This is a genomic window from Rhizobium sp. AN73, from assembly GCF_030757975.1.
In the GTDB taxonomy this organism is placed as follows: domain Bacteria; phylum Pseudomonadota; class Alphaproteobacteria; order Rhizobiales; family Rhizobiaceae; genus Agrobacterium; species Agrobacterium arsenijevicii.
Genome location: NZ_JARWME010000001.1, coordinates 1,977,781 through 2,090,723, shown reverse-complemented (window position 1 = coordinate 2,090,723; position 112,943 = coordinate 1,977,781). Strand labels below are relative to the sequence as shown.

Annotated in this window: 109 protein-coding genes and 4 pseudogenes (2 of these 113 only partly in view); 49 read left to right on the top strand and 64 right to left on the bottom strand. The window is 59.3% G+C overall.

What is annotated here, in order from left to right; translation table 11 throughout:
• Window positions 1-195 carry the start of a hydrolase gene (locus tag RBH10_RS09410; protein WP_045022895.1) on the bottom strand. The gene continues 459 nt to the left of window position 1, outside the view, so only the first 195 of its 654 coding nucleotides appear in the window; the start codon lies at window positions 193-195; the stop codon falls past the left edge of the window.
• A gap of 152 nt (window positions 196-347) precedes the next feature.
• Here RBH10_RS09410 and RBH10_RS09405 point away from each other — a divergent pair.
• Window positions 348-1,240: pseudogene (locus RBH10_RS09405) on the top strand (LysR family transcriptional regulator).
• 48 nt (window positions 1,241-1,288) lie between these two features.
• Here the strand turns inward: RBH10_RS09405 and RBH10_RS09400 are convergent.
• Entirely contained in the window at window positions 1,289-2,431 is a 1,143-nt protein-coding gene (locus RBH10_RS09400) for a serine hydrolase (protein ID WP_281039448.1), read from the bottom strand.
• A gap of 66 nt (window positions 2,432-2,497) precedes the next feature.
• On the opposite strand from RBH10_RS09400, the gene RBH10_RS09395 reads away from it, so the two are divergent.
• The 3 genes from RBH10_RS09395 to RBH10_RS09385 all read left to right on the top strand — a co-directional run bounded on the left by RBH10_RS09395 (window position 2,498) and on the right by RBH10_RS09385 (window position 5,176).
• Complete coding sequence (locus RBH10_RS09395) at window positions 2,498-3,127, top strand: TetR/AcrR family transcriptional regulator (protein WP_281039447.1); 630 nt, start codon at window positions 2,498-2,500, stop codon at window positions 3,125-3,127.
• 129 nt (window positions 3,128-3,256) lie between these two features.
• A complete protein-coding gene (locus RBH10_RS09390) occupies window positions 3,257-4,216 on the top strand; it encodes an MYG1 family protein (protein ID WP_281039446.1) in 960 nt (319 codons plus the stop codon).
• Between the two features lie 117 nt (window positions 4,217-4,333).
• A complete protein-coding gene (locus RBH10_RS09385) occupies window positions 4,334-5,176 on the top strand; it encodes an NADPH-dependent oxidoreductase (protein WP_281039445.1) in 843 nt (280 codons plus the stop codon).
• A 42-nt stretch (window positions 5,177-5,218) separates the two neighbouring features.
• Here the strand turns inward: RBH10_RS09385 and RBH10_RS09380 are convergent, their stop codons facing one another.
• Window positions 5,219-6,733 carry an MFS transporter gene (locus RBH10_RS09380; RefSeq protein ID WP_281039444.1) on the bottom strand — a complete coding sequence of 505 codons (1,515 nt, stop codon included), beginning with the start codon at window positions 6,731-6,733 and terminating at the stop codon, window positions 5,219-5,221.
• 134 nt (window positions 6,734-6,867) lie between these two features.
• Between RBH10_RS09380 and RBH10_RS09375 the strand changes: the two genes are divergently transcribed.
• Window positions 6,868-7,758: a LysR substrate-binding domain-containing protein gene (locus RBH10_RS09375; protein ID WP_281039460.1), complete on the top strand. Its 891-nt coding sequence runs from the start codon at window positions 6,868-6,870 to the stop codon at window positions 7,756-7,758.
• Window positions 7,759-7,839: 81 nt separating this feature from the next.
• Window positions 7,840-8,394 (top strand): GNAT family N-acetyltransferase, encoded by a 555-nt coding sequence (locus RBH10_RS09370; RefSeq protein WP_281039443.1) that lies wholly within the window; start codon window positions 7,840-7,842, stop codon window positions 8,392-8,394.
• A gap of 27 nt (window positions 8,395-8,421) precedes the next feature.
• On the opposite strand, the gene RBH10_RS09365 is transcribed toward RBH10_RS09370, so the two are convergent.
• The gene (locus RBH10_RS09365; RefSeq protein ID WP_281039442.1) at window positions 8,422-9,288 is read right to left on the bottom strand and encodes a LysR family transcriptional regulator; all 867 of its coding nucleotides are present in this window, start codon (window positions 9,286-9,288) and stop codon (window positions 8,422-8,424) included.
• A 99-nt stretch (window positions 9,289-9,387) separates the two neighbouring features.
• Between RBH10_RS09365 and RBH10_RS09360 the strand changes: the two genes are divergently transcribed.
• Window positions 9,388-10,752: an MFS transporter gene (locus RBH10_RS09360; protein WP_281039441.1), complete on the top strand. Its 1,365-nt coding sequence runs from the start codon at window positions 9,388-9,390 to the stop codon at window positions 10,750-10,752.
• Window positions 10,753-11,110: 358 nt separating this feature from the next.
• Window positions 11,111-11,756: pseudogene (locus RBH10_RS09355) on the top strand (VOC family protein).
• A gap of 385 nt (window positions 11,757-12,141) precedes the next feature.
• On the opposite strand, the gene RBH10_RS24870 reads toward RBH10_RS09355, so the two are convergent.
• Window positions 12,142-12,468, bottom strand: coding sequence for a GCG_CRPN prefix-to-repeats domain-containing protein (locus RBH10_RS24870; RefSeq protein WP_052675506.1), 327 nt, complete (start codon window positions 12,466-12,468; stop codon window positions 12,142-12,144).
• Between the two features lie 233 nt (window positions 12,469-12,701).
• Here RBH10_RS24870 and RBH10_RS09350 point away from each other — a divergent pair, with 233 nt between their 5' ends.
• The 3 genes from RBH10_RS09350 (at window position 12,702) to RBH10_RS09340 (ending at window position 13,942) form a co-directional block, all read left to right on the top strand.
• Window positions 12,702-12,920, top strand: a complete 219-nt coding sequence (locus tag RBH10_RS09350) for a hypothetical protein (RefSeq protein WP_281039440.1) — start codon at window positions 12,702-12,704, stop codon at window positions 12,918-12,920.
• 130 nt (window positions 12,921-13,050) lie between these two features.
• The gene (locus tag RBH10_RS09345) at window positions 13,051-13,797 is read left to right on the top strand and encodes a LysR family transcriptional regulator (RefSeq protein ID WP_306180536.1); all 747 of its coding nucleotides are present in this window, start codon (window positions 13,051-13,053) and stop codon (window positions 13,795-13,797) included.
• Entirely contained in the window at window positions 13,694-13,942 is a 249-nt protein-coding gene (locus tag RBH10_RS09340) for a LysR substrate-binding domain-containing protein (protein ID WP_306180578.1), read from the top strand. Before RBH10_RS09345 ends, RBH10_RS09340 begins: the two co-directional genes overlap by 104 nt.
• Before the next feature lie 6 nt (window positions 13,943-13,948).
• Here RBH10_RS09340 and RBH10_RS09335 read toward each other — a convergent pair whose 3' ends face one another.
• Entirely contained in the window at window positions 13,949-14,215 is a 267-nt protein-coding gene (locus RBH10_RS09335) for a cyclic nucleotide-binding protein (RefSeq protein ID WP_281039438.1), read from the bottom strand.
• A gap of 233 nt (window positions 14,216-14,448) precedes the next feature.
• Here RBH10_RS09335 and RBH10_RS09330 point away from each other — a divergent pair, with 233 nt between their 5' ends.
• From RBH10_RS09330 to RBH10_RS09310, 5 genes are all read left to right on the top strand, one after another.
• Complete coding sequence (locus RBH10_RS09330; protein WP_281039437.1) at window positions 14,449-16,011, top strand: ABC transporter substrate-binding protein; 1,563 nt, start codon at window positions 14,449-14,451, stop codon at window positions 16,009-16,011.
• On the top strand, window positions 16,011-16,958 hold the full coding sequence (locus RBH10_RS09325) for an ABC transporter permease (protein WP_281039436.1): 948 nt from the start codon (window positions 16,011-16,013) through the stop codon (window positions 16,956-16,958). Before RBH10_RS09330 ends, RBH10_RS09325 begins: the two co-directional genes overlap by 1 nt.
• Window positions 16,955-17,779: an ABC transporter permease gene (locus tag RBH10_RS09320; RefSeq protein ID WP_281039435.1), complete on the top strand. Its 825-nt coding sequence runs from the start codon at window positions 16,955-16,957 to the stop codon at window positions 17,777-17,779. Before RBH10_RS09325 ends, RBH10_RS09320 begins: the two co-directional genes overlap by 4 nt.
• Window positions 17,776-19,389, top strand: a complete 1,614-nt coding sequence (locus tag RBH10_RS09315) for an ABC transporter ATP-binding protein (protein WP_281039434.1) — start codon at window positions 17,776-17,778, stop codon at window positions 19,387-19,389. The genes RBH10_RS09320 and RBH10_RS09315 overlap by 4 nt, the downstream gene beginning before the upstream one ends.
• Before the next feature lie 106 nt (window positions 19,390-19,495).
• A complete protein-coding gene (locus RBH10_RS09310; protein WP_281039433.1) occupies window positions 19,496-21,499 on the top strand; it encodes a CocE/NonD family hydrolase in 2,004 nt (667 codons plus the stop codon).
• Between the two features lie 76 nt (window positions 21,500-21,575).
• Here the strand turns inward: RBH10_RS09310 and RBH10_RS09305 are convergent, their stop codons facing one another.
• The 6 genes and pseudogenes from RBH10_RS09305 to RBH10_RS09280 all read right to left on the bottom strand — a co-directional run bounded on the left by RBH10_RS09305 (window position 21,576) and on the right by RBH10_RS09280 (window position 26,223).
• Entirely contained in the window at window positions 21,576-21,977 is a 402-nt protein-coding gene (locus RBH10_RS09305; protein WP_281039432.1) for a type II toxin-antitoxin system VapC family toxin, read from the bottom strand.
• A complete protein-coding gene (locus RBH10_RS09300; protein ID WP_281039431.1) occupies window positions 21,974-22,207 on the bottom strand; it encodes an AbrB/MazE/SpoVT family DNA-binding domain-containing protein in 234 nt (77 codons plus the stop codon). The genes RBH10_RS09305 and RBH10_RS09300 overlap by 4 nt, the downstream gene beginning before the upstream one ends.
• Window positions 22,208-22,287: 80 nt before the next feature.
• Window positions 22,288-23,554, bottom strand: a pseudogene (locus tag RBH10_RS09295) (MFS transporter).
• A gap of 38 nt (window positions 23,555-23,592) precedes the next feature.
• Window positions 23,593-24,255 (bottom strand): YbhB/YbcL family Raf kinase inhibitor-like protein, encoded by a 663-nt coding sequence (locus RBH10_RS09290; protein ID WP_281039429.1) that lies wholly within the window; start codon window positions 24,253-24,255, stop codon window positions 23,593-23,595.
• Window positions 24,256-24,372: 117 nt separating this feature from the next.
• Window positions 24,373-25,275 carry an AraC family transcriptional regulator gene (locus RBH10_RS09285; protein WP_281039428.1) on the bottom strand — a complete coding sequence of 301 codons (903 nt, stop codon included), beginning with the start codon at window positions 25,273-25,275 and terminating at the stop codon, window positions 24,373-24,375.
• A 60-nt stretch (window positions 25,276-25,335) separates the two neighbouring features.
• Window positions 25,336-26,223, bottom strand: a complete 888-nt coding sequence (locus tag RBH10_RS09280; RefSeq protein WP_281039427.1) for an AraC family transcriptional regulator — start codon at window positions 26,221-26,223, stop codon at window positions 25,336-25,338.
• A 127-nt stretch (window positions 26,224-26,350) separates the two neighbouring features.
• On the opposite strand from RBH10_RS09280, the gene RBH10_RS09275 reads away from it, so the two are divergent.
• The 4 genes from RBH10_RS09275 to RBH10_RS09260 all read left to right on the top strand — a co-directional run bounded on the left by RBH10_RS09275 (window position 26,351) and on the right by RBH10_RS09260 (window position 29,628).
• Window positions 26,351-27,913, top strand: coding sequence for a GMC oxidoreductase (locus RBH10_RS09275; RefSeq protein ID WP_281039426.1), 1,563 nt, complete (start codon window positions 26,351-26,353; stop codon window positions 27,911-27,913).
• 10 nt (window positions 27,914-27,923) lie between these two features.
• Window positions 27,924-28,772 (top strand): shikimate dehydrogenase, encoded by an 849-nt coding sequence (gene aroE / locus RBH10_RS09270; protein WP_281039425.1) that lies wholly within the window; start codon window positions 27,924-27,926, stop codon window positions 28,770-28,772.
• Between the two features lie 290 nt (window positions 28,773-29,062).
• Window positions 29,063-29,272 carry a cold-shock protein gene (locus tag RBH10_RS09265; RefSeq protein WP_045016315.1) on the top strand — a complete coding sequence of 70 codons (210 nt, stop codon included), beginning with the start codon at window positions 29,063-29,065 and terminating at the stop codon, window positions 29,270-29,272.
• Between the two features lie 131 nt (window positions 29,273-29,403).
• Window positions 29,404-29,628 (top strand): hypothetical protein, encoded by a 225-nt coding sequence (locus RBH10_RS09260; protein WP_045022882.1) that lies wholly within the window; start codon window positions 29,404-29,406, stop codon window positions 29,626-29,628.
• 149 nt (window positions 29,629-29,777) lie between these two features.
• Here the strand turns inward: RBH10_RS09260 and RBH10_RS09255 are convergent, their stop codons facing one another.
• The 10 genes from RBH10_RS09255 to ampC all read right to left on the bottom strand — a co-directional run bounded on the left by RBH10_RS09255 (window position 29,778) and on the right by ampC (window position 42,218).
• Entirely contained in the window at window positions 29,778-30,815 is a 1,038-nt protein-coding gene (locus tag RBH10_RS09255) for a sensor histidine kinase (RefSeq protein WP_045022883.1), read from the bottom strand.
• A gap of 3 nt (window positions 30,816-30,818) precedes the next feature.
• The gene (locus tag RBH10_RS09250) at window positions 30,819-31,256 is read right to left on the bottom strand and encodes a response regulator (protein WP_045022884.1); all 438 of its coding nucleotides are present in this window, start codon (window positions 31,254-31,256) and stop codon (window positions 30,819-30,821) included.
• A complete protein-coding gene (locus RBH10_RS09245) occupies window positions 31,253-32,707 on the bottom strand; it encodes a CHASE3 domain-containing protein (RefSeq protein WP_281039424.1) in 1,455 nt (484 codons plus the stop codon). Before RBH10_RS09245 ends, RBH10_RS09250 begins: the two co-directional genes overlap by 4 nt.
• A 239-nt stretch (window positions 32,708-32,946) precedes the next feature.
• Window positions 32,947-34,758, bottom strand: a complete 1,812-nt coding sequence (locus RBH10_RS09240) for an ABC transporter ATP-binding protein (RefSeq protein WP_281039423.1) — start codon at window positions 34,756-34,758, stop codon at window positions 32,947-32,949.
• Between the two features lie 4 nt (window positions 34,759-34,762).
• Window positions 34,763-36,547: a gamma-glutamyltransferase family protein gene (locus RBH10_RS09235; RefSeq protein ID WP_281039422.1), complete on the bottom strand. Its 1,785-nt coding sequence runs from the start codon at window positions 36,545-36,547 to the stop codon at window positions 34,763-34,765.
• A 22-nt stretch (window positions 36,548-36,569) separates the two neighbouring features.
• Window positions 36,570-37,442, bottom strand: a complete 873-nt coding sequence (locus RBH10_RS09230; protein WP_281039421.1) for an ABC transporter permease — start codon at window positions 37,440-37,442, stop codon at window positions 36,570-36,572.
• 11 nt (window positions 37,443-37,453) lie between these two features.
• Window positions 37,454-38,401, bottom strand: a complete 948-nt coding sequence (locus RBH10_RS09225) for an ABC transporter permease (RefSeq protein ID WP_281039420.1) — start codon at window positions 38,399-38,401, stop codon at window positions 37,454-37,456.
• A gap of 68 nt (window positions 38,402-38,469) precedes the next feature.
• A complete protein-coding gene (locus RBH10_RS09220; protein WP_281039419.1) occupies window positions 38,470-39,978 on the bottom strand; it encodes an ABC transporter substrate-binding protein in 1,509 nt (502 codons plus the stop codon).
• Between the two features lie 79 nt (window positions 39,979-40,057).
• Window positions 40,058-40,855: a FadR/GntR family transcriptional regulator gene (locus RBH10_RS09215; protein ID WP_306180577.1), complete on the bottom strand. Its 798-nt coding sequence runs from the start codon at window positions 40,853-40,855 to the stop codon at window positions 40,058-40,060.
• Between the two features lie 205 nt (window positions 40,856-41,060).
• Entirely contained in the window at window positions 41,061-42,218 is a 1,158-nt protein-coding gene (gene ampC / locus RBH10_RS09210; protein ID WP_281039417.1) for a class C beta-lactamase, read from the bottom strand.
• 133 nt (window positions 42,219-42,351) lie between these two features.
• On the opposite strand from ampC, the gene RBH10_RS09205 reads away from it, so the two are divergent.
• Entirely contained in the window at window positions 42,352-43,242 is an 891-nt protein-coding gene (locus RBH10_RS09205) for a LysR family transcriptional regulator (RefSeq protein WP_281039416.1), read from the top strand.
• Here the strand turns inward: RBH10_RS09205 and chrA are convergent.
• The 11 genes from chrA to RBH10_RS09150 all read right to left on the bottom strand — a co-directional run bounded on the left by chrA (window position 43,237) and on the right by RBH10_RS09150 (window position 54,231).
• A complete protein-coding gene (chrA, locus tag RBH10_RS09200) occupies window positions 43,237-44,466 on the bottom strand; it encodes a chromate efflux transporter (protein WP_281039415.1) in 1,230 nt (409 codons plus the stop codon). The two genes, RBH10_RS09205 and chrA, sit on opposite strands and share 6 nt — an antisense overlap.
• Before the next feature lie 172 nt (window positions 44,467-44,638).
• Complete coding sequence (locus RBH10_RS09195) at window positions 44,639-45,862, bottom strand: DUF1501 domain-containing protein (protein WP_281039414.1); 1,224 nt, start codon at window positions 45,860-45,862, stop codon at window positions 44,639-44,641.
• Between the two features lie 2 nt (window positions 45,863-45,864).
• Window positions 45,865-47,382, bottom strand: a complete 1,518-nt coding sequence (locus RBH10_RS09190) for a DUF1800 family protein (protein ID WP_281039413.1) — start codon at window positions 47,380-47,382, stop codon at window positions 45,865-45,867.
• Window positions 47,383-47,458: 76 nt separating this feature from the next.
• Window positions 47,459-47,908: a periplasmic heavy metal sensor gene (locus RBH10_RS09185; protein WP_045021784.1), complete on the bottom strand. Its 450-nt coding sequence runs from the start codon at window positions 47,906-47,908 to the stop codon at window positions 47,459-47,461.
• On the bottom strand, window positions 47,905-48,318 hold the full coding sequence (locus tag RBH10_RS09180; RefSeq protein WP_281039412.1) for a hypothetical protein: 414 nt from the start codon (window positions 48,316-48,318) through the stop codon (window positions 47,905-47,907). Before RBH10_RS09180 ends, RBH10_RS09185 begins: the two co-directional genes overlap by 4 nt.
• Before the next feature lie 20 nt (window positions 48,319-48,338).
• The gene (locus RBH10_RS09175) at window positions 48,339-48,884 is read right to left on the bottom strand and encodes an RNA polymerase sigma factor (RefSeq protein ID WP_281039411.1); all 546 of its coding nucleotides are present in this window, start codon (window positions 48,882-48,884) and stop codon (window positions 48,339-48,341) included.
• Between the two features lie 199 nt (window positions 48,885-49,083).
• A complete protein-coding gene (locus tag RBH10_RS09170) occupies window positions 49,084-49,842 on the bottom strand; it encodes an aspartate/glutamate racemase family protein (protein ID WP_281039410.1) in 759 nt (252 codons plus the stop codon).
• A gap of 11 nt (window positions 49,843-49,853) precedes the next feature.
• Complete coding sequence (locus RBH10_RS09165) at window positions 49,854-50,672, bottom strand: ABC transporter permease (RefSeq protein ID WP_281039409.1); 819 nt, start codon at window positions 50,670-50,672, stop codon at window positions 49,854-49,856.
• A 3-nt stretch (window positions 50,673-50,675) separates the two neighbouring features.
• Window positions 50,676-51,587: an ABC transporter permease gene (locus RBH10_RS09160; protein ID WP_281039459.1), complete on the bottom strand. Its 912-nt coding sequence runs from the start codon at window positions 51,585-51,587 to the stop codon at window positions 50,676-50,678.
• 238 nt (window positions 51,588-51,825) lie between these two features.
• The gene (locus tag RBH10_RS09155) at window positions 51,826-53,115 is read right to left on the bottom strand and encodes a PotD/PotF family extracellular solute-binding protein (protein WP_281039408.1); all 1,290 of its coding nucleotides are present in this window, start codon (window positions 53,113-53,115) and stop codon (window positions 51,826-51,828) included.
• A gap of 30 nt (window positions 53,116-53,145) precedes the next feature.
• A complete protein-coding gene (locus RBH10_RS09150) occupies window positions 53,146-54,231 on the bottom strand; it encodes an ABC transporter ATP-binding protein (RefSeq protein WP_281039407.1) in 1,086 nt (361 codons plus the stop codon).
• Between the two features lie 235 nt (window positions 54,232-54,466).
• Between RBH10_RS09150 and RBH10_RS09145 the strand changes: the two genes are divergently transcribed.
• On the top strand, window positions 54,467-55,186 hold the full coding sequence (locus RBH10_RS09145) for a GntR family transcriptional regulator (protein ID WP_281039406.1): 720 nt from the start codon (window positions 54,467-54,469) through the stop codon (window positions 55,184-55,186).
• Window positions 55,187-55,250: 64 nt separating this feature from the next.
• Here RBH10_RS09145 and RBH10_RS09140 read toward each other — a convergent pair whose 3' ends face one another.
• From RBH10_RS09140 to RBH10_RS09090, 11 genes and pseudogenes are all read right to left on the bottom strand, one after another.
• On the bottom strand, window positions 55,251-55,976 hold the full coding sequence (locus tag RBH10_RS09140; RefSeq protein ID WP_281039405.1) for an amino acid ABC transporter ATP-binding protein: 726 nt from the start codon (window positions 55,974-55,976) through the stop codon (window positions 55,251-55,253).
• A complete protein-coding gene (locus tag RBH10_RS09135; RefSeq protein WP_281039404.1) occupies window positions 55,954-56,613 on the bottom strand; it encodes an amino acid ABC transporter permease in 660 nt (219 codons plus the stop codon). Before RBH10_RS09135 ends, RBH10_RS09140 begins: the two co-directional genes overlap by 23 nt.
• Window positions 56,610-57,281, bottom strand: coding sequence for an amino acid ABC transporter permease (locus RBH10_RS09130; RefSeq protein WP_281039403.1), 672 nt, complete (start codon window positions 57,279-57,281; stop codon window positions 56,610-56,612). The genes RBH10_RS09135 and RBH10_RS09130 overlap by 4 nt, the downstream gene beginning before the upstream one ends.
• Before the next feature lie 72 nt (window positions 57,282-57,353).
• The gene (locus RBH10_RS09125) at window positions 57,354-58,139 is read right to left on the bottom strand and encodes a transporter substrate-binding domain-containing protein (protein WP_281039402.1); all 786 of its coding nucleotides are present in this window, start codon (window positions 58,137-58,139) and stop codon (window positions 57,354-57,356) included.
• Window positions 58,136-58,887, bottom strand: a pseudogene (locus tag RBH10_RS09120) (GntR family transcriptional regulator). The gene RBH10_RS09125 and the pseudogene RBH10_RS09120 overlap by 4 nt, the downstream one beginning before the upstream one ends.
• Window positions 58,888-59,053: 166 nt before the next feature.
• Window positions 59,054-60,034 carry a 3'-5' exonuclease gene (locus RBH10_RS09115; protein WP_281039400.1) on the bottom strand — a complete coding sequence of 327 codons (981 nt, stop codon included), beginning with the start codon at window positions 60,032-60,034 and terminating at the stop codon, window positions 59,054-59,056.
• Between the two features lie 200 nt (window positions 60,035-60,234).
• Entirely contained in the window at window positions 60,235-62,034 is a 1,800-nt protein-coding gene (locus tag RBH10_RS09110) for an NAD(P)/FAD-dependent oxidoreductase (RefSeq protein WP_281039399.1), read from the bottom strand.
• Window positions 62,035-62,097: 63 nt separating this feature from the next.
• A complete protein-coding gene (locus RBH10_RS09105; protein WP_281039398.1) occupies window positions 62,098-63,171 on the bottom strand; it encodes a 2,3-butanediol dehydrogenase in 1,074 nt (357 codons plus the stop codon).
• Window positions 63,172-63,302: 131 nt separating this feature from the next.
• Complete coding sequence (locus RBH10_RS09100) at window positions 63,303-65,204, bottom strand: sigma-54-dependent Fis family transcriptional regulator (RefSeq protein WP_281039397.1); 1,902 nt, start codon at window positions 65,202-65,204, stop codon at window positions 63,303-63,305.
• 107 nt (window positions 65,205-65,311) lie between these two features.
• Window positions 65,312-65,725 (bottom strand): hypothetical protein, encoded by a 414-nt coding sequence (locus tag RBH10_RS09095; protein WP_281039396.1) that lies wholly within the window; start codon window positions 65,723-65,725, stop codon window positions 65,312-65,314.
• Between the two features lie 148 nt (window positions 65,726-65,873).
• Window positions 65,874-66,767 (bottom strand): lytic transglycosylase domain-containing protein, encoded by an 894-nt coding sequence (locus RBH10_RS09090; RefSeq protein ID WP_281039458.1) that lies wholly within the window; start codon window positions 66,765-66,767, stop codon window positions 65,874-65,876.
• A 380-nt stretch (window positions 66,768-67,147) separates the two neighbouring features.
• Between RBH10_RS09090 and RBH10_RS09085 the strand changes: the two genes are divergently transcribed.
• From RBH10_RS09085 to RBH10_RS09060, 6 genes are all read left to right on the top strand, one after another.
• On the top strand, window positions 67,148-67,738 hold the full coding sequence (locus RBH10_RS09085; protein WP_281039395.1) for an isoprenylcysteine carboxylmethyltransferase family protein: 591 nt from the start codon (window positions 67,148-67,150) through the stop codon (window positions 67,736-67,738).
• Between the two features lie 161 nt (window positions 67,739-67,899).
• Window positions 67,900-68,373 carry a VOC family protein gene (locus tag RBH10_RS09080; RefSeq protein ID WP_281039394.1) on the top strand — a complete coding sequence of 158 codons (474 nt, stop codon included), beginning with the start codon at window positions 67,900-67,902 and terminating at the stop codon, window positions 68,371-68,373.
• Window positions 68,374-68,634: 261 nt separating this feature from the next.
• The gene (locus RBH10_RS09075; protein ID WP_281039393.1) at window positions 68,635-69,978 is read left to right on the top strand and encodes an extracellular solute-binding protein; all 1,344 of its coding nucleotides are present in this window, start codon (window positions 68,635-68,637) and stop codon (window positions 69,976-69,978) included.
• 75 nt (window positions 69,979-70,053) lie between these two features.
• Entirely contained in the window at window positions 70,054-70,944 is an 891-nt protein-coding gene (locus RBH10_RS09070) for a carbohydrate ABC transporter permease (protein WP_281039392.1), read from the top strand.
• A 7-nt stretch (window positions 70,945-70,951) separates the two neighbouring features.
• The gene (locus RBH10_RS09065) at window positions 70,952-71,839 is read left to right on the top strand and encodes an ABC transporter permease subunit (RefSeq protein WP_045021742.1); all 888 of its coding nucleotides are present in this window, start codon (window positions 70,952-70,954) and stop codon (window positions 71,837-71,839) included.
• A 39-nt stretch (window positions 71,840-71,878) separates the two neighbouring features.
• Entirely contained in the window at window positions 71,879-73,000 is a 1,122-nt protein-coding gene (locus RBH10_RS09060; protein ID WP_306180535.1) for a sn-glycerol-3-phosphate import ATP-binding protein UgpC, read from the top strand.
• 116 nt (window positions 73,001-73,116) lie between these two features.
• Here the strand turns inward: RBH10_RS09060 and RBH10_RS09055 are convergent, their stop codons facing one another.
• Genes RBH10_RS09055 through RBH10_RS09015 form a run of 9 tightly spaced genes read right to left on the bottom strand, consistent with a single transcriptional unit; the run spans window position 73,117 to window position 82,610 of the window.
• Window positions 73,117-74,064: a LysR family transcriptional regulator gene (locus RBH10_RS09055; protein WP_045021738.1), complete on the bottom strand. Its 948-nt coding sequence runs from the start codon at window positions 74,062-74,064 to the stop codon at window positions 73,117-73,119.
• A gap of 49 nt (window positions 74,065-74,113) precedes the next feature.
• Entirely contained in the window at window positions 74,114-75,622 is a 1,509-nt protein-coding gene (locus RBH10_RS09050) for a carboxylesterase/lipase family protein (RefSeq protein ID WP_281039390.1), read from the bottom strand.
• Between the two features lies 1 nt (window position 75,623).
• The gene (locus tag RBH10_RS09045; RefSeq protein WP_281039389.1) at window positions 75,624-76,412 is read right to left on the bottom strand and encodes an ABC transporter permease; all 789 of its coding nucleotides are present in this window, start codon (window positions 76,410-76,412) and stop codon (window positions 75,624-75,626) included.
• A gap of 8 nt (window positions 76,413-76,420) precedes the next feature.
• On the bottom strand, window positions 76,421-77,296 hold the full coding sequence (locus RBH10_RS09040; RefSeq protein ID WP_281039388.1) for an ABC transporter permease: 876 nt from the start codon (window positions 77,294-77,296) through the stop codon (window positions 76,421-76,423).
• Window positions 77,296-78,351, bottom strand: coding sequence for an ABC transporter ATP-binding protein (locus tag RBH10_RS09035; protein ID WP_281039387.1), 1,056 nt, complete (start codon window positions 78,349-78,351; stop codon window positions 77,296-77,298). Before RBH10_RS09035 ends, RBH10_RS09040 begins: the two co-directional genes overlap by 1 nt.
• 20 nt (window positions 78,352-78,371) lie before the next feature.
• On the bottom strand, window positions 78,372-79,445 hold the full coding sequence (locus RBH10_RS09030) for an ABC transporter substrate-binding protein (protein ID WP_281039386.1): 1,074 nt from the start codon (window positions 79,443-79,445) through the stop codon (window positions 78,372-78,374).
• 30 nt (window positions 79,446-79,475) lie between these two features.
• The gene (locus RBH10_RS09025) at window positions 79,476-80,477 is read right to left on the bottom strand and encodes a dipeptidase (protein ID WP_281039385.1); all 1,002 of its coding nucleotides are present in this window, start codon (window positions 80,475-80,477) and stop codon (window positions 79,476-79,478) included.
• Window positions 80,474-81,118, bottom strand: a complete 645-nt coding sequence (locus tag RBH10_RS09020) for a 2-hydroxychromene-2-carboxylate isomerase (protein ID WP_281039384.1) — start codon at window positions 81,116-81,118, stop codon at window positions 80,474-80,476. Before RBH10_RS09020 ends, RBH10_RS09025 begins: the two co-directional genes overlap by 4 nt.
• On the bottom strand, window positions 81,111-82,610 hold the full coding sequence (locus RBH10_RS09015; protein ID WP_281039383.1) for an NAD(P)-binding domain-containing protein: 1,500 nt from the start codon (window positions 82,608-82,610) through the stop codon (window positions 81,111-81,113). Before RBH10_RS09015 ends, RBH10_RS09020 begins: the two co-directional genes overlap by 8 nt.
• 385 nt (window positions 82,611-82,995) lie before the next feature.
• Here RBH10_RS09015 and RBH10_RS09010 point away from each other — a divergent pair, with 385 nt between their 5' ends.
• The 4 genes from RBH10_RS09010 to RBH10_RS08995 all read left to right on the top strand — a co-directional run bounded on the left by RBH10_RS09010 (window position 82,996) and on the right by RBH10_RS08995 (window position 87,065).
• Window positions 82,996-84,354: an LLM class flavin-dependent oxidoreductase gene (locus RBH10_RS09010; protein WP_306180534.1), complete on the top strand. Its 1,359-nt coding sequence runs from the start codon at window positions 82,996-82,998 to the stop codon at window positions 84,352-84,354.
• Between the two features lie 118 nt (window positions 84,355-84,472).
• Window positions 84,473-85,468 (top strand): aliphatic sulfonate ABC transporter substrate-binding protein, encoded by a 996-nt coding sequence (locus RBH10_RS09005; RefSeq protein ID WP_281039381.1) that lies wholly within the window; start codon window positions 84,473-84,475, stop codon window positions 85,466-85,468.
• A complete protein-coding gene (locus RBH10_RS09000; protein ID WP_281039380.1) occupies window positions 85,465-86,334 on the top strand; it encodes an ABC transporter permease in 870 nt (289 codons plus the stop codon). Before RBH10_RS09005 ends, RBH10_RS09000 begins: the two co-directional genes overlap by 4 nt.
• The gene (locus RBH10_RS08995; RefSeq protein WP_281039379.1) at window positions 86,331-87,065 is read left to right on the top strand and encodes an ABC transporter ATP-binding protein; all 735 of its coding nucleotides are present in this window, start codon (window positions 86,331-86,333) and stop codon (window positions 87,063-87,065) included. The genes RBH10_RS09000 and RBH10_RS08995 overlap by 4 nt, the downstream gene beginning before the upstream one ends.
• A 25-nt stretch (window positions 87,066-87,090) precedes the next feature.
• On the opposite strand, the gene RBH10_RS08990 is transcribed toward RBH10_RS08995, so the two are convergent.
• The 7 genes from RBH10_RS08990 to RBH10_RS08960 all read right to left on the bottom strand — a co-directional run bounded on the left by RBH10_RS08990 (window position 87,091) and on the right by RBH10_RS08960 (window position 95,328).
• Window positions 87,091-87,918 carry a carbohydrate ABC transporter permease gene (locus tag RBH10_RS08990; RefSeq protein WP_281039378.1) on the bottom strand — a complete coding sequence of 276 codons (828 nt, stop codon included), beginning with the start codon at window positions 87,916-87,918 and terminating at the stop codon, window positions 87,091-87,093.
• Complete coding sequence (locus RBH10_RS08985; protein ID WP_281039377.1) at window positions 87,915-88,799, bottom strand: carbohydrate ABC transporter permease; 885 nt, start codon at window positions 88,797-88,799, stop codon at window positions 87,915-87,917. Before RBH10_RS08985 ends, RBH10_RS08990 begins: the two co-directional genes overlap by 4 nt.
• A 67-nt stretch (window positions 88,800-88,866) precedes the next feature.
• Complete coding sequence (locus RBH10_RS08980) at window positions 88,867-90,141, bottom strand: extracellular solute-binding protein (protein ID WP_306180533.1); 1,275 nt, start codon at window positions 90,139-90,141, stop codon at window positions 88,867-88,869.
• Window positions 90,142-90,217: 76 nt separating this feature from the next.
• Window positions 90,218-91,291 (bottom strand): ABC transporter ATP-binding protein, encoded by a 1,074-nt coding sequence (locus RBH10_RS08975; RefSeq protein ID WP_281039375.1) that lies wholly within the window; start codon window positions 91,289-91,291, stop codon window positions 90,218-90,220.
• 7 nt (window positions 91,292-91,298) lie between these two features.
• Window positions 91,299-92,810 (bottom strand): alpha-N-arabinofuranosidase, encoded by a 1,512-nt coding sequence (locus RBH10_RS08970; protein WP_281039374.1) that lies wholly within the window; start codon window positions 92,808-92,810, stop codon window positions 91,299-91,301.
• A 121-nt stretch (window positions 92,811-92,931) separates the two neighbouring features.
• Complete coding sequence (locus RBH10_RS08965) at window positions 92,932-93,861, bottom strand: transcriptional regulator (RefSeq protein WP_281039373.1); 930 nt, start codon at window positions 93,859-93,861, stop codon at window positions 92,932-92,934.
• Window positions 93,862-94,035: 174 nt separating this feature from the next.
• Window positions 94,036-95,328: an ABC transporter substrate-binding protein gene (locus RBH10_RS08960; RefSeq protein WP_281039372.1), complete on the bottom strand. Its 1,293-nt coding sequence runs from the start codon at window positions 95,326-95,328 to the stop codon at window positions 94,036-94,038.
• A gap of 111 nt (window positions 95,329-95,439) precedes the next feature.
• Between RBH10_RS08960 and RBH10_RS08955 the strand changes: the two genes are divergently transcribed.
• The 6 genes from RBH10_RS08955 (at window position 95,440) to RBH10_RS08930 (ending at window position 100,999) form a co-directional block, all read left to right on the top strand.
• Window positions 95,440-96,504, top strand: coding sequence for a LacI family DNA-binding transcriptional regulator (locus RBH10_RS08955; protein WP_281039371.1), 1,065 nt, complete (start codon window positions 95,440-95,442; stop codon window positions 96,502-96,504).
• Entirely contained in the window at window positions 96,497-98,374 is a 1,878-nt protein-coding gene (locus tag RBH10_RS08950; protein ID WP_281039370.1) for a DUF2264 domain-containing protein, read from the top strand. Before RBH10_RS08955 ends, RBH10_RS08950 begins: the two co-directional genes overlap by 8 nt.
• Window positions 98,371-99,387, top strand: a complete 1,017-nt coding sequence (locus RBH10_RS08945) for a hydroxyacid dehydrogenase (protein WP_281039369.1) — start codon at window positions 98,371-98,373, stop codon at window positions 99,385-99,387. The genes RBH10_RS08950 and RBH10_RS08945 overlap by 4 nt, the downstream gene beginning before the upstream one ends.
• Complete coding sequence (locus tag RBH10_RS08940) at window positions 99,384-100,160, top strand: sugar phosphate isomerase/epimerase (RefSeq protein WP_281039368.1); 777 nt, start codon at window positions 99,384-99,386, stop codon at window positions 100,158-100,160. Before RBH10_RS08945 ends, RBH10_RS08940 begins: the two co-directional genes overlap by 4 nt.
• Before the next feature lie 102 nt (window positions 100,161-100,262).
• Window positions 100,263-100,523 carry a DUF4160 domain-containing protein gene (locus tag RBH10_RS08935; protein ID WP_281039367.1) on the top strand — a complete coding sequence of 87 codons (261 nt, stop codon included), beginning with the start codon at window positions 100,263-100,265 and terminating at the stop codon, window positions 100,521-100,523.
• Window positions 100,520-100,999 carry a hypothetical protein gene (locus RBH10_RS08930; RefSeq protein WP_281039366.1) on the top strand — a complete coding sequence of 160 codons (480 nt, stop codon included), beginning with the start codon at window positions 100,520-100,522 and terminating at the stop codon, window positions 100,997-100,999. The genes RBH10_RS08935 and RBH10_RS08930 overlap by 4 nt, the downstream gene beginning before the upstream one ends.
• Before the next feature lie 42 nt (window positions 101,000-101,041).
• Here RBH10_RS08930 and RBH10_RS08925 read toward each other — a convergent pair whose 3' ends face one another.
• From RBH10_RS08925 to RBH10_RS08910, 4 genes are all read right to left on the bottom strand, one after another.
• Window positions 101,042-102,118, bottom strand: a complete 1,077-nt coding sequence (locus RBH10_RS08925; RefSeq protein WP_281039365.1) for an ABC transporter ATP-binding protein — start codon at window positions 102,116-102,118, stop codon at window positions 101,042-101,044.
• An 88-nt stretch (window positions 102,119-102,206) separates the two neighbouring features.
• Entirely contained in the window at window positions 102,207-103,082 is an 876-nt protein-coding gene (locus tag RBH10_RS08920) for a carbohydrate ABC transporter permease (protein WP_013761392.1), read from the bottom strand.
• Window positions 103,075-104,028, bottom strand: a complete 954-nt coding sequence (locus RBH10_RS08915) for a carbohydrate ABC transporter permease (protein ID WP_045021689.1) — start codon at window positions 104,026-104,028, stop codon at window positions 103,075-103,077. The genes RBH10_RS08920 and RBH10_RS08915 overlap by 8 nt, the downstream gene beginning before the upstream one ends.
• A gap of 6 nt (window positions 104,029-104,034) precedes the next feature.
• Complete coding sequence (locus RBH10_RS08910; protein WP_281039364.1) at window positions 104,035-105,324, bottom strand: ABC transporter substrate-binding protein; 1,290 nt, start codon at window positions 105,322-105,324, stop codon at window positions 104,035-104,037.
• A 119-nt stretch (window positions 105,325-105,443) separates the two neighbouring features.
• Here RBH10_RS08910 and RBH10_RS08905 point away from each other — a divergent pair, with 119 nt between their 5' ends.
• The 11 genes from RBH10_RS08905 to RBH10_RS08855 form a co-directional block, all read left to right on the top strand.
• Window positions 105,444-106,142: a TetR/AcrR family transcriptional regulator gene (locus RBH10_RS08905; protein ID WP_281039363.1), complete on the top strand. Its 699-nt coding sequence runs from the start codon at window positions 105,444-105,446 to the stop codon at window positions 106,140-106,142.
• A 247-nt stretch (window positions 106,143-106,389) separates the two neighbouring features.
• Window positions 106,390-107,532, top strand: coding sequence for a Gfo/Idh/MocA family protein (locus RBH10_RS08900; RefSeq protein ID WP_281039362.1), 1,143 nt, complete (start codon window positions 106,390-106,392; stop codon window positions 107,530-107,532).
• 10 nt (window positions 107,533-107,542) lie between these two features.
• Window positions 107,543-108,706 carry a dihydrodipicolinate synthase family protein gene (locus tag RBH10_RS08895; protein ID WP_281039361.1) on the top strand — a complete coding sequence of 388 codons (1,164 nt, stop codon included), beginning with the start codon at window positions 107,543-107,545 and terminating at the stop codon, window positions 108,704-108,706.
• Window positions 108,707-108,733: 27 nt separating this feature from the next.
• Window positions 108,734-109,555 carry a sugar phosphate isomerase/epimerase gene (locus RBH10_RS08890; RefSeq protein ID WP_281039360.1) on the top strand — a complete coding sequence of 274 codons (822 nt, stop codon included), beginning with the start codon at window positions 108,734-108,736 and terminating at the stop codon, window positions 109,553-109,555.
• A 19-nt stretch (window positions 109,556-109,574) separates the two neighbouring features.
• Window positions 109,575-110,810, top strand: a complete 1,236-nt coding sequence (locus RBH10_RS08885) for a Gfo/Idh/MocA family protein (RefSeq protein WP_306180531.1) — start codon at window positions 109,575-109,577, stop codon at window positions 110,808-110,810.
• 478 nt (window positions 110,811-111,288) lie between these two features.
• The gene (locus RBH10_RS08880; RefSeq protein ID WP_003517872.1) at window positions 111,289-111,498 is read left to right on the top strand and encodes a cold-shock protein; all 210 of its coding nucleotides are present in this window, start codon (window positions 111,289-111,291) and stop codon (window positions 111,496-111,498) included.
• Window positions 111,499-111,607: 109 nt separating this feature from the next.
• The gene (locus RBH10_RS08875; RefSeq protein ID WP_045021676.1) at window positions 111,608-111,898 is read left to right on the top strand and encodes a hypothetical protein; all 291 of its coding nucleotides are present in this window, start codon (window positions 111,608-111,610) and stop codon (window positions 111,896-111,898) included.
• A 27-nt stretch (window positions 111,899-111,925) separates the two neighbouring features.
• A complete protein-coding gene (gene rpsU, locus RBH10_RS08870; RefSeq protein ID WP_003517876.1) occupies window positions 111,926-112,162 on the top strand; it encodes a 30S ribosomal protein S21 in 237 nt (78 codons plus the stop codon).
• A 30-nt stretch (window positions 112,163-112,192) separates the two neighbouring features.
• Window positions 112,193-112,408 carry a hypothetical protein gene (locus RBH10_RS08865; RefSeq protein ID WP_281039358.1) on the top strand — a complete coding sequence of 72 codons (216 nt, stop codon included), beginning with the start codon at window positions 112,193-112,195 and terminating at the stop codon, window positions 112,406-112,408.
• A 147-nt stretch (window positions 112,409-112,555) separates the two neighbouring features.
• Window positions 112,556-112,840 (top strand): hypothetical protein, encoded by a 285-nt coding sequence (locus tag RBH10_RS08860; RefSeq protein ID WP_281039357.1) that lies wholly within the window; start codon window positions 112,556-112,558, stop codon window positions 112,838-112,840.
• Window positions 112,841-112,932: 92 nt separating this feature from the next.
• Window positions 112,933-112,943: the 5' portion of a hypothetical protein gene (locus tag RBH10_RS08855; RefSeq protein WP_003517881.1), read on the top strand. It continues 130 nt past the right edge of the window; only the first 11 of its 141 coding nucleotides appear in the window; the start codon lies at window positions 112,933-112,935; its stop codon lies off the right edge, out of view.

Below are 112,943 nucleotides of genomic sequence, written 5' to 3'. Positions count from 1 at the left end.
CGCCGCAATCACGCTGGTCAGGATGGTGGGAACGCCGAAAGCCTTGGCGGTTTTCGCCAGAGCCGTCGTGTTGTTCACCACGGCCTGCGGGTCATGGCTGTTCAGATTGGCAAGCTGGTAGGGCTGGTGGTCGATAAGAACGAGTACCGAATCTTCGGGACGCAGAAGCGAAGCAAGGCCATTACGAAAGGTCATCATTACATCCTTTGCTGCCGTTGTGATCGGCATTGATTTTGCGAGAGACATGCGCCAGCGGCGACGTTGCCTGGCTCCAGTATTGCCGTTCCCATTCGAGATGCGGTAGCGTCGCTTTCTGGCAAGCTGTGTCGCAAATTGGGGAACGCCAAATGGATATCGAAGAACTGCGGACCTTCGTGGAAGTGGCTGATGCCGGGGGAGTTTCGCCTGCGGCACTCCGGCTCGGCGTCTCCAAGTCAATCGTCAGTCGGCGGCTTTTCCGGCTTGAGGCGGAACTCGGCGTCCAGCTGCTGGCACGAACCACAAGAGGCGCCGCGCTCACGGAAGCAGGGTCCATCTTCCGGGATTATGCGGCCAGGGTCTGCGCCGAAATCGACATGGCCAAGGAAACGATCCTGCCTGCCGGTGAACTTCGCGGCCGCTTGCGTGTTGCCCTGCCGCTTTCTTTCGGCCCCACTCACTTCGCACCCATCCTCGCGGAAATGGCGCGCCGTCACCCAAAGCTCCAGATCCAGACATGTTACAGCGACCGCTTCGTCGACCTCATCACAGAAGGTTATGATTGTGCGATACGGGTTGGCTATCTTCAGGACTCAACCTGATCGCAAGGCGCGTCGGACCGATCCACGGGAAGTTCGTCGCGAGCCCGGACTACATCAAGGCGCACGGGTCGCCCGAGACGCCGGAGGAACTCGTCGCGCACGAGGCTCTCATGCAGGGCACCGAAGCCTGGCAGCTCACGGATGGCGACAAGATCATCACGGTTCGTCCGCAGGGGCGTTTCAAGGCAGACAACGGCACGGCTCTGGTTGCTGCCGCAATTGCAGGACTGGGGATCGCCTATCTCCCTGACGGCCTCACCGATGAACACGTCGCCTCCGGAGCGCTTGTGCCGGTCATGACACGTTACCCTCCACCTCCGGCGGGCGCATATGTCATCCGCCCGCCGGGCCAGCATCCTGCACGGAAGATACGGGTTCTCACCGAATTGCTGATTGAGTATTGCGAGCCGGCACCGCATCTCGCTGGTGCCGACCGCTAGAGCATGGCGCTCTGCAACTTGCTCAGCCGCTAACGCATCAATCGCGCCCTATCCATAGACGGCGTTCCTGACATCCCCCGGGAATGCGCCGGACATGCCTTCAAATGCCGTATTGGTGAGTGCGACCACGGAAAGACCGTTTGCGCGGTCGATGAACCAGTTGTGGCCGTAGGCGCCGCCCCATTGCAGCGTGCCCGGCGCTTGCGGCGTGCCGGTTGGCGCGGGATCAACCAATACCGCCCATCCATAACCGAAGCCCCAGCCCGGCCCTTGCGTTTCAGCTTCGGTGCCAACGTGATCGATGGTCATGGCGTCTACTGTTCTGGCGTCGAGGATCGATGCCCCGCCAGTGCGGATCGCCTCCAGAAAACGCAGAACATCGCCTCCCGTACCAGCCATGCCTGCGCCGCCCGAAGGGTAGGACTTGGGATTGAGGATGCGCGACGGCGCGAAGCGCGCGGTCGTGCCGAAAATTGGCACCCTTATTCCATCACTCATCAGCGTCGGCTCGGGATTGCCGTCCGCATAGGCCGCAGCCAGCCGTGACGTTTCCCGGACGGAAAAACCTGTATCTTCAAGCCCAAGCGGGGCCGTCACCTTGTCACGGACGATCTCGGCCAGGCTGCGGCCCTCCAGCTTCTCCAAGATACCGCCGAGCACATCGAGGCCGAGAGAATAGAGCCAGCCCGTGCCGGGCGCGAAAGCGAGAGGAACCGCTGCAAGACGTGACAGGTTTTCCTGCAATGACAGGCCCGGCTGATCGAGGCCGTCAGAGACATCAAGCGTGTGATATGGCCCATCGGACGGTTCGAGAAAACCATAACCGAGGCCGGACGTATGGGTGAGCAGTTGATGGATGGTGATCTCCGGCCGCGTGCCATCAGGCAGAGCAGGACGGAAATCCGGCAGCCATTGCGTCACCGACGCATGAAGGTCGAGCCGCCCTTCCTCCACGAGCCGCATGGTGGCGGCCGTAACAACAGGCTTGGTGATGGAGGCGAGCCGGAAGATCGAATCTTCACGCATCACTGTCCCGGTTTCGCGATCCGAATAACCGGCGGCGCGGTGATGGATGACCTGTCCGTCACGGGCAACGAGCACGACAGCACCAACGATGCGTTTTTCGGCAAGCGCCCTGTCGATCACAGCGTCGATGCGGGCGGGTGCCTCGGAATAATCAGGGAGACTCATGGGATTTCGTCCTCTATAATCACAATGATCGTTCCTGAATAACAAGCTCGAAAGGATATTTCTAGAGTGATCGATGTGAAAAATAGCAAGGCCGTTTCGCGACCACGCGGCCGCCCCCGCGCCTTCGACCGCGACGAGGTGCTGGCAAAGGCTGCGGAGACCTTCTGGCGACTTGGTTATGAGGGCGCGTCTATTGCCGACCTGACGGCGGCGATGGGCATCACGCCGCAAAGCCTCTATGCGGCCTTTACGTCAAAGGCCGATCTCTATCGGGAGGCTCTGGCGTGGTATCAGGCTCATATCGGGGCCTCCACGGCGCGCGCACTTGAAGAGAGCGACGTGGTGGCGGCGCTGGCGAGCGTGCTTCGTGAATCCGCCCATGAATTCACCCGCCCCGGTCGCCCTCATGGTTGTATGGTTTCGACCGCCGTGCTGACCTGTGCTGTCGAGAACGAGCCTGTCGCGCAGCATGTCTCCAGTCTGCGCAATGAAACGCTTGCTGCAATCGAAGCGCGGATCTCGCGTGGCATTGAGGAAGGGCAAATGAAGCGGGCGACCGATGCGGCGGCTCTTGCGCGTTTCGTCGGCGCAATGATTCAGGGCATGTCCGTGCAGGCGCAGGACGGCGCATCAGATACGGCGCTTTTGCCTATAGCAAACCTCGCGATAGCGGAGATCGAACGTCATCGTGCCTGAGGACGCCTGACGGCATATCATTACTTTTGAACTGCGCAGCGAATGACGGGTTGAGATGGTGTCGGGCAAAGGGTATCAGGTGCCTCAATTCCAGGCGGACCTCCCGCGAACAACAAGGCGTATCCTGACATGATCCCGGATTTTCTCGTCACCCATTCCGGTGGCTTCCATGCCGATGAGCTGCTGTCCAGCGTCATCCTGACGCGGCTTTTTCCGCAGGCCCGCATCATCCGCAGCAGGGCGCCGGAATGGATCACCCCCGGCGTGGATCGCATCATTTACGATGTCGGTGGCGCTTATGACGCGACGAAGGGGATCTTCGATCACCACCAGCGCGGCGCGCCGCTCCGCGAAGACGGCCAGCCATACAGTTCGTTCGGACTGATCTGGAAACATTTCGGCCAGGACTATCTTGCCGCCTTCGGCGTTCCCAGCGAACATGTCGAAGCCGTCCAAGCCTCTTTCGATGCCAGCTTTGTGCTGCCGGTCGATCTCGTCGACAATGGCGCGCTCAGCCCCTCCACCGCCGGGCCGCTCGTTGCGCTGACGCTGCCTGTCCTGCTGGAAACTCTGAAACCTGTTTTTGACGAGACCGACCCCGAAGCGGATGATCGCTGTTTCCACGCGGCGCTGGCCATTGCCCGCAGCTTCGTCGAGGCGAAAATTGCCAAAAGCGCCGCGAAATTGCGGGCCGAAGCGCTTGTTACCCAGGCGATCGTCGATACCGGTGAAGGGCGAGTTCTGGAATTGCCGATGGGAATGCCGTTCCGGCCCGCCATCGTGAAGGCCGGTGCCGACCATCTGCTGTTTGTCGTTCACCCGCGCGACAAGGACTGGTGCTTGACCGGCATCCGCCGCGCAGACGAGGGTTTTGAGCTGCGGGCAGACCTGCCGGCGGCATGGGCCGGCCTGACCAATGGCGATCTGGAAGCGGTTTGTGGCGTTGAAGGCGCGAGCTTCTGCCACAACGGCCGCTTTATCGCAGCCGCCAAGACCCGCGACGCCGCACTCGCCATGGCGGAACTGGCTGTGAAAGAGGCGATCTCCCTTGGCGCCGGAAATGTTGTTTCATCGAGCGATGGCGAATGAGTAGGAGATTGCTCGGCAGACGAGCTGGCAAGGCATATCAAATGATATGCCTTTGACGGCCTCCGGTCCGCGTCATTGGCCCTGCCCTCCACTCCCAACGTTACGGAGTTTCACACGATGACCCGATCCAACCCGATCCCCAGCCCTGAAATTCCGCAACAGCGGGTCGAGGCCCGTTACGGGGTGCAAGCCGCCTTTTCGCCGCCCTTCTGGAACGACACCATCGATACGTTGCTGGATCATCGCACCGCACGCGCCTACCTGCCCAAGGCGCTGCCGGACGGTACTCTGGAACTTCTGGTCGCGGCTGCGCAATCAGCGCCGACATCGTCCAATCTTCAGGCGTGGAGCGTGGTGGCGGTTCGGGACAAGGATCGCAAGGCGCGTCTGGCAGGCTTCACGGGTGGCAACAACCATATAAAAGACGCACCTGTTTTTCTCATATGGCTGATCGACCTGAAGCGCTTGCGAACCGTCGCTTCGAACCATGGCAATCAGGGCGAAGGGCTGGATTATCTGGAAAGCTTCCTGATCGGTGCCATCGATGCGGCGCTGGCCGCGCAGAACGCCGTTGCTGCAATCGATTCACTCGGTCTCGGCTCCTGTTACGTGGGTGGCATTCGCAACAAACCGGAGGAGGTTTCCCGTGAACTGAACCTGCCTGCGGAGACGATTGCGGTGTTTGGCCTTACGGTCGGTTATCCCGACCCGACGGTGAAAACCGACGTCAAACCGCGCCTGCCGCAATCATCCATTCTGTTTCATGAGACTTATTCGGAAACGGCGCGGGATGACCTCGATTCCTATGACGATGTCTTGAAGGCGTTTCAGCAAAAACAGGGCCTGCCGCAAAATGGCTGGACAGCACCCATTGCACAGCGTGTGCAAAATGCCGATGCCCTGAAGGGGCGCGCAGAATTGAGTCAAACATTGCGTCGCCTTGGCTTCGCCATCAAATAAATCCGTCCGGTTGCCGGAGGCGCAGCGTGCGTCTCCGGAAATTTACGGAGCCGCCACCTCATCGGCGACCGCAGCATTAGTCGGCAAGAGGACAAGGACCGCGATCGCGCATAGTGCCGTCACTGCGGCAAGCCACCAGCAAAGTGTCGAAAACGCGGTCTGGTAGGCATCCCGCAACAGGTCGTCGCCGATGTGGGACGACATTGCCGCTGCCCCCGCCAGATCGCCGACCGCCAGACGCTGCCCCGTCTGGTTCAAGAGAGACGTGGACAAGGGTGTCAGGTGACCGAGCGATGCGGAGGTCAATGCCGATAGAGCGGCGCTGACGATTGCAAGCGCGATACCTTCACCGGCAACCCGCACGGTACTGAATATGCCGGTCGCCATTCCTGCGCGCTCCACAGGCACGACACCGACCGACAAGCCGTCCATCAGACCCCAGGGCAGGCCTGCGCCCACGCCGATGACGAACATGGGCAGAACGATCGTGGCGCCATCCTCAGCTGTAAAACCGGCAAGCCAGACGAGGCCGGTGGCGGCGATCAGCAGGCCGATACCGCAGAGTATGCCCGGGGAAACATGGCGCGCCAGCATCGTCGCGACTATGGGCACCACAAGCATCGGAGCAGACAGTCCCAGCATGATGAACCCTGCCCCGAGCGCTCCATGTTGCTCGATGCCGATCAGGCGCAACGGGATTATGACCAGAAGGACAACGAAGCAGGCGCAGGTGGCAATCGGCAGCAGTTGCACACCCACGAAACGAGGATAACGGAACAGCGACAGGTCCAGCATCGGCCGCGCCGCGCGGATTTCGATCACGACGAAGGCCGCCAGCGAAAGCACAAATCCTGCGCTGAAAGCGATGATGCCGACATGCCCCATAACTGGCAGCTCGATCATCGCGACGGTGAACAGGGTGAGCGTCAGGGTAAAGCTCGCCGCACCCAGCCAGTCGAGTTCCGCCGCATCGGGATCCCTCGTTTCGCGCATCCGTGGCGGGCCGAGGATCAGGGCGAGGAGACCGATCAGACCGCCGGCAAGGAATATCGCCCGCCATCCGACTGTTTCGATCATCAATCCTGTCAGCAGCGGGCCGGAAGCAAGACCGACCCCGAAGGTCGTTCCAAGCAGCCCGAAGGCGCGTGTCCTTGCGTGGCCGTCAAATTCCTGCGCAAGTGCGGCCGTTCCGCCAGCCAAGGCGGCAGCGGCGCCCACGCCCTGACCGGCACGCAGCAGGTCGATGATCCAGACCGACGGCGCCAGCCCAAGAGCGAAGGAAAACCCGGTAAACAGCGCAAGGCCAATCAAGAACACCCGTCTTCTGCCATATCGATCGGCTAGCGCTCCGGCTGCCATCAACAGGCTGCCGAATGCCAGCATGAAGGCATTAGTGATCCAGGTGAGAGATTCCGGTGATCCGCCAAGATCCTGCCCAATCGCCGGTGTTGCAACTGCACCGGCGGAAAAGTTCAAGGGAAGCGTCAGGGCGGCAAGACATACCGCCACCAGTACCGAATTTCGGCTGGCGGAGGCTCTGGGAGGGGCGTCGATCATGCGAACTCCAGTGGTGAAAATGGTATCGCGACATCAAGGTCGCGTATCGGGCTGCATTCTCATCAAGTGACATGAATTCGACAATCAGCCTTGCGGGCCTTTCATTACGGATCAAAATTCTCTAATCATTGGTCATGGATAAGCTAAGTGAGATCGATGCCTTCGTCCGCGTTGCCGAAAGGCTGAATTTTGCCAAGGCCGGGCAGAGCCTCGGGCTGTCTCCTTCTGCGGTTGGGAAAAGTGTCGCCCGGCTGGAAGCGTCATTGGGTGTGCGGCTGTTCAACCGCACCACACGGCAGGTCTCCCTGACCAATGAAGGGGCAATGTTGTTTGAGCGATATCGGACGATCCTGACCGACCTGCGCGATGCCCACGAGGCTGTCACGGACAATCTGGCCCTGCCGCGCGGCAGTCTTCGCGTAACACTTCCGACAATCGGATACCGCTTTCTGCTGCCGATCGTGCCTGAATTTCGTCAGCGTTATCCCGACATCGATCTGGAACTCGACTTTAACGACCGGCGCGTCGATCTGATCGAAGGCGGCTTCGACGCAGCTATCCGCAGCGGCGAGCTCGACGATTCCAGCCTGATGGCGCGACGTCTGGGTCCGTTCCGGTTCATTTTATGCGCATCGCCAGACTATTTTCAACGAATGGGCACGCCCCGGCACCCAAACCAATTGTCAGAGCACGAAGCGCTGCGCTTCCGCTTTCCCACCTCGGGAAAGTTTCAGGAATGGCGGCTGGAAAACGGCGATAACCCCTTGTCGAGCATGCGTGTCGCCCTCACCTGCGGCAATATGGAGGCGATACGGGCAGCGGCGATTGACGGGCTGGGCCTCGCCTACATGCCCGAATTCCTGGCCACGGACGCCATCCGGGATGGCTTGCTCAAGACGGTATTGAACGAACATCTCGCCGCACCGGGGCAATTTTCGATAGTCTGGCCGTCAGCGCGTTTCATAACCCCGCGGCTGCGTGTTTTCATCGATTTCGCGATCGAAAAGCTGTTTGCCGAAACCTGATCGAATGGGCTCCTTTGCGGACTTGTTCCTCGTGCCCTTAAATCCCACATTGCCGAAGATATTTTTTGTTAGTGAGTACCCATGAACACGTCGGCTTCTTTGCCCATAAACACCGAACGCCTTATCCTCCGTCAATTCCGTCCTGCAGATTTACCGTCCTATGCCGACTATCACGGGCGGGAAGACGTCTACAGGTTCCTCTACGCCTCGCCACCTGAAAAGGAGGCGCTTGAAGCTCAATTTGCTTCAATGCTGTCGGCACCTTTTGAAAATGATGGAGATACCCTGCGCTTGGCGGTGGTCCGCCGCAACGATCAGGCGGTAGTCGGGGAAGTGCTTCTGAAAATCGCCAGTAAAACTGCGTTGCAGGCGGAAGTCGGTTATATTTTCAACCCTTCCTTTTCGGGACAAGGATATGCGACCGAAGCTGTGCGCGCGATAATCAGCCTTGGCTTCGACCAGCTTGGTTGCCACAGAATTTTTGCGCGGCTGGACACCCTCAATCACGGATCAATTGGTATCGTTGAGCGTCTCAAAATGCGCAGAGAAGCGCATCTGGTTCAAAACGATCGCTTCAATGGAAATTGGGGCGACGAGTTCATCTATGCGGTTCTGAAATCCGAGTGGCATGCATGAGATCGGCTGCAAGGCTGTCGTCATCGGTCAATCTGAAAAACCGCCATGCCGGGCAATAAGCGCAACAACGAAATCCATCACAGCGCGGACGGAAGGCGTCTTGCGCAAATCCCGATGGACCAGAAGCCAGATGTCCCGCGAGAAAGCCGGGATGTCCTTGCCGACCGGCACCAGATTCGGGTCGGCATCTCCGAGAAAACAGGGAAGCCCGGCAACGCCAGCGCCAGCGCGCACTGCAATCAAATGCCCGCTGATGTCGTTCAGTTCGCACGCTATCGGCCTTGTGCCGGCAATGCCCAGCAACCACTTCTGTTGCGGCATGTCGGCGAAGCTCTCGTCGTAAGCGATAAATTGCCATCGATCTGGTGCATCGCGATGCACATAGTCGCTCCGCGCATAGAGACCGAAGGCCATTGTCCCAAGTTTTCGCGTGAAGCTACCGTTTTCCTCGGGCCGCACTAAACGGAGAGCAACATCCGCTTCCCTGCGGCTGAGCGACACCTGCTGCGCCTGCGCCGCGAGGGAAAGCCGGATATCCGGATAGCGCGATCGAAACTGCGCGAGATGCTGCGCTAGCACATGCGCGGCCAGCACCGGCGGAGCGCTGAGCGTTACCTTGCCGACAAGCGGCGTATGCGCAGCCCGCGCAATCCGGGCAATGCCATCCGCCGCATTTTCCATCGCGATGGCCTGATCGAAGACCTGCTGGCCAATTGTCGTCAGGCGAGACGATCGCGGCAGGCGGTCGACCAGCGTCACATCCAGTTCGGCTTCGAGCGCAGCCAGCCGGCGGCTGATGGTGGCGTGGTCAACCTTCAAGGCCCGCGCAGCACCGGACAGGGTGCCGCTGCGTGCCACGGCGAGGAAATGACGAAGATTTTCCCAATCGGTCATCTGTGCGATTCCTCCAGCTTCACTGGCATATATACCGAATTTCCGCACGGAAATCATTGGCGTAATTTCGAGACAAATCATCTTTGCAAGGTTGTCTCGATGTCCTTATTTCACCCTTCAAGCCCACGCATCACGCTCGCGGCCGCTTCCCTTGGCTTCGTGGTCGTCCTTCTCGATGTCAGCGCCGTCAATGTCGCGCTCGATGCCCTGCGCACGAGCTTCTCAACCGACGTCGCCGGCCTCCAATGGGTCGTCAACGCCTATACGCTGGTCTTTGCCGCCCTGCTGCTTATGGCCGGAGCCCTGGGTGACCGCTTTGGCGCAAGGGCCATCTTCACCACCGGCTTCGTTCTCTTCACACTCGCTTCGCTCGCCTGCGGGCTGGCGCCAACGCTGGCGGCACTGATTGCGGCGCGGTTGGCGCAGGGCGTCGGCGCCGCGCTGCTGGTTCCGAACTCGCTGTCGTTGCTTCAACAGGCATTTCCCGACAGGGAGCAGCGTAATCGCGCGGTCGGCTGGTGGGGGGCCGCAGGCGGCATTGCATTGGCGGCGGGGCCCGTGGTCGGCGGCTTTCTGGTGACACATCTGGGCTGGCGCAGCGTTTTTCTGATCAACATTCCGGTCGGGCTTGTCGGCCTTATCCTCATCCTGCACTATTCCGCGCCAAGCCGCAGAAACAAGGGGCGTTCGCTTGATATGCCCGGGCAGGCAGCCGCCATCATTGCGCTCGCATCCCTCGCGATGGCACTGACGGATGCGGCGCATCTTGGCTGGATGCATCCGAAGATTCTCGCGGCGCTTATCGTGGCCGTCCTCGCCGCAATTGGCTTCATCCTGATCGAGGCCAGAAGCCACGCTCCGATGCTGCCGCTGTCATTCTTCTCCAGCCCGGCCTTCTCGATCACCTCGGTCACCGGCGTCATCGTCAACTTCGCTTATTACGGCCTGATCTTCGTTTTCAGCCTGTTCTTTCAGCTGGAGCAACATCTTTCACCGCAGGAAACCGGCATCGCATTCCTGCCGATGACTATTGTTCTGATGGTCATGAACATCCTGGCAGGCCGGTTGATCACACGCCTTGGCGCGCGGCGGCTCATGGTATTCGGCCTGCTGCTGGCGGCAACCGGATATCTTCTGCTCATCCCGGTCAGTCTCAGTGGCTCCTATTGGCAACTGGTCTTGCCAATGCTGATGGCGGCAAGCGGCATCGCGCTGATGGTGCCGACAATGACGAATGTTACTCTTTCCTCGGTCGATCCATCACGGGCCGGTATCGCGTCGGGTGTCCTCAACACGGCGCGGCAGGTGGGCGGCATGCTCGGCGTCGCGACATGCGGTTATTTCGTACGAGACACAGCGCCCGCCGCTTTCATGCACGGCATGCATCTCTCGCTCATCGTCGCGGTAGTGCTGCTGTTACTCGGCGCTGCGCTCTCGTTCATCGGCCTCAGGCGACCGCAATGACGTTTGACCGCAAATGGCCAAAAGGAGACATTCCGGGACCGGGCTCCGGAAGACTGAGATAAGGGTGGACAACGGACGGTCGGCTTACCATTGGGTTCTCGGGAGAGCTAGCTATCCGGCGTCGTGGAGGAAACTCTTCGGAGTTCGATTGAAAGCTTTGTGATAGACGGTGGCAGAGCTCTTTGATGAGGAAAGATTGTTCTAGAATGTGTTGCCGATTGAGTCGCGGAGCGCAACAAGGGTCGTAGGTCTTGACCGTCTCACTGAAATTCCGCATTTTGAAGATAGCGCTACGTAGGGTGCACCGGCCGTTGAGCCGACTGGGCAACGCCCGCCTACAATTTCAAAGGTAGCGCCTATGCCGAATCTCGAAAACCTCAAGAAGCAAGCCAAGCAGTATTTGCGGTGGCATCGCGAGCGGTATTATCCAGTCGCGGCCCATATCCGCGCTGCTTTGCCACGATTTCAACACCTCGACGATAATCAGATATTGGAATCCAGTTTCAAGCTCAATGACGCACAAGAACTTGTCGCGCGTCAATTGGGATCTCGAGGGGTGGCTAGCGCTCAAGTCAGGAACCCTTATGAACAATCAAAGCAAACAGACCGCATCCAACCTTGTTCTCAGTTCTGTCTCCGCGCAACTCTTCGTCTCCGACATCAAAGCGTCGTGTGAATTCTTCGCCGACAAACTCGGCTTCGCGGTCGACTTTGTTTACGGCGACCCTCCATTCTACGGACAGGTTGTTCGTGACAACGCACGCCTTGCTCTGAGGCTAGTTTGCGAGCCAGTGTTTGTCGGCGACATCCGACAACGCGAACATCTGCTCTCCGGCTCGATCACGGTCGACACCGCAAGTGAGATCAAGCGACTCTTTCTGGATTTCCAAGCCGCCGGAGTGGATTTTCACCAAACGCTCAAGAAGGAGCCGTGGGGTGCTCGAAATTTCATTGTTAGGGACCCGGACGAAAACCTCATACTGTTTGCTGGTCCGGCCGACTAAATATAATCTCAAATCTCTGAATTCCGACCTAGATTGTCGCAGAATTCCCGAAATCTGCGACACGCTTTTCCGGTAGATCAACGTCAGGTCTTCGACCGCTCGACTGAGTCGGCAAACGTCCGCACTAAAGGTCGAAAGACGACAATATCAAATTGTACAGTTATGTCTCCTATTGGCCCAATGCGGTCATCGCAGCACTGATCTGGACAGGCCTGAGCCGCCTTTGGCGCAAACCGGCCAAGGCATGTATCCATATAAAAAGGCCCTCCCGGTTTGGGGAGGGCCTGCACTCGAGCACGCCAGTTTAAAAACATACTATATCTGTTTGTTTTTACGTATTTTTCATACGCAAAACCGCTACGTACTTTTACCGGAAATGCTCCGATTACCAGCGATAGTCGCGACGGTCTCGCCATTCGCGCTGTTCGTACCAATCTCTGCGCTCACGCCATTCTCTGCGGGCTTGACGTTCGCGCCACTCCCTGCGGCCTTCCCAGCGATCACGCCTGTCCCAGCCGCGCTCATATCGCGGCGGTCCATTGGGCCGGCAATATCCGCGCGGCGATAGATGAAAGCCGCGGCCGCAGGCATAGTCCACATTTTGAACATTGGCTGCCAGAGGGGCGGACGGTTGACCGAGAGGCATGGCGTTCGCGCCACTGCCGAACAGGGCACTGAGAATTATTCCAGCGCTTAAAATCATCTTACGCATTTCATCTCCCTCCTTCCGGGATGGAGGGATTTAGCGCCCCGGCCGGTGAACTGTGGCTGAATGAATCTTGATGTTTTCGTGGCAAAATTCCGCAATTGTGGCGGATGTCGACGCCGTGCCCCAACCTGAGAAAGGCTGAAGGGAACGTCAAAGTAGCAGGGGCGCAATATATCCCGTCCGGTTGCAGTCCTGTGGTTTTCGGCATAGTCCTCAAGTGAACGAGGAGACGGTGATTGAACCCCAATCTGCACGCAGAACCTGAATCAAAGCCAAAAAGCAGACGTCGCATCTGGCCTTGGGTGCTCCTGGCCATTCTCACGCTTGCAGCCGTTCTGACGCTTGCCGGCATTTATGTGTACAGGGAACTGACATCCGTTGCCGAGGACATGGCCCGAACCTGGCGCGACCTCGTGCAATTGTTCTGGTTGATAATACCGAATCGTCAGTCTTAATATCGAAGAACAGACCGGCCTTGCTGGCCCGGCCTCGCTGGCAAAGCCGAAACGCGACATGGAATCCTAAAAAATTGAAGAGTTTGCGGCGTCGGTGTATCGGATCGCAAATTGTATTTTAGGAACTTGGATGCAACCGTCATTTAGATTGCCGCCGTTGGAGGCGCTTGTTGTTTTCGAGGCTGCATCCCGCCTGGGCAGCTTCTCCCGTGCGGGCAACGAGCTTGGTCTGACACAGAGCGCCGTCAGTCGGCAGATCGGCAAGCTGGAAGCGTTCATTGGCTCCAAGCTTTTCGAGCGCGTGCCGACGGGCGTGCGACTGACAACCATCGGGGAAAATTATTCGATCGATGTATCGCGGCTGATCCTCGATATCGCAAGCGTCACGGACGGTGTCCGCTCATGGACCGGCGCCAGCCAGATCACCATCGCCTGCTCTCGCGGGATTGCGGATCAATGGTTCATGCCCCGCCTGCAGAAGCTGAAACGCGATATTCCCGGCATCGAATTGCGGCTGCGGGTGACTGACGACGTGGCGCATCTGCGGCTGGACGAATTCGATCTCGCCATTTTCTATCGCAAGGAAAGACCGATCGGCGTCTGGCTTTCGGAACTTGGGCAGGAAGAAGTCGTTCCCGTCTCGGCACGCGGCATGGCCAACCTCATGGAGCAGAAAGCCCCGGTTTTGATCTCCATCGAAGATTCTGATGCGGGAATGGCAGGACTGGAGCGACTGGTGGCGCTCATCACACCTGTTGCCGCCTCAGGATGCGATCCAGTGGAAACTCGGGGACTACGGCCTCTGCGTCGCGGCGGCATCACAGGGGCTTGGCGCAACGCTCGGGTGGACCTGGCTCATCCGCGATCAACTGGATAGCGGCGCACTGGTTCCGGTGCATTCCCATGCCATGCGCTCGGAAGGCAAATTTTACCTGATGCGTCCGGCAGATCGCCACCAGCGCAAAATTGTGCGCGAGGTTTCCGATTGGCTGATTGCAGACAACCATAAAACCGCGCGCTGAGGCCCATCAGGCCTGTGCGGGAGGCGTCTTGCGGCGCCGGTCCAGCAGAAAACGCGCGTAACCGATAATGGTGAACAGCAACCAGGCGACCTGCGAAATCAGCGAGCCGAGGTTGAAATTCCATATCAGCGAATAGATCAGAAACACGCCACCCAGAACGTTTAAAAGAGTGTAGCGCCAGTCTTCTATTGTCAGAAGTCGCAGTTGCAACAGTGCATAGGCAAAGAGATAGAAAAAGGCTCCAGCAAGGCCGACAATATCCGCTAGCCCCATTTGTATTCACTCCATAAACGCGCCCACTTGGCGTGGTTTGCTACACCGGATCCGCTCCGGCGCATCCCTTTACTCCGCTTCGCCAATAACCGGATGCGCTCAGATTTCATGACCCCATGCGCAAAAATCATACCCCCCTTCACTGCTCGGTATCTAGTGCCGAACCGTCGAGTACGATACGCCACTGCCAGCCGAGCCACGTCCGGCCCCGATAAAAAACAGGGAACCCAAACATGACATCCTCCCCCTTTTCCTTCTCGCTCGACCGGCGGCATTTCCTTGCCGGCGCGGCCAGCCTCGCGGCGCTTTCTGCCGGTTTCATTACCAACGCCAGTGCGCAAGGCACGGATACGCCAAAAAAGGGTGGCGTTTTAAAATTGGGCATCGGCGGTGGCAGCACCACGGATAATCTCGACCCCCGCATCCTGAAAGACTGGGTGCCCGTCAATCAGGCTTTCATGATCATGAATGGCCTTGTCGAGATCGACGCCAGCAATCACGCTGTGCCTGAATTGTTCGAAAGCTGGGAAGCACAGCCCGGCGCCGTGGAGTGGGTCTTCAAGCTGCGTCAGGGTGTCACGTTCCACAACGGCAAGACACTCACGGTAGAAGACGTCATCTATTCCATCAACCTGCACCGCGGTGAAACCACCTCTGCGGCACGCTCGGTTGCGTCTGCCCTCAAGGCTGTCGATAAGCTTTCCGACACCGAGGTCAAGATCGTCCTCGAAAGCGGTAATGCCGACCTTCCTTACATCCTTTCCGACTACCATTTCCTCGTTGTTCCGGAAGGCTGGACGGATTTCAACAAGCCTGTCGGCACCGGGCCGTTCGTGTTCGAGAGCTACGATCCGGGCGTTCGTTCGCGCTTTACCCGCAATCCGAATTACTGGAAGGCGAATGCCGCTCACGTTGACGCCGTGGAAGTCATCGTCATCAACGATATCGCCGCTCGCACCAATGCCATGATGTCGGGTCAGGTCCATGCGATCAACCAGCTCGACTTCAAGACGGTGGACCTGCTGCGCCGTAACCCCAACCTCAACATCGTGCAATCGGCTGGTGGCCAGCACTTCACATTCCTGATGGATTGCACGCAGGCGCCGTACAAGGACAACAATATCCGCCTCGCCATCAAACACGCCATCGACCGCGAGCAGCTTTTGAAAACCGCTTTGCGCGGCTACGGTCGAATCGGCAACGATCATCCGGTCCCGAGTTCCGATCGCTTCTATGCTGCGGATCTGGCACAGCGCCCATACGATCCCGAAAAGGCGAAGTTCTATCTGAAGCAGGCTGGCCTCGATACGCTGAAGGTCGAGATTTCCGCTTCCGACGCTGCCTTCTCCGGCGCTGTGGATGCTGCGGCGATTTTCCGCACAAGCGCGGCCAATGGTGGCATCGATGTGTCGATCAAGCGCGAACCCGCCGATGGCTATTGGGACAATGTCTGGATGAAGGCTCCGTTCTGCATGTCATACTGGGGCGGACGCCCGACCGCGGACCAGATGCTGACCATCGCTTACCAATCCACGTCGGCGCAAAATGATACGCACTGGAAGAATGAAAACTTCGACAGGAAGCTCATTGAGGCGCGTGCACTCCTCGACGACGCGAAGCGCAAGGAAATCTATGCCGAGCTTCAGGCGCTCATCTCCAACGAGGGCGGCGCCATGATCCCGATGTTCGGCGATTATCTGGACGCGACATCCAAGAAACTCAAAGGCGTAACCACGCATCCAATGTTCAACTTCATGGGTGCCCGCCTTGCTGAAAAGGTCTGGTTGGACGCATAATGACTAAGCTTATCCTGAAGCGCGTTGCTTTGGGTATTTTGACGCTTCTGCTGGTGTCGGCGCTTATTTTCGCCGGCACTCAGCTTCTTCCCGGAGATGTGGCGTCGGCAATACTCGGACAAAATGCGACGCCTGAATCTCTCGCCGTGCTGCGCGCCGATCTCGGTCTGGACCAGCCCATTCTGCAACGTTATCTTTCCTGGCTTGGCGGTTTCGTGACCGGCGACCTTGGAAACTCGCTGGCGAACCACCAGCCCGTCGCAGACCTTCTGTGGCCACGGTTCTGGAACACCATGGCGCTGGCGCTTTATGCCGCAGTCGTGTCCGTTCCGGTTGCCGTGCTTCTGGGTCTGTTCAGCGCCATCTGGCGCGGCAGCCTGTTCGATCGTGCCGTCAATATTGTCGCGCTGGGCTTCGTTTCCCTTCCGGAATATTTCCTGGGTCTTTTGCTGATCCTTTTCGTTTCCGTGCAGTACAATCTGCTGCCGAGCCTTGCCGACACCTATCCAGGTATGGGCTTTGCGGATTGGCTGAAAGCCACCACGCTTCCGGCTCTTACGCTGGTTCTGGTGACAGTGGCGCAGATGCTGCGCATGACCCGTACCGCCGTTCTTGCTGTCATGGATCAGGCATATGTCGAAACGGCCTATCTCAAGGGATTGCGGACCAAACGCGTGGTTCTTCGCCATGCGCTTCCCAATGCCGCAGCGCCAATCGTCAACGTCGTATCGTTCAACATCGCCTATCTCATTACCGGTGTGGTGCTGGTAGAGGCCGTGTTCAACTATAACGGTCTTGGCCGCTTCATGGTCGATGCCGTTTCGAAGCGGGATCTTCCGCTGGTACAGGCTGCCGCCCTCGTTTTCGGTGCAGCCTACGTCATTCTAAACATCATTGCCGATGTTTCGGCAATTGCGCTTAATCCGCGCCTGAGGCATCCCCGATGAAAATGCTCCGCTCCATCACCCCTACCGCATGGGTCGGTCTGTTCATCATCTCGGTCAACATCGTCCTGTTCGCAGCCGGCCCGCACATCGCGCCTTTCGGGCAAGAAGAAATCGTCGGATCGCCTTTCGATCCGCCGTCGGCAATGCATTGGTTCGGCCTTGATCAGAACGGCCGCGACATGCTTTCGCGTCTTTTGGCGGGTGCGCAAATCTCCATCGGCGTTTCGCTGGCGGCGTCGCTGATCTCCTTCACAATCGGGATCACGCTTGGTTTCATCGCCGCCATCTTCGGCGGCTGGATCGATATGGTTCTGTCGCGCATCGTCGACACTGTCATGTGTATTCCGGTGTTGATCTCGGCTCTGGTCGTGCTGCAGGCGCTTGGCTCGTCCATTCCCGTGCTGATCGTGACGATTGCGCTACTGGATTCCACCCGCGTCTTCCGTCTGGCGCGTATTGTGGCCCAGGGCGTCAATGTTCTGGAATATGCCGAAACAGCACGCCTGCGCGGCGAAGGCCTGATCTGGCTGGTGTTCAAGGAGATACTGCCCAATGCCCTGCCGCCGCTCATTGCGGAATTCGGCCTGCGTTTCTGCTTCACCTTCCTGTTCGTGGCGGGCCTGTCCTTTCTGGGTCTGGGTATCCAGCCGCCTTTCGCAGACTGGGGCGGTATGGTGAAGGATAACCAGCAGGCCATTCTTTATGGCCTCTATGCTCCGCTTTACCCGGCCGCTGCCATCGCCATTCTCACAATTGGCGTCAATCTCGTCGTGGACTGGCTGCTGGCTGGCCGCAGCGCAATTCAGGGAGCAGACCGATGAGTGAAAACGAGGTCCTGCAAATTCGCGGCCTGAAAGTGGCCGCGCCGAATGGAGCCATTCTGGTCGATTGCATCGATCTGGACCTGAAGCGCGGCGAGGTCAAAGGGCTGATCGGTGAATCCGGCGCCGGCAAATCCACGATCGGACTTGCAGCCATGGGATACGGCCGCAACGGTTGCCGCATCGTTGGCGGAGAAATCGTCGTGAATGGCGTTTCGCTGATGATGGTCGGTCGCGCCGGTCGTGAGGCCGCGCGTGGTGCACGTATCGCCTATGTGGCGCAAAGTGCCGCTGCGGCGTTCAACCCTGCCATGAAGATCGGCGAACAGATCATGGAAGGGCCGCTCTACCATGGCATAATGAACCGGCAGGAGGCGGAAGCCTGGATGCTGGAACTGCTGCAGGCGCTGCAACTTCCCGATTATCAGAATTTCGGCAACCGTTACCCGCATCAGGTATCCGGCGGGCAGTTACAGCGCGCAATGGTGGCCATGGCGATGTCATGCCGCCCTGACATACTCGTGCTGGACGAGCCTACCACGGCGCTTGATGTCACGACGCAGATCGAGGTTCTGGCCCTGCTCCGCAGTCTCATCCAGCGCTACAACACCGCCGCCCTTTACATCACGCATGACCTTGCCGTCGTCGCGCAGATTGCCGACAGCATCATGGTATTGCGTCACGGCAAAAAGGTGGAAGCCGGCTCTGCCGAGGATGTCCTGGAGCACCCGCAGGAAGACTACACACGCCGTCTGGTTTCCGAACGCGAAGCCAGCATGTCGGGCGAATCCATCAATCACAGGGGTGGAGAAATCCTGCTCGAAGCGCGTGACGTCACTGCCTATTACGGCCGCAAGAAGGTGCTGGACAATATTCACTGCGAAATCCGAAGGGGCGAAACGCTGGCGGTCGTGGGTGAATCCGGTTCCGGCAAATCCACTTTGGCCAGGGTCATCGCCGGGTTGCCGCCGCAGTCTTCCGGCGTCGTTTCGCTTGCCGGGCACCGGCTTGCCGACAAGTATTCCAGACGTTCCCGCGAGGAACTGCGTCGCATTCAGCTTGTCTATCAGCTTCCGGATGTGGCGCTAAATCCTCGTCACACCGTCGGCGAGATCATCGGCCGTCCCATGTCGTTCTATTTCGGAATGAATGAAGATGAGCGCACGGCCGAGGTGAACCGGTTGCTGGACCTGATCGGTCTGCCACGGGAGTTCGCGGAGCGCCTGCCAAAAGCGCTTTCCGGGGGACAAAAGCAGCGTGTGTGTATCGCTCGTGCGCTGGCAGCCCGACCGGACCTCATCATCTGCGACGAGGTGACATCGGCGCTTGACCCTCTCGTAGCAGAAGAGATTCTCAGACTGCTGCGCTCCCTGCAGGATGAGCTGGGCGTCTCCTATCTGTTCATAACCCATGATCTGGGTGTCGTTCGCCGGCTCGCCGACCGGACGATGGTGATGCAGCATGGCCGCATTGTCGAAACCGGCACGACCGCGGAGGTTTTTGCACCGCCTTACCAGCCCTATACCGAACAGCTCATCACCTCGGTCCCCGAACTGCGGCGCGACTGGCTGGATGGTGTGCTGGCAAAACGCGGCCTCCCCACCGCATGATCTGCGGGGCGGCCCACTCTTTGATGTGCGCCGCCTCTCATTCTTTCATTGTTGATCTCCGGCGCAGCGATGCCCGTCCCAAATGACTCGACTGGAATACCCCCAAATGACGATACGTGTTGAAGAACATATCTGGATCCCCATGAGCGATGGCGTGCGCCTCGGCGCGCGCCTGTGGCTGCCGGAGGACGCGGAGCAATCACCGGTTCCCGCCATCCTCGAGTATATTCCCTATCGCAAGCGTGACGGAACCCGCGGACGCGACGAGCCGATGCACGGCTATTTTGCAAGCCAGGGATATGCCGCAATTCGCGTGGACATGCGCGGCACCGGCGAATCCGACGGCCACATGGCCGACGAATATCTGAAGCAGGAACAGGACGATGCACTCGAAGTCATCGACTGGATCTCCCGCCAGCCGTGGTGCAGCGGCAATGTCGGCATGATGGGCAAGAGCTGGGGCGGCTTCAACGGCCTGCAGGTCGCCGCCCGCCGCCCGCCGGCACTGAAAGCCATCATCACCGCCTACTCGACCGACAACCGCTATACCGACGACATCCACTACATGGGCGGTCTGCTGTTGAACGACAATCTGTGGTGGGGCACCATCATGCTTGCCTATCAGAGCCGTCCGCTCGATCCGAAGATCGTCGGCGACGCCTGGCGCGACAGCTGGATCGAGCGTCTGGAGAAGCTCCCCTTCTTTCCGGCACTTTGGCTGGAGCACCAGCGTTACGACGAATACTGGAAACACGGCTCGGTCTGCGAAGACTGGAGCGCCATCCAGTGCCCGGTCCTTGCCATCGGCGCATGGGCGGACAGCTATACCAATGCCGTTCCCCGACTTCTGGAGAACCTTCAGGTCCCGCGTCGCGGCATCATCGGTCCGTGGGGCCATATTTACCCCCAGGATGGTGTTCCCGGTCCGGCGATTGGCTTCCTGCAGGAAGCAACGCGCTGGTGGGACCATTGGCTGAAAGGCAAGGATACCGGCGTCATGGACGAGCCGATGCTGCGCGCCTTCGTCAGCGACACGATCGAACCAACCGGCACGCGCACGACGACGCAGGGACGCTGGGTGGGCGAAGCAACATGGCCTTCGCCTGAAATTTCGACCCGGTCACTGTACCCTAGTGCAGCCAGGGAACTGCGTGACACGGCAAGCGACCCTGCAGTTCTCAGCATCCGCTCGCCGCAAAGCCACGGCAAAGCAGGTGGGGAATGGATGGCGACCGGTTGCCCCGGCGAACATCCGACCGATCAGCGTCTCGACAATGGCGGCGCGCTCGTTTTCGAAACCGCTTTGCTGCAAGAGGATTTCGATGTTCTCGGTGCGCCGGTGGCGCGTCTGCGCATTGCCGCAGATTGCCCCGTTGCGCAGATTTCGCTACGCCTCAACGACGTCCTGCCTGATGGTCGCGTCACACGCGTCAGTTATCAGGTTTTCAACCTGACCCACCGTGACAGCCACGAAAATCCGGAAGCCCTGGAACCCGGCAAATTTTATGACGTCGCGATCAAGCTCAACGATTGCGGATATCGTTTTGCCAAAGGGCACAGGCTGCAACTCGCCGTCGCGACGTCGTACTGGCCGATGGTATGGACTTCACCTTACGATGCGACGATCAGCGTTTCCGTTGCGGAAAGCGCGCTTGACCTGCCGGTGCGCAGCGCAAGCGACGATACGTCCGTGCGTTTCGAGGCCCCTGCTCATGGCCCCTCGACCCCTATTACGCAGGTCGATCCGGGTACGGTCCGCCGCTGGACCGAACAGGATCATGAAACGGGTATCAACACCTATGTCACGGAAGGCGTGGGCGGCCTGTTCGGTGAAGGCGTGTTGCGGTTTGACGAAATCGACACTGAACTCAGCCACAGCCTGCGCCGTGAACTGACCATTCGCGACGGGGACCCCCTCTCCGCGAAATACGTCCTCACCCAGACCTACGAAATTGGCCGGGATGGGTGGCGCATCAAGATCGAGAGCCGTACCGAGATGCGTTCCGACAGGGAGAACTTCTACCTGACCGGAGAACTTTCAGCCCTTGAAAACGGCAGCGTCGTCAAGACGCGACAGTGGGATGAGCGCTACAAACGCGACCTCATCTGACACTCCTTGGCCCCTGTAGCTATTTGCAGGGGCCAATAGCATGCAGTTATTTTGGCGAGGTGGCTCGTCTGCTTTATTATTCGGGAGAGATCAGCGCCACGGTTGGGAAATAGGATCGATATCGACCCACGTCCCGTGTCAAAAGCGGAAGACTTTGAACCGCTGCGTGACTGCCAATAAAAAAGTCTGGCAAAACGCCTGTTCGAGAGCCGCCCGCACGACGATACCGAGTGAAGACCTTCCCCGCTAAGAACAACGCAGAGCGGGGAAAAGGGATCAATTTCAATCCCGCCTCATGAACAAATGCGTCCAACGCTTCTATGCGTTCATACCGAACGGCAAGCTCGGAATAAACAACATCATTGATGAACAATGGACCAGCGACGCTTGCGAGTTCGAGCTGCTCGATTGACCAGTCGGCCCACTTGGGGTCATTCGTTACCAGATCAAGCAAAACATTTGTGTCGACGAGCGTCACTTGTCACCACGCGTAAGCGCCATGATGGCATCGGTATTCAGACCTTCTCCGGCATGACCCCGAAGTTTGGCAAAGCGCGTTGGCGGCTGCTTTTTATCGGCCCTGACGAGAACAATCCGGCCGTCTGGCGCACGAACAAAATCGACGGAACTTCCCGGAGCAATTCCAAGAAGATCCCGCACAGCTTTGGGAATGGTGACTTGCCCTTTGGCGGTTACTGTCGTCGTCATCCGGCACTCCTGTAATACCAACCTTGGAGATGGTATTACTTTCACGAGCCGATTTCAACTCGCACTACGCCACCACATCGTTACGTCGAGTTCGTCTCTGCAACATTTTCGGTTCCATCCAACCAGATGCGCCTTTCGAGGAAGAAATTGGCCGCTGCACCAGCCGCCATCAACACGGCGGTTCCGAGAAAGACGGCCCGCATCCCGATATGCCCTCCGATAAATCCTCCGGCGAGTGGGCCGATGACCTGACCGGCATATTGCGAGGAAACGGAATAACCGAGGACACCTCCCACCATCGCCTCCGGCACATTGTGCCGGATGACGCTCGCGATAGCGGAAATCAATCCGCCGAGAGCCAGTCCCATAAGGAAACGCAGGAAGACGAGTTGCCATTCGCTGGTGACGAAGGCCTGCGGGACCAGCAGCACCGCCGCCGCGGCCAGACACGCCACAACGATCTTCCAGTGGCCTATGCGATCTGCAAGTTTGCCAAGGTGGGACGCAGACAGGATGCTGCCGAAAGCTGCGGCCGACATGACGACGCCGGAGATGAACGTCACCCGTGCCGGGGCCACGAGGCCGCCGACATAGAGGGTGATGATCGGCTCGATCGACATGTTTGCGACCATCAGTAAAAAGCCGGTGAACAGCATGGCGACGACCGGACGCCTGTCCGGGATCAGCGACCACTTCCAGCTTGTCTTTTCAGCGTCCTTCCGGTGCGCGCGTGGTGCCTCCCGGATGAACATGATTGTCGTGATGAAGGTCACGAAAATGACGGCGCCAGCGGAAATGAACGTCATGCGAATGCCGATCATCGCCGGCACGACCCCGCCGACCAGCGGGCCGACCAGGTTTCCCGCCATGATACCGGCCGAGAGAACACCAAGCGCCCAGCCGGTTTTGTCCTTTGGGGTTTGTGATGCGACGAGAACCATGGAGCCGGAGGCATAACCACCGAGCAGACCGGCAAGCAGACGCAACGCGACGAGTGCCCAGACGCTGGTGGCCATGCCGATGAGTGACATGGCGATAGCCATGCCAAGGCTGGCGCGGATCAACATGAGCTTTCGGCCGTATCGATCCGCCAGCCTTCCCCATAAAGGGGGCGGTAAAGCCGGCAGTCAGGAAGGTTGCCCCGTAGGCGATACCAGACCATTGTGCGATGGCGGCATGATCGGTGACGCCAAGCTGTTCGACGTAAAGCGGCAGAAACGGCAGCAGAAGCGTCATAGCCACTATCGTGGTGAATGAACCCAGAAAGCAGACGACAAGGTTGCCTCTCCAGTACACGGAAGGATCAGGCGCGATATTGTTCAATGTCTTGACCATGCGATACGGCATTCCATTATGCGTCCTTCAAGAGGACCGCTTGCGAAAGATCAGGGGTTGAGCGTGTAGGTGGCGACCACTTCGCCCTGCGCGAGAACGTGTCCGCGCATGGCCTTCTCCACCGCTTCACCATCGAAGGCGCCGCTCAATCCAAGCGATGGCACATCCAGAGCAAAGACCCGGAAAACATAGTGATGAACCCGCTCGTCATTGGTGGGAGGGCATGGACCATCGTAGCCGCCATAGGTCCCTGCCATAGTCTCATCCTTGGCAAGAAAGGTGGTGAAGACATTCGCGCCGCGCAGACCATTGGCCGTCGCGCCAATCGGCTTGCCCCGTGCCACCACGCCTTCGCTTTCGGCCCCCGCCGAAAGGGTCGTGATTGTCTTGGGGATATCCGCCAGCACCCAATGGTGGATGCTGATGCGAGACGCATCTGCACTGATCACCGTATTGGGTTTGTTGATCTGGCTGAAATCCTGCGGCACATCCGGGTCAAGCATCAGCAACGCATAGGATCGTGTTCCCTCTGGTCCGGGCGACCACGAAACCTCCGGGCTGATGTTCCTTGCCTTGCTGGAGGCGGGCGGACAGAAGGCCATATGGTCCGCAACGCGGCCGCCCTTATCTAACCCGCCAAGCTGAACCGTCAGAAACCGGTTCTCGGCGCTGGCGACCGAAGTGACCATCATCCCGGCCAGAATGGCCGTCATCGTAAATCTGCTGCTTTTCTTTCTCATCGCTCGTACTCGTTCCTGCATCTGCAAGGACGATAGAGGACGGACGGCGCATTATTGAACCGCTTCCGATCAACAATGAGCCCGATCCGATCAGCCCGTCACGCGCTCCTGTTTTCGCTGACGGACGGCTGCGGGACTGACCCCGAAGCTATCGCGAAAATGGCGGGCAAAATGCGAGCGGGACCGATAGCCGGTTGCGGCAAGCGCATCCGCGACATCGGCATCGCGGTCGTTGAGAACGATGTAGGCCGCGTTCATCCGTTCCGTGCGAAGCAACATCTGCAGCGTCTGCTTCTCCGAACGGAGACGACGGCGGAGTGTGGCCTCCGACATTGCAAGATGCGCTGCGACATTTGCAGCACTCCAGGCGTGGTGGAGACGATGCCGGATGAGCAGACGCACCGCCTCGGATGTCGAGCCGTCCACATATTTTGGCACCAGCGGCAGGACGCCCTGCTCGGCGAGGATCAGGAGTATTTCCAGAATACGGTGCTCGCAAACCCTTCGGGATGCCTTCACTCTTTGAGACAGGGCTTCGGCCGCATGAAAAATGGCGGAGCAGAGATCAGCACTCAGAACCGGTTCGAGGCTGGCTTTCTGCCCGACGAATTGCGGCCATCGCCGCGCTGCTTCTATGACAAGCTCCCGGGGGAAGCGAATAAAGAGCGCCCGGTAAAACCCGGTTTCCGCATCCGGTTCGTTGACGACATCGACATGCGCGTTTGCCGGAAGAACGAAAACTTCGCCTGCCTGATAGATGCGATGTTCGACACCTGCGACGATTTCCTTGCGGCCTTCGATCACCACGACCAGCCCTGCCGATGGCATGACGAGTTGCGTGATGGTTTCGCGTCTTCCGGAGACGAATGCGGAAATGATGGGAGGGCTTCCGCCTTCCAATACGTCTCGCGTGTCGAAGGCTGCCAGCGATTGTAGCGTCCGCGCGATCTCGCGGCGCTGGATGTCGTCCCTTGGCTCGAAGGTTCTTGTCATGGTGTCCAACTCATACGCCTGCCAAACGACAGGCAGCATCACAGTACAGAATCGTACACCTCATGGCGATGCCCGGTAAACGCTCCGACCGTCACCACGAAACTGACGGCGGTAGTCGCCGGGCGTCATGCCTCTGGCCGCACGAAACTGGCGCGAAAAATGCGCGGCATCGGAAAATCCGACCGTCTCGGCGATCTGGGCAAGGGACCGGTCCGTCTGGGCAAGCAGCCGGCATGCGCCGCCAACCCGCAACTGGCCGATATACTGACTGATCGTCATGCGGGTCGAACGCTTGAAGAGACGCTGCAGCTGGCTTTCGCTCAGATGGGCGATTTCGCTTAAGGGTTTGATGCTGACGGCATCCGTATAGTGGGCGTGAATGTAATTGAGCACCCGCTCCATGCGCGCTCGGTCACGCGGGACGGTACTGACGGTTACATCTCCCGTCGAAAGCAGCCTGTGGTCGGAAGACCGTGCCAGATCGACAAGCACGCCGAGCAGCGTCAGAATTTGTTGATCGGGTGCCGTTTCATTTAATGTCGTCAAACGTTCGCGCACCTTCGCCAGCACCCCTCCCGCAAAACTGACGCCATGGCCGCTTTGGTGGAGCAGCGATTTGACGGCCGCAAATTCCGGCGTCAGGGCAATCAGCCCGTCGATCCAGTCGCGGGTGAACCAGCAGACGATGGCGCGATGAACACCCTGCGTGTCTATCAACGCCTGCGATTGCCAGGCATGCGGCAGGTTCGGACCGAGAAGCACGAGATCGCCATCACCGTAACGCTCCACGGAATCGCCGACAAAACGCATGCCGGTGCTGTTGAGCGTGAGCGTCAGCTCAAATTCGGGATGATAGTGCCAGTTGAAGGGAAACTCCGGCAAACGGCGATCGAACAGCAGCCAGGATCGGTCGGCGGGAACGCTAACAGCTTCGAACCACGGCTCCATGACCTGACCTTTCCTGCATATTGCTGCATCGATATGCGGCAATCATACAAAAAGACGCGGCAACCGGGAATGGCCTGTCGGTCGGCGATCGCTATCCTCAGCAAAAAAACAGATACGAGGAGGAGAAATGTTTGCTGGCACACAATGGGACGCTGGTACCAAACCCGATGTCGTCATCATCGGCTCCGGCGTGGGCGGCGGATCGGTCGCACTGAAGCTTGCCGCAACGGGCGCGAAGATATTGATCATCGAACGGGGCGAAAAGCTGCCCAACGAGCCGCAAAACGCGGACGCGGAGGCCGTTTTTATAGAGAACCGCTATCGCACGACTGATCTTTACCGCGACGAAACCGGTCGTACTTACCGGCCCGGACAATATTATTACGTCGGCGGTCATACGAAATTTTACGGAACCGCCATGTTCCGCTTCCGCGAGCGCGATTTCAGCGAGGTTGCCCATGAAGATGGCGTTTCGCCCTCCTGGCCTGTTTTCTACGCGGATCTGGAGCCGTTCTACACCGAGGCCGAGCAACTTTTCGGCGTGCGGGGCAAGGCCGGAGATGATCCCACGGAGCCTTCGCGCTCGGCATCCTACAGGCATGAACCGGTCCCCCACGAACCTGTCATCGGCCGCGTTGCGGCGGGTTTCGCGCGTCTTGGGCTACACCCGTTCCACATGCCCTCGGCCATCGACTATGGCCCTGGCGGCCTCTGTCGACGCTGTGGCACCTGCGACGCTTTCGTCTGCCGTTTCGATGCCAAGGGCGATGCGGAAACGCGGCTGCTGCGCCCTGCCCTGCAACACCCCAACGTCTCCCTTATGACGGGCGCGCGGGTACGCCGGCTGATTGCCGACGAACACGGCAAACAGATCGTGTCGGCGGAAATCGAGCGCGCGGGCGAAATCCTCAGAATCGAGGCGCCGCTTTTCGTTCTCTCGGCAGGGGCGATCAACTCCGCCCTTATCCTGCTTCGCTCGGCAGATGAGCGGAACCCGAATGGTCTCGCCAATTCGTCCGGCGTTGTCGGCCGTTATCTCATGAACCACCATCTCAGCGGGTTGATGGGGCTCATGCCTTTCACCGTCAACGACACCCGTTTCCCGAAAACGATGTCCATCAACGACTTCTATTACGGCACGCCGGGCGATGAAGCTGCACGCGGCAACATCCAGATGCTGGGCAATATCCAAGGTGCGATGATCCGCGCGGCCTACCCCGCAATGCCGCGGTTTCTGGCTAATCTTCTTGCCCGCCACAGCGTCGACTTCCTTGTCATGTCGGAAGACACGCCGAAATATGAGAGCCGGGTGCGACCGCTGAACGAAAATGGGGCAGAAGTGATCTATCGCCCCGGCGACCGCAAAGCCCATGAGCGCTTTGTTGGCCACATGCGTTCGCTGTTGAAGAAAAACGGCTTTCCCGTCGTGCTCGGTCATTCCTTCGGCATCGAGGCTCCATCCCACCAGTGCGGTACGGTCCGCATGGGCGACGACCCGAAACAAGCGGCGCTGGATGCCCTCTGTCGCGCACACGACCATCCGAACCTCTACGTCGTCGATGCTGGCTTCTTTCCGTCATCGGCAGCCCTCAACCCGGCCCTGACAGTCGCGGCGCAGGCGTTACGTGTTGGCGATCATATTCGCGAAAGCTGGTTTGCAAACCGCCGCACCCATGAAATTTCATCCTAGGAGAGCAATCATGCCCCATGACTTCCTCGCGCAGATCACCGGCTCGTTTGCCATGCCAGCCGGTGAAAACCCGACAGTCGCCATGATCGAGGCTGCCTATCGGCATCATGATCTGAACTGGCGTTACATCAATTGCGAGGTCAGCCCCGAGAATCTGAAGGATGCCGTAGCGGGCGCCCGCGCCATGGGCTGGGCGGGTTTCAATTGCTCCATTCCCCATAAGGTTGCCGTGATCCAGCACCTCGACGGACTGGGTGAATCCGCCGAAATCATCGGCGCGGTCAACACGATCGTGCGGCGCGGTGACAGGCTGATCGGCGAAAACACCGACGGCAAGGGTTTCGTCAAGGCGCTTCGCGACATCATCGATCCGAAGAACAGGAAGGTCGTACTTTTTGGCGCGGGCGGCGCGGCGCGCGCGGTAGGCGTAGAGATGGCTCTTGCCGGTGCCGCGCATATCACCATCGTCAACCGGGGACAGGAACGCGGGGAAACCGTGGCGCGCCTGATCGATGAAAAGACGCCCGCCACTTCTGTCTATGCCGCGTGGGAAGGTGCTTTCGCCATTCCTGAGGAGACCGATATCGTCATTCATGCAACATCGATCGGTCTTTATCCTGATGTCGATGGCCTGCCCGATATCGACCTCTCGACGCTCCGTCCCTCCATGGTTGTTGCGGACGGCATCCATAACCCGCCGCGCACACGGCTCATCCGGGCTGCCGAATCCATCGGCTGCAAAACCGCCGACGGGCTTGGAATGCTGGTCAATCAGGGCGTCATCGGCATCAAATACTGGACCGGCATCGACGCCGACGCCGCCGTCATGCGGCAGGCACTGCTCGATCTCGATCTTTGAGCGGCGACAATTCTTAAAAGGAACTCCCCACATCTCCTCGGGATGTGGGGAAGCATCGGTGTCAGCGCCTTGATCGGACACAACTTTTTGTCGATATTTAACAATGGAAAAACTAATAGTTGACGCGATCGAATAAGCGCGCTACAAAGAACCATCGAATTTGCTTGCTTAGCTTTGCTTGTTGCGCGATTAGCACCGCGTTCTGAACGAACCTTTCCTTTCAAAATCGCTATCACCATCCGCAGCGCTTTGAGTGCTGTGGTTTCTCTATCGCTATGAAAGGGTTCATTATGACCACTGGCACAGTTAAATGGTTCAATTCCACAAAAGGCTTCGGCTTCATTCAGCCTGACAATGGCGGCGCTGATGCTTTCGTCCATATCTCCGCTGTTGAGCGTGCAGGTATGCGTGAACTCGTCGAAGGCCAGAAGATCGGCTTCGATCTGGAGCGCGACAACAAGTCTGGCAAAATGTCGGCCTGCAATCTCCAGGCTGCCTGAACGGGTTTGTGCTTTCCTTTGACCACGGATGTACTGGCACTGCCGAAAGCACCCCGACCCAATCAAGGCCAGGCAAATTGCCTGGCCTTTTGTTTTTCGCTCGCCTGTCGAGCCTTACCACCGGAACACCCATGACAGAAAAATACAGTATTTCGCGCCAGAAGGCCGAGGTTGCCTTCAGCAATATCCAGGCGCCTTTCTTCGCAAAAGACAAAGCGATGGACGAACTTGATTCCATCACGCAATCCCGCGAAGCCAAGACCTTGCGGCTTCGTGAAGCACGTCTTGCAAAAGAAGAGTCTGATCGCATTTCAGCGACGTCTGCTCTTATTGCCAAACGCGCCCGTGCGCGATGATCATTTTGACGACATCATAGTCGGAACAAACGCCTGAAGATCATCCGCGACAGCGCCAGTTACACGCTGTCATGCGGGAATACGATGCCTTAGGCATCAATGAAAAATACTAAATTGGAATTTCATTTAAAGCACGAAGGTATCGGCGTTTATTTTTCGCCCCAGGTCATCGTGTAACGCGTTCCCTTACCCTGTTCCGGGTGTGTATGCGTTTGCTCGACGCGCGCACCGATGTTCTGTGCCATCGCCATGATCAGCTTTGTACCCAGGCCGGTACCGCGAGGAGATGCGTCTGGCGTCGAACCGATACCGTCATCTTCGACAACGAGAACAAATTGCCGGTTTTCTTCCGAAAGCCTGACGCGAACCCTGCCGGATTGATCCGGATAGGCATATTTCAGCGCATTGGTCAGCAATTCGGTGATGATGACGCCGAGAGCAACCGCATGGTCTGCCTTGAGACTGACGTCACAAAGGGATGTCTCGACGGTAACGGATGAAGAACCGGGCACCGCCTGAAACAAGCCATCGATGATCGACGTCAGATAGGAATTGAGCGATACCAAACCCACATTGTCGGTATTGTAGAGACTGCGATGGACGCCGGCGATCGCGGAAATCCTGCTCTGAGTTTCCAACAGGGCGACTTCGGCTTCCTGAGACTTGACGGTGTTTATCTGCAGGCGGATCATGGCAGAGACCAGCGAAAGACTGTTGGCAACCCGATGGTTCATCTCCTTCACCATCATTTCCGCATGTTCCTTTGCCTTTACCAGCAACCGGTCGGCCTCTTCCTTGGTCTGGCGCAGACGGTGGTTTTCCAGAGCCTGATTGATGGCGGTTCGCAAAAGCGGAAAAAAGTCGTCGCCAACATTCTTTATGACGTAGTCGGCAGCACCGGCTTTGAGGGCGTCGATCGCGATCTGGGCTTCGTTCGATCCCGTTACGTAAAGGACGGGAATGCGTCCGGGCAACGACTGAATCGCGGCAAGAAATTCCATGCCCGTCGATGTCTGGAAATAATGGTCGAGGACGACGACGTCGAACTGCTCGTCCTGAAACAGCCTGAGCCCCAAGGCAACGGATGCGGCATGCACCACCTCCATTCCATGACGGCCAAGGATACGGCTGGATAGCCGTGCCAGAGCTGGATCATCATCAACATACAAAACGCGCAAGACCATCAACCTTCAAGGTATCTGAATGACGGAGAAAAACAGGCCGAGGTTCTTGATTGCACTCGCAAAGCCTTCGTAGTCGACCGGTTTGGTAATATAGACGTTCGCACCGAGGTCGTAGCATTTCTGGATTTCGGTTTCGTCATCCGTCGTCGTCAACACGACCACCGGCAAACGGCGCGTATATTCGTTGCTCTTGATCTCCTCGAGTATCCGGATACCCGACATATCCGGAAGGTTGAGGTCGAGCAAGACGAGCAGATAGCGATCTTTACTGACAAGACCATCCCGGTTTTCACCGAGAATGTAGTCAAGCGCCTTCGCGCCGAGCGTAAAAGGCATGATGTCGTTATTCACACCCGCCCGACGCACGTTTTTTTCGATCAGGCGAGCATGACCTTCGTCATCCTCGATCATCACGATCGTTACTTCTTGACCGGTTGCCTTCATTTTTCGCCTTCTTTCGTCACTTTTCTGAGGTCGCTCGGCAGCAGCAAGGTAAATGTACTGCCTTTGCCAAGTTCGGACGTCACTCTAACGTCACCTCCTAAACTTCTGATTAGCGATCGAACATGTGCAAGGCCGATCCCTTCCCCTTGCTGGTCCTGATCACCCGCGCGGCGAAAGAGTTCGAACACCCGTTCAAGATCCTGCTCGCCAATGCCGCGCCCGTTATCGCTCACCTCAATGTAGATGGCGCCACGTCCGGCGGGATAGGCGCGGGCAGTCAATCTCAGCGGGCGACCCGGCATCTGGTATTTCACCGCATTGTCGAAAAGATTGCCAAGGATCTGGTCGAGAGAAATGCGGTCCGTCACGACCGTGAGCCTTGACGCCTCGACATTGATCTCGCCGCCATTGACTTTGATCTGGTGGCGCACCGTCTCGGAGAGTGATGACAGCAATGTTTCTATGTCGACCTTTTCCGGCTGCAGCTTGCGTTGACCGTCACGGGATATCTTCAGGATCGCATTGATCAGCTGATCCATTTTACGTGTCGAGGAGCGGATGAAACTGATCGCCTCGGGAAGATCCTCCTCAACTGCCAGCCTGGCCTCCCGCACAACCCCTTCGGCAGGCATTTTGCCATCCGCAAGAACATAGGCGCTGACCGGCTTCAGGGACGTATCGAATTCGGAGAGAAAACCCATGATATTAACGAGCGGCGCACGCAGATCATGAGTGACGATGTAGGCGAAACGCTGAATTTCCTGATTGGCGCGACGAAGATCACGCGTTCTTTCCTCGACGCGCTCCTCCAGATGGCGATTTAGTTCGTCGACATCCTGCCGGGACCGGTTCAATGCACGGATATAGGTAAAGACCAGAAAGATCGAGTCTCCGACAACAAGCAGGATCGCCAGCGCACCGCCGAGCGTAACCCACTGCAATGTATTGGCGGCGCTAAGCTGGTTTCCGACGATGATGCGGAGCCGGTCGTCGGTATCCGACTGCAACTTCGCCAAGATCACTCTGATTTCGTTCATGAAACGCTTGCCGTCATTCTCACGCACGACCTCGACTGCCTCGGTCATGCGTCCGGTTTTTTGCAGGTCGATGGTTTCCTGGGTTTCAGCAAGCTTGTTGGCGATGGCAGTGCCGAGATCCGAAAGATCCTGCTCATATTGATTCCGGTCCTTCAGCACTTCGAGAAGTCTGGACTGCCGTTGCGGCAACAGGCGCAAAGCCTCCTGATAGGGACCCAGATAATCGATGTTGTTGGTCAGCAGGTACCCTCTCTGCCCCGTTTCCAGATCCTGCATGGATGTCAGGATATCTATAATCGCTGCACGCACGCGACGCAGTTCGGCCGTTTCCTGAGAGTAACGGTTGTTCACCTGCACCAGCCACAACGACGTGGCGACCATTCCAGTTAATATTGCAACACCAACAGCGAGCATAAACAGGCTTCGCTGAGCAAAAGGCGAAAAACTAATCACAGTAATAAAATTCCCGGCAGGCAGCTCAATCGTAGAGTAAATTAGAATATGCCGGAGATTGAAGCGAACGTTTTATTTTCCATGCGGCTGGGAACCACTTTCCACGACGTGCGTTCAGCAACGCCGTGAAATAAAATGTTGCCCTGCCCACGGCAGATGTCCGATGCGAAATATCGCGGTTTGTCGATGCTGAAATCGCCTCAAACCACCTGAACCAGGTGGCCTGGAGAAACTGTTTTATAGTTTCGCGTTGGCACCTCATACCCCATCGCCCGTATCGGGCTTTTCAGCTCATCATTGGATATGCCGCATCTTATCCCGCGCCGTGCAGGATCAGGCACTGGCACCGCCGCCATGAGTTTCTTCGTATAGGCATGTTGCGGGTTGTCGAAGACGGCCGCACGCGGACCGATTTCTACGATCTCGCCGAGATACATCACGGCCACCCGGTGGCTGACGCGCTCCACGACAGCCATGTCGTGGGAGATGAACAGGAAGGCCAGATTGAGGCTCTGCTGCAGGTCGAGCAACAGGTTGCAGACCTGCGCCTTGATCGAGACATCAAGCGCCGACACGCTTTCATCGGCAACGATGACCTTTGGATCAAGGGCAAGCGCACGGGCGATTGCGATGCGCTGGCGCTGGCCGCCGGAGAATTCGTGCGGGTAGCGGCTGGCCATATCGGCGGTGAGACCAACTTTCTCCAGCAGGTCGGCCGTCTTTTCCTTTGCCTGTTTCGTGGTGCCCAATTTGTGCTTGATGAAGGGTTCGGAAATCGCGGTCCCCACCGTCATGCGCGGATTGAGCGAAGAGAACGGGTCCTGAAAAATCATCTGCACGGACTTGCGCATGTTGCGCAGGCCGACAGTGTCGAGCCGCATCACGTCATAACCATCGAGCGACACCTCGCCGGCCGTCGGCTCCACAAGGCGCATGATCGAGCGGCCGGTAGTGGATTTTCCGCAACCGGACTCACCGACAAGCGCGAGCGTCTCGCCCTGAAACAGATCGAAGGAGACATTTTCAACGGCATGAACCGCGCCCGTCTGGCGCGCCAGCAGTCCGGAACGGATGGGAAAACGCGTCACGAGGTTCTTGACCGACAGCACCGGCGTCTGTCCGCTCGCCACCGTTTCGGCCACTTCCACCGCTTCTGTCGACAGACCGGTTTTCATGTCGAGGACCGGAAAACGCGTCGGCCATTGCCGGTCGCGCATCGAGCCGAGCTTCGGCACCGCCGAAAGCAGCGCCCGCGTATAGGGATGTTTGCCGCGCTGGAATATATCCCCGGTCGGTCCCGTCTCGACCTCGTCGCCCCGGAACATGACGATGGTGCGGTCGGCGATTTCAGCCACGACGCCCATGTCATGGGTAATGAAGAGAACAGACATGCCCTCCTCTTCCTGAAGCAGCTTGATCAGGTCGAGGATCTGCCCCTGAATGGTGACGTCGAGCGCGGTCGTCGGTTCGTCGGCGATCAGCAGTTTCGGCCGGGAGGCGAGCGCCATGGCGATCATCACGCGCTGGCGCATGCCACCGGAAAACTGATGCGGATATTCGTCGAAGCGGCTGGCCGCGTTGGGAATGCGAACCTTTTCGAGAAGCCGGACCGTCTCCGCCCTCGCTTGCTGCTTTGAAAGGCCCTTGTGCCGGATAAGGACCTCGGAAATCTGGCGACCGATCGTGAAGATCGGATTGAGCGACGTCATCGGCTCCTGAAAGATCATCGAGACGTCGTTGCCACGCACGCCCCGCATTTCCTTTTCGGAAAGCGCCAGAAGATTGCGCCCGTTCAAGAGAACTTCACCCTCAATCCGGCTGGAAGCCGGAGCGAGCAGCCGCATGATTGACAGCGAGGTAACGGACTTTCCCGAACCGGACTCGCCGACAATCGCGACGGTTTCGCCGGGCGCAACATCGAAAGAGACATTGCGCACGACGCTCTTCCACACGTCGTCGACAAGAAAAGAGGTGGTCAGGTTTCTAACGGAAAGGACAGGTGTCGTCTTCATGATCTCATCGCCCCACAGCATAGGCCTGCATCAGTCGCGGCGTTGCGGCGGCCCGCAGCAGGCCATTGGCATCCCGTCGCGCGGCGGTCAGGCGCCCCACCGACCATGCATCGGCAACGGTGACCCTGTGTCCACGGCGGCGAAGCTCCTGCAGCGTGACCTCACCCACCGTGCTTTCCACCATGATTTCGCCGGGCGAGCTGGTGCGCGGATAAAACGAGCCCGGAAAATGCGAGGTGTGGAACAGCGGCATGTCGATGGCCGCCTGCAGGTTCTTGCCGTGATGGGCATATCGAAGGAAGAAAGGCAGCTGCCACTGATCCTGCTGATCGCCGCCCGGCGTGCCGAACACCATCGAAGGGCGTCCTTGATGCAGCGCGAGAGAAGGTGTCAGCGTGGTGCGCGGGCGTTTTCCCGGTGCAAGCGAGGTCGGCAGGCCTTCCTTCAGCCAGAACATCTGGGCGCGGGAATTGAGCGCAAAACCGAGGCCCGGCACGATGGGCGAGGATTGCAGCCAGCCGCCGGACGGCGTGGTGGAGACCATGTTGCCCCAGCGGTCGATGACATCGATATGCACGGTGTCGCCGCGCTTCTCCGTCAGATGCGACATGGTCGGTTCGTAAACCGCACCCTTGCCGCTCATCTCCGCCAGCATGGCCATAGTGGCATCCACCTGCTTTTCGTAACCCGGCACGGTGCCCGGACGCAGCTCGAGCGATGCCTCGCTGCCGATCAGTTTACGACGCCCGGCGTTGTAACCTTCGGAGAGAAGATATTCCGTCGGAATCTGGCCGAAATCAGGATCACCGTAATAGACCTCACGGTCGGCAAAGGCGAGTTTCATGGCCTCTACGATCGTGTGGATGAAATCGGGACCGGAAGGATCCATGGCCGCAAGATCGAAACCTTTCAGCAGGGCGAGCGACTGCAACAGAACCGGTCCCTGCCCCCAGGCGGGCGTCTTTGCAATCGTCCAGTCATGATAATCAACCGTCTGCGGCGCTTCGACGGTCGCATGCCAGTCCGCCATGTCCTGCGCCGTCAGCACGCCTTTGTGTTTGGTGCCGCTTGCATCCATGACTTCGGCGGTCTTTACGTAAGTGTCGATGGCTTCCGCAACGAAACCCCGATAGAAAGCGTCGCGCGCGGCTTCAATCTGGTTTTCACGACCCGAACGTGCCTCGGCTTCGGTGACGATCCGCTTGTAGGTTTCCGCAAGAACCGGGTTCCTGAAAAGGGCGTGCGGCTCGGGTGCGGCACCGCCCGGCAACCAAGTCTCGTAGGAGGTTGGCCACTCCTTCTTGAAGAATTCCGCCAACCCCTTGATGGTGGCGGAAACGCGCGGCAGGGTCGGATGTCCGTGTTCGGCATAATAGATGACCGGTTCCAGCACCTCGCGCACGCTCATCGTGCCGTAGTCGCGCAGCATCAGCATCCAGCCGTCGAAGGCTCCGGGAATGACGGTTGCGAGCAGACCATCGCCGGGGATGAGCTTCAGCCCCTCCGATGTATAATGCTCGATTGTCGCACCGCTCGGAGCAGGCCCCTGCGCGCAGATGACTTCGACCTTGTCCGTCTTCTTCGAATAAAAGACCGCAGGCATGTCGCCGCCCGGACCACAGAGATGCGGTTCGACGATTTGCAGCACGAAACCGGTGGCGACCGCCGCGTCGAAGGCATTGCCTCCCTTTTCGAGGATTGCCATGCCCACGGCCGATGCGATCCAGTGCGTCGAGGTGACGACGCCGAATGTGCCAAGAATCTCGGGGCGTGTGGTGAATTCGGTCATTCAGTCAGTTCCTTATGAGAAATCATGCTTCGCGCGGATCGAGCGCGTCACGCAGGCCGTCGCCCAGAAGATTGAAGCCTATGACGACGAGGAAAATTGCAATGCCGGGCCACATCGTCATCCATGGCGCCTGGCTCAGGAAGTTCTTTGCCGTGTTCAGCATGGAACCCCATGAGGGCGCCGGCGCCTGCTGGCCAAGGCCGAGGAAGGAGAGGCTCGCTTCCGCGATGATGGCGGTCGCGACAGTCAAGGTCGCCTGCACGATGATGGGAGCAAAGACATTCGGCAGGATGTAGCGCGTCATGATGTCGACGTGGTTGAGGCCGATCGACCTTGCTCCCTCGACATAATCTTCCATCTTGACCGCCAGCACCTGACCACGGGTCAGCCGCACGAAAATCGGCATGGCGGAAAGGCCGATGGCGATCATCGCATTGGTAAGGCTCGGGCCGAGGAAGGCCGCGAGAGCAATTGCCATGATGAGGAAGGGCATGGCCAGCAAGGCTTCCGTGACGCGGGATATGACCATATCGACCCAGCCGCCGAAGTAGCCAGCGATCAGCCCGAAAGGCACGCCGATGACCACCGCGATCATGACGGAGACGACGCCCGCCATCAGCGAGGCACGCGCGCCATAGATCATGCGCGAGAGAATATCGCGGCCGAGATCATCGGTGCCGAGCCAATGGGCGGCGGACGGCGCCTTGCGGATCGCCGACCAGCTGGTCGCAATCGGGTCTGCAATCGGCAGGATCGGTGCTGCGACGGCGAGAATTGTGAAGAAAAGCACGATAACCAGACCGGCCAGCGCCGATTTGTTGCGCTTCATTTTCTTCCAGGCGCGGCTTTCTTGCCTCGGCACCGGTACGGACAGGTTTTGATCGAGAGCGGTCATGATATCGGGCCTCAGATCGTCGCCCTGAGGCGAGGGTTAAGCAGGACATAGGCGATGTCCGCCAGCAGGTTCATGAGGATGAAGCCAACAGCGGTGCAGAGCACGATGCCCTGGACGACGGCGTAATCGCGGGTGAAGACCGCATCGACGGTCATCTTGCCGAAGCCGGGAATGGTGAAGATCTGCTCCGTCAGAACCGCACCAGCCAGCAATTCGCCGAAAAGCAGTGCCAACAGCGTGATGATCGGCAGAAGCGCATTGCGAAAACTGTGCGACAGGATGATCTCCCGCGGCGACAAGCCCTTGGCGCGTGCGGTGCGGATATAATCTGAATTCAGCACCGCGATCATCGCCGATCTCGTATGGCGCATCAGTGTTGCCGCAAGCGCATTGCCGAGCACGAAGGCGGGCATGATCATCGTTTCGATGGAGCGAACGGGGTCGACGAAGATCGATTCATAACCGGATGCCGGCAGCCAGCCGAGTTTCACCGAAACCAACAGGATCAGCATGATTCCGAGCCAGAAATTCGGGATCGACAGGCCGGAAAGCGCCACGATATTGGCCGTGTAATCAATCCACGTATTCTTCTTGACGGCGGCCAGAATGCCGATCGGAATGCCAATGACCATCGCGAAGAACATCGCCATCACAGCCAGCTGGATGGTGACCGGCAGCTTCTGTCCGATCAGTTCCAGCACGGGCTGGTTCGTTCGCAGCGAAATACCGAAATCCCCGGTCGCCACGCCGCCCAGCCAGTTGATGTACTGGAGCGGCACCGGGTCGTTCAGGCGATATTTCTCCCGCAGGAATTCGATCGTTGCCGGGTCACGCTCCTCCCCCGCCATGGCGAGAACCGGATCGCCGGGCAGCAGTTTCTGCAGCGAGAAGACGAAGATGGAGATGATCAAAAGCGTCGGGATCGCGACAAGCAGTCGCTTGCCGATATAGACAGGCATGGCATTGCCCCCGTTCGTGCTCATTCTGAAGGGCCGCACGGCAAAGCCGTGCGGCGGATTTGAAGCGCTTAGTCCTTGCTGACGCCGAGAAGGCGGATCATGCCATCAGGCGATGGCTCCCAGCCCTTGACCTTCTTGGAGATGGCATAGGCATAGGGCTGGTGGCCGAGATAGATGATCGGCATGTCATCGTTGAGGATGACGCTTGCCGCATCGTATTTCTCCTTGCGGACCGCATCTTCTGTCGAGGCGCGTGCTTCGTTCAGCAGTTTGTCGACTTCAGGATTGCAATATTTCACATCGTTGATGCCGCCCTTGCAGGTGACGAACTGGTGAAGATTGCCATCGGGATCGATACGACCGGACCAGTCGGAACGGCTGAGCTGATAGTTGCCGGCGGTCTGTTCGGAAAGAAGCGTCGCAAATTCCGTGGCCTTCAGGGTCACATTGAAGCCTGCTTCCGCCACCATCGACTGGATTACCTGCATCATCTGCGTCTGCGTGGTATTGTTGGCGTGCTGAAGTTCGATATCGAGCTTCTCGTAGCCCGCCTCCTTCATCAACTGCTTGGCCTTGTCGATATCACGCGGCGGCACGGCCAAGTTCTGGTTGAACCAGGGGCTTGTCGGCGGGAATGACTGATTGCCAGCCTTGGACGTGCCCTCGAAAACGATCTGGCCGATCGCTTCGCGGTCAATCGCGTAAGAGAATGCCTGACGCAGGCGCTTGTCCTTGCCGAGCGGATTATCCGCGCGCGCACCGTTATTGATGTTCACGTACATGGCCATGTAGCCCGGGCCGATGACGTCAGCATAGGTCAGTTTGGCATCGTTCTTGACGGATTCCGCGTCGGACGCCGAGATGCGTTCGGCAATATCAAGGTCGCCCGAACGCAGGTTTGCCAGCTTCACCGTCGTATCGGGGATTGGCAGGTAGACGATCCTGTCGACGAGGATCTTGTCCTTGTCCCAATAATCCGCAAATTTTTCGAGCACGATACGGTCCTGCTGGATGCGCTCGACAAACTTGAACGGCCCGGCGCAAACCGGCTTCGAGCCGAAGTTCGCGCCCAGTTCCTTGGCTGCCTTCGGTGCGACGATCATGCCGGCGCGGTCGGAAAGCTGCGCGAGCAGTGTGACATCGGGCGTCTTCAGCGTGAATTTGACTTCCAGCGGACCCGTGGCCTCGACCTTCTCGACCGAGGACAGCTCGCTCTTGCGGCGGGATTCCGGCAGGGTCATGTTCCGCTCGATGGTGGCGACGACGGCAGCCGCATCCAAAGTCTCGCCATCGTGGAACTTCACGCCGTCACGAATTTTCATCGTCAACACCTTGCCACCCTCCGACCATGCCCATTCGGTGGCAAGCTGCGGAACGATCTTCATGTCCTGCGAGATGTCCACCAGCTTGTCGCACATGGAGGTGTAGACGATGCGGCCGACGAAGGTGCGCGATTGCGCGGGGTCGAGCACGTCAGCGTCGTCGTTGAGACCGATGCGCAACTCGGACGCCATGGCTGGTGCGGTCAAAAGCGCGCTGGCCAATAGAGCTGCAGTCAATGTGTAGATTTTCTTCATGTTCGATCCTCTGGTCTGGTTTTCTTTGACTTTTTGTCATTGGCCGGCCCCAAAAGGCCGACGGGTTTTGGCCCGCAGCCTATGAGGCCGGGGTAAGCGGATTGTCGGCTTCGTTCATGCCCTTCACCGCACCGTCTTCTGCGGCTTTTTCTTCCTGAAACCCGAGAGAGGTGGCGCGGATCAATCTTTCCTGATGCATGAGAAGGTGCTGGCGCATCGCTTCTCCGGCTCTCGCCGGATCGCGGTCGGCTATGGCGTCAACGATGGCCACATGCTGTTCGAAAGAGGCCTTGCCATTCGTGCCGCTGCGCCGGGCGAGCTCGCGTATCGACTGCCAGGCATCGTCCTGGCGAATACGGTTCACGACATCGAAAATCGACAGGAACAGCTTGTTGCCGGCGCTCTGGGCTATCTGGCGATGGAGCGAACCATCCCACAGCTCCTTGGCATCGGCATCCGTGCTCTCGCCGGTCTTCTTGACGAGGGCACGCATGCGCTCGACCTCGGCGGGCTTGGCTCGCATGGCCGCGAGCTGCGCCAGTTGCGGTTCGATGCGCAGCCGCACTTCCATGATTTCCATGATATCGGTGCTGGCGACCATCTCGGTCACCTGCGTGGACCAATCATCCGGCTTTTCACCGACAAAGGTTCCAGCCCCCTGACGACGCCAGATCAGCCCCTCGGCTTCCAGCACCTCCAGAGCGCGGCGGATTGACCGACGGCCGACATTGAAGGTCTCGGCAAAGGCCCGCTCCGTCGGCAGACGGCCATCTTTCGCCAGATGTTTCGTCCGGATGTACTCGCGCAGCTTCGCCAGAGCGTAGTTGGAATTGTCGTTAGGGTTTGCCGTCACGCCGCACCATTTGTGTGAACCAATCTAACATTGGTTCATTTGGTGAGAAATTTCGGCATACGTCAAGCCCATTTTTGAGCCTTGATTACAAGTGCTCAAAACATAGGCATCCCGCTATTTTCAGTGGAAGGATTGCGTGCGTTCAGTGCAGGAATGACAATGTCGGCGGATAATGAGTTTCGACCGGAATGCCACCCTTGCCCTGCGCAAGTTTACATCAGCACGGGCGTCATTCGGTGCTTTTGAGCGCCGTCAAAATCTCGTAAGCCGCAGCAACGCGATCCTCATTGGGATAGTTTTTATTGGCCAGAATGACGATACCGAGTTTCTGCTCCGGTATGAACGCCACATAAGCGCCGAAACCATTGGTGGAGCCGGTCTTGTTGATGAAGACATCCTGACGCGGTTTCATCGGCGGTGAAATTTCCGATACTGGCACTGTCTTGAGCAATGCGCCGGAGTTCAGATCAACCAGCGTTTTCAGCGTGGCCGGCTGAGCATATTGCTCCCAGATCATATCCTGCGTCATGGCGCCGACGCTGAAATACCCCGTATGGGTATTGGTGATCGCCTGCTGGATTTTTCCGTCCAGCTTTTCCAGACCCATATTCGCATTGACGAAACGGATCATGTCGGTTGCCGTCGACCTGACGCCGTAGGCCTCCGAAGAGAGAATGGCCGGCGTCACGCGGGCCGGTTCACCGGTTCTCTTATAACCCTGCGCATAATCGGCCATGTTTGCCCTGGGCACCGCAACGAATGTGTTCTTCAATCCGAGCGCTGGAAAAAGCGTTTCCTGCATGGCGCTGTCATAACTTTGGCCCAGAGCCTTTGCGGTGATGTAGCCGAGCATTCCGATGCTGGGATTGGCGTAGGTTCTGTGCGTTCCGGCCTTGTATGAGGGCTTCCAGGCCTTGAGATAGGCCAAAAGCTGCTGTTCGGTCTTGATATTGTCCGGCACCTGCAACGGAAAACCGCCGGCGGTGTGGGTGCCGAGATGCATCAGCGTGACATCGCCGAACGGCTTGCCCTTCATGGATGGAAGATAGTCGCCGACCTTGCCTGATAGTGACAGTTTGCCCTGCGTTTCCGCATAGGTGCTGAGCGTGACCGTGAATGTCTTGCTGATGGAGCCCAGCTCGAAAAGCGTCTGCGGGGTGACCGGCTGGCCCGTGCTTTTGGACATGACGCCGTAGGTGAAGACATGGCTTTCGCCACCGACACTGATGCCAACGGCCAGACCCGGAATGCCGTTCTTCTCCATGACCGGCTTGATCGCGGCATCTGTTATCGCTTTCAGCCTGGCATCATCAGCCGCAAATGCCTGAGTGAACAGGCTCGTCGAGAGCAGGGTGGCCAGTGCGATGTGTCTGCGATTAAGTTTCATCTTTCGCGTTCTCCAGAACCTTAAGTGGATTTTCAGCGCGTGCGCCGTCCCCAGCGAAGGAGGTTTAACCGCCCTACTTTGTACGAACAAATCATGATATCTCGGAGGAGGCATAACAAAATCTAGGTCTTGAATGGTTCGGCAATTCCTTCCCCTGAACGGCTTGAGGGCGTTTGAGGCTTCAGCCCGGCACCTCAGTTTCACCCGCGCGGCCATCGAACTCTGCGTGACGCAGGCGGCTGTGAGCCAGCAGGTGAAAGGGCTGGAAAAGCGGCTGGGGGTTTCCCTTTTTCAACGGCTTCCAAGAGGTCTGAAAATCACTGCGGAAGGTGAGGCCCTGCTGCCGACAGTCACCAGCTCCTTCGACCAGATGGCGATCACACTCGACAGGATCGAGGCCGGTCAGGTGCGCGAGCTGCTGTTTCTGGGGGTTGTCGGAACCTTTGCCGTGGGCTGGCTGCTGCCCCGCCTGAAGGAATTTCAAAAACAACATCCGTTCATTGATGTGCGGGTTTCCACCAACAACAACCGGGTGGACATGGCCGCCGAAGGGCTGGATTTCGCCATTCGCTTCGGTCAGGGCTCCTGGCATGGCACGGATGCGTTCCGGCTTTTCGAAGCGCCCCTGTCACCTCTCTGCACGCCGAAACTGGCGGAGACGCTGAAGTCACCCGCTGATCTCACGGAAGCAACGCTGCTGCGCAGCTACAGGTCTGACGAGTGGAGTACGTGGTTTGTAGCGGCTGGCGTGCCCCCGGTGGCACAGGTGAATGCCGGCATCGTTTTCGACACGTCGCTCGGTATGATGGAGGCAGCATTGCAGGGGTTGGGCGTGGCGCTGGCCCCACCATCGATGTTTTCGCGGCATCTAGCATCCGGGGCAATCGTGCAGCCCTTCCCCGTCACCATATCGCTTGGCAGCTACTGGCTGACGCGGCTGCAATCAAAACCGCAGACATCAGCCATGCAGGCCTTTTCCGACTGGATGTTCGCCAATATCGGCTCGGCGCAAGAGGGCCTATGAAAGGGCGAGTAAAACGCCACCGACTGCGGAGATGACCACGACTATCCACGGCGGCGTCTTCCACACCGTCAACAGGATGAAGCCCACAAGCGCGAGCGTGAAATCCTTCTGTGTGAAGACGGCGCTTGTCCACACCGGATCGTAAAGCGCTGCGCCGAGAATGCCGACGACGGCGGCGTTTGCGCCCCGCATGGCGGCCTGCGCCCGAAGGTGCTTGCGAAACCCCTCCCAGAAGGGCAGCGCACCGACGAGCAGCAGCATGCCCGGCAGAAAGATCGCTACGAGTGCGATGGCCGCCCCCGCAATGCCGTTCGGCTGCGGTCCCACCACAGCGCCGAGATAGGCGGCGAAGGTGAAGAGCGGACCGGGGACGGCCTGGGTTGCGCCATAACCGGCGATAAACGCATCTTCCGTCACCCAGCCCGTGGAAACGACTGCCGATTGCAGCAATGGCAGCACCACATGGCCGCCGCCAAAGACAAGCGCGCCGGCGCGATAGAACGCATCGAACAATGAGAGGCCTTGCGACCCGGCCATTGCCGCGACGACCGGCAGGAAAGCCAGCAGGAGCGCGAAAGTGGCAAGCGCAATGTATCCGACACTTTTCGGCACCCGGAATCCGAGATGGGTGGCCTCTCGCACGGCTTCGGTGCGGCAGAAGACTAGCCCCGCAACGGCGCCCACCGCAAGCGCCAGAATCTGGCCAAAAGCCCCCGCGACAAACACGACGCAGATAATGCCGGCAAGAGCGATGCTGACGCGTTGGCGATCCGGGGCGAGGCTTTTTGCCATGCCCCAGACAGCCTGCGCCACCACGGCGACAGCCACGATCTTGAGGCCATGCAACAGGCCGGTGCCAACCGGTCCCTCGATGGAGGCGGCGACCATGGCGAAAAGAAGCAGCAGGATGGCGGATGGCAGGGTGAAGGCCGTCCACGCCGCCAGAGCGCCAAGCGGCCCTGCCCGCAGCAGCCCCAAAGCGAAACCCACCTGGCTGGAGGCCGGGCCGGGCAAGAACTGGCAAAGCGCCACGAGATCGGCATAACCCGCCTCGTCGATCCATTTGCGCCGCACGACCAGCTCATCGCGAAAATAACCGAGATGGGCGATGGGACCGCCAAAGGAGGTAACGCCTAGCTTCAGGAACGCCGCGAAAACTTCTCCGGGTGTGCCGTTTCGAGGGGTGGCGGCTTCGGTGCGAATGGTTTGCGTTGACGACTTCACGAAAATGCTCCCTGAGCGTGCAACGGCTGTTCGTCTACACAATATCCGTATCAAAAAACGATATCGATATCAGACACTATTATGACAGGGATATGAAGAGGCGGGAGCGCGCCCGGAACGACCGAGATCATTGGACGCGCTCCATATATTTGTTTTTACGTATTTTTCGATCTCAGACGATCAGGCCCTTCATGGGCCGGATGGCTTCCGAGCCGGGAAAGACCGCCTTGTCGAGCATGGCAGCGCTTGCGCCGAGATGATCGACCGCCAGCCCCTTGATGATCGCGCGAATATCGGTGGTGGGCGCAAGGTCTCGCCCGTCCCGCAGTTGCGCGAGCTTGAGGCCGGGCCAATCGGCGATGACCCGCCCACCACGGATGCTGCCGCCGGCGAGAAAAGCCGTCGTTGCCGTTCCATGGTCTGTCCCTTCCGTGCCGTTGATGCGGGCAGTGCGGCCAAATTCCGTGGCGACCAAAATGGCCGTGTCCTTCCAGACCGGCCCCAGCTCCTGTTCGAAGGCGGCGAGCGCATTGTCCAGCCCGCTCAATAATTTTGAAAGACGCTCGACCTCATGGGCATGGGTGTCCCAACCCTCGAAAGCCAGCGCCGCAACGCGCGGCCCTTCGGGGTGGGCAATCAGCCGCGCGGCACCCCGCGCCATCTGCTCCATGCCGACGGGATCCCCCGGACCGCCGCGCGCCTTGATATCGACACCCGAGGCGATCTTGCCGGTTTCGATGCCCTCGGCGAGCAGTGCCGCGAGCATCGGGTCCGTCTGGCCGTAGAGGTCGGCAAGGCGGGGAGCCAGGTCGCCATCGGCGGGTTTGAGAACGGATGGCGCCCATCCCAATATCGGTGCCTTGCCGCGAATGACCAGCGGCGCGCTGGCGCCGACGGCAAGGCCACTCACCCGCTGCCCGGCCGCCGGATTGATGGTTTCACCCGCCGGCATCTGCTCCAGCAGGCGGTTCAGCCAACCCGTCTCGACATGGCCGGGGGTCGGGAAACCCGATTCCAGCACATCCTGCCCGTCGAAATGCGAACGGTCGCGATAACCGGTGGCGCTGGCGTGCACGACCGCCGCCTCGCCTTTCCGGTAAAGCCGCTGGAAATTGCGAAGGGAGGGATGCAGTGCAAAGAAACCATCCAGCGCAAGGGCGGGATTGCCGCCCTCGGTGCGCATGGCGATCTGTTGCCGCAGCGCCTCATAGTCGGGGTCACCCACCGGCGGCACGGCGGTCAATCCGTCCAGCGCGCCACGCAGGATGATGGTGACGAAACGCGGGTCGCGTCCGCCGGCGGCGAAAGCAAAGCGCGGCATAAAGGCCCAGGCGAAAAGTGCGCCGCTTGCACCAAGGATCGCACGGCGAGTGGGGGAAACATGTTCACACAGCATGGTCAGCGCCTCTGAAATTCGGGGGAAAGGAATGCGATCGTCAGCCCCTGCGGTTTGCTCTCTGCCCGCTGCACCGCCTTTTTTGTCTCATCGGACAAAAGCGGCCCCAGCCGGTCTGCGACGAAGTCGCGCGGATCGATTGCACCCGCAACCTGATGGGCAAACAGGCTGGCGGCATCGATACGCGTTGCCAGCCCTTCGGAGGAACCCCAGCTATCGGTGACATCGGCAAAACCGTTCGGGCCGGAAGGGTTCCACAGCGGCTGGCCCAATGCGTTGAGCACGGAGACAATCTGCTCGGGCTTCGGCGTGATGCCGCTTGCCCTGATCACGGCAGTCACGAAGTCGAGCGGCGGTCTGAGCTTGGTCAGGGCCGGGCTCCACGACTGCTCAGCCTCGATCAGCGCCATATAGGTCGTGGAAAGATCGCCGTGGCTCTTGGTGTAGGCGGCGGCAAGTTTCGCCACCAGTTCCGGCGGTGGCTGGTCGCTGACGAAATGACGTGCCAGCTTGTAGGCGAGATGGCGCGCCGTGGACGGATGGTGCGCGAGATCGCGCAACGCCCGCCGCCCCTGCTCTACCCCCACTTCACCATAGGTGATGCCCATCACGGCATGGTCGCCCGGCTCATGGTTGTAGGTGTTGAAGGAAAAGTGGCCAAGCGGACCGGGGCGCTTCTCGTCGCGATAAACGCTCCAGCCGGTAATGATGCGCGCAAGCGCCGTCACGTCGGCCTGATTATAACCGCCATCCACCCCGAGCGTATGCAGTTCCATGATTTCACGCGCGAGGTTTTCGTTGAGCCCACGCTTGCCGTCCTTGTTGGCCTGGGAGTTCGGCCCGATCGATTGCTGGTTGTCGAGAAAATACAGCATGGCGGGGTGGGTCTCGACCGCGATCAGCATATCCTCGAAATTGCCGAAGACATGCGGGCGGATCGCCTCACGCTCGAAAGCTCCGGCCAGAATATGCACATCGCCGCCCTTGCCGGTGGCGACAGCGAAATGGTTAGCCCAGAACATAGCCAGTCGCTCGCCAAAGCCGATCAAAGGCTGGCGTATCGTGCCGTTAAAGCGGGCATCCGCCTCCGCTAGCAGGATCTGCTGGGGAAAATAGGGACGTTTCGAGACTGCTGCGTCCGGCTTCTTTTCCTGTGGCTCACCGGGCGGTGGCGCCATGCCTGCCTTGTCCATCGCATTTGCGGCGGGCGCCATTGCCTGCGATGGTGGGTTCATCACCCCTGCGGTCGCTCCCGCCGCACCGGTAGTGGCCGAGACGGCAAGGACCGCCGGCTTTTCGCGCTCGGCCTTGATTTCCTTGTTATATGCCAGCAGCGATATCAGAAGATCAGCGCTGGAATGCAGCTGCGCGCCCACCGGGATCGGCGTGGCGTGTTCGGTAATTTCCAGCCGCAAAAGATCGCGCGGATCGTCTTTGATCGCCTGGATATCGCCTTCACGCGCGCCGAGGCCGAAACGCCACAGACAGAGCGCTGCATCCAATTCCCTAGAATTTGACATGGCCGATACGAACTCCGTTTCGTTATCGACCATTCAACGGGTGCCCGGTCCGAAATCCGTCGCTGTTGAAATGTGATTATTTCGTGGCGGGCTTTGGCGCCTCACGGGCAAGCAGCCCTTCCGCCAGCCGGCGCCGTGCCTCGAGCGACAATGTTCGGGCGAATTCCACCGCCTGCTGCTCGGTCGCGGCACGCACCTCGTATTCGGCCTTGCGCGCGCGTTCGAGCGCTGCGGACAATGCTTCCGGATCGAGCGTTTCCGCCCCCATCAGGGACGCCGCCTCTATACGCGCCTGACGCGCCTCGGCCGAAGTTTCCCGCATGGTCTTGCGCGCATCGTTAAGGTTGCGCCGGAAGGCCTCCCTTTCAGCCTTGGGCAACTGCTCACCCGCAAGCGGCATGCGGGCGGCGGCAGCGGCGGGATCGTTGCGCAGATAAACGAACCCCGCACCGGCAAGCGCGCAGACAAGAAACGTATTCGCGACGAGAAGGACAACGACTATCCAGCGGAAATTCTGATCGCTCATTTCGCCTCCTCGGTCATTTCGTTTTCGGTTTGCAGGTTTCCGAAGGCCGTCAACGTGTCGCCCAATGTCAGGGCCGGTGGTGGCGTGAGGTTGATGACGGCGATTGCTCCCGTCAGCGCTCCCGCAAGGCTGATGCCGATCATGCCCGCCCCCAGACCGTAGCGGACGATCCACCTGTGTCTGGTGGTGTGGGTTCTTGCCTGCGCCATGATCCTCGCGTTGAGAATGGCCGAGGGATCGCGAAGACGGTACGCCGACAGCGCAAGATCGAGACCGGCCGCCTGCGCGATCAGGCGTTTGCCGTCTTCCGTCCCCGCATAAATCATGGCCTCTGCCCGCCGGTCTTCCGGCCAGCGTTCGGGATCGGCGCCATAGGCCGATACGAGGTCGGAAAAAACCTTGTTATCCATGAGCGTCTTCTTCGCTCCGTTCATTTGTCGCCCTCATTCAAAATTGCATGGAGTGCCCGGCGCCCCCGCGCCAGAAGGCTTTCCAGCGCGTCTACACTGACATGCATGACATCGGCCGCCTCGCGGTTCGACATCTCCTGATAATAGACCAGAACAATCGCCTCCCGTTGCCGGGCGGGTATAGCCTGCAAGGCACGCGCCACGGCACCGCTCTCGTCACCACCATATGGCAGGTCGGCATCGGGCAGCGCGCTGCCGTCGATCTGTTCGGGCGGCTCCGCTACCGATATTTCCCGGCGCTTTCGCAGCCGGTCGTAACACAGGTTGAGCGCCACCCGGTGGATCCAGGTATCGAACCGCGCGCGCCCCTGCCGCCATGTACCGGCATGTTTCCATATCCGCAGGAAGGTTTCCTGCGCGATGTCTTCCGCCTCTGCCGGATCACCCAGCATGCGGGTGGCAAGCGCCATGATCCTCGGCAGTTTGGCCGTCACCAGAGCCTGCATCGCACGGACATCTCCCGCAGCGACGTCCGCCACCAAATCTGCATCCGGATCGCTTACCATGTATCGGGCTTTGTCTCCGTACCGTCCTGCCGGACAGGGGCGAATTCCATGCGGATTTATAGCGATGTCAGTGAGGAAGTTCCGCACCTTGTCACTTTAACGCAGGTCCGCGCAAAATCCGTCGCTGATTTCTGGGATATATTCGCGTGCAATTTACGGCAGGCCGCCCCCCCGCTGGAAACCTGTTGAAACGGTCTTATCAACCGTCGGCCGACACCGCGGCCAGCCTCTCCGGCCCGAATGCTTCCAGCAATCCGCGATAGGGCTTGGCAACCGGCGTGGCATAGGCACCGCGTTTGGCAGTCGAAAGCCCCATCGACACCAGCGCTTCAGCCTGTTTGACGGCTGCGGTAACACCATCGATAACCGGAACGCCGAATTCGCTGCGCAGTTCGGCGGTGAGATCCGCCATACCAGCGCAACCGAGCACGATCGCTTCGGCGCGATCCTGCTTGAGCGCCAGCGAAATCTCTTCGCGCAACCGCTCGCGGGCATTCGAACCCGGTTCTTCCAATGACAGAACGGGAATATCGGCGGCACGCACATTACAACGGGAAGACATGCCGTAGCGATGAACGAGATGTTCGAGCGGCAGCCGCGAACGCTCCATCGTCGTCACAATGGTGAACCTCTGCGCGATGAAGGCGGTGGCGGAAACCGCCGCTTCGCAGATGCCGATCACCGGTATGTCCGCAAGAGCGCGGGCCGCATCGAGCCCGGTATCGTCGAAACAGGCAATGACGGCCGCCCTGGCACCGAGCATTGGCGCCTTGGCAAGCTCCAGCAGCAGGCCGGGTACGGCAAAAACCTCGTCGTAATAGCCTTCGATGGAGACCGGTCCCATTGAGGAGGTAACGGCGAGGATTTCCGTGTCGCAGCTCGCTGCCCGCGTCGCTGCATCGGCGATCGTCGCCGTCATGGATTGCGTCGTGTTCGGATTGATGACGAGGATGCGCATTTTACGTTTCTTTATCCGCGTGAATGGCGGCGGTTCAGGGTAACGATCAGGCCAAGCGTGGCTGCAATCACCAGGAAGGAAAACAGGGTCGTGACCGCCCCAAGCGCATAAAGCACCGGCGTCGTGACATTGGTGGTCATGCCGTAGATTTCCAGCGGCAGGGTGTTGTAGGTGCCTGATGTCATCAGCGTGCGGGCGAATTCGTCATAGGAGAGCGTGAAGCCGAACAGGCCGACGCCGATCAGGCTCGGTGCGATCATCGGCAGCACCACATGGGCAAAAGTCTGCCAGGCGGATGCACCGAGATCGCGGGCCGCCTCTTCATAGGATGGCGAGAAGCGGTTGAAGACAGCCAGCATGATGAGCACGCCGAAGGGCAGCGTCCAGGTGAGGTGCGCGCCGAAAGCTGATGTGTACCATGAAGGTTCCAACCCAAGCTGTTGGAAAAGAACGCCAATGCCGAGTGATATGATGATCGATGGCACCACGAGGCTGGCGACGGAAAGATAGAATAGCGGCGTCGCGGCGATGAACTTGCGCCGGAAGGCAAGCCCCGCCAGAAGCGAGACGAGCACCGTGACGACCATGACCATCACACCGAGCCCGAAAGAACGGCGGAACGAGCCGCCGAAATCGCCGACCGCCTGCTGTTCGAAAAGATTGCCGAACCAGTGCAGCGAAACGCCGTTCAACGGAAAGGTCAATCCGCCATTCGGCCCCTGGAAGGCAAGGATGAGGATCGCCGACAGCGGGCCGTAGAGGAACAGCACGAAGAGAAGAAAAAAGAAGGCGAGGATGTAAAATTCGCGGCCGCGTTTTTCCGAATTCATGGGTCACAACTCCTTGCGGATATCGACGATGCGCAGGATGCCCGCGACCATCAAAAGAACGAGGATGAGCAGGATGACGGCATTTGCGGCCGCCGCGGGATATTGCAGCAGCGACATCTGGTTCTTCATCATCAGTGCCACCGAGGCGCTCTGGCCGCCGGACATGACCTGAACCGTGGAGAAATCGGCCATGACGAGCGTCACGACAAAGATGCTGCCGATCGCCATGCCGGGTTTGGCAAGCGGAATGATGACGTTCCAGAGGGTCTGCCAGCCCGTCGCGCCAGCGTCGCGCGCCGCCTCGATCAGCGATTTGTCGATGCGCATCAGCGTGTTGAAGATCGGCGTAACCATGAACAGCGTATAAAGATGCACCATGGCCAGCACCACGGCAAAATCCGAATAGAGCAGCCATTCGATCGGTTCGGGCACGATGCCGGCCCCGATCAGCGCGCTGTTGACCAGCCCGTTACGCCCGAGAACGGGAATCCAGGAGATCATGCGGATGATGTTCGATGTCAGGAACGGCACGGTGCAGACGAGGAACAGAACCATCTGCATAGTGGTGGTGCGAATATGGAACGCCAGGAAATAGGCAATCCAGAAACCGCAGAACAGCGTTATCGCCCAGACGATGGCGGCAAATTTCAGCGTGTTGATATAGGTCTGCCATGTAACCCAGGAACCGAGCGTCTCGGTATAATTGAAGGTCACAAAACCGGGATACATCTGGGCGAAATCATAATCCCAGAAACTGACGACGGCGATCATGACGATCGGCAGAGCCAAGAAAAAGCCGAGGATCAGGAAAAGCGGTGTGGCCTGAACATAGGACACAAGCTTTTGCGGCAGCACGAAGTTGCGGGACGGCTTGTCCTTTTTTTCGCTCACGCCGATTAGTCTGACCGTCACCATCATGAAGCCTTTCGCTGTATTTCCGGAAGCACCGGCGGCATTGGCCGCCAGTAAGCGTTTCAGGCAAAGCTCTCTTCAAACTCGACGTCATTCTCGGGCTTGACCCGAGGATCCAACCACGTCTGATGTGGCGGATCGTTAGATCCTCGGGTCAAGCCCGAGGATGACGGAGAGGTTTTGGTGCTCTGTCGTTCTCAAGGCCGGCGGCTTTCGCCGCCGGTTCTATTTCATGAAAACATCAGGCCGCGATGAACTCGTTCCAGCGACGAACCATGTAGCGGTCCTCGTCCATGACGGAGTTCCAGCAGGCGACCTTGCCCATGCGCTCCTGGAACGAGCCGCCGTCGCGCACTGCACCGGCCTTTTCCATGACCTTGCCGTCCGGGGCGATGATATCGCCCTGCGCGGGCTTGCCTTCGACCCAGTAACCCCACTCGTCGGCCGACATATGCTCCTTCGCCGTATCCATGGCTGCGGAGTAATAGCCCTGACGGTTGAGATAAGCGCCGACCCAGCCTGACGTGTACCAGTTGATGTATTCATAGGCCGCATCGAGCTTGGCGCCGGAGAGGTGCTTGGCAAGGCCGAGACCACCGCCCCAGGAGCGGTAACCTTCCTTCAGCGGCTGGTATTTGCAGGCAACGCCCTTGGAGCGGACGGCAGCAACAGCCGGCGACCACATGGACTGGATGACAACTTCGCCCGACGCCATGAGGTTGACGCTTTCATCGAAGCTCTTCCAGAAGGCACGGAACTGGCCGTCTTTCTTCGCCTTGATGAGGAATTCGATCGTCTTGTCGATCTCTTCCTTCGTCATGTTGCCCTTGTCGGCATATTTGATGTTGCCCGTGGCTTCCATGATCATCGCCGCATCCATGATACCGATGGAGGGGATGTTGATGATGGAGGCCTTGCCCTTGAACTTGGGGTCCATGATATCGGCCCAGCTGGTGATATCGCGACCGACGAGATCCGGGCGGATACCGAGCGTATCGGCATTGTAGATCGTCGGAACCATGGTGAAATAATCGGTCTCGCCCTTGGCGAACTTCTTGTCACCGGGCTTTTCGACGAAGCCTACCGTGTGCGGGGCTGTGCCCTGCGCCACAACGCTGTCCGGCGTCAGCTTGCCGGTTTTGAACAGCGGTACGATCTTGTCGTAATATTTCAGCTTCTTGATTTCCATCGGCTGGATGACGCCGGCCGGATAGACCTTCTTCAGGATCCAGTATTCGATATCGGCGATATCATAGGAGTTCGGCTGGGTAACGGCGCGTTGGGCGGCCGCATCCGAATCCGTTGCCGTCATCTCGAGCGTGATGCCAAGATCGGCCTTGCACTTTTCGGCAATGGCGTTGAGGTTCGAAACGCCGGTACCGAACTGGCGGATCGTGATCGGGTTCTGGGCCCAGATGGTCGGGAAACCGGTGATGAGGCCGGAGCCGATCGCCGCACCCGTTGCGGCGGCACCCGCTTTTAGAAGTCCGCGGCGGGACAGGCCCTTGGTGCTGTTGGAATTGTCGGTCATTTCAAAGTTCTCCTCTGGTTATTTTTGGGGTTACTTCTCTACCCGGCCGAGCACGATGGCATCGGCCGCATTCCATGAAAGCGGTATGGCGTCGCCGGTCCTGACCGGCTTTTCGAAGAAGGCGACGTCGCTGAGGATGGCCTTGAAATCCTCAATGCCCGCGCCGGTGACGGCGATCTTCACGCTGGCGCCGCGATATTCGACATTCGAGACGATGCCGGTAAAACCGAAGCCCGGCTGATCTGCCTCGCCGACGCGCACGCGGTCGGTACGAACGGCAATATCAACCGCGCCATCCGGCGGCGCGATGCCGCTGGCGGTAAAGGTGCCGCCGCCTGCGACTTCCAGCGTGACGAGATCGCCGTTCTTTTCCCTGAACCGTCCGGAAATGACATTGTGATCGCCCATGAAGCGGGCGACGAAAGCGGTGGCCGGGCGCTCGAACAGCTCACGCGGTGTCGCCGCCTGTTCGATACGGCCGTCATTCATGACGACGATGACATCGGCCAGCGCCATGGCCTCTTCCTGGCTGTGCGTGACATGAACGAAGGTGATGCCGAGCGAGGTCTGCAGCTTCTTCAACTCGGCGCGCATGCGGATCTTGAGGAAGGGATCGAGCGCCGAAAGCGGCTCATCCAGCAGCAGCGCCTCGGGATCGGTGATCAATGCGCGCGCCAGCGCCACACGTTGCTGCTGCCCGCCGGAAAGCTGGGCCGGGCGCCGGTTGGCATAGGGTTCAAGCTGCATCAGTTGCAGCATCTCGAGTGCCTTGGCGTGACGCGTTTCCTTGTCCACCCCCTTCATCTTGAGGCTGAAGGCAACATTGTCGACGAGATCGAGATGCGGAAACAGCGCATAGGACTGGAACATCATCGCCGTGCCGCGCCTGGCGGGCGGCAGATCGGTGACCACCACATTGCCAAGCCTGATATCACCGCTAGAAATGCTTTCGTGGCCGGCGATCATGCGCAGCGTCGAGGTTTTCCCGCAGCCCGATGGCCCAAGCAGACAGCAATAGCTTCCCGCCGGTATCTTGAGGCTTATGGCGTGCACGGCGGTGGTGCTACCATAAATCTTGGAAACGGAAGCGATGTCGATTGCTGCGGCTTTGCTCATGAACACTCTCCTGCGACGTCTTTGTCATGCAGGAGGCGTGCCAATCGGCTTTGTTATTGATGTAAAAGGATATTTTCGAGTGGTACTTGGACCCGGCCACCCGGCTGCTCAAATTTACAGCGATTGTTTTCGATTGATTGAGGAAATTGTATGCGATCCTAGTAATCGATTGCGAGATATTGGACTAGGAAAAAGGCCACTATCAGGTTAGAAGAAGCGATACCGGAACCGTGACATGACCTTGCAAGAAAATCCCCCAGTTTCCGTTGATGTTTCAATCGAGGATCGCTCGCTCGTTATCCGCGAATCCCTTCGCAACGCCATCATCGATCGGCGGCTGGCGCCGGGGACAAAACTCTCGGAAGCGGAGGTTGGTGCGCTCTTTGATGTCAGCCGTACCGTCGCGCGTGCCGCCCTGCAGATATTGGCCTTCGAAGGTCTGGTGAAGACCGAGCGCAACCGCGGTGCTTTCGTCTCCACGCCCTCCCCGGAAGAAGCTTGCCAGATTTTCGACGCCCGCCGCCTGATCGAACCGGGTATCATCGCAGCGGCCGTGGAGCGCATCACGCCTGCGGATATCGCCCGCTTTCGCGAGCATCTCGCCGAAGAGGAGCGCTACATGAACGCGCGCGGCCCTGTCGCACGTCGAGCGGAAATCAAGGCGTCGGGTGATTTTCACCTCATGCTGGCCAGCGTGTCCGGTAATGTCATTCTCCAGCGCTTCATGGACGAACTGGTCGCCCGTTCCTCGCTGGTGGTCGCCCTTTATGGTCGCTCCGGCGTATCGAGCTGCGGCCACAGCGAACATTTCGCCATTCTTGACCTGATCGAACAGGGCAAGGCCCAACGGGCCGCCGACCTCATGCTCCATCATCTCGACCATATCGAAGCGGATCTCGATCTGCAGCCGAAACAGGGCGTCAGCCTGAAAACGGCGCTGGCACCGCTGGAATAGCGCAGCCTTGCGAAGAATGGTGCCGACGCACACACCGTTTCGGTGACGTGCGTCGGCAAGTTGCTTAGAGCACGCCCAGGAACTGCTTGAGTTCCGCTGTCCGGGGATTGGCAAAAACCTCTTCCGGCGGGCCGATCTCGTGCACGCGGCCCTGATGCATGAAAACGACGCGCGAGCAGACATCGCGGGCGAACTTCATCTCATGCGTCACCATCAAAAGCGTCATGCCTTCCTTTGCCAGTTCACGCACGACGGCCAGCACCTCCGATACGAGTTCGGGGTCGAGCGCGGAGGTGATCTCGTCGCAGAGAAGGGCGATCGGCTGCATGGCAAGGGCGCGGGCGATCGCCACACGCTGCTGCTGGCCGCCGGACAGTTCATCCGGAAAGGCATCGAACTTGTGGGCCAGTCCGACACGTTCCAGCATCTTGCGCGCCATCACCTCCGCCTCCGGCTTGGTGACCTTCTTCACCACCATCTGCGAAAGCATGACATTGCCGCCGGCCGTCAGATGCGGAAAAAGATTGAACTGCTGGAAGATCATGCCGACCTTCAGCCTCAACGCCTTCAGATGCAGCTCATCATCCAGCAACTGTGCACCAGCGACCTGGATGGAACCACCGCTGATCGTCTCCAGCCCGTTGATGCAGCGAAGCAACGTCGATTTTCCGGAGCCGCTTTTTCCGATGATGGCGATCACTTCGCCGGGTTCAACATCCAGGTTTATGCCCTTCAGAACCTCATTGTCGCCAAAGCTCTTGCGGACTTCAGTGATTTCGATGAGCGACATTGAGCTTCCTTTCCAAGAACTGGCTGGATTTCGACAGCGGCCAGCAGAGAGCGAAATAGATGAGAGCGACCAGCCCGTAGACGGTGAAAGGCTGGAAAGTGGCGTTGGTAACGATCGTGCCGGCCTTGGACAGTTCAACGAAACCGATGATGGAGGTGAGTGCCGTGCCCTTGACGACCTGCACGGAGAAACCGACCGTCGGCGGAATGGCGATCTTCATCGCCTGCGGCAGGATGACGTAACGCATCTGTTGCAGGCGGCCCATGGCAAGGCTGGCGGACGCCTCCCATTGCCCCTTGGCAATCGCCTCCACGCAGCCGCGCCAGATTTCCGCAAGGAAGGCAGCCGTCCAGAGGATCAGCGCCACACCGGCCGCAAGCCAGGCCGGAACATCGACGCCGAGGAGACCGAGGCCGAAAAAGGCGATGAAGAGCTGCATCAGCAGCGGCGTGCCCTGAAACACTTCGATATAGACGCGGGCAGTGCGGTTCAAAGCCCGGCGCGGGCTGATGCGCAACCACAGTAGCAGGATGCCGACCATGCCGCCGCCGATGAAGGAAACGAGCGAGAGCAGCAGCGTCCAGCGGGCGGAAAGCAGGAGATTGCGCAGAATGTCCCAAAGGGTGAATTCGGTCATCGTGCCGCCCTCCTCGGGAAAAGAAAGCTGCCGAGCGCCAGCATGCCCTGCCGCAGCAGGATAGCGAGCGCCAGGTAGATGACGGTTGACAGGATGTAGGCCTCGAAGGCGCGGAATGTGCGCGACTGGATGAAGTTCGCCGCAAAGGTCAGGTCTTCCACGGCGATCTGCGAGACGACGGCCGAGCCGAGCATGACGATGACCACCTGCGAGGAGAGCGCCGGCCAGATGCGTTGCAGCGAGGGCGTCAGCACCACATGGCGGAAGGTCTCGAAGCGCGTCATTGCAAGGCTCGCGCCCGCCTCGAACTGGCCCTTCGGTGTCGCCTGAATGCCGGCGCGGATGATTTCGCAGCTATAGGCGCCGAGATTGATGATCATCGCCAGATTGGCCGCCGTCAGCTCTGAAAGCTTGAAACCAAGCGATGGCAGGCCGAAGAAGATGAAAAATAACTGGATCAGAAAAGGCGTGTTGCGGATGAGTTCCACATAGATGCCGACGATGGGCTTCAACCATGCAGGTCCAAGCGCCCGCGCCCAGGCGCAGGCGATGCCGAATGAAACGCCGACCACACCGCCGACGAGCGTGAGCTGGCTGGTAATGGCGATGCCTTTGGCAATTTGTGGCCAATATTCGCCAAGCCACAGGAAATCAAATTGATAGCTCAAGAAACAGTCCCCTTGCGCCGGTGAAGAAAGGCGTCATCCCGGCGGATCCGGGATGACCAGGGCGAATGATGATCAAAGGTCTTTCGGCAGATCCTGACCGAGCCACTTGGCGGCGATCGCATTCAGCGAGCCGTCTGCCTTAGCGGCGGCTACGGTGGCGTTGACCTTTTCCAGCAGGGCCGGTTCGTTCTTGTTGAGGCCGATATAGCAGGGGGAGTTCTTGATGAGGAACTTGAGTTCCGGGCGCTTCGGCGGGTTCTTGGCGAGGATCGCGGCGGCGACGACGTTGCCAGTCGCGACAACCTCCACCTGGCCAGAAAGGAAGGCCGAGATGGTGCCGTTATTGTCCTCGTAGCGTTTGATGGTGGCATCCGAAGGCGCAACCTTTGTCAGTTCCAGGTCCTCGACGGCGCCACGGGTGACGGCGATGGTCTTGCCTTTCAGGTCTTCGGCCTTGGAGAGCGCAACATCGGCCGGGCCGAAAACGCCGTTGAAGAAAGGCGCGTAAGCATCGGAGAAATCAATAACTTTTTCGCGCTCGGCATTCTTGCCGAGGCTGGAGATCACAAGGTCGACCTTGTTGGTCTGGAGATAGGGAACGCGGTTGGCGCTGGTGACAGGCACGAGTTCCACCTTCACGCCCAGCTTGTCGGCGATCATCTTGGCCATGTCGATATCATAACCCTGCGGGGTCATATCAGCCGAAACGCTGCCGAAGGGCGGGAAATCCTGCGGCACGGCCACCCGCAGCGTTCCGCGTGCGGTGATGTCGGCAAGGGCGTCCGCCTTGGCGGGCGCGGAAAGACCAAAGGCGGCAGCCATGGCAGCGGCAGCGATGAGGGTCCGTCTGAAGATCATATGTCGTTCTCCTTGTGTTGATTTGGTTGCATGTGGATTTTGTCCGGATCGCCGCCATTCTTTTCCGGCAGGGCAAGCGACCGGCGAAGGCCGGCGAGAGGATCCGGGCGTCGTGTGAGGTCGAGGCCGGTTTCCACCTCGTCCAGATGTTCTATGGAAAGTTCCGCCGCCCTCACGAAATCGCCCGCTTCCATGGCGTCGAAGATCCGACAATGCCCCTCATGGGATTGGAGGGCATGGAATTCCGACTGGTAGAGCATGGAGATCAGAATTGTCCGGGCGGTGAGATCACGCAGCAGCTCGATAAGGACGGCGTTGCCGCAAAGCTCAGCGATGCGGATATGGAAATCACCCATCAGGCAGGTAAGGCGCTGGCGGTCGCCTGCGGCTATTGCAATCTTCTCTTCCTCGAGATGCGCGACGAGAACCTTGCGCCCCTCCTCCGACAGCACCCGCATGCTGCGCAGCAACCCGGATCGATGATCCGCCGGGCCTCGTAAATGGTCATCGCCTCCTCGGCGGAAGGTTCGACGACGAACCAGCCCCGGCGCGCGCTGACATGGACGATGCCGCGTGTTTCCAGACGCATCATCGCCTCCCGGACCCGGGTGCGCGAAACGGCGAAAAGTCCGGCCAGCTGATTTTCGCTGAGCCGCGTGCCCGGCCGGATACGTGCCGAAAGAATGCCGGAAACGATGGCTTCTTCGATATTTATCTGACGGTCCTGCCTGGTATGTAAATCTTGCATACAAGATTGAAAGCAAGGCCCGTGCCAGAACGGATTATTCTTTTAAAATCAAAATCTACCTGAAATGCACGCGCCCACTCGCTCAAATTTTGAGCAAGAAAATTGACGTCCATCAAAAAAAACGCAGAGCTGCGTGACCCCGGTGCGTTTGCCGCGGGACTTCGCTCTAACCGGCCTTGAAGCGGTCGAAAGCCGTGAGATACTTGACCGTGGGATCGGCGTCCCATCGGTAAATTTCGGTTCGGAGGAAATGCAGCTCGTCTTCGAGCTTTTCTTCCGACAGCTCCACCCACCAGGATTTCGGCCGACCGTCGGAACCGTCCGACCAGCGGTAACCCCGCTTTTTCAGGTGGTCCTTCATGTCGAACGGGCTGTTTTCCGCATAAATACGGACCCGGGAATGCTGGCTCGCCTCATAAAGCTCCATGAAAGGCGTTCCGCTTTGGCCCGGCCTCTGTTGCTCCAGCACTTCCAGCAGTGCGAAACAATCATCGACGGCGCGATGGCCATCATGGAAATAGCCGGATTGCCCGATCAGGTAGGCAAGCTTGCTGCCCTCGAAACCGCGTGCACTCCAGTCAATTTCCGAAACGGAACAGGCCCAGGCCTTGTTGCGGAAGATCGGCGAGAAGGCCTCGCAAAAGGGACGATCGAAGCCGGCATTGTGGGCAATGATCAAATCGGCGCCGGTAACAAGCGAGGTCAGCTGGTCGATGTCTATCGACTGTCCGGCAACCATCTCATCGGTGATACCCGTCAGGCGCGTGATCTCTTCCGGAATGGGAGTGCCCGGCTGTCGCAAACCGCCATAAACGCCGGTGATATCACCGATCGCACCCTGATCGTCGAATGTGAAGGTAATGATACCGATTTCTATGATTTCGTCGGTTCGGTGGTTGAGGCCCGTCGTCTCGGTATCGAGGATCACGCCCTGCCGTGGAAATCCCGCTCTGGGCTGGTCGCTGACCGCGCGCGGCTGCAGCTTGCGCAGGATACGGTAATTGCCTGTCGATTCGAGATGTGCGGCCAGAGCCTCGTCGTCGGGAACCGTCTTCTGCGTCGTTTCGCGACCACCCGCTTTTCGCCCGCGCTCAGCCTGAGGAAGCCGCGCTGTCGCGGAGCCGAAAAAATCCAACTGGGAGGTCATTCCACTCCTGTCCGCCTTGGCCGGAAATCGAGAATAAGTACTCCAACATATGCGCAGAGGCTGACACTAACAACTCCGGTTTCTCTCATCCACAGAAACCGGGCGGCGTCCGTTTGGCATTGCCCGCATCGGATTCGCAAAAGGGGCGGAATGTTCCGCCCCCCTCTTTGCTTTGCCGCTATCGATTGAAATACCCGTGGTCAGCGTGTGTGGTGAACCGGCTGCAATGCATAAACAGGTGTCGGAAGCCCCTCCATGCGTGCCTTTAACTGCAAGGCGAGATATTGCGAATAGTGACGCGACTGGTGCAGGTTACCGCCGTGGAACCACAGCGCCTCCTGCTGCGTCGGCTTCCACATGTTGCGCTGCTCGCCTTCCCACGGCCCCGGATCCTTCGGTGTATCCGAGCCGAGACCCCAGACCTTGCCGACCCTGTCAGCCGTTTCCTGATCGATGAGATCGGCAACCCAGCCATTCATCGACCCGTAGCCCGTCGCATAAACGATGACATCGGCGGGAATTTCCTTGCCACCGGCAAGTTTTATCGAACTCTCGGTAATCTCGTCCACCTGACCGGCGGCAAGCTTCACCTTGCCATCGATGATGAGCTGCGAGGCGCCGATATCGATATAATAACCGGAGCCGCGCCGCAGATACTTCATGAACAGGCCCGAACCATCCGCACCCCAATCGAGCTGGAATCCGGCCTTTTCCAGCGCGGCGTAAAAATCGGCGTCGCGTTCCCGCATCCTGTCATAGAGCGGAATCTGGAACTCGTGCATGATCCGATACGGCAACGAAGCGAAGATGAGATCGGCCTTTGCCGTCGTTACGCCGTTCGCCAGAGCCTGTTCGGAATAGAGCGCACCGAGCCCAATATCCATCAGCGTGTCGGATTTGACGATATGGGTGGTCGAACGCTGGATCATCGTCACATCAACACCCACTTCATGGAGCGCGGCGCAGATATCGTGGGCCGAGTTGTTCGAGCCGACGACCGCAACCTTCTTGCCCTTGTAACCATCCGGCCCCGGATGCTGCGAGGAATGGTGCTGATCGCCGCTGAAACGCTCTCGCCCCTTGAAATCCGGAATATTGGCCTTGCCGGACATGCCGGTGGCAAAGACCAATTGCTTTGGCCGGAGCACGACTTCCTCGCCGTCACGATCGACGATGATCTTCCATTCCTTCGCCGCCTCATCCCATCTGGCAGACTTGGCGGTGGAGCGGGTCCAGTAATTCAGCTCCATCACCTTGGTGTAGAATTCCAGCCAGTCACCGATCTTGTCCTTGGGTGCAAAGACCGGCCAGTTCTTCGGGAAATCGATGTAGGGCAGATGGTCGTACCAGACAGGATCGTGCAGGCAGAGCGACTTGTAGCGTTTGCGCCAGCTGTCACCCGGCCGGTCGTTCTTTTCGAGAATGATCGTCGGCACGCCGAGCTGGCGCAGCCGCGCGCCAAGCGCGATGCCGCCCTGTCCACCGCCGATGATGACGGTATAGGGTTGCCTGTCGTAGCCAAGCGTGCGCGCTTCCTCCTCGCGCTCCTCCTTCCACGTTTTGGCACCGAGGTTCTGGCCATGCCGGGCGCCGAGCGGGCGGGTGAAGCCCGATTTCTCCTCATGGCCCTTCAGTTCGGACAGCGCCGTCAGCAGCGTCCATATCTGGCCGTTCTTGAAACGCACCAGACCGTAACCGCGCCCGGTTGCCGTCTCGAAGGTGATCCAGCTTTCCAGAACGCCTTCCGCTTCCGTCGCCTCTTCACCGGTGGCGACACGCCAATTGGAGGGCCTCGCCGTCGAAAGCTGCGATTGCAGCATGTCACGCACCTGATCGCGCCCCTCGACGGTCTTGATGTTCCAGGTAAAGGCAACGAGGTCGCGCCAGTAACAATCCTCGGCAAACAGATTGACGGCATCATCGACCCGGCCAGCTTCAAGCGCCGCGCCGAAGGTATCTAGAAGCGCCTGAAGGCGGGTGGTGGGGGTCTTTTCGAGCATGTGTTCCTCCTCCTGCTCAATGTGGCAGGACGGCTCCTCAACCGCCCCGCATGTCGGATCGGCCTATCGCGACAGGTCGATCAGGATTTTCAGATGTTTGCCGGCCGGGTCGAGCAACTGGTCGAACCCTTCCGTGACCGCCTCGCTGAGCGAGACATATTTGGTGACGATCCGGCTCGCCGGAATCTGGCCGCTGGCGATCAGCCGGGCAACACGCGGCCAATAATGGGTCGGATAGGCCCAGGAGCCGCGAATATCGATGTCCTTGAAGGTCACGTCGAACCAGTTCAGCGGGTTTTCGCCGGGGTGGAGACCGGTCTGCACCACGACACCCTGCTTGCGCACGGCATCGGCGCAGTTCTTCAGCGCATATTCATTACCGACGCATTCGATGGCGACATCGCAGCCGACATTGCCTTCGGTCTCGGCACGAATGACATCGCCGACCTTTTCCGTCTTCGGATTGATCGTGCGCACCTCGCCGAGCGCCTCCCGCGCCAGCGCCAGACGCGTGTCGTTGAGATCGGAAAGGAATATCTGCGAGGCACCGGCCGCCCGCGCCGCCATGGCAACGAGAATGCCGATCGGCCCGGCACCGGTGACAAGCACGCTGCTGCCAGCCGTTACACCGCCACGGTCGCAGGCATAAACCGCAACCGCCGTGGGCTCTATGAGGGCCGCTTCCTGATCGGAAAGCGCATCGGGTATCGGCTGGACATTGTAGTCATTGAGAAGAGCCGCCTGCGCCATGCCACCGGAATGCCAGGACAGGCCGGCGAGCGCGAGATTTGTGCTCAGATGATAGAGACCGCGATCGGCGTAATAATCGCCATGGCGTGGCATGATCAGCGGCTGGATCGATACCCTATCGCCGGGCTTTACATGGCTGACGCCCTCGCCCACGGCCTTGACGACACCGCCAAATTCATGACCGAGAATTTGCGGCCCGTGAGCGCCGGTGAAAGGATGCGGCTCCTTCGGCACGAAGATCGGGCCATAGGCATATTCGTGCAGGTCCGTACCGCAGATGCCGCAGAACCTGTTTTCAACGAGCACCTCGCCCGGGCCGGGCTCGGGCGGCGAATTCACATCTTCGATGCGTAAATCCTTGGCGGCGTGAAAGCGCAGTGCTTTCATTGCATTTCCTCCTGTTGTTCTTGCACAGAAGGATCAGCAAGCGGCATGCCAGAATGTTTGACGCTCTATTATGATGCGATTTCAACAGGTTGCGAAGACACCACTTTAGCCTGTCGGACAAATGCAACAGGTCACGCGCAACAGGTGTTGCACCGGTCGCATAAGTTCAGGCGTTTGAGGCGGCGGTGGATGGTGGAACGGTTGACGCCGAGGCTTCGCGCCAGCGCCGAGACGTTGTTGCCGCAGTCCTGTAGCGCCCGACGCAGATCGTCGTCATCCCGCGACGTATTGGCGGTGGCTTCGGTGAAGAGATGGTCCGGCAGGCAACCGGGATCGATGGTGCCGCCGTCGCAGAGCGCCGCCGCAACCCGCAGGGCGTTGAAGAGTTCGCGCAGATTGCCCGGCCAGTCATGCGCAAGCAGGAGTTCGCGTGCCGCCGCGTCGATCCTGTAGGTCTCGCCGTTTTCCTTCTCGATGCGGTGGAGAAACTGGTCGATAAGCCAGCCGAGATCCTCGCGCTCCCGCAGCGCCGGCAGCGTCACCGTCGCGGCATTCAGGCGATAATAGAGGTCCTGCCGGAAACGACCTTCCTTCACCAACTCGGCAAGATCGCGGTGCGATGCGGATAGCACTCTCAGACGCACCGGCTTCGCCTTCAATGCACCAACCGGCTGCACCTCGTTTTCCGAGAGCACGCGCAGCAGGCGGCTTTGCAGGGAAAGCGGCATATCGCCGATCTCATCCAAGAACAATGTGCCGCCGCTTGCCTCTTCGATGAGGCCGCGTTTGCCCTTCTGGCTGGCGCCGGTGAAAGCGCCGGGCGCGTAACCAAACAATTCGGATTCGATGAGATGCTCCGGGATCGCCGCACAATTGACAGCAATGAAATTGCCGCCGCTGTTGCAGCTGTCGTGGATCGCCCGCGCAAGATATTCCTTACCGCTGCCCGTCTCACCCTGAATGAGGATGGGAATATCGCGGGCGGCGAGCTTGGCGGCCCGCACCTGCACCTTTTCCATCGCCGTATCGCCATTGCTCATGTCCCTCAGCGCGCGCGGCAACCGGGGCTCCGACGTAACCGGTGCGCGAATACTGACCGCGGGCGCGATGGCGCTGGCAAAAAGCACCAGACCGTTGCGGGCGCGCAAAAGCCGCTCGCCGTTTGGCCGCCCGCGCATGAAGCGCGGCAGGTCGTCCACGTCGATATCGAAGACCGAGGAAATCGGCTTGCCGAGAAAATCGCGCGTGGCAAGGCCATGCATGTTCATCGAGCGTGCGAGCGCCCCGAAACCACCATGGGTCATGCCGGTAATGCGCCCGCTACCATCAAGGGCAATAGCCGCATCGGGATCGACGTCGAGGAACTCAGGCGAACGGGCAAGACGCAGTACCCAGTCATTGCGGGTGCGGGTCATCAGATTGGCAAGCTCGATGCGCCGCGCGGTGGAGGCGACCAGATGCAGCGCCAGTTGCTGACTGGCCTTGGCCGTCGGCGAGCGCAGCTGGGAGATATCGAGCACGGCGGTAAGATCGCCGAGCGTATCGAAAACAGGGGCCGCAGTGCAGGTCAGCCCGATATGGCTGGTATCGAAATGGTCATCCTGATGGATGATGACCGGCTCGCCGGAAACAAGACAGGCACCAACGGCGCAAGTGCCTGCTCGGTTCTCGGACCATTCCGAGCCGAGATAAAGCCCCGCCCGGCGCAACTGGTTGTCGAAGGTCGGATCGCCCATGAAATCGACGGTGACGCCGCGTGCATCCGACAGCAAAAGCACATAGTTCTGTTCGGCGATCTGGTTGAACAGGGCCTCGAGGCCGGAGCGGCCGATGCGGATCAGCTCCTCGGCCTGCTCACGATGCTCCCGAAGCTTCAGCTCCGGCACGATATAGGCTTCCTGCGCGATCGTCGGATCGAGCTTGTAGTCGTTCAGACAGCGCAGCCAGGACTGGATGACGGGCGTATCACGCGGGCTGACCGCGCCCATGCCGACACGTTCGATCTCCCGTATATGCGACAGCGTCGATACCATGCATGCTTCCTCCGGGGCGGATGGTCGCATATTAGGAGACTGCTCACAATCCGGTTGTTACCGTGGTGGACGCTCGAAGCGATGCAACAATCGGGAAGCGGCCTGTCTCAGGAATGCGGGCGATTGATAATATTCTCGCAATTGGCCGGATCGCCGATGATCTCGCTGGTCTTGATGGTGGAAGCAGCGTCCGCAGTGATCTTGATGATGCAGTCGCGGCGGTGCTCCTTGATCTTCATGCCTTCCGTTTCGGATATCCGCATCTGCCCGTCCACGGTGCGGGCTTCCCGCTTGTTGCTGAGGCCGGCATAGGTCTCGACATCCACCTTCAGCCAATAGGATTCCGTCGCACCCTTTTCGATGATGACCTTGTTCGGACGGCCAAATCTCGCGATAGCGGCATCGCGGGGCTGACCCACGAGGCTTGCCACCGTGCGGAAGACGTCCGTCTGCCCGGTCGTGGCGCACGCGGAAACAACAGCCAGCACGCCGACCAGACATCCCGTTTCAAGCCATCTCATTTTCAGTTTCTTCCTTCACAAATTGCCACCGGCGGACACGTTCCACTGCGATGTGCGCGCAATCTAGGCTCGATAGTTTTGCGCTGAAAGAAGGGGCGGCGGAAATGCCGATCAACTTGTTATGATCGACGGCACCATGCGGACACTCTCACCTGTTGCGAAACACGGTGCAGGGAACCCCGGCCTGCCGGATTTCGCCGCAAAGCTGATTGGCCTGCCCCCGTGTCTCACGACCGATGCGGGCGGCATAACGCGGGCGTGAGCCGAAGTTTCCGCCTCGCTGCCGGACGATCAAGGCGCGTTCAGCATTAAGCGGCCCGGACAGCTGGCCTATTGCGCGGGTGAAAAGCCGGTTTGCCACCGCCGGATTATAATGCGCGGCAAGCTGCACGCCCCAGGGCGCCCAATCTGCCGAGGAGATGAGAACGGGATCATTTATGGTTCGCGTGTCGGCCAGACGCAGGCAGGCGTCGATGAAGGATCGGCTGTCATCCAGCGCCGGGGCCGCCTTTTCCGGCGGATTGTCTTTCCAGCTCTCCACGGGATATCCGGTTATAGCAAACACATAATCCCGGGTTTCCGTCGGCAGGCGGCCGGTCGAGATGAATGTCCGCAATCCCCCTTCGCCGGCATTATAGGCCGCCGCTGCCAGACCGAAATTGCCGAACTGCACATTCAGCTCCGACAGGTAGCGGGAAGACGCCTCCAGCGCGGCGATGATGTTGAAGCTGTCTTCGAGGCCGCGCAGCCTTGCCGTTCCCGGCATGAACTGGGCTATGCCTTCTGCACCTTTCGGGCTGACCGCATTGGGCCGAAACAGGCTTTCCCGCCAGATGAGCCTTGCGAAATAATCCGGCGGCACCGCGTGGCGCCCGGCCAGAACCTCGATGGCGTGACACAGATCGCTATTGTAGCTGGCCACGCGGATACATAATTCCGGCGCGACATCATGGGTGTAGGCGCAGGACACTTTTCCCGCAGCCGGCTCCTCAGCCCCGGCCGCGCCACAGGCGACAGTCAGAAACCAGAGCGCAAGACCCATGCGGCTTGTCGATATCCCTGCCAAGCGAGCGTCCCCGAAAATTCCATGCACGATGCGCGGATTATCAGACAATCCGGACGATATGCCCAGACCTTCGGCTCATCTTCAATGGAAGTTTCAGTTTTCCGGTCCGGTTGGTGCTTATGCGGGTCCGGAATGACTGCCTACCCCCCGATGGACGCGCGACGATTTTAAATGACACGGGCGAAGTTTGAGCAACCGCCCCTTCCTGCCACAAAAGATCTGCGCATCAGCTCAAGCATGCGCTTCAAGTAACAAAGAGACGTCGTTTGTATCTATACTTTGAGAGCTGCATGATTAAAAACATCGTTGCCCTTGAAGTCAATACGACCAATATTTCAAGTATTCTGGGAGGAAATATGATCGACATCGTAACCGCACTCGCCGTTTGGGCGTATATCGCCGGCTTTTTGATCTTGACGGCGCGGTTGGCAGGACAGACGGGAGAACCGATCTGGCTTTTCGCAAAAGGCCGTGAACGGCAGGCCATCCCTGCCATGCTTTTCCGCATAACCTTTCTTCTCGGCGCTCTTCTGCCGCTTGTCAGCCTTTGGCTGGGGCCGCAACAACCAATCCCGCTTCTGAACCGCTGCGATCTTGGCGCGGCAATCCGCATCACCGGTGCGGGCCTGGTGTTGGCTGGAGGCCTGACCGCGCTTTACGCGCAGCATTATATGGGCAAGTCATGGCGCATCGGCGCGGCCGAAGGCCATCTCGGCGCAATCGTGGATAGCGGCCCGTTCGGCCTTTCCAGAAATCCTGTTTTCGTCGGGCAGATCGTGCTGTTTGCCGGGTTGGTGCTGGTCTTCACCTCGGTTCTGCAGCTTGTTGTCGCCATCGCTCTTATCATCGCAGTGGTGCTGCAGGTGAAGATCGAGGAACGTATTTTGGCGAAAGAACTCGGCCCGGCATATGATGCCTATCGACGCAAAGTGAGGCGCTGGCTTTAACGACGATATGCGCGTCGGGTTGGACCGCCGAGCCGATGCCGGCCTGACACGCAGCTTTTATCTCTTCGCAAAATTACGCCTTTCCTCCACTGTTTCGGAACGTTCGCCGCAGAGTGGCATTCTATACCGAATGGGGGCTTCAATTGTGGAGGAACAAGCAAATGAAGAAGAACATAGTCTGTATCTGGTACGACAAGGATGCCGAGGCAGCCGCCAGATTTTATGCCGAGACCTTTCCCGACAGCACGGTGGGCAAGGTGTATCGCGCGCCGAGCGACTATCCCTCCGGCAAGGAGGGCGACGTGCTGACGGTAGAATTCACCGTTGCCGGCGTCCCCTGCGTCGGTCTCAATGGCGGGCCGGAATTCAAGCATAGCGAGGCCTTTTCGTTCCAGATATCGACCGAGGATCAGGCGGAAACCGACCGTTACTGGAACGCCATCGTCGGCAATGGCGGCACGGAAAGCGTCTGCGGCTGGTGCAAGGACAAATGGGGCATCTCGTGGCAGATCACCCCACGCGTGCTGATGGAAGCAATGGCAGCCGGCGGCGCGGAGGCCAAACGCGCCTTTGCAGCAATGATGAAGATGACGAAAATCGACGTCGCCGCCATTAAGGCCGCACGTCGGGGTTGACCAAGACGGACTATTCAGCAGCAAGTAGCGAAGGGCGCCTAAAATCCGTAAATGACCGAAAAATAAAGGAAAATCCGCTCTCGTGGCGTTTATCCCGCGTGTTTTGCCGCGCAGATCGTCCTGCGCGGCCAGTCATCACAAAACGTTCAACAAAGTGTAAGCGATCCGTCAAAGACGGCTGCTAGCAGAGCCCGTGGCTTCGTGCTGGGGACGTGATGTCCTTGCCGGTCATGCCATTATTCCTTCAACGGGGCTCAACTCATGAAACCTTCCGCTCTGACCTCTTTCGTGGCCGGCGTTGCCATTGCCGCCGCCTTCGGCGCCACGGCTGCCCACGCAGAAAAGACCAAGTTCGAATTCTGGTACGGCCTTTCCGGCGATCTCGGCGACCGCGTTCAGGAAACCTGCAAGAAGTTCAACGACTCGCAGGCTGAATTCGAGATCGTCTGCACCTCGCAGAACGATTACGACGCCACGCTGCAGAACACCATTGCCGCCTACCGCGCCAAGAAGCAGCCCGCCATCACCCAGATCTACGATGCCGGCACGCTGGACATGATGCTGTCCAAGGCTTTCGTTCCTGCCAAGAAGCTGATGGCCGACAACGGCTACAAGATCGACTGGAACAACTATTTCCCCGGCATCGCCAACTATTATGCGACGGCTGCGGGCGAGCTGAACTCCTTCCCCTACAACTCCTCCACCGCCGTTTTTTATTACAATGTCGACGCTTTCGAAAAAGCCGGCATCACCTTCAAGCCAGACACCTGGGAACAGGTCGAAGAGGCTGCCAAGAAGCTGAAGACGGCCGGTTTCGAATGCCCGCTGGCATTTAATTTCGACACCTGGATGCTGATGGAGCAGTTCTCCGCCATCCACAACCAGCCGATTGCCACCAAGGGCAACGGCTATCAGGGCCTCGACGCCGAACTGACGATCAACAAAACGAAGTTCATCGATCAGGTCAAATTCTTCAAGAAGATGCAGGACGAGAAGCTGTTCGTCGTCAAGACCAAGCAGCTCGGCATGGACATCCTGCCCGCCTTTACCTCGCAGAACTGCCAGATGTTCATGTCCTCGATCGCCAGCCACGGCACCGTCGGCAAGGCCATGCCTGAGGGCGTGAAGTGGGACGTCGCCATGCTGCCGATCTGGAAGGGCACCGAGCGCCACAACTCGCTCGTCGGCGGCGCGTCGCTCTGGGTCATGGCCGGTCGTCCGGACGCTGAATACAAGGGTGCAGCCGCATTCCTGAACTTCATCGCCCAGCCTGATATGGTTGAGTGGTGGTCCACCGTCACCGGCTACATCCCCGTCACCAAGACCGGTTTCGACGCCATGAAGGCCAACGGCTTCTACGACAAGGCCCCCTACAAGGGCCGTGAAAAGGCCATTGAAAGCCTGACATTCACGCCGCCTTCCGAATATACCCGCGGTATCCGTCTCGGCGGCTTCACGCAGATCCGCAAGGAAGTCGCGACCTCGCTCGAAGCCATCTTCATGCAGAATGCCGACATCCAGACCGAACTCGACAAGGCTGTCGAGCGCTCGAATGCCGGCCTGCGCCGCTTCGAAAAGACCTATGCCGGCGCCAAGCTGAACTAAACGGTCCTTTTCGCCTGGGTTTGCCCGTGTCCGCACGGGCAAACCCTTAATGCCATTTTCTGTTTCGGATATTTCATGGAAAAGCGCGCCGTTTTCAAAAGCACCTGGTTGCCGCTGCTGTTCGCATTGCCGCAGCTGGCACTGATCCTCCTGTTCTTCTACTGGCCCGTCGCGGCGGTGATCAACTGGGCCTTCACCCTCCAGCCGCCCTTTGGCGGTGCGGCGGAATTCGTCGGTTTCGCCAATTTCCAGGAAGTCTTCTCCGATCCGTTCTACTGGCATTCCGTTACCGTCAGCCTGATCTTCGCGACCGTCGGCCCCTTCGTCGCCATACTCATCGGCCTCGTCCTGGCTCTCTCCGTCGATCGCCAGCTTCCCGGCTCCGGATTTTTCCGGGTTCTGTATATCCTGCCCTTCGCCATTGCAGGGCCTGCCGCCGGCCTCGCCTTCCGCTTCATCCTGTCGCCCGAACGCGGGCTTGCCGCATCTTTGAACGCCGCCTGGCCTGACATCTGGAACCCGGCCAAATACGGCGAACATGCGCTGGCGCTCGTCATCGCCATCTTCATCTGGAAATGGGCGGGTTATACCTTCATCTTCCTGTTCGCCGGCCTGCAATCCGTACCCCGTTCGCTGACAGAAGCCGCGGCGATGGACGGCTCCGGGCCGATCCGCCGCGCCATAGACATTCAGGTACCGTTGCTCGCACCGACGCTGTTCTTCCTGATGGTGACGATGATGACCGAAGGTTTCGTCGGCCAGGATACGTTCGGCATCGTGCATTCACTCACGGCAGGCGGCCCCAACCGCGCCACCGATGTGATGGTTTACCGCATTGTCACCGAAGCCTTCGAAGGACTGAACTATTCCGGCGCCTCGGCACAAACCATCGTCCTGATCGGCCTCATCATGGTCTTCACCTTCATCCAGTTCCGCTTCATCGAGCGGCGCGTCCATTACAAGTGAGACCGGCATGATCCAGCGCACGCCCTATTCCGACGCTTTGACCTACGTGATCATGGTCGCCGGGTTTCTGCTTCTCATCGGCCCCTTCATCGTGGTGCTGGCAGGCGCCAGCCAGACGGTGCAGCAGGTGAACCACACGCCTTTCAGCTTCATGCCGCAGGGCGAGCTTTTCAACAATCTCAGCGCCGCATGGACCCGCGCCAATCTGGGCAACGCCATGTTCAACAGCTTGGTCATGGCCTCGCTCGTCACGGCGGGCAAGGTGGCCCTTTCCGCACTCACCGCCTTCGCCATCGTGTTTTTCCGTTCGCCGCTGAAACACCTGTTCTTCTGGTCCGTCTTCATCACGCTGATGCTGCCGCTCGAAATTCGCGCCGTTCCAACCTATGCCGTGGCGGCGGACGTGTTCCAGCCGTTCCGTTACCTCGTGGCGCTGGTCAGCGGTTACGAAATCAACGTCGAATGGAACCTGCTGAACTCCTATGCCGGCCTGTCGCTGCCGCTCGTCGCCACGGCCACCGGCACCTTTCTCTACCGGCAGTTCTTCATGACCCTGCCCGACGAGTTGGCGGAAGCGGCGCGCATGGACGGTTCCGGTCCCGTGCGTTTCTTTTTCGACGTGCTGCTGCCGCTGTCGCGCACCAACATGCTGGCCCTCACCACCATTCTCTTCGTCAGCTCGTGGAACCAGTATCTGTGGCCGCTGCTGATGGTCACCGACCCTTCCTACAAGACGGTTATGATGTCGCTGCGTGCGCTTTTGCCTTCCGAGGACGGCTCGCCGGACTGGAACGTCACGCTCGCCGGTTCCCTCATCATCATCCTGCCGCCGCTTCTCGTCGTGGCGTTCCTGCAACGCTGGTTCGTCCGCGGTCTCGTCTCGTCCGACAAGTGACGAGACGGCGTGTGGCTTCAACAACAAGGTTTTAATATCATGGCTCAGATCGATATTCGGCAGGTCCGCAAATCCTACGGCAAGACCCCGACCCTGCACGGCGTGGATCTCACTTTCGAAACCGGCGAATTCGTCGTCATCCTCGGCCCCTCGGGTTGCGGCAAATCCACGCTTTTGCGCATGATCGCCGGGCTGGAGGATATCACGTCAGGTGAAATCGCCATTGGCGGGCGCGTCGTCAACACGTTGGAACCACGCGAGCGCGGTTGCGCCATGGTGTTCCAGAATTATGCGCTTTATCCGCATATGACGGTATCAGGCAATATCGGTTATGCGCTGAAAGTGGCAGGCGTGCCCAAGGCCGAGCGCCTGCGCCGTATCGAGGAAACGGCAAAGATCGTCGGCCTTTCCGATTATCTCGAACGCAAGCCCGCCGCCCTATCCGGAGGCCAGCGCCAGCGCGTGGCCATGGCCCGCGCGATCATCCGCGAACCGCAGGTGTTCCTCTTCGACGAGCCGCTGTCCAACCTCGATGCCAAGCTGCGTGTGACGATGCGCGCCGAGATCTGCAAGCTGCACCAGCGCCTGTCGGCCACCTCCGTCTTCGTGACCCACGATCAGGTGGAAGCCATGACGTTGGCCGACCGGCTGGTGGTAATGAACAAGGGCAATGTCGAACAGGTCGGCCATCCGCTCGATATCTATCACCGCCCGGCCAGCACCTTCGTAGCCTCCTTCATCGGTTCGCCAGCAATGAACCTGTTCAACACGCGGGTAGAGGTCGAATCTCCTTCCGTGATGCTCGGCGGCACGCCGGTCAAACTCTTCCCCGAAACCGCGCTGGAACTGCGCGGTCGTGACGTAACGGTGGGCATCCGCCCGGAACAATGCCTGGTCAGCACGGAAGGTGCCGGCGTGCCGGCAACCGTCGATTTCGTCGAGGAGCTGGGTTCCGGTCGCATCGTGCATGCGGATATCAACGGCGAGACCTTCTCCGCCGCCATCGGCGAGGATCTGTTGGTCAAACCCGGCCAGCGCATCCACTTCGAGCTGCCCACCGCCCACCTCCACTTCTTCGATCCTGCCACCGGCAAGCGGATCGAAACCGAAGGCGCGGTCCAAGCCACGCGCATCGGCAACGAGAAGCTGCTGGCGGTTTAACGGCGGCGTGACACGTCCGGCGTGGCTGCGGAAATATTCCGCCTCGCCGGACCTGGGAGCGACGTTTGGTTTGGTGCTATGCAGCCACACCGACAGCATAAATTACATGAACAAACTCAGTCAATATTCTGAATTTGCGATATTTTATCATACACAACGGCCTGCGGAATATCCGCTACCATTCGTTTCGCTGTGGCCACCAGCTGTTCCACCTCGTAGATGACCGGCCGGCCGGCCGCTGTGACGAGGCCCCACTGGAACGGTATGTGGAACGAGAGGGGCAGAACGCGTACCCCCTCCACCGGCAGGCCCCAGAGGGTGATCGATTCGACGATGGCGATGCCGAGCCCCATGCGCGCAAGCGAGAGGGAAACATAGGTCGCGTTGCTGTCGATCACGGAGGACAGGTCAACACCGAGATTGGAGAGCACGTCATTGATCCGCATGCGAAGACGGAAGGGGTTTGCGGAAGCGATAAGCCGGTGTCCGGCAAGGTCTTCCGCGGAGATCACCGCCTTTTGCGCAAGCGGATGATCCTCCGCCACCACGGCCACGCATGGGACCTCCCCAAGCCAGTGGATGTCGATGCCGGGATTATCGAGCGGGAGGCTGACGGCACCCAGATCCGCTGTGCCGGCCATCACCGCCTGCACGACATTTTCCGACGAAATGCTTTGCAGATGCACGTGATCGGGAAACCTGTCTGGCGGCAGCGCGGCAAGCGCCCTCGGCAGAAGACTGGCGGCAATCGCCGGAATGGAGGCAACCTCGATGGCCGTGCGGCGCGCGGCGCGAATGCGCCTTGCGCTTTCGCTGATCGTCCTGAGGCCACTGAGGAACAGTTCCGCCTGGGCGAAAAAGGCGACACCCTTTTCGGTGGGCGTGATGCGGGGACCGTTGCGATGCAGCAGCGCAAAACCGATTTCACCCTCAAGGTCCTGGATGAGGCGCGTGACGACGGGTTGGGACTTGCCCAGCGCCTTCGCCGCACCGGTTATGCTGCCGATCGAAACCACGGCCACGAAAGCCTCGAGTTGCCGCGTATCGAGATAGTCAGACACCATTTTCCACTCCGCCCCGAGACATGTGCTTCTTCCTGATCGCCACTAAGCGCTATACCTGCCCGTGATCTTCATGGCCAGCCGGCAGCCAAAGCGCCTCGCGCCCGTCAAAGGGATCGGGAGTGGCACCAAACCCCGCCGGGCTTAACCGCAGAACCATTGGCTTTTCGGCATGATAATGCGGCCACTCGCCATTCGGCGCGGTGGGCCATCCGTCCTTTATGAAAGAGGCCCATAGAGCATGGATCGTTCTCGCAAAGCCCGCATCCGTCACCCGCTGGCGTTGCGGCAGTTCGCGGCCGTTCAGGCCATCGCGATACCAGACGCAGCCGACTTCTGCCCCATGCGGCTCGCCCAGCTCATCGACCCCCAGTGAACCATAGAGATATTTATAGACCGGGTTGAAACGGACATGCAGCTTTGCGAAACGGATCGCGGGAAGCTGGAAGACCAGATCACCGGCAACCGCCCGCCAGATGCCGCGCGGGCTGTGGCGCGGCAGGGCACTGCGATAACGCTCGACAATACGCGACCCGCTGAGGCCGCATGGCAGAACGCGCTCATGCAGCAGTTCGGCGCAGAGAGCAAAATCCATCTCCGGCTGCGCGGTCGCGTGGGTGACGTATTCTCCCGTCGTGCAGCCGATCATCATCGGCACGGCGGCCGTGCGCCCTGCCTGCGCGGCGGTTTCAGGATGTTCCGGCAGGCTCACCCCATCGACAACAGGAACGAAGGGAACGCCGAGCATCGCGGCCGTCCCGTCGCGGGCAAAATCATGATGTTCATAGGACTGGTTGCAGAGATCGCGCTGGATTTCGAGCAGCCTCTCCATGGGAAGAGCAGCGAGCGACGCATCATCCATATCCGCCGCCGCCAGAAAGCGGCGCGAGAGCTTGGCTGCATCCTCCAGAGAGGCGATTGCCGTGCTTGCGCCGCTTTGTGGCATGGCCCGATGAAAAAGCCCCTGCGCTTGCGGCATCGCCATCAGCGTCGCGACCGCAAAGCCTCCGGCCGAGCGCCCCGCCAGCGCCACCCGGTCCGGATCACCACCAAAGGCGGTGATATTGTCGCGCACCCATTCGAGCGCGGCGATGAGGTCGAGCAGACCGCGATTGTCAGGCTTGCCCTCGACATGAAGGAAGCCGAGCGCACCAAGGCGATAATTGACCGTGACTTCGACAATGCCACTTGCCGCAAAAGCACCGCTCTGCAGCACCGGTTCATTGGCCGAGCCGACCGCATAACCGCCACCATGGATCCAGAACAGCACCGGCGCCCGGCCAGCCGGATCCGGCGTGCGGATATTGACGGTCAGGAAATCCTCGCCGAAAGCAAGTTTCGAGGTCGCGGCGGTGCCGACCGGGCCGTAGGTCGGAATTTGCGGACAGACGGGGCCGAGCCGGGTGGCATCGCGCACATCCTGCCATGGCAAAACCGGCTGCGGCGCTTCGAAACGCCGTTCCGGCGTGACCGGCGCGGCATAGGGCACGCCGAGAAAGGCGTGAATTCCGTTTTCCCTGATACCCTGCAGCGCGCCGGCTGCCACCTTCACGATGGTCATGTCACAACACCTTGCGCAATCCGATCAGCCGCTCGACCGCCACGACCACACCAACCGAGATGAAGATGAGGATGACGGAGAGCGCGGCGATCTGCGGATCGGTGGAATATTCCAGATAGTGATAGATTTCCGTCGGCAGCGTCGAGGATTTCACCGAAACGATGAAGAGCGAGATCGTCGCTTCGTCGAAGGAAATCAGGAAGGCGATGACCGCACCGGCGATGAGACCGGGTCGAACAAGCGGCAACGTGATACGCCACAGCACCATGGCGGGCGATGCGCCGTGAACGCGCGCCGCCTCCTCGACACGGCGATCCACCGCCATAAGGCTCATGGTGATGGTGCGCACGGTATAGGGTGTGGTGATGCCGAGATGCGCCAGAAAGATGCCGGTATAGCTGTCGAGCAACCCTAGTGGACCAAGCACCAGCATCACACCGACGGCAAGCACGATATGCGGCACGAGGAAAGGCGCGAGGATCAGGAAATTGAGCGCCCCCTTGCCGCGGAATTCGTGCCGCGACAGCGCCAGCGACAGAAGCAACCCCGCGAAGATCGAGACAAAACCGACGAGCAGGCCGATGCCAAGGCTTCGCCAGAAGGCGCTGATGAACTTGGCATTGGCGAAAACCTTGGCATAGGAGCCAAAGGAGAAGCTTTCCGGCGGAAACGCCAGATATTGCCGCGTATCGAAGGAAATGATCAGGACGACGATGATCGGCGCCAGAAGGAACAGGTAAAGCAGGGTCAGCAGAAGCGCGTGGGCGAGACGTCCGAATTTCGCGTCCATGGCCGGCCTCACGTCTCAAGCGCGCGCATGGCGCGCTGGTAAATCACGATCACACTGCCGAACAGGACGAGCAACAGCACCGAAAGTGCGGCGGCCAGCGGCCAGTTCAGCGTCACCGTCGCCTCGTTATAAACCTCCGTACCGATGACGAAGACACGGCCACCGCCCATCAGGCGCGGCGTGACGAAGGACGAGATGGCCAGCACGAAGACGAGAAGTGCGGCCGTCAGAACCCCGGGCAATGAAAGCGGCAGCACGATACGGGTAAACACGCGCAGGCGGTTTGCCCCGAGCATCGCGGCGGCCTCCTCGAATTGTGTGTTCAGCCGGCCAAATCCGCTCAGCATCGCAAGAATTGCATAGGGCATCAGGATTTCGACCAGTGCGACGGTGGCACCGAAATAATTGTTGGTCAGCCGGATGACGCCATCCGTCAGGCCGGAGGATTGCAGCGCCGAGTTGATGACGCCCCTGTCCCCCAGAATGACCATCCAGCCATAGGTGCGCACCACCGAGGAGGTGAGAAGCGGTGCCACGGCAAGTGCGGTCAGCACACCGCGCCAGCGGCTCTGGGTACGGGCAAGAAAGAGCGCGATGGGATAGGAAAGCACGACCGCCAGAACCGCGACGTTTACGCCGAGATAAAGCGTGTTCCAGGCGATTTTCCAGTAAAACGGGTCAAACAGCACGGTTCGGTAGGATTCGAGCGTCCAGTCGCCGCCGCGAAGGGCGGCCATGGCCGAGGACGCGAATGACGCCCGCACCAGCCAGATGAGTGGCAGCAGGAAGGTCGTCAGTAGCGCAATAAGGCCCGGCAAAAGCAGAAGAAGCAGGATGCCGCGATGCGATGCGCTGCCACCGGCAGAATGGCTTGCCGCCGCCATCAGGCCGCCTCCCCGATCAGCGTCACATCCTCTGGTGCAACGGAAAGCGTCACCCGCTCGCCCTTCACCGGCAAAGCGGCGGCATGGGTGGGCAAATCAGCCTGAAGGCGGTGGTCGCCCGCGCGCACGCCGAGCGTGAGCATCTGGCCGCGATAGGTGACATGTTCGACAATCCCGGAAAAAGTATTGACGCCCTCGCCCAACACGAAGCGGTGCGGCCGCACCAGAAACCGTGCTTTCTGCCCGGCCGGCACGGCGCCTGCAAAATGCAGGAAGCCGAGACCCGGGATTTCCGCGCGGCCCGGCGCGACCACGGTGCCAGCAAGAAACGAGCCGGCCCCGATGAAGGAGGCGACGAAATCCGTCTTCGGCCTGTCGAAAATCTCGCGTGGCGTGCCGATCTGCTCGATCCGGCCTTCAGACATGACGGCGAGCCGGTCGGCCATCGAAAGCGCTTCGTCCTGATCATGGGTCACGAAAATGCTGGTAACGCCGGTGCGGTTCTGGATATCGCGGATTTCATCGCGCATCTCGTCGCGCAGTTTCGCATCGAGATTGGAGAGTGGCTCGTCAAACAGCAGCAGCGCGGGTTCGATGACGAGCGAGCGCGCAATTGCCGCCCGCTGCTGCTGACCGCCGGAAAGCTGGGAGACGCGTCTTTCGCCGAAGCCGGAAAGCTTGACCAGATCGAGCGCCCTTGCCACCCTCTCCTTGCGCTCCGACTTTGGAATGCCGCGCATTTCCAGCCCGAAGGCGATATTTTCGGAAACATTCATATGCGGGAACAGGGCATAGGCCTGGAAAACCATGCCCATATTGCGCTGATGGACGGGGGTTGCGGAGATATCGCGGCCATCCAGACGGATTTCACCCGAAGTTACCGGGATAAGACCGGCGATCATGCGCAGGATCGTCGTCTTGCCGCAGCCGGATGGCCCCAAGAGCGCCAGCATTTCCCCGCGCGGCAGGGAAAAGCTGACGTGATCCACGGAGGGCTTGAGGGCGCCCGGATAGGTCTTCACGAGATTGTCGATCTCGACATGATGATCGGCCATGGCGTCCTCTGCTTCCTGTCTCAATTCGCCGCGATGACCTCGCGGTTGATCCGCTGTATCCACGCCGAATATTTGTCCGCCACGAAGTTCCAGTCGAGAGAAGACTGCGCGGCCTGCGCTTCCTTGCTGCCATAGATGCGGGCAGCGACGGGCTCGCTCAGCGAGACCTTGCTGTTGACCGGACCGTAGAAGCTCTTTTCGGCGAATGTCGCCTGCGCCTCGGCGCTCAACGCATAATTGACGAAAAGTTCGGCGGCCTCCTTATTGGCGGAACCTTCGACCAGACCGATCGTGTTCGTCTGGCCAATGGAGCCTTCCTTTGGCAAGGCCACGCCGATCTTGCCGCCCTGCGTGTCATGCAGATATTGCGCGCGGCCATTCCAGCAGATGGAAAGATCGACCTCGCCGCTCTGCACCACGGCATAGCAATCCGGAGCCGGTTCGAAGGTTGAAACGCTCGGCGCAACCTGTTTCAGGAAATCGATGGCCGGATCGACGGAGGTCATGTAGTCGCCGCCCTTCAGCTTGGTGAGGATCGGCAAGAGAATGACACCGCGCGTATCGGAAAGCTTGGCGGCGATCTTTCCCTTGTATTTCGGGTCGGCAAGATCGGTCCAGCTTGTCGGCGGTTCCTTCACCGCGTCGGTATTGTAGAGGATGGCGAGATTGTCCTGCGAGAAGGCAACGGCGCGGTCGCTGTCGATGCGCGCCCATTCCGGCTGCTCGGCCAGGTTCGGCACCTTGGCGGGATCAAGCTTGGTGAACAATTCCTCCTTGTTCGCCTTGATGGCAACCGAGACGTCGATCAGGGCGACGTCGACCTTCGGTTCGGCACGCTGAAGGGTGAGCAGCGCCAGCGTTTCGGCCGAATTCTTGCTCTGCTGATAATTCACCTCGATGCCCGGATGTTTGGCCTTGAAGGCATCGATGATGAATTTCTGATAGTTATCCGCAAAGACGCCGGAGAAACCGACGATATTGACGGTGCCTTTCGTCGCATCCTGCGCAAAGACGGTTCCCGAGAGCGATGCGATCCCGGCGGCAACGATGCCGGCGAAGAGAGCGGCCTTGCGGCGCTGATGAGCATTTTTCATTTCAATTGCCTCCGTTTGATTGTGGTGTTGTCAGATTACGGGTCGCCACGCGGCATCCAGCACCCGCAGCCAGTTTTGTCCGAGAAGTTTCAGAACGAGCGTTTCGCTCCAGCCGCGCGCCAGCATGCGGGCGGTGATATTGGGCACCTCGCCGATGCGCTCGATGCCCTTCGGCTTGGAAATCTTGACCGTTGCGAACTCCGTCAGCGTGCGGGCCGTGCCCTTGTCGCGGTTGGCCCAGAGCTGCCAGGGGCCGGGACGCGGCCGCTCCTGCGAGAAATCCGTGCCGATGCCGACATGATCTTCACCGACGAGGTCGATGACATAGGCCATTGCATCGAGATAATCCTCGACCGTCGCATCGTTTCCGGCAGCAAGACCCGGCGCAAAAAGGCTGATGCCGATGATGCCGCCTTTCTCCGCGCATGCCTTGAGGAGTTCATCCGGCTTGTTGCGTTTCACGTCGCGAAGAGCGCGCGGCAGCACATGCGAGATGCAGACCGGCGCCTTCGAGCGGGCGATGACATCCGCCGTGGTTCTGTCGCCGACATGGCTCAGATCGCAAAGCACGCCGACGCGGTTCATCTCCCCAAGCACCTCGCGGCCGAAGCCGGTCAGGCCGCTATCGTTTTCCTCAAGGTAGCCGGCACCGGAATAGTTCTGGGTATTGTAAGTGAGCTGCATGATGCCGACGCCGAGATCCTTGAAAATCTCGACATAATCAAGCTTGTCTTCCAGCGGCGACGTGTTCTGCCAGCCGATGATGATACCCGTTCTGTTTTCCGCCTTGGCCGCGTGAATATCGGCGACCGTGCGCACCGGGCGGATCAGGTCGTCATTTTCCCGCAGGAAACGCTTCCATTCGCTGACATAACCGATGCCTTCACGGAAATTTTCCCAGATCACGCTGGAGACGTTGACGGCGGTCAGGCCACCCGCGCGCATGTCTTCGAATATCGACCTGCTCCACTGGCAGGTTTGCAGGCCGTCGATGACGATGGCATCATTGTGGAGTTTTGCGGCATCGGTCATGCGGATGTCCTCACTGCGGATTGTGAAAGCTGCTGCTTGAGCGCCCCAAGGGCGCGGCTTGCGAATTCCAAGCGATCCTGCCCCCAGAAAAGCTCGCCGTTCACCACATAGGTCGGCGTTCCGAAGATACCGAGGCGCTCGGCCTCAGTGAGATTTCCATGCCACTCCGCCACGATGTCTTCAGGCTGCGGATCGCGCACCAGTGACACAGCTTCAGCACCGAGAACGGTCTGCGCGATGGCGCGGAGTGTCTCGAGATCGGCAATGTCGCGATCTTCGCTCCACAATGCGCGCTGGATGGCGAAGGAAAGGCTGATCGCATCCAGCCCGGCCTTCTGCGCGGCGATGACAAGTTGGGCCGCGCGTTCGATGGTGGCGCAGGGGTAAAATTTCGGCGTGAGATTGAGCGGCATGTCGAGATAACGCCGCCACCGGTCCAGCTCCACCGCATGATAATTCTGCCGGGCATCCGGGCGGCTGCGCAGCGGAATGCCGCCATTGGCCTCGATGATGCGGATTGGGCGCAGTACAATCTCGGCTCCATGCGAACGCGCGACTTCGACCGCCCGTGGCGCACCGAAATAGGCCCACGGCGATGAAATGCCGTAAAATATCTCCAGTTTCAGTGCCGGTTCAGCCATTGGCATGCTCCTTGATCTTGTCCTGCGCGTCCGCGTCGCGCCATTCCTCGCCGGTGATTTCAGCGGCGTCGTGGTTCATGAAAGTCTCGAAATGGCGGGCGCGGTCTTCGACGAAAAGCGAGCGGGCAATACCCTGCGCCAGCCGCTCCGCCCCCTGACTGACCGCCGGAATGCCACTGGTGATTTTTCCGTGGGAGGGAACAGCCGGATAGGCAAAGCAATGGATACGGGAAATCGTCTCCGCCTCAGTCGTCGGCAAATCCGGTTTCGGCAGAAATTCGAAGGCCGGCCCGAGATAGGGATAGGACCCCAGCGCATCGTTGCTTTGCTCGACGGGCGGCTGGTAGGCGTCGCGCCAGAGCAGGACGCGGCCGCTTAAGGCCACAAATTCCGGACGCCGGGCAAAATCGACATCGAAGCCGGTGGCGAAAATGATGCGATCGGCCGGATAGTGCCCCTTCGGCGTCTCGATTTCCACCGCATCGCCCACTTCCGTCAGGCTGAGAACTGGGCTGGCCAGATGGAAGAAGGCGTTGGCATGGCGCGAGACCCTGAGCACACTGTGGCGCGGCGGCGGGATTTGCGTCCGTTCCGCCTCGACCATGAAGGCCCAGCGGTCAGCATCAGGCAGGCCAATGTAACCGTGGGTCATCCCAAGGCTGGCCACGCCACCGAATTTCTCCACACGCGGAATATCCGGCCTGCGAATGAAAAGGTCGACGCGAGCAGCCCCCGCCTCAAGTGCTGCGGCGGCATTGTCCATCGCCGAAGCCCCGGCACCGACCACGGCGACACGTTTGCCCCGCAAGGCGCTGATGTCGAACACGTCGCCGCTGTGGCGCACGAAGCGGGCGGGAACCGTTTTCGCCACATCCGGCAATCGCGGCGCACCGAGGCCATCGAGCCCCGTCGCCAAAATCACCCGACGCGCCAAAACCCTGGCCCTACCTTCCGGCCCCTGCAATTCGAGATCGAGCAGGCCATCCTCGCGCAAAACGAGGTTGACGAGCGTGGTATCGTTGCTCACCGGCAGCGCCAGCACATTGCGATACCAGACCATGTAAGCCATCCACGCCTCACGCGGAATAAGCTGCATGTCCTCGTAAGCGCGGCCGCCGAACTGCGCCTCGAACCATGCGCGGAATGTCAGGGAGGGCACGCCGAGAGCGGGACCGGCGAGTTCCTTGCGGGTGCGCAATGTTTCCATGCGCGCGCTCGTCATCCACGGCCCTTCCAGCCCGTTCGATGCCCTGTCGAAAGCCCTGATATTGTCGATTCCGGCAAATGAAAGAGCAGCCAGCGCGGTGAGCCCGCAAAGCCCTGCGCCGATGACCGCAACGTCAAGCACTTCGGCACCCTCGAGCTGCATGCGCGGCACCCACGGCTTCGCCGGCCGCTCGAGCAGGGTTAGCTCCTGCGCAAGCCTCGCCTCAAGCGCCGGCAAGCCGACAGCATCAGAGGACACAGCACTGGTTTTGCGATCTTCCATCATGTCATTTCTGAATTAATAGGCATTAAAAATTCTATTTAAGCATTATAAGAAACACAGATGCGCAGATGCGGAAAGCAAAATTCTTCTAATGATTTGCGGTTTTCAGCAAATTTTGGCGCAAGCGGCAGAAAGTGAGGTTCAGCCTGTCGATTCTAACGCTCACCAGCGTTGAAACAAAGCCAGCAACGGTGATGGTGATCATCGCCAAATGGGGGATTTCAGGAAAATTCTTTCGGTTTGGAAATCATAATCGGAATAGTCTTTGCGGCGCTAATCCACCGGCAGGGATATCGTCGCGAGGAGTATCGGGCCGCCTTCGCCCCTCGGAGGCAACAGGCAATACAAGCCGCCCGGATCAGAAACACCGACGAAAGAGTGAAGCCCAATGGCAAATGATCGCAAACTGCATCTCGGCGCCTTCATGCGGCCCGTCAGTCTTCACACGGGTGCATGGCGTTATCCGGGTTCCTACCCGGATGCGAATTTCAATTTCGCCCATCTGGCGCGTTTCGCTCAGCAGCTTGAAGCAGCGAAATTCGATGCATTCTTCATGGCCGATCATCTGGCGGTGCTGAACATGCCCACGGAAGCCCTGCGCCGCAGCCATACCGTGACGTCTTTCGAGCCCTTCACCCTGCTTTCGGCGCTCGCTGCCGTCACCTCCCGAATCGGCCTCGTCGCCACCGCCTCCACCACATTCGATGAGCCCTATCACGTCGCCCGGCGTTTCGCCTCGCTCGACCACCTCAGCAATGGCCGCGCCGGCTGGAACATCGTCACCACGTCGAACCCGGATGCTGCGCTGAATTTCGGTCGTGACGAACAGCCTGACCATACCGAACGTTATGGGCGAGCGCGGGAATTTTACGATGTCGTCACTGGCCTCTGGGACTCCTTCTCCGACGATGCCTTTATCCGGGATGTCGATAGCGGGCTGTTCTTCGATCCTGAAAAAATGCACGTCCTCAACCACAAAGGACCGGAATTTTCCGTGCGCGGACCGCTCAATATTGCGCGTCCGGTGCAGGGTTGGCCTGTCATCGTTCAGGCTGGCGCCTCAGAGCCGGGACGCCAGCTTGCCGCCGAAACCGCTGAAGTGGTTTTTGCGGCAACGCCCACCCTTGCGGCGGGAAAGGCCTTTTATAAGGACGTCAAGGACAGGACTGTCGCGGCGGGGCGTTCCCGCGACGGCATTGTCATTCTGCCAGGTGCTTTTGTTCTGGTCGCCGATACGGTGGAAGAAGCGAAGGCCAAACGCGCCAGGCTCGACAGCCTCGTCCATTATGAAAGCGCGATCGCCTCGCTTTCGATTGCGTTAGGCCACGATGTCTCCGGTTTCGATCCCGATGGTCCATTGCCTGACATCCCAGAAACGAATGCCAGCAAATCCAGCCGTGAAAGGGTAATCGAACTCGCCAGAAGCGAAGGCCTGACCGTGCGCCAGCTTGCCCAGCGGCTGGGCGGTTATGCCGGCCTTGCCTTCGTTGGGACGGCACGGACCATTGCCGATGAAATGGAGCAATGGCTATACGAAGAGGGTTCGGACGGTTTCAACGTCACCTTCCCGTTCCTGCCCGCCGGTCTCGACGCTTTCACCACCCTGCTAGTACCGGAACTGCAAAGACGCGGCCTGTTTAGAAAGGACTATGAGGGATCGACCTTGCGCGACCACCTGGGTCTGCAACGGCCGGCCAATCGTTTTTCCCTGAATAAGGCGCCGTCGCGCCGATCCCACCGACTGTAGGGAGATTTTCCACAGCTGCCCTGAAGTTTGGCATGAGGTTCCAGAAGGGCCGATTGACCTCAAAAACGCTCGCCAATACCCTTTAAGTACACAAAATACATAAATTAGGTGAATTAATATGAAGGCTGAACATTCTCGTCGCCAGATCCTCAAACTCGGCATTGCCGGCGCTCTCGCGGCACCGCTTGTCACCGGCAATGCGTTGGCAGAGAGCTCACCGGACTTCCCCGCGGAGCTGAAGCTGGACTGGGGATTTTACTCGTCCCACACGCTGTTGATAAAGAACAAGGGCTGGCTTGAGGAAGCTTTCAAGGATGTCGGCACCAAGATCACCTGGGTGCAATCCCGGGGCAGCAACAATTCGCTGGAATTCCTGAAGGTCGGCTCGACGGATTTTGCCGGTTCAGCGGCACTTTCCGCCTTCCTGGCCCGCGCCAACGGCGTGCCGCTGAAAGTCATCTATGTGGCAAGCTGGGGTGGTTCCTCCATCATTCAGGTGCGCCCGGATTCACCCGTCAAGACCGTCGCCGATCTCAAGGGCAAAACCATTGCGGTCACCAAGGGTACCGCGCCCTATTTCACCCTCCTCCGCGCCCTAGCCCAGTCCAAACTGTCGATCGATGACCTCAAGGTCGTGAACCTGCAGCATCCGGAAGGCTTCAATGCGCTTCAGCAGGGACAGGTTGATGCGTGGGTCGGCATCGATCCGCATACCTCTCAGGCAGAACTTGCCGGTGACAGGGCGATTTTCGATGAGCGCAGCTGGCGCGACGGCAGCGTTTTCAGCGTTTCCGAGGAATTTCTGGCGAAGTACCCGAAAGCGGTCGATAGACTTCTCGGCGTCTGGGTGCAGACGCAAAAATGGATCCGCGAAAACAACAGCGAATTCATCGATTTCGTCACGCAGGTCACCGGCAACGACCCCAAGATCACCAAGCTGACGATCGAAAAGCGCGACTGGAAGGATCCTGTTCCGGGCGAGGAGCTGCTGAACTCGATCCGCATCGTGACCCCGCTGCTCGGCGACGATGTGCTGCGTCCGGGTGTCAATGTCGACAACGTCCTTTCGTCGCTGATCGATCCGGCACCGGCGAAAAAGGCACTCGGCGCATGAATTCCCATCCGCGCGAATTCCAGCGCGTGAAACAGACTGCGAAACAATTCCCCTCCCGATTGCCGTTCTTGCAGAGGGCGGGGAATTTCCTTGAGCGGTTCGACCTGCGGGGCGCGATCGTGCCGGTCGGGTCATTGTTGCTGCTGGAATTCTTTGTGCGCGTGGGCTGGGTAAGCCCCTATGTGCTGCCGCCGCCCTCCGAGCTTTACGAGACATTTCTGCGCCTTGCGGAAGGTCCTTTGTGGACAAATGTCGCGGCCAGTACCGCGCGTGTCTTCGTCGGTTTCGTTATCGGCTCTTTGCTTGCAATCGTCGTCGGTTCGCTGGTCGGGCTGGTCGTTGCCGCCGAACGCTATCTCGAGCCGACTTTTCAGGCACTTCGAGCAGTCCCAAGCCTTGCATGGGTACCGCTGCTGATGATCTGGTTCGGCATCGGCGAGACCTCGAAAATCGTGCTGATCGCCAAAAGCGCGTTTTTCCCTGTTTATCTCAACCTCTTCTCCGGCATCCGAAATGTCGACCGCAAGCTGGTGGAAGTGGGCGAGATGTATCGCCAGCCGCTGCCCGTGCTGGTGTGGCGGATTTTCATTCCCGCCTCTTTGCCGCATCTGTTCACCGGTCTGCGTTACGGACTTTCGTTGGCCTGGCTGAGCGTTGTCGCTGCCGAGCTTCTGGCCGCATCTGAAGGCATCGGTTACATGCTTTCCGACGGGCGGGAACTGTCCCGACCCGATCTGGTGATGATCGCGATTATCTGCCTTGCGGTTCTCGGCAAGATTTCCGACAGCCTCTTCAAGATGGTCGAGGAACGTTGCCTCAGATGGCGCGACACCTATCCCCTTCAGCAAGGAGGGCGCCTGCGATGAGTTTGCTCAATGTCAATGTGCGCGAAAAAGCCTTCGGAGATACGGTGGTCCTTCAGGATATCCACCTGACGCTCGGCGATAGTGAAGCCGCGGTTCTTCTCGGGCCGAGTGGGTGTGGAAAAAGTACCTTGCTGCGCATCGCCGCCGGCCTCGACCGGCATTTTTCAGGCGCAGTCAAGGTTCAGCAGGCAACGGAAGATCAGGCATCGGACTCCCCACCCATCGCCTTTGTCTTTCAGGAACCCCGCCTGATGCCATGGCTGACGGTTGCTGAAAATATCGGTTATGCGGCAGGTAAAAGATATGACGTCGAGCGTGTCGAAGGGCTGATCAACGACGTAGGTTTGAGTGGCCATGGCAGCGTGTTGCCGAAAGCCCTTTCAGGGGGCATGGCGCAGCGGGTCGCCATTGCAAGAGCGCTCTATACCCAGCCGCGCATATTGCTGCTCGACGAACCCTTCAGCGCGGTCGACGCTTTTACGCGGATGAAATTGCAGGACCTTGTCCTGAAACTCGTTGAACAGCGCGGCATTTCCTTCCTGCTTGTCACCCACGATATTGACGAAGCGCTCTATCTCGGTGACCGGATTTACATGATGGGCGCCCATGACGGCCGTATCCAGCAACGGATAGAAGTGGACGAGCCGCGCCCGCGTGACCGAAGGTCGCCACAGCTCGCCAGCCTCAAGAACGAGGTGCTGACCGCCCTGCACAACGCCCATGTCATCTGATCGGCATCGGCGTCTTCCGCCGCCCTCACCCTTTCACGCCGGATGAAATCATGATGGCTTCCGTCACGCGCCGCTGGAAGATGACATAGGCGACGATGACCGGCAGCGCCGCCAGCATGGCGATGGCCATCAGGCGCGCATAAACGATGCCGAAAGTATCGTTGACCTGCGTGATGCCGACGGGGATCGTCATCATGTTTTCGGATGTGACCACGAGGAAAGGCCAGAAGAAGGCGTTCCACACCGTAATGAAAGTCACGATCGCCATGGCGGTCGTGATGCCCCAGTTCAGCGGCAGATACACCTTGAACAGGATCGTATATTCGCCGCCTCCATCCAGAACCACCGCCTCGCGCATCTCCTTGGGCACGCTGTCGAAGAACTGCTTGTAAACGATGATGACGATGGGCGTGATGAGCTGCGGCAGAATGATGCCGGCCCATGTGTTGATGAGGTTGAGGTTCTTCATCAGGATGAACTGCGTGACGACAAGCGTCTGCGCCGGCACCATGAAGCTCGCCAGCACGATGCCATAAAGCAGGCGCCGCCCCGGAAAGCGGATCTGCGACAGCGCATAGGCGCACAACATCGAAATGATCAGGACAGAAACCGTGACGATGGCGGCGGTGCCGATGGAGTTCACATACCAGGTCAACAGCCGCGTGTTGAAGATCGCGTTCACATAGGCACCGAGCTGGAATTCATCAGGCAGCAGCGAGGTGTTGCCCGCAACATTCTCGTCCGAGCGCAACGACGTCACGAAACCCCAGTAAAGCAGAAAAATCCACACGAGCGCTGCCGAAAACGTCAGCAGGGTGAGAACGACGTTCTCTAGTCTTTTGGTCGGGCTCATGAATTCCTCCGGATGCGCAGCAACTGGAACTGGAGAACGGATACGATGACGATCAACAGGAAGAGTACGGTTGCAACGGCGGATGCATAACCGCCATTGTTCATCTGGAAGGCTTCCCGGTAGACCTTGAGCAGAAGCACGAAGCTGGAATTGAAGGGTCCGCCGCCGCTCAGGAGATAGATCTGGTCGAATATCTTCAGTTGCAGGATCAATTGCAGAGTCAGGATCAGAGCTGTCACGGGCCACAGAAGCGGCCATGTGACACGCCAGAACCGTTGCCATGTCGTTGCGCCATCCAGAGCCGCAGCCTCATAAAGCTCGGTCGGAATGTTGCGCAGGCCGGCAATGAACAGCAGAACGTTAAAGCCGTTCGTCCACCAGATGGTGACGACAGCGACCATCGGCATGACCCAATTGGGGTTCTTGAAAACGGCGGTGGGTTTGCCCGCCAGCAGCGAAATGACGGGCTGGAGAACGCCGAACTGCAGATCGAGCATCCAGGCCCAGATCTCTGTGACGACCGAAACCGGCAGGACGTAGGGCAGGAAAAACAGGCTCATGGCGATCGTCTGCTTGACGCCGGACAATCGGCTGACCGCAAGCGCAATCATCAAGGCGATGACCGTTGTCGGCACCACCGTCAGCAGCACGAAATAGCCATTGTTCTTGAGCGAGGTCACGAACAGGCGGTCGCTCAGCAGTTTTACGTAGTTCTGCAGGCCGACCCAGTTTCCGTCGCCGATCAGCGGCGCATCCGTGAAGCTGATGCGCACCATCTCGATCAGGGGGTAAAGAAAGAACGTGGTGAAGACCACGATGAATGGCGTCACCATCGACAGCGCGATCAGCGATTTCTTGCGCCGGTTTTCAATCATAGCCATGGAATGCCTCCGGGACCTCCCGTATTGCACGCTGCCCTCCGGCCGACAGCCGGAGGGCAGTCACGGATTACTTGAGCTTGCTTTGCAGCTCGGACTTGATCTGCTCGACCGCATCCGCACCGCTCATATAGCCCTGAATGGCCGGAGCGATGACGTTGAGCGCTGCATCGTAGGCTGGAGAGGCAACCCCGGTAATCGTGGTCTTCGGATCGAACACCGCCGCCTCCGCCAGCGAGGCATAGGTGGCATTGGGCTGCATCGCCTTGTATTCGCTGCTTTCGGTGATCGATTTATAGGCCGGGATATGCCCCGCATCGGCCCAGCTGATGGCGTGTTTTTCCATCCAGCCGATAACCTTCATGACAGCGGCGCGTTTCTCGCCGGAAACGGTCTTGTCGCCCTGGTTGGGGATCGCAAAGGCGTGCAGATCCGCCCAGGTGGCGCGCTTGCCCATGAAGGGCGGCACTTCGACGGCACTCCATTTGAAGCCGAGCTTGCCGTTCTTTTCCAGATCCTTGTAGGTCGGAACCTCCCATACGCCGTTCAGCTGGAAGGCGGATTTGCCGGCGGAGAAGAGAGCAACGGACGCCGGATATTCCGCCTGCTCGGGCGCCCAGCCGTTTTCCCGCCACTTCGACATGGTCTCTATGGCCTTGGCGGCCTTTTCGGCATTGTCACCGGCGAGTACCTCGTTGTTGGTGACCAGCTCGCCACCCTGCTGCGAGAACAATGTATAGAACACACGCCAGACACCGGCTTCGCCGCCGGACTGATAGGTGACCGGCGTCTGCACGCCCTTGTCCTTCGCCCAGGCCAGCGCCATTTCGAAGTCTTCCATCGTCTTGATACCGGTCAACTTGCCCTCGGCATCAAGATAGGGAGACCCCTTCAGGAGATCGGCATTGTAATAAAGCACGAGGGCATGGATATCGAACGGCACCGCATAAAGCTTGCCGTCATGGGTTGCGGCCTCGACGGGTGCACTAAAGAAATCGCTGGTCTTCAACCCGGCATCACCAAGGTCTTTTTCGGTGATCTCGCTCAGCACTTTTTCCTCAAGCCCGAGCGGCGCGCGCGACAGGTGATAGGTCATGACATCAGGACCCTCGCCGACGGCAGAAGCCGTGCGCACCTTGGTGTAAAAAGGAACGCCCCATTCAAGCGTCGTTCCCTTGATCTGGACATCGGGGTGTTCCTTGTTGAAGGCGTCAATCAGCGCCTTCATGCGCACGCCGTCGCCGCCCGACAGAAAGTCCCACCAGACGATATCCTGTTTTGCCAGCGCCGGCAGGGCGCTCAGGCCCAGAACCGTACCAACAAGCAATGTCTTGATCAGTCGCATCGTTCACTCCTCCCGTTTTTTGGAAACACCCCGTTCAAAGGGTTGGTTTGCTGCATCGACAGGCGCCTCCTCGCGCCTATCGCAACCTTTTGCCGTCGCTGTCGAAAACCATGATGTTATCGGGCGAGGCGCTCAGCGAGACGGACCGGCCATCCAGCCGCTCGCGCGAGCCCTGCCGCTGCACGACAAGTTCTTTCCCGGTCTTCGTGCGGGTGTAGAGATAAGACAGATCGCCAAGCTCCTCCGCCACCTCGACGTTGACCGGCAACGCACCCTCTTGCGTGATCACCAGATGTTCGGGCCTGATGCCGATTTCGACCCGTTGGCCGATGGACACCGGTTGCGAAAGCCGGGCTTCGAGCTGCTTTTCCCCGCCTTCAAGCGCAAGCGTGACGATGCCATCCCGTTGCCCGACAATGTCGGCTGCAAGGAAGTTCATCGCGGGCGATCCGATGAAGCCCGCGACGAAACGGTTATCCGGATCGTCGTAAAGGGTGAGCGGCGCACCGGCCTGCTGCACGATGCCGCCCTTCAGCACGAAAATCTTATCCGCAAGCGTCATGGCCTCCACCTGGTCGTGCGTGACATAGATCATCGTGGCGCCGAGCTTGCGGTGAAGCCGGGTCAGTTCCAGCCGCATCTGGACGCGCAGTTCCGCATCCAGATTTGACAGCGGTTCATCGAAGAGAAACACCTTTGGCTGCCGCACGATCGCGCGGCCAATGGCAACGCGCTGCCTCTGGCCGCCGGAAAGCTGCGACGGTTTTTTGTGCAGATTATCTTCAAGCTGGAGGATGCGGGCAGCTTCCCCCACCCTCTCGTTTACCTCCGCTTTCGGCCGGCGGGCGAGACGCAGGCTGAAAGCCATGTTCTCGAACACCGTCAGATGCGGATAGAGCGCATAATTCTGGAAGACCATGGCAACGCCACGATCCGCCGGCTCGACGGCCGTGACATCGCGGTCGTCGATGGCGATGTGACCGCCGCTGGTTTCCTCAAGACCGGCGATCATGCGCAACAGGGTGGATTTTCCGCAACCGGAAGGCCCCACGAAAACCGCGAAGCTGCCCGTCGGAATCTCCATCGAAACATCCCGGATGGCTGCAAAGGAGCCGAAGGACTTGGCGATATTGCTGAGACGGACACCCATCACCGCCTCACTTAACCTTCACGCGCAGAACATGATAGGACAGCGCCGGCACGGAGCCTTTGAGCGCTCCATCCTCGACACCGATACCGCTGCCCGGCACCGGCACGACACGATCAGGCTGATCAGGACCGTTGCCGACCCTCAGATCATATCCCGCCATGGCAAGATGCAGGCTGAGCGCCACGGGCGAAAACCCGGTGAGGCCGACATTGAGCTCCGCAGCCTCGGTGAGATGGCGATTGAGGACGAACAGCGTCACCACGCCTTCCTCTTCGTTGTACACACCGGCGACATCGAGATATTTGACGTCATCCGCCGCGTTGCAATCATAGGTCGGGCAATCGACGGCAACGTTCAGCGCAACACCACGACCATAGAGCGAGGCGAACTGATAGGGATAATAGATCGTCTGGCGCCATGCCGGTCCGTTCTTTTCCGCACGGATGGGGGCAATGACGTTGACGAGCTGGGCGATGCAGGCGATGCGCACCCGGTCCGAACGGCGGATGAACTCGTTGAGCAACCCGGCCACGAAAAGAGCATCCTCGAAATTATAGGTCTCTTCCAGAAGTGCCGGTGCTTCCGGCCAGTCCCAGCTCTTGACGCGTTTGCCGTCGTCTTCGCGGATATGATACCAGACGTTCCACTCGTCAAAGCAGATGGAAACCTCATTCTTGGCGCGCTTCTTGGCTTTCACATAATCGATGACGCCAGCGATGGTCTGAATGTAACGCCCGGTTTCTTCGATCTTGCCGAAGTAGTTCAGCGTGTCGCGGCTGTTATTGCCGAAATATTTGTGCAGCGAGATGTGGTCCACATTCTCGTAGCACTCTTCCAGCACCTCGCGCTCCCATTCGGGATAGGTCGGCATGCCGTCGTTCGAACTTCCGCAGACGATCGCTTCGATGGTAGGATCGAAACCCTTGAAGGCCTTGGCGGTCTCGTTTGCCAAACGGCCATATTCCACCGCCGTCTTGTGGCCGATCTGCCAGGGACCGTCCATCTCGTTGCCAAGGCACCACATCTTCACGCCATGGGGCTTCTCAGCGCCGTGGTTGCGGCGAAGGTCGCTAAGCTCGGTACCACCAGGGAAATTCACGTATTCGAGGAAGTTGCGGGCATCATCCAGACCACGGGAACCCAGATTGACCGCAAGCATCATCTCTATGCCGGCCATCGAGGCCCAGTCTGCGAACTCGTTGACGCCGATCTGGTTGGTTTCCTTGGAACGCCACGCAAGATCCAGCCGCACGGGCCGCTTGTCACGGGGGCCGATGCCATCTTCCCAACGATAGGCCGAAACGAAGTTGCCGCCGGGATAACGGATCGCCGGGATTTTCAGATCCTGCACGAATTTCAGGACATCCTTGCGAAAGCCGTTTTCATCCGCCTGCGGATGGCCGGGCTCGTAAATCCCGCCATAGATCGCCCGCCCCATATGCTCGATGAAGGCGGAATATAGGCGATCGTCGATACGCCCAATCCGGAAGTCCCGGTGGACTGAAACCCGCGCTTTCATAGGCTCTCCTCCCATGCGCATTTATATCTTAAAATATGATATAAACCATATTTCATAATATAGTTGCCAAGGAATCCGCGCCTGTCAACCGCGAAAATCATACTTTTTGAAATTGGCCGGATCAGTCCGCCGTGCGCAGACGCAATACGATGTCCTGATCGTAATTTCCGAAACCCCGGCCGAAAATGTTGAGCCCGCCCGGATGCTTTGCATCGGCCTTGACCTCGATCCGCAAGCGGATCGAACGATGGCTGGAGAGATCGATATCCGTAAGCGTGACGTCGGAAATGCGCGTCCCGTCGACATAGGTTCCCTGGGCGGTAATGCGCCAGGTTTTCAGCATGCCGTATTGGGAGCCGGACAGCTTCCACCAGTCGGGCGTAAACGTACCCCGCTTGTCGCCGAAGTCGCCGGGCGAGGTCCAGACGCCGATTTCCTTGCCGTTGACGGAGAGGGTAATGTCCGATGGCCAGTTGCTGTGCGTGCCCGGAACCTCGGAACTGACCTCCATCGAAAACTCGATTTCTTCGACGTTTCGGCCCTGAATCTTGGCATTATTGGGGAATTGATACTCGACATGGCCAGACGTGAACCACAAAAGTGCTGTCTTCATGCGGTCCGGATCCATGAAGGTATCGGGCACATCGAGAAGCCCGATAATGCCCTCCGGTGAACAGATGCCGCAAGGTGCCGTCACCGAACTCTGCGTGTAAAGACCGAGCGGCATGGCCACCGCGATATAATTGGACGCCGCCGGCGCCTCGGGTCGTCGAAACGAAACGATGAGTTCATCGCAGGTCGCAAAACAGATTTTCTGGCTGCCCTTGCGCGCCTTGCGCGTTTCGGTTCGCAGCAGCCCCGCCTCCTCAAGAACGGTCACGCCGGCCGAAACGGTGGACTGGGGAAGGTCCAGCTTCTGCGCGATCTCGTTGACGTTCAGACCGTTTGCGTCGTGCAACAGCTTCAATATCTGCACGCGGATCAGCGACGAGGCCGCCTTCAAAACATCAAATTCTTTTTCAGCGTCAATAAGGAGAAAGTTGGGAGCCATTGTCTGATCTTCAGATTTACCGATGTAGATCAGAATTTCTGGCTTAAATAATTTATGCTGTCCAGCATTGTTTATCGTGCCGATATATTTGAAGCCTGGCACGCAAGGAATGATTGTGAATTGGGGGCAGCGCCTCGCGGCTTTCACACCACATTGCGCTGCCCATTTTCGTTACTACCCGCGCTTGCGCAGCGTGCGAGTGCCGGTATCGACAAGGTTCTGCGCCGCTTCGTCCACCGTGGCGCGGCCGAAGGCGAGCGAGTCGGCGATCGGGCGCATCACGCCGCGGTCGAACTCGTTGGCGCCGATGGGGGCCGGAGCCGGATAGGCATCGGTCTTGCCGGACAGGCTTTCGATGTATTCCACCGTCTTGCGTTCGGTTTCGTTAAGGCTCGGCAACACTGCTTCGCGCACCTTCTTCGCCGGCGGCACGCCACGCTCAACACCGAGAACTTTACCGGCTTCCTCATTGTTGACGAAGAAGTTGATGAATTTCGCCGCCGCTTCCGGATTGGTGGAAGTGGACGAAATCGACCAGATGAGGCCCGGCCGGTAATAATGCCCGGTAGGCTTGCCAGGCCCCTCGCCCGGCAGCATGCCGATGGACAGCGTTTTCTTGTTGAGCTGCTGGTAGCCGACGAGCTGGTTGGAATAGGCAAAGCCGATGGCCGAGTTGCCAAGCGTCAACGCATTCGACTCGATGGTGTTGTCATCGCGCGTCTGGATATCGGCGGAAACGCAGAGCTTGTTCTCGCGCAGATCCTCCCAATAGGCGAACCATTCCTTCGCATCTTCCTTGTTGAAACCGATGGTGCCATCCTGAAACAGCAACTTGCCGCGCTGACGCAGCCAGACATCGAAGACGTAATGATACCGCGCGCCATAGGGCACCGCCCAATAGTTCCGCCGCGCCGGCGCGTTCTTCTTGAAATCGCGCGCCAGTTCCGCCAGCGCCTTCCAGGTGATCTGGTCCTTCGGCACGGAGACGCCAGCCTCCTTCAGCGTCTCGGCATCATACATCATCGAGAAGGAATTCAGCCCGAGACCGACACCGTAAAGCTTGCCATCGATGCGGCAAAGATCGACTTCGCTTTTGCCGAAGTTGGAAAGATCAAGCGACGAGCCGACAAACTGATCCAGCTCCATGCAGGCGCCACGGCCGGAATAGTCGGCGATGGTGGAAGGCTCGAGCTGGAAGATATCGGCAACGTTACGCCCCGCCATCGATGTCGCAAGCTTGGTCCAGTAATCGGAACCGGCGATCATCTCGCCGCTCACCGTCGTTTGTGGATCGGCCTTCTGATAAAGGGCAATCACCTCATTTGTACGCCGGCTGCGATCGGCTGATCCCCACCATACGCAGCGAAGGCGTGTCTCGGCCGCCACTGCCCGGAAACCGCCCACTGCCACACCAAGACCGGCCAGCGCCGCCGTCACCATAAATCCGCGCCTGTCGATAGTTTGCATCTGCTCCTCCCGCGTTTTGCAAATTTTCGTTCATTACTTAAATTCTTGCAAATTTTCTTTATTTGCAATATTTGCATCATAACAGATTTTTTTGCAAGTGCAGGAGACGACATGAACGATACACCCGACATCAGCCGCCCGCGCCAGTCGGATATCGCCCAGCGTGCAGGGGTTTCCATCAGCACCGTCTCGCGCGTTCTCGCCGGGGAAAAAGGCATCAGCGCATCGATACAGACCAAGGTTCTGGGCGTTGCGGCCGAACTCGGTTATCCGCTGCGGCCGGTCACCAGCCAGACCGGCGGCGTCGCGCTGGAGGGCAAGAAAATTCTCGCCCTCATGTCAGCCGAACGGGCGACCGGCGATATCGGCGCGTTTTATCATGATATTTTCGACATGCTGCGCAGCCTTGCCCAGACGGAGGGTTTCGAACTCGATGTCCGGCTTTTGCACCAGAAGCAGGTCGACGATGTCCTGATCCAACGGGTTTGCGAGGCAGACGGCCTTCTCGCCATCGGTCTCGACCCGGAAGAAGAGATCATCCATCGCATCACACAAGGGGTGCTGCAGCCGGTTCTGGTCAACAGCGCCGATCCGTCGATGACGCTGGACTGCGTCTCGCCTTCCAATTTTTACGGCGGTGCGCTGGCGGCGCGGCGGCTTCTTGAACTCGGACATCGCAACGTCGCCTATATCGGCCCGCACCACCGCCACACCATACGCGAGCGCATGCGCGGCTTCCGGCAGACGATCCTTGAGCAAGAGGGAGCCACCTATCAGGAGTTTCTGCTTTCGACTGCGGAAAGCGGCTTCGTGCAGGCGGGCGATGCGGTTCGTCAATTGCTGGCTAGGGATCCCGAGTTGACCGGCATTTTCTGCATGAATGATGCGATTGCGCTCGGCGCGCTGGGTGCGGCGCAGGAGCTTGGCCTTGGCGTGCCGGACGATCTTTCCATCATCGGTTTCGACGACCTGCCCTTTGCCGAACTTTCCACTCCGCGGCTCAGCACCATCCGGGTGGATCGCCGCGAGATTGCCCGCGAGGCGGTCGATCTGATGCGCCGCCGGCTGACGGAGCCATCGGCCAACGCCCGGCAGGTTCAGCTGGGTGTGCAGCTGGTGGAAGGACAGACCGCCGGCCAGGCGAAAAAGACAGGAAAGGCGGCACGCAATGCATGATGCGGCAAACCACGACCCGATGACCCGTTTTAATCCGCTTCACGGCAATCCGCTCAAAACCCGCGCCGATGTGAGACGGGCGCTGGACGACAGTTTTGCGCCGCTTCTTCCCTATTTTTCGGAGAGCGGCGCAAGGGTGACGTTGAGCGGCGCGGCCGCACATTTTGATCGGGCGGCGGCCGATCTGGAAGGGTTTGCACGCCCCCTCTGGGGCATTGCGCCGCTTGCACTCAGCGGCGATGCGTTCGCCCACTGGCCGTTGCTGGCAAAGGGCATCGCCAATGGCACCGATCCCGCCCATCCCGATTATTGGGGCGATGTGCGCCAGAAGGATCAGCGGCTGGTGGAACTTGCCGCCCTCGGTTTTGCGCTGCGGCTTGCGCCGCAACATCTGTGGGACCCCCTGTCCGCAGCACAGAAGGCGAATGTGCGCCGCTATCTTCTGGCGGCACGCGAGCGCATCTATGCCGACAATAACTGGAAGTTTTTCCGGGTGATGGTCGACGCGGCGCTCGATCATCTCGGCATCGAATTCGACCGGAGCCTCACCGACACCTTCCTGCAGGAGCTGGACGGGTTTTACATCGCCGACGGCTGGTATCGCGACGGCAATTACCGCCGCATCGACCACTACATCGCCTTCGCCATGCATTTTTACGGCCTGATCTACGCAAAAATCAGCAAACCGGGAGATGCTCACGCCGAGCGTTACCGCGAACGCGCCCGCCTGTTCGCCGGCGATTTCGCAAGCTGGTTCGATGAGGATGGCGGCACGCTGGCCTTCGGCCGCTCCATGACCTACCGTTTTGCCTGCGGCGGCTTCTGGGCCGCCCTCGCCTTCGCGGATGAGGAAGCGTTGCCCTGGGGCGAGATCAAGGGGCTGTATCTCAGCCACCTGCGCTGGTGGGCAAACAAACCGATTGCCGATCGCGACGGCGCGCTTTCCATCGGTTACGCCTATCCGCAACTGACCATGTCGGAAAGTTACAATTCGGCGGGTTCACCCTATTGGGCCTTCAAGGCCTTCCTGCCGCTCGCGCTTCCGGAAAACCACCCCTTCTGGCGGGCTGAGGAGAAACTGCCCGAAACATCCGAAAATCCGCGACCGCTCGTTCATCCCGGCATGGTGATGATGCGGGCGAAGGGCAACGTCACCGCGCTTTCGAGCGGGCAGGAAAACCTGTCGATGCGTGGCGGGCCGGAGAAATACGCCAAATTCGCCTATTCCTCCCGTTACGCTTTTGGCGTGGAAGTGGACGAGCGCGGTTTCAAAACCAATGGTTTCGACAATATGCTGGCCTTCTCCGAAGATGGCCTGCATTACCGGGTGCGCGAAACCAACCGCACGGTTCTCCTGGCCGGCAACAATCTGCGGGCAAGATGGAAACCATTCCCTGACGTCAAAGTCGAAACGACGCTGATTGCGGCCGGAGACTGGCATATCCGGCTGCACCGGATCACCTCCGCCCGACCTCTTCTCGTCACCGAAGGCGGCTTCGCGATCAACCGCAACGATGGTGACCGCGACACGGTAAGCGAGGCGACCGGCAAAGCGACAGCCGATTGCGGCACCGACATATCCGCCATCGTCGATCTCGGTTCCGACATATCGCGCCAGGGCGTGGCCCTGAAAGCCTTGCCGAACACCAATCTCATCAATGCCAAAACCACCGTGCCGCAACTGCGGGGTAACATTCCGGCAGGCAAAACCCTGCTCGCCAGTGCCGTCTTCGTGGGATTGGCCGGGCCTGAAAGCGAAAAAGCGCTGGCGGCAATCCCCACACTTCCGGACATGGAGGCGCTCGACCGCCTGTTTGCGGAAAGCGGTGTTTCGGTCAGCAGCATGACGGCTACGGGAGAAGCGCAATGAAGAACCCGCTTCCACGCCTCAGCCTTGCCATGGACCCGGAGCGGACCCGGCACCTGCTGACACCACAGGCTTTCGATCAGCTGTCGCAAAGCGTCGATATCCTCGACGTCAGGCGGATCTGCGATTTTCACGATCCAGCCGTAAAAGACCAGCTGGAACGCACCGATATTCTTCTGACCGGCTGGGGCTGCCCCGAGATCGGTGTGCGGGAACTGGCGCTGATGCCGCATCTTCGGCTGATTTCTCACGCCGCCGGCACGGTAAAGTATTTCCTCTCGCAAGCGGTTTTCGAACGCGGCATCACAGTGTGCAGCGCGGCGGAAGCCAATGCGCAGCCGGTCGCCGAATTCACCTTGGCGATGATCCTGCTTGCCGGCAAACGCACTTTCGACTTCCGGCGCATGTATGAAAAGGATCGCGACCGGGAAAATGTCGAGCACTTGAAATCTCAGGCTATCGGCAATCTCGGCCTGACGGTCGGCATTGTCGGAGCGTCGCGCATCGGCCGCCGGGTCATTAATCTTTTGCAGCCTTTCGATCTCGATCTCATCCTTTTCGACCCTTTTCTAAGCACGGCAGAAGCGCAAAAGCTCGGCGTGCGTCTTGTATCGCTCGATGAGCTGATGGCGGTGAGCGACGTCATTTCCCTGCATGCGCCATCCCTGCCACAGACCCGGCACATGATTGGCGCGGATGCGCTGGCCCAGATGAAGGACGGCGCGACCCTGATCAATACGGCGCGCGGCGCGCTGGTGGATGAAGAGGCTCTTTTGACGGAACTGAAAACCGGGCGCATCGAAGCCGTTATCGACGTGACCGACCCGGAAGTGCCGCCGCAGGATTCGCCGTTTTACAATTTGCCGAACGTGTTCCTGACACCGCATATCGCCGGCGCCGTCGGCCTTGAACGTGCCCGGCTCGGCGATATGGCGATTGCCGAGATCGAACGGTTCTGTCGTGCAGCACCGCTTGAACAGCAGGTGCGGGTGGAACATCTGGAACTGATTGCATGAGACGTTTCGAACCGGGCCTCTGCTCCGTCACCTTCCGCTCGATGACACCGCAGGCGGTCATCGACCTTGCCGCCGCAAACGGCATCAAGGGGATCGAATGGGGCGCCGACATCCATGTGCCATCAGGCGATCTCGAAAATGCACGGGATGTGGGCGAGCGGACGGCAAAAGCAGGCCTCACGGTTTCCTCCTACGGATCCTACATCTTCGCACCGGATTTTGCGCCGGAGGATGTGACCGCCTTACTGGAAACCGCAAAGGCGCTCGGCACCGGCCATATCCGCATCTGGCCGGGCAGCCGCAAACGGCCCTCCGCCGAATATTCGCCTGGGGAACGTCGCGTAGCGACGGAGGCGCTGGCGACAATAGCCCGCCGTGCGGACGACTATGGCATGACGATCGGGCTCGAATATCACCCCAACTCGCTGACGGACACCCTGCCCTCGGCCCTGCAACTCATGCAGGACTTGCCGATGCCCAACCTCTATTTTTACTGGCAACCCGCCCCCGGCCTGCCGCTGAACGACGCACTTGAGGAAATATCCGCGCTCGGCTCGCGCATCTGCCACCTGCACGTCTTCGCCTGGCTCAGTGATGCCAGCCGCCTGCCGCTTCGCGAACGCGCGGACTACTGGTGCGCGTGCCTTGAAGCCCTGTCGGAAAGCAGTTGGGGCAAGACGGCTTATGCGATGCTGGAATTCGTCAAGGGTGACGACGTCGGTCAGTTTGCGGAAGATGCGGTGACGCTCGGGAACGTTCTTTACGGATCATAAGACCCGTCTACGCCTCGCCCGCTTGCCAGAAATATGCTTCATACCGTCGCTTTACATAGTGAAAATTATGCACTACATTACAAGTGATGTTGTGGGTGCTGCATGGGCAAGTTAATTCAGATCGGGAACATCATCATACGTGTGTATGCAAACGATCATTTGCCACCGCATTTTCACATCATAACACCGGATGCTGATGCTCTTGTCGACATCGAAACTCTGGAAATCCTGCGCGGCAAGCTCTCCCGCAGGGCGGAAGCCGAAGCTTTGGCATGGGCCAAAACAAACACGGTCCTGATTGTCGATGAATGGAATCGCACAAACCCGCGTTTTCCCATTGCAGAAAAGGGAAACAAGTCATGACACCACGCATCAAAGCCATCTTGCCCAACCTGCCCAGCCTGCTTACCATCGACTGGGTGGATGGCAGCCAATCAACTGCCGATCTGACCGGATGGATAGCGACCGGAGGAGAATTGCTCACTCCGCTCCGTTCAGCCGATATCTGGAAGACCGCGACGATCACCGATTATGGTGCAAGCGTGGAATGGGACGGCGACGACTTGGCGATTGATGCCTATCATCTTTACCAGATCGCCGAGGACCAGCGGGATTTCGATGTCGAGGATTTGCGTAAATGGCAGGAAGAAATCGGCCTTTCCAACAATGAGGTGGCGGATTTTCTCGGTGTCACTTTACGGACGTGGAACAACTACCGTGCGGGCGCACCGGTAAGTCACGCAGTCAAGATGCTGTTGCGGGCCACCCAGCGCGACCCGCTTTTGATGCATGCGCATTTCCGCCCCCGCCGGCCCGGACGCCCAAAACACGCCGCTTAGGGCAATCCGCTTCGGGTTCACGAAACTGCGTCGGGCAGCAAGCTATATCCGTCGCCCATCCGACCCGAACAGATGCGTCTTCTCCAGATCAAACGCAAAGGGGATGGTCTCGCCGATGCGGATATGGCGCTGGCCGTCCAGCAGCACGGTGGCGGGTTGGCCGTCTGGGGTGCTGGTGTAAACCACCGTCGAACCACCGAGATGTTCGACGAGCTGGATCGCGGCGTTGCCGAGCGAGGCCGATTGTGCCTGCGGGTTCACATGCTCCGGGCGCACGCCAAAAGTGAGCGGTTCGCCCTCCTGAGCCGCAACCGGCTTCTCCAGCACGATACGCTGACCGGCGACCTCGATTGTGCGGTTGGAGCTGTCGCCTGAAGCCACTTTTGCGGAGAGGAAGTTCATCTTCGGCGAACCGATGAAACCGGCGACGAACTGATTGCCCGGATTGTTGTAGAGATCGAGCGGGCGACCGACCTGCATGATGAGGCCATCGCGCAGAACCACGATCTTGTCGGCCATGGTCATGGCTTCCACCTGGTCATGCGTCACATAGATCATCGTGCTGCCGAGCGTCTGGTGCAGCTTGGCGATTTCGACGCGCATCTGCACACGCAGCTCCGCATCGAGGTTGGACAAAGGCTCGTCGAACAGGAAGATTTTCGGCTCGCGCACGATCGCCCGGCCGATGGCGACACGCTGGCGTTGGCCACCCGAAAGTGCCTTCGGCTTGCGCTGTAACAGCGGGCCGATCTGCAGGATATCGGCGGCCTTCTGCACCCGCGCCTCGACTTCTGGTTTCTTGTAGCCTGCCGTTTCCAGCCCGAAGGCGAGGTTCTTGTAAACGCTCATATGCGGATAGAGCGCATAGGACTGGAAGACCATTGCGATGCCGCGCTTGGAGGCGGCTGTTTCGTTGACCCTTTCACCATCGATGCGAAGATCACCCTCGGAGATTTCCTCGAGCCCGGCGATCATGCGTAAAAGCGTAGATTTTCCGCAGCCCGAGGGGCCGACGAAGACGGTGAATTCGCCCGGCTCGATCTTGAGATCGATGCCGTGGACGACCGGAAAAGCGCCGAACCGCTTGACGATTTTTTCCAGAGTAATGCTGCTTGCCATGCTGTTTCTCCCGACCGTCGCGCCGCAAACAAGGCAGCCGCGACGGTGTTGATGTTCTGCAATTCGTTTTCGGTCCCGTTTCGTCCGTTCAGCGTTTCATTCCGGTGGTGGCGATGCCTTCGATCAACAGCCGCTGGAAGAACAGGAAGAACAGGAAGACCGGCACCAGTGACAGGTTGGACATGGCGAAAAGCGAGGTCCAGTCCGAGCTGCCGGTGGAATCCACGAAGGATCTGAGGCCGAGCTGCACGGTGTAGGTGTTGATGTCGTTCAGATAGATCAGCGGACCGAAGAAGTCGTCCCAGGTCCAGATGAAGGAAAAGATGGCGGCCGTGGCCAGAACCGGCAGCGACAAGGGCAGCATGATCTTCCAGTAAATCCGGAAAGGTGAGCAACCGTCCATCACCGCCGCCTCGTCCAGCTCGCGCGGAATGCCACGGAAGAACTGCACCATGAGGAAGATGAAGAAGGCGTCGGTCGCGAGATACTTCGGCACGATCAGCGGCAGCGACGTGTTCACCCAGCCCATTTCCAGAAACAGGATATATTGCGGGATGAGTACTACGTGATAGGGCAGCATCAGCGTGCCCAGCATCAGCGCGAACCAGAAATTGCGCCCGCCGAACCGGAGCCGGGCGAAAGCAAAGGCGGCAAGCGAGCAGCCGACCACGTTGCCGATGGTGGCCAGCACCGAGATGAAGAAGGAGTTCCAGAAGAACTGCCCGAAACTGACCTGAAGCCCGGTCCAGCCACGGATATAGCCGCCGAAATCGACCGATGAGGGAATGAGCGAGGAGGAGCCGAACAGCTCGTCCTGCGGGCGAAACGAACCCGAAATCATCCACAGGATCGGATAGAGCATCGCAAAGGAGGCGAGGATCAGCGCCGCATGCAGCAACACCGACATCAGCGGTGAGCGTTGCGGGCCCTGTCCCGGCCGGGGAGCGGTAACAGCGTCAGTCATCGTAATGCACCCAGTATTTCGCGCTGAGGAACGAGAAGGCCGTGAACAGCGCGATGATGATCACAAGAATCCAGGCAAGTGCCGAGGCATATCCCATGCGGAAGAAACCGAAGGCCTCCTGGTAGAGATAGAGCGTGTAGAACAGCGTCGAGTTGATCGGCCCGCCGGTCCCTTCGGAAATGATGAAGGCGGGCGTGAAGGCCTTGAAGGCGTCGATCGTCTGGATCACGGCGTTGAAGAAGATCACCGGCGTCAGAAGCGGCAGCGTAATGCGGAAGAACTGCCGCATCTTGCTCGCACCGTCGATATCGGCGGCCTCATACATATCCTGCGGGATTTGCCGGAGCCCGGCGAGGAAGATGATCATCGGCGAGCCGAACTGCCAGACGGACAGGATGACCAGCGTGTAGAGCGAATAGTCCGGATTGGAAATCCAGCTTGGTCCCTCGTAACCGAAAACCTGCCACAGGATCATGTTGACGAGACCATCGGAGGCGAAAAGCTGGCGCCAGAGAACGGCGATGGCCACGCTGGAGCCAAGCAGCGACGGCAGATAGAAGATCGCCCGGTAGAGCGTCAGCCCTTTTATGCCGCGATTGAAGGCGAGCGCCACCAGCAACGCAAAGATCAGCTTCAGCGGCACCGACAGCAGCACATAAGTAAAGGTGACCTGCATGGCGGCGGCGAATTTGGGGTCGGCGGTGGCGATGCGCACGTAATTGGCCGCCCCCACCCAATCAGGAGATTGAAGCAGGTCGTAATTGGTGAACGACAGATAAAGCGATACCAGCGCCGGGCCGAGCGTCAGACCGAAAAAGCCGATCAGCCAGGGCAGGAGAAACAGGTAGGCGTGAATGTTGCGGTCCAAAAGCCGCTTCACGCCTGCCCGCTTCGGGAGAGCCGCGCCACGGCTCTCCTCCACGAGAGTTTCAGATCGAAAGGCCATATGCCATCACTTCCGTTTGATAACGGTTTCAGATTCTTTGACGAGCCGGTCGCCACCTTCGCTCGGCGAAATCTTGCCGAAGCCGATCTCCTCCGCCGTGCGCTTCAGGACGAAGGCGAATTCGCCAGCGCCCGGAGGTGGTGCCGGCGGCAGATCGCCGACACTGGGGGTGATTTCGGCAATATATTCCACCATGCTCTTGCTGACCTCGTCGAGCTTGCCGGTCAGCTGGTTGCGCATGGATTCCGATGGCGGAACGCCGCGCTCCACGCCCAGAATGTCAACGCCCTGCGGTTCGGCAACAAGGAAGTTGATGAAGCCGATCGCCTGCTCGATGCCGGCGCTGCCATTGGCGACGCTGATGAGCATGGAGGGTTTCAGGTAGTGGCCGGAAGGGCCATCCTTCGCGCTTTTGGGATAGGAGGTTATCGCCAGCTTGGCTTTGTTGAGCGCCTGATAACCGACGAACTGGTTGGAATGGGCAAATGCGGTTGCCGCCTTGCCCGTCGTCAGTGCGTTGGTTTCGATGTTCAACTGGTCGAGCGCCTGAATATCGGCTGGTACGCAGGCGCCGCTCTTGCGCAGATCCGCCCACATGGTGAACCACTTGGTCGCGTCAGTCGGATCGAAACCGATGCCGCCATCGACGGTATAAAGCGACTTGCCGTTCTGGCGCAGCCAGTTCTCGAAGCTCGGCTCCACGCCGCTGGCGTCAGCCGTGGCATAATAGCCCGGTTTCGGCTTGTTCTTGCTGAGCTTGGCGGCGTTTTCGGCAAACTCTTCCCAGGTCTGCCCGATCGAGGGCGGCGTTGCGCCGGATTTTTCCCAGGCCGCCTTGTCGAAGAAGACAGCACTTGAATTGACCCCGAGATTGATGCCGTAAAGCTTGCCGTCGACCCGGCCGGAATCGATGTTCATCTTGCCGAAATCTTCGATCTTCAGGCCCTTGCCGATGTAGTCGTCAAGCGGCGCAAGCGCGCCGCGCCGGCCATATTCGAAGATATAACGGTAATCCATCTGGATCAGATCAGGCGCATTGCGGCCCGCCACCTGCGTGGCCAGACGCGGCCAATAATCGCTCCATCCGGCGAATTCTCCGGCAATATCGAGATCCGGTTTCACCTGCTTGTAGGCAGCAATCGCCTTGTTGGTGCGATCCGCACGCTCTTGAGATCCCCACCACAACATACGTAGCCGTGCGGCCTGAGCTTGTGCTGAAACGCCTCCCAACGTTGCCAGCGAAAGGGCCGCAAGCCCGGTTGAAAGCACACTTCTCCTGTGAAGCATCACGGGCATTGGCAACTCCTCCCTAATTGACTGCCAAATTGATGATGAGTGTAAACGACTATTGCCGTTTTATAACTAATTGGTTACATGGGAACACTGATCGACAACATTGTCAAGCGGGTGTCACGATGGAAGAAACAACGAAAAACCAGCTGCCCGACCCGGCTCCTGAGGAAACGCCTGCCCCGAAGCGCAAACGCGCCACTGCACAGGTGCGAAACCCGGAAAGAACGCGGGCCGCCATTCTTGAAGCCGCCCGCCGTGAGGTGGCCGCCAAGGGGCTGGCGGGAGCACGGATCGATGTCGTGGCGCGGCGTGCCGGCACCAACAAGCGGATGATCTACCACTATTTCGGCGACAAGGACGCGCTTTACCTTGCCGTGCTGGAGGACGCTTATCGCCATATCCGCCACACCGAACGGCGGCTGGATCTGACCCGCAAGGCGCCTTCGGAGGGCTTGCGGGAACTTGCACTTTTCACCTGGCATTATTTTCTCGACCACCCGGAATTCCTGAGCATCCTCGCGACGGAAAACCTCAATAAAGCCCGTTATCTCAGGCAATCTCCGACGATTACGGCGATGCATTCGAATTTCATCTCCGAGCTTGAAGACGTGTTGCGGCGCGGCCGAGACACCGGCGAATTCCGTGACGGACTCGATCCGATCGACATCTACCTGACGATCGCCTCGCTCGGCGCCTTTTATCTGTCGAACCGATTCACGCTGTCGACGATCTTCCAGCGCGACCTGACCGACCCCACTGAGCTGGAACGCTGGGGCCAGCACATCGTCAACACCCTGCTTGCTGCGGTGCGGCCGATCTGAACCAGCAGAACCGGATTTCCCTTTGAGAACAGTGACGAGGCGCGTTTCGCAATGGCGAAGCGCGCCTTTCGCTTTCGCGGCGCGGCAAAAAGCCGTGGTTGCGGCGCGTCCCACAACATCCATTTTTCCCGACAAAAACACCTTGACAGATTGCGCTCTTCACGACCACAAATAACCAAATGGTTACAAACTGCCATTGTTTGACGGATGCGGCCTTGCGGGAAAAGGCCGCCTAGGGAGGAAATTCATGAAACGTATCGGCGTCATCATGCACGGCATTACCGGCCGCATGGGTTACAACCAGCACCTCGTGCGCTCCGTTCTTGCCATTCGCGATCAGGGTGGCGTGCTTTTGAAGAACGGTGAAAGGGTCATGCTCGACCCGATCCTGGTCGGCCGCAATGGCGCGAAGATCGAGGAAATCGCCAAAAAGCACAATGTTGCACGCTGGACGACCGACATTGACGCAGCCCTTGCGAACCCGGATGACACGCTGTTCTTCGACGCCGGCACCACGCAGATGCGCGGCAGCCTGCTGGAAAAGGCCATCAAGGCCGGCAAGAACGTCTATTGCGAAAAGCCGATTTCCGACACGATGGAAGAGGCGCTGGCGATTGCGCGGCTGGCCGAAAGCGCCGGCATCAAACACGGCGTGGTACAGGACAAGCTGTTCCTGCCCGGCCTTCGCAAATTGGCGATGCTGCGCGACAGCGGCTTTTTCGGCAAGATCCTCTCGGTCCGCGGCGAGTTCGGTTACTGGGTTTTCGAGGGTGACTGGCAGCCGGCGCAGCGACCCTCCTGGAATTATCGCCTGAAGGATGGCGGCGGTATCATCCTCGATATGCTGTGCCACTGGCGTTACGTGCTCGACAATCTGTTCGGCCCGGTGAAATCGGTGAGCTGCCTCGGCGCCACCCATATCCCCGAGCGTTTCGATGAGCAGGGCAAGGCCTACAAGGCGGATGCGGACGATGCGGCCTATGCCACCTTCGAGCTGGAAGGCGGCGCCATCGCCCACATCAACTCCTCATGGGCGGTGCGCGTGCGCCGCGACGACCTCGTGACGTTCCAGGTGGATGGCACGCATGGTTCGGCGGTGGCGGGCCTGACCAAATGCTTTACCCAGCACCGCACCAATACGCCGAAGCCGGTGTGGAATCCCGACCAGCCACAGACCATCGATTTCTATAAGACCTGGCAGGAGGTGCCTGACAACGTCACCTATGACAACGGCTTCAAGGCGCAATGGGAAATGTTCGTGCGCCACCTCGTCGACAACGACCCGTGGCCCTATGGCCTGATGGAAGGCGTGAAGGGCGTGCAACTGGCCGAACTGGGACTGAAATCGTGGAAGGAACGCCGCTGGCTCGACGTTCCGGCGATCTCCTGAGGAGGCGACAGTGAGCGAACTCAAGCTTCCGAAAGACGACCGCAGCATCGAGGTCTACAGTCTATCAGGCACGCCGGTCGCCGTTGAGAAACGAAGTGCCGCGGATTTCAACCGCGTCGCCTTCGCCGCCGCCCATGTGGTGGCCGACCCTCTTGCCGACAACGACCCATGGCTTAACCCCGCCATAGACTGGGACGCCACATTGCGCTTCCGTCACCGCCTGTGGGACCTCGGCCTTGGCGTCGCCGAAGCCATGGACACGGCGCAGCGCGGCATGGGGCTTGCGTGGCCGCAAGCGCAGGAACTGATCTCCCGTTCGCTGAAGGAAGCGGCCACCCGCAAGGATGCGCTGATCGCCTGCGGCGTCGGCACCGACCACCTCAATGGTAGCGGCTACGACCTGAACCAGATTATCGACTCTTACCTGGAACAGCTTGATTTTGTTCAGGGAGAAGGTGGACGCGTAATCCTGATGGCGAGCCGCGCGCTGGCCGCCGCCGCCCGTTCGCCGGACGACTATCTCAAGGCCTATGCCAAGGTTCTTTCCCATGCGAACGAAAAAGTGGTGATCCACTGGTTGGGAGAAATGTTCGATCCCGCGCTTGAGGGATACTGGGGGTCTCGCGACCACATGGAGGCGATGGAAACCTGCCTTGCTATGATCGAGGAGAATGCCGACAAGATCGACGGCATCAAGATTTCGCTTCTCTCCAAGGAGAAGGAAATCGTCATGCGCCGCCGCCTGCCCGCTGGCGTGCGCATGTATACCGGCGATGATTTCAATTATGCCGAACTGATCGCCGGCGACGAAAAAGGTCATTCGGATGCGCTGCTGGGCATTTTCGATGCCATTGCGCCGGCGGCCTCCAAGGCGCTCGCCAGCCTGAAGCGCGGTGCGGACAATGAATTCTTCGACATTCTGGAGCCGACGGTGGCGCTTTCGCGCCATATCTTCAAGGCGCCAACCCGCTTTTATAAAACCGGCGTCGTGTTCCTCGCCTATCTCAATGGCCTGCAGGATCATTTCACCATGGTCGGCGGGCAGGAAAGCACCCGCTCCACGCAGCATTTTGCCGAGCTTTTCCGGCTGGCGGACAAGGCCAATGTGCTGGCCGAGCCGGATCTCGCGACGCACCGCATGAAGGCGTTCCTTTCGGTCCGGGGCATTGGCTGAGGCAGCAGAACTAGGGGAGATAGCGATATGAGCCTTGAAGGCCTTTCAATCAATTTTGCCACCGTGCGCCAAGGTGGCTCATTCGGCGCGATCGTCGATGCCTGCCTTGCGCAAGGTATCACCACCATCTCGCCCTGGCGCGATCAGGTGCATGGCGTCGGCCTTGCCGAGGCCACCCACATTGTCGAGCAGAACGGCCTTCGCCTCAGTGGCCTTTGCCGTGGTGGCTTTTTCCCCGCACCGGATGCGGAAGGTCGCCGCCGCGCCATTGAGGACAACAGGCGTGCGGTCGATGAGGCCGCCGCGATGAAGGCCGATTGCCTCGTGCTTGTCGTGGGGGGCCTGCCCACCGGTTCGCGCGATATCAAAGGTGCGCGGCAGATGGTGGAAGACGGCATGGCCGAACTCCTGCCCTATGCGAGGGCAGCCGGCATACCGCTCGCCATCGAGCCGCTGCATCCCTTCTATGCCGCCGACCGGGCCTGCTTCAACACGCTGAAACAATCGCTCGATCTCTGCGACCGGCTGGGTGCGGGAACCGGTGTGGCCATCGACGTCTACCACGTCTGGTGGGACCCGGAGCTGGAGGAACAGGTGGCGCGCGCCGGAAAGAATGGGCAAATTCTGGCGCACCATATCTGCGACTGGCTGGTGCCGACCACCGATCCGCTCAACGATCGCGGCATGATGGGCGACGGCGTGATTGACCTCAAGGCATTTCGCGCCATGATCGAGGCCGCCGGCTTTCACGGTCCGCAGGAAGTCGAGATTTTTTCGCATCGCTGGCAGGCGCGCCCGATGGACGAGGTTCTCACCACCGTTGTCGAGCGCTTCAAGACTGTTTGTTGATATATCCGGGAGAGAGACAATGCCTGAAAGGGTGAAACGCAAACGTTATGCGCTGGTCGGCACCGGCAATCGCGGCACCACCATGTGGGGGCGCGAGCTTCTGGCCGGGTGGAGCGACTACGTCGAGCTGGTCGGCATTTGCGACCTGAACCTGATGCGCGCCGAACGGGCCCGCGCCATGATGGGATCAAGCGCGCCGCTTTACGATGACTTCGACCGGATGATGACCGAGCAGCGCCCGGAACTGGTGATCGTCTGCACGCCGGATGATACCCATGACGACATCATCATCCGCGCCCTTGAAGGCGGAGCCGATGTCATCAGCGAAAAACCCATGACCACGACCCCGGAAAAGATCGACCGCATCCGCGCGGCGGAGGCCAAAAGTGGCCGCCGGGTCGACGTGTCCTTCAACTACCGTTTTTCGCCGACGGCCGCGCGAATCAAGGAACTGATAGATGACGGCGCCATCGGCACCGTTACCTCGGTGGATTTCCACTGGTATCTCGACAACCAGCACGGCGCGGATTATTTCCGCCGCTGGCACGCCTTTACCGAACATTCCGGCAGCCTGTTCGTGCACAAGGCCACGCACCACTTCGATCTTCTGAACTGGTATCTCGATCCTGACCCCGTGGAAGTGAAGGGCTTTGGACAATTGCTGCATTATGGCAAGAACGGACCGTTCCGGGGAACGCGCTGTCGCACCTGTCCGCACAAGGGTGAGTGCGACTATTTCATGGATCTCGCTGCCGATCCCTTCCTCGACGCACTCTATGAAGACCCTTCGACCCTGGATGGCTATGTGCGTGACGCCTGCGTCTTCCGCGAGGAGATCGACATTCCCGACACGATGAGCGCTTCGATCCGTTATGCGAGCGGCGTGCAGGTTTCCTATTCACTCAATACCTATATGCCGATCGAGGGACATCACATCGCCTTCAACGGCCACAAGGGCCGAATCGAGATGCGCCAATATGAAAAGCAGCCGTGGACGGAGCCGCCTGCCGACGAAATCCTGCTGGTGAAAAGCTTCGGCGGCGGTGTTGAACGCATATGGGTGCCGCATGAACCGGGCGGCCATTATGGCGGCGACAACCGCATGCGCGACATGATCTTCAAGCCCGGCTCGAACGACCGGCTGCGGCAGCGGGCGGGTTCGCGCGCCGGCGCCATGTCGGTTCTTTGCGGCGTGGCGGCGCTGAAAAGTGCCCGCGAAGGTGGTGCCGCGGCGGTGAAATCCCTGCCCCGCTAGAGATTTTCGGCCTGCGGCCCTTTTGACAGCGGACCGCAGGCCGCAACTGCCAAAAAAGAACGGATAACATTCCGCAGATTACGCGCTTCTTCCATACCGCTAAAATGATGGTCGGGGGGAGAAAGAGTTGACCATGTCCAGTTTCGATCCTTCATTCCGCTCATCATCATCGGCACCAGCCTGATCGTTTTCTTCAAATGGGTGGGACGTGATATGAACAGGGAGGAGAAAAAACCGAGATCGCGCCGCTGACGGTGAAAAACACACCTGAACCGGCGCGGGCAATCGCCCGGTGACGCATTTTTCCGCATCGGCCCATTGCAAAATCAAAATTTGAGGCTATATTCGGCAAATCGACAATTGCTTGTGACGTCGCTCCTGGGACTCTACGTTCCCGTCGGATTTCCTCTCAAATAATCGATCTAATTCCGCAAGGTATCGCGGGAACCAACAACGATTACTACGAAAGGAAATCGTTATGAACACTGGTACTGTAAAGTGGTTCAACGCCACCAAGGGCTTCGGCTTCATTCAGCCTGACAACGGCGGCACGGACGTTTTCGTTCACATTTCGGCTGTTGAGCGCGCAGGTCTGCGTTCGCTGAACGACGGTCAGAAGATCACCTACGACATCGTGCAGGACCGCAAGTCCGGCAAGAGCTCCGCCGACAACCTTCGCGCAGCTTGATTTGTCATCGGCCCCGCTGGCTACGGATGTACTGGCAGTGGCGCTGAGTGATTGTGAGAGGTCGGGTTAAAGCCCGGCCTTTTGTTTTTTTGGCCATGGGGAGGCTCTCATGCGCAAAAATCTTTATCGCTCCGGCGATGCTATCGTTCTGAAAGCGGGCGTGCTTGGGGCCAACCAGCCCACGGGTCCCGGTCGGGTCGTAACGGCTCTGCCCGAGACTCAGCAAGGAGCGGTTCGCTACAGGGTACGTTTCCAGCACGAGAACTTCGAACGCAACATAGCGCTCGATGAAATCGATGTGGCTGCGTCTTCATCGCGGCCGGTGGAAATCGAAGGCTCGTCCTCGCGTGATGCGGGATCGAGCTGGATCAATTCGAATACAATCAGAATCAAAAAATAGCAGCGATGGCTGCGTTAAGGAGATATGTTGCAGGTACTCGTCAGGGATAACAATGTAGAGCAAGCCCTCCGCGTCTTGAAAAAGAGGATGCAGCGCGAGGGTATCTTCCGTGAGATGCGCGCACGGGAATCATACGAAAAGCCGTCGGAAAAGCGCATCCGCGAAGAAGCCGAAGCTGTGCGCCGCCACCGCAAGATGGCGAAGAAGAAGTTGCAGCGCGAGGGACTGCTTCCTGCTCCCAAAAAGGTTGCCCGCGCCCGATAACTGTCAATTCGCTCCGCAAAGGAGAATGCCATGACCGCGATAAAAGAGGCTTTTTTCAAACCCGGAAAGCTGTCCTCGCAGGACAAGGCATCCATGACGGACAAGGCGGCGAAACAGATCATAACCGCCGAGTCCGACCAGCGCGTCAAGAAGACGGAACGGCTTCGCCAGCTTCGCGAAGCTCAGGAGGCGGCAATCGCCGCCCCTCCACCCACCCGCACCAAAAAGCCATCCGGCAAGAAATAACCCGGTTGCACGTTTTGACGTCGCCTTCCCGAAAAACTTCTTGAACCTGATACGCAACAGGCGCACGCTCCGCCTGTCAGCAATCCGCTGAAGAGCGCTGGTGTTTGAGGGCAGAGTGTCCTCGCCCCCAAACGAAAGGAGGACGAGATGTCTTCCGACTTTTATTCATCAAGCCTTTCACGGAACCTCGTCCGCACCGGCGGTTTGGGCTATCGGGAAAACGCCTCGCTTCGCCTCCTTCTCAGCGCTGCCGAAGAAACGGCCATGCGTCTGGATCAGGATCGCGGCGCATCCTCCGACTTTGCGGCTTTTCCTGATTTTGGCCTCCAGACCGGCATGGCGCGGAGAACCGTTTCCGCAGGGCGTATCCGCCTCTCCAAACCGACCCTTCCCTTCGGGAAACATCCGCTCAACGGACCGCCTTTCCCCTGACGATGAAACCGTTCCCCGCAGCCTGCCTGCGGCGAGCGATCATGCCCCGGACCACACCATATCCAACATCAGTTCAATACCAGGAGGACACCATGGCCAAGGG

Bases quoted from the DNA above. Each gene is read 5' to 3' on its own strand.
- RBH10_RS09165 (WP_281039409.1), bottom strand. From the start codon at position 50,672: ATGAATTCGGAAAAACGCGGCCGCGAATTTTACATCCTCGCCTTCTTT.
- RBH10_RS09025 (WP_281039385.1), bottom strand. From the start codon at position 80,477: ATGACCGATGCCGCAAAACTCCACAATGATGCCATCGTCATCGACGGC.
- RBH10_RS09335 (WP_281039438.1), bottom strand. From the start codon at position 14,215: ATGGGGCTAGCGGATATTGTCGGCCTTGCTGGAGCCTTTTTCTATCTC.
- RBH10_RS09040 (WP_281039388.1), bottom strand. From the start codon at position 77,296: ATGGCGGCGGCAAGCCATTCTGCCGGTGGCAGCGCATCGCATCGCGGC.
- RBH10_RS09400 (WP_281039448.1), bottom strand. From the start codon at position 2,431: ATGAGTCTCCCTGATTATTCCGAGGCACCCGCCCGCATCGACGCTGTG.
- RBH10_RS09170 (WP_281039410.1), bottom strand. From the start codon at position 49,842: ATGCGCATCCTCGTCATCAATCCGAACACGACGCAATCCATGACGGCG.
- RBH10_RS09005 (WP_281039381.1), top strand. From the start codon at position 84,473: ATGAAGGCTGAACATTCTCGTCGCCAGATCCTCAAACTCGGCATTGCC.
- RBH10_RS09135 (WP_281039404.1), bottom strand. From the start codon at position 56,613: ATGACCGAATTCACCCTTTGGGACATTCTGCGCAATCTCCTGCTTTCC.
- RBH10_RS08865 (WP_281039358.1), top strand. From the start codon at position 112,193: ATGACCGCGATAAAAGAGGCTTTTTTCAAACCCGGAAAGCTGTCCTCG.
- RBH10_RS09365 (WP_281039442.1), bottom strand. From the start codon at position 9,288: ATGACCGATTGGGAAAATCTTCGTCATTTCCTCGCCGTGGCACGCAGC.
- RBH10_RS08950 (WP_281039370.1), top strand. From the start codon at position 96,497: ATGCATGATGCGGCAAACCACGACCCGATGACCCGTTTTAATCCGCTT.
- RBH10_RS09090 (WP_281039458.1), bottom strand. From the start codon at position 66,767: ATGGGTCTTGCGCTCTGGTTTCTGACTGTCGCCTGTGGCGCGGCCGGG.
- RBH10_RS09010 (WP_306180534.1), top strand. From the start codon at position 82,996: ATGGCAAATGATCGCAAACTGCATCTCGGCGCCTTCATGCGGCCCGTC.
- RBH10_RS09265 (WP_045016315.1), top strand. From the start codon at position 29,063: ATGACCACTGGCACAGTTAAATGGTTCAATTCCACAAAAGGCTTCGGC.
- RBH10_RS09065 (WP_045021742.1), top strand. From the start codon at position 70,952: ATGATCCAGCGCACGCCCTATTCCGACGCTTTGACCTACGTGATCATG.
- RBH10_RS09230 (WP_281039421.1), bottom strand. From the start codon at position 37,442: ATGACCGCTCTCGATCAAAACCTGTCCGTACCGGTGCCGAGGCAAGAA.
- RBH10_RS09330 (WP_281039437.1), top strand. From the start codon at position 14,449: ATGACATCCTCCCCCTTTTCCTTCTCGCTCGACCGGCGGCATTTCCTT.
- RBH10_RS09310 (WP_281039433.1), top strand. From the start codon at position 19,496: ATGACGATACGTGTTGAAGAACATATCTGGATCCCCATGAGCGATGGC.
- RBH10_RS09175 (WP_281039411.1), bottom strand. From the start codon at position 48,884: ATGGTAAGCGATCCGGATGCAGATTTGGTGGCGGACGTCGCTGCGGGA.
- RBH10_RS08905 (WP_281039363.1), top strand. From the start codon at position 105,444: ATGGAAGAAACAACGAAAAACCAGCTGCCCGACCCGGCTCCTGAGGAA.
- RBH10_RS09375 (WP_281039460.1), top strand. From the start codon at position 6,868: ATGGATAAGCTAAGTGAGATCGATGCCTTCGTCCGCGTTGCCGAAAGG.
- RBH10_RS09060 (WP_306180535.1), top strand. From the start codon at position 71,879: ATGGCTCAGATCGATATTCGGCAGGTCCGCAAATCCTACGGCAAGACC.
- ampC (WP_281039417.1), bottom strand. From the start codon at position 42,218: ATGAAACTTAATCGCAGACACATCGCACTGGCCACCCTGCTCTCGACG.
- RBH10_RS09180 (WP_281039412.1), bottom strand. From the start codon at position 48,318: ATGGATAACAAGGTTTTTTCCGACCTCGTATCGGCCTATGGCGCCGAT.
- RBH10_RS09345 (WP_306180536.1), top strand. From the start codon at position 13,051: ATGCAACCGTCATTTAGATTGCCGCCGTTGGAGGCGCTTGTTGTTTTC.
- RBH10_RS09320 (WP_281039435.1), top strand. From the start codon at position 16,955: ATGAAAATGCTCCGCTCCATCACCCCTACCGCATGGGTCGGTCTGTTC.
- RBH10_RS09045 (WP_281039389.1), bottom strand. From the start codon at position 76,412: ATGGACGCGAAATTCGGACGTCTCGCCCACGCGCTTCTGCTGACCCTG.
- RBH10_RS08910 (WP_281039364.1), bottom strand. From the start codon at position 105,324: ATGCCCGTGATGCTTCACAGGAGAAGTGTGCTTTCAACCGGGCTTGCG.
- RBH10_RS08885 (WP_306180531.1), top strand. From the start codon at position 109,575: ATGCCTGAAAGGGTGAAACGCAAACGTTATGCGCTGGTCGGCACCGGC.
- RBH10_RS24870 (WP_052675506.1), bottom strand. From the start codon at position 12,468: ATGCGTAAGATGATTTTAAGCGCTGGAATAATTCTCAGTGCCCTGTTC.
- RBH10_RS09115 (WP_281039400.1), bottom strand. From the start codon at position 60,034: ATGACCTCCCAGTTGGATTTTTTCGGCTCCGCGACAGCGCGGCTTCCT.
- RBH10_RS09185 (WP_045021784.1), bottom strand. From the start codon at position 47,908: ATGAGCGATCAGAATTTCCGCTGGATAGTCGTTGTCCTTCTCGTCGCG.
- RBH10_RS09095 (WP_281039396.1), bottom strand. From the start codon at position 65,725: ATGAGATGGCTTGAAACGGGATGTCTGGTCGGCGTGCTGGCTGTTGTT.
- RBH10_RS09145 (WP_281039406.1), top strand. From the start codon at position 54,467: ATGACCTTGCAAGAAAATCCCCCAGTTTCCGTTGATGTTTCAATCGAG.
- RBH10_RS09325 (WP_281039436.1), top strand. From the start codon at position 16,011: ATGACTAAGCTTATCCTGAAGCGCGTTGCTTTGGGTATTTTGACGCTT.
- RBH10_RS08920 (WP_013761392.1), bottom strand. From the start codon at position 103,082: ATGACTGACGCTGTTACCGCTCCCCGGCCGGGACAGGGCCCGCAACGC.
- RBH10_RS09015 (WP_281039383.1), bottom strand. From the start codon at position 82,610: ATGATGGAAGATCGCAAAACCAGTGCTGTGTCCTCTGATGCTGTCGGC.
- RBH10_RS09105 (WP_281039398.1), bottom strand. From the start codon at position 63,171: ATGAAAGCACTGCGCTTTCACGCCGCCAAGGATTTACGCATCGAAGAT.
- RBH10_RS08980 (WP_306180533.1), bottom strand. From the start codon at position 90,141: ATGCGACTGATCAAGACATTGCTTGTTGGTACGGTTCTGGGCCTGAGC.
- RBH10_RS09080 (WP_281039394.1), top strand. From the start codon at position 67,900: ATGAAGAAGAACATAGTCTGTATCTGGTACGACAAGGATGCCGAGGCA.
- RBH10_RS09030 (WP_281039386.1), bottom strand. From the start codon at position 79,445: ATGAAAAATGCTCATCAGCGCCGCAAGGCCGCTCTCTTCGCCGGCATC.
- RBH10_RS08880 (WP_003517872.1), top strand. From the start codon at position 111,289: ATGAACACTGGTACTGTAAAGTGGTTCAACGCCACCAAGGGCTTCGGC.
- RBH10_RS08860 (WP_281039357.1), top strand. From the start codon at position 112,556: ATGTCTTCCGACTTTTATTCATCAAGCCTTTCACGGAACCTCGTCCGC.
- aroE (WP_281039425.1), top strand. From the start codon at position 27,924: ATGCCCCATGACTTCCTCGCGCAGATCACCGGCTCGTTTGCCATGCCA.
- RBH10_RS09385 (WP_281039445.1), top strand. From the start codon at position 4,334: ATGACCCGATCCAACCCGATCCCCAGCCCTGAAATTCCGCAACAGCGG.
- RBH10_RS09275 (WP_281039426.1), top strand. From the start codon at position 26,351: ATGTTTGCTGGCACACAATGGGACGCTGGTACCAAACCCGATGTCGTC.
- RBH10_RS09315 (WP_281039434.1), top strand. From the start codon at position 17,776: ATGAGTGAAAACGAGGTCCTGCAAATTCGCGGCCTGAAAGTGGCCGCG.
- RBH10_RS08995 (WP_281039379.1), top strand. From the start codon at position 86,331: ATGAGTTTGCTCAATGTCAATGTGCGCGAAAAAGCCTTCGGAGATACG.
- RBH10_RS08990 (WP_281039378.1), bottom strand. From the start codon at position 87,918: ATGAGCCCGACCAAAAGACTAGAGAACGTCGTTCTCACCCTGCTGACG.
- RBH10_RS08970 (WP_281039374.1), bottom strand. From the start codon at position 92,810: ATGAAAGCGCGGGTTTCAGTCCACCGGGACTTCCGGATTGGGCGTATC.
- RBH10_RS09225 (WP_281039420.1), bottom strand. From the start codon at position 38,401: ATGCCTGTCTATATCGGCAAGCGACTGCTTGTCGCGATCCCGACGCTT.
- RBH10_RS08965 (WP_281039373.1), bottom strand. From the start codon at position 93,861: ATGGCTCCCAACTTTCTCCTTATTGACGCTGAAAAAGAATTTGATGTT.
- RBH10_RS09150 (WP_281039407.1), bottom strand. From the start codon at position 54,231: ATGAGCAAAGCCGCAGCAATCGACATCGCTTCCGTTTCCAAGATTTAT.
- RBH10_RS09110 (WP_281039399.1), bottom strand. From the start codon at position 62,034: ATGCTCGAAAAGACCCCCACCACCCGCCTTCAGGCGCTTCTAGATACC.
- RBH10_RS08935 (WP_281039367.1), top strand. From the start codon at position 100,263: ATGGGCAAGTTAATTCAGATCGGGAACATCATCATACGTGTGTATGCA.
- RBH10_RS09380 (WP_281039444.1), bottom strand. From the start codon at position 6,733: ATGATCGACGCCCCTCCCAGAGCCTCCGCCAGCCGAAATTCGGTACTG.
- RBH10_RS09220 (WP_281039419.1), bottom strand. From the start codon at position 39,978: ATGAAGAAAATCTACACATTGACTGCAGCTCTATTGGCCAGCGCGCTT.
- RBH10_RS09070 (WP_281039392.1), top strand. From the start codon at position 70,054: ATGGAAAAGCGCGCCGTTTTCAAAAGCACCTGGTTGCCGCTGCTGTTC.
- RBH10_RS09205 (WP_281039416.1), top strand. From the start codon at position 42,352: ATGGTTCGGCAATTCCTTCCCCTGAACGGCTTGAGGGCGTTTGAGGCT.
- RBH10_RS09140 (WP_281039405.1), bottom strand. From the start codon at position 55,976: ATGTCGCTCATCGAAATCACTGAAGTCCGCAAGAGCTTTGGCGACAAT.
- RBH10_RS08915 (WP_045021689.1), bottom strand. From the start codon at position 104,028: ATGGCCTTTCGATCTGAAACTCTCGTGGAGGAGAGCCGTGGCGCGGCT.
- RBH10_RS09050 (WP_281039390.1), bottom strand. From the start codon at position 75,622: ATGACCATCGTGAAGGTGGCAGCCGGCGCGCTGCAGGGTATCAGGGAA.
- RBH10_RS09155 (WP_281039408.1), bottom strand. From the start codon at position 53,115: ATGACCGACAATTCCAACAGCACCAAGGGCCTGTCCCGCCGCGGACTT.
- RBH10_RS08930 (WP_281039366.1), top strand. From the start codon at position 100,520: ATGACACCACGCATCAAAGCCATCTTGCCCAACCTGCCCAGCCTGCTT.
- RBH10_RS09260 (WP_045022882.1), top strand. From the start codon at position 29,404: ATGACAGAAAAATACAGTATTTCGCGCCAGAAGGCCGAGGTTGCCTTC.
- RBH10_RS09285 (WP_281039428.1), bottom strand. From the start codon at position 25,275: ATGACAAGAACCTTCGAGCCAAGGGACGACATCCAGCGCCGCGAGATC.
- RBH10_RS08875 (WP_045021676.1), top strand. From the start codon at position 111,608: ATGCGCAAAAATCTTTATCGCTCCGGCGATGCTATCGTTCTGAAAGCG.
- RBH10_RS08945 (WP_281039369.1), top strand. From the start codon at position 98,371: ATGAAGAACCCGCTTCCACGCCTCAGCCTTGCCATGGACCCGGAGCGG.
- RBH10_RS09035 (WP_281039387.1), bottom strand. From the start codon at position 78,351: ATGGCCGATCATCATGTCGAGATCGACAATCTCGTGAAGACCTATCCG.
- RBH10_RS09280 (WP_281039427.1), bottom strand. From the start codon at position 26,223: ATGGAGCCGTGGTTCGAAGCTGTTAGCGTTCCCGCCGACCGATCCTGG.
- RBH10_RS09240 (WP_281039423.1), bottom strand. From the start codon at position 34,758: ATGAAGACGACACCTGTCCTTTCCGTTAGAAACCTGACCACCTCTTTT.
- RBH10_RS08955 (WP_281039371.1), top strand. From the start codon at position 95,440: ATGAACGATACACCCGACATCAGCCGCCCGCGCCAGTCGGATATCGCC.
- RBH10_RS09360 (WP_281039441.1), top strand. From the start codon at position 9,388: ATGTCCTTATTTCACCCTTCAAGCCCACGCATCACGCTCGCGGCCGCT.
- RBH10_RS09160 (WP_281039459.1), bottom strand. From the start codon at position 51,587: ATGGTGACGGTCAGACTAATCGGCGTGAGCGAAAAAAAGGACAAGCCG.
- RBH10_RS09125 (WP_281039402.1), bottom strand. From the start codon at position 58,139: ATGATCTTCAGACGGACCCTCATCGCTGCCGCTGCCATGGCTGCCGCC.
- RBH10_RS09250 (WP_045022884.1), bottom strand. From the start codon at position 31,256: ATGAAGGCAACCGGTCAAGAAGTAACGATCGTGATGATCGAGGATGAC.
- RBH10_RS08900 (WP_281039362.1), top strand. From the start codon at position 106,390: ATGAAACGTATCGGCGTCATCATGCACGGCATTACCGGCCGCATGGGT.
- RBH10_RS08940 (WP_281039368.1), top strand. From the start codon at position 99,384: ATGAGACGTTTCGAACCGGGCCTCTGCTCCGTCACCTTCCGCTCGATG.
- RBH10_RS09020 (WP_281039384.1), bottom strand. From the start codon at position 81,118: ATGGCTGAACCGGCACTGAAACTGGAGATATTTTACGGCATTTCATCG.
- RBH10_RS09055 (WP_045021738.1), bottom strand. From the start codon at position 74,064: ATGGTGTCTGACTATCTCGATACGCGGCAACTCGAGGCTTTCGTGGCC.
- RBH10_RS08890 (WP_281039360.1), top strand. From the start codon at position 108,734: ATGAGCCTTGAAGGCCTTTCAATCAATTTTGCCACCGTGCGCCAAGGT.
- RBH10_RS09290 (WP_281039429.1), bottom strand. From the start codon at position 24,255: ATGACGGCCATTCTGGCCGGGATGATGGTCACTTCGGTCGCCAGCGCC.
- RBH10_RS09300 (WP_281039431.1), bottom strand. From the start codon at position 22,207: ATGACGACGACAGTAACCGCCAAAGGGCAAGTCACCATTCCCAAAGCT.
- RBH10_RS09370 (WP_281039443.1), top strand. From the start codon at position 7,840: ATGAACACGTCGGCTTCTTTGCCCATAAACACCGAACGCCTTATCCTC.
- RBH10_RS09235 (WP_281039422.1), bottom strand. From the start codon at position 36,547: ATGACCGAATTCACCACACGCCCCGAGATTCTTGGCACATTCGGCGTC.
- RBH10_RS09100 (WP_281039397.1), bottom strand. From the start codon at position 65,204: ATGGTATCGACGCTGTCGCATATACGGGAGATCGAACGTGTCGGCATG.
- RBH10_RS08925 (WP_281039365.1), bottom strand. From the start codon at position 102,118: ATGGCAAGCAGCATTACTCTGGAAAAAATCGTCAAGCGGTTCGGCGCT.
- RBH10_RS09195 (WP_281039414.1), bottom strand. From the start codon at position 45,862: ATGCTGTGTGAACATGTTTCCCCCACTCGCCGTGCGATCCTTGGTGCA.
- RBH10_RS09390 (WP_281039446.1), top strand. From the start codon at position 3,257: ATGATCCCGGATTTTCTCGTCACCCATTCCGGTGGCTTCCATGCCGAT.
- RBH10_RS09000 (WP_281039380.1), top strand. From the start codon at position 85,465: ATGAATTCCCATCCGCGCGAATTCCAGCGCGTGAAACAGACTGCGAAA.
- RBH10_RS09190 (WP_281039413.1), bottom strand. From the start codon at position 47,382: ATGTCAAATTCTAGGGAATTGGATGCAGCGCTCTGTCTGTGGCGTTTC.
- RBH10_RS09085 (WP_281039395.1), top strand. From the start codon at position 67,148: ATGATCGACATCGTAACCGCACTCGCCGTTTGGGCGTATATCGCCGGC.
- RBH10_RS08985 (WP_281039377.1), bottom strand. From the start codon at position 88,799: ATGGCTATGATTGAAAACCGGCGCAAGAAATCGCTGATCGCGCTGTCG.
- RBH10_RS09245 (WP_281039424.1), bottom strand. From the start codon at position 32,707: ATGCTCGCTGTTGGTGTTGCAATATTAACTGGAATGGTCGCCACGTCG.
- RBH10_RS08975 (WP_281039375.1), bottom strand. From the start codon at position 91,291: ATGGGTGTCCGTCTCAGCAATATCGCCAAGTCCTTCGGCTCCTTTGCA.
- RBH10_RS09075 (WP_281039393.1), top strand. From the start codon at position 68,635: ATGAAACCTTCCGCTCTGACCTCTTTCGTGGCCGGCGTTGCCATTGCC.
- RBH10_RS08960 (WP_281039372.1), bottom strand. From the start codon at position 95,328: ATGCAAACTATCGACAGGCGCGGATTTATGGTGACGGCGGCGCTGGCC.